Genomic DNA, 112,111 nt, shown 5'->3' with positions numbered 1-112,111 from the left:
TGCTTCCGGTCCTGACGGGCGCCGATGCCCGCGAAGAGAATGGCGCCCTTCTGCTTGAATCACCCTTCTCCAATAGTGACGCCGGAACGAACGACGAGAGCATGCCATGGAATGACAATTTCTTGACAGATCCTGCAAGGGGCCCGGCAGTCTCCTGAGTGCGGACCGCTTCTCTGAGCGACGCTGCCGTCTCCCGCAACCGGGCTCCCCAGCTTCCAGACCGGCTCCCCCGGCTTTCCAGCGATTCGGGCAGCCGAACTCCCCAGCTTCCAAACCGGATCCCCCAGCTTTCATCGGTTCAAGCAGCCGAACTCGCCAGCTTCCAAACCGGCTCCCCCAGCTTCCAAACCGGATCCCCCAGCTTTTAGACCCGACTCCCCAGCCTCCAGGCCGAACTCCCCTGCTCATAGCCCCGACTCCCAGACCTCTGGCCGGTCCCGTACGTGGCGAGGTAGGAGTCGCAAGGCTCCCTCCGCCGTCATCGGTGGCAAAGCTGGGGAGTTCGGCTGCCCGGACCGCTGGAAGCTGGGGAACCCGGCGGCGAAGCTGGGGAACCCGGCGGCGAAGCTGGGGAGTTCGGCTGCCCGGACCGCTGGAAGCTGGGGAACCCGGCGGCGAAGCTGGGGAACCCGGCCGTGAAGCTGGGGGATCCGGTTGGAAGCTGGGGAACCCGGCCGTGAAGCTGGGGAACCCGGCCGTGAAGCTGGGGAACCCGGCGGTGAAGCTGGGGAGTTCGGCTGCCCGGACCGCTGGAAGCTGGGGAGTTCGGCGGTGCTGACCCCTGGAAGCCGAACAGGCTCGAGTCCCCTCGGGGCTCGAGGCCCCCCGTCACGAGTCTCCGATCACCCGGCCTGCACCTCAACCCGCACTCCGACCTGAGCCGGCCGAAGGTCAGAGGAGATTGCGGACTTCGCGCGGGCCGCGGCGTCGTCGGCGTCGTGCTGTGCTGCTTCGCGCCGGGCGCTCGGCCCCATGGAAGCGGCAGCCTTCTGAGCGGCGGGGCTCGTCAGCTTGACCCCGAGGTCATGCTCGATCTGCTGGATGATGGACTTCGTCGTCGCGGTCAGCTCCCGCTGGGTGCCGCCGACGACGACGAACTGGAGGGCGACCGCCGTCGTGGTGCATGCTGAGCAGCCCGCGTTCAAGGCGAGCGAACGGTTGTTGACCTGGACCGTGCTGACGCTGGGCCCGGTGACGATCTGCACCGAGATGGCGGACGATGAGCAGCTGGCGCAGCTCGACCAGGCAGTAGCGACATTGTCAGCGATTGCGGCGCCTCCCGGCTGGACCGAAACGGTCTGCAGCGTCGTGGCCGTTCCCGAGCAGCCACCGCACCCGCTGGTGGCGACAGCGGTCGCGACGGCCTTCCGTCCCGAGCCCTGAAGGACCGACCGGGCATTCGCCGAGTCCGTGACGAGGGGCTGGGCGACCGTGGGAATGGCCGACGAGGCCGCGTCCAGCGACACGGAGGCACGTGAATCGTCGCTCGGACCGCGGCCCTCAGCGGACGCAGGAACTGAGGCCGCGAGGAACACCGTTGCGACCAGCGAAAGGATGAGGGCCGGAATTCTCCAGCTGCGGCGAGATGCCATGACGGTGCGCTCCTTCTAGGACCTGGTGAGATAGACAGCTGCGGCTGACTTGGGGGCCTTGGCCAAGGCGACCGGGCGGCGGACGTCATCCGACACCAGGACCTCCCCGAGCTCGGACTTGAGACGCGGGGAAGGGTGGAGTCCCATTTCCTCCCAAAGGCGTCGGCGGAAATGCTCGTGGGTTCGCAGTGCCGCGGCCGGATCGCCGGCCAGGACCTGCGCACGGATCAACAAGGCCTGTGACCGCTCGCGCAGCGGTTCGAGCTCGGCCGCGTGGCGGGCTGCAATCACGGCCCCCTCGGGGTTTCCGCTCTCGAGCCGCTGACGCGCCATCGCCTCAAGCGCGGCGATGCGGAAGGACCGCCAGCGCTCCTGCTGGTAGAGCACCCAGTCGTCGTACCAGCCAGGAAGGAGTTCGACGCCGGCCAGCATCTCCTCGATACCGGGATCGACGGCGTCGTCGACGAGCTCGGGATCTACGCGGCGCCGCAGTTCGTGCACGTCCACGCGGACACCGCTGCACAGGCTCACCGGCTCGATCTCATCGGTCAGCAGGCCGGGGAGCTCGTGCCGCAGCTTGAAGACGGCCGTGCGGACGCTGCCAGCGGCCTGCCGCTGGCTGCTCTCAGGCCACAGGAGGCCGGCAAGATACGAGCGTGGCCTGGGTCCGGAGAGTGCCAGCACCGTGATGAGCCGTTGCTGGCGGATTCCCACCGGCACGGGCTCGCCCCGGTCCAAAAGCTGCCAACACCCCAGAAGCCGTAGTTCCCATCTCGACATCCTTCGACCCCCCGAAATTGCCGCAATTCATCCGGTCCAATGAGCGGACGGCCAGCGGCCACCGCTCCCGGTCCGCCGTAGGTCGTCCTCTGCTCGAACTGGCCGCCGAACCGTGCAACGGTCCGGCAGCGGATCCACGAACAGTACAGCGGTAGACCAGTGAGTCTGTCCCCAGTAACCGCTACGCGTCCCATGGGGTGAGCACACCTAGGGAAGAGCCGATCCGGTACTCAGGTCCCCGCGTCCGATACTCGGAAACTACGTGCCGAACCAACGTCTTCGCAGGTCAAAAGCCAGGGCAACCCACCGGTAACGCCCCAGTAACGGCCGTCGCTAAATCTTGTGATTGCCGGCAGAAATCACAGGGGATGGAGATGTAGATGAGCTCACCGTCCGACCCGGCGATGTCCGCTTACCGCGAGGCGATGAGCCTCGATGTCCCCGCCCTCACCGCCGGACTGGTTGAAATCCTCGGGCCGAAGCTTGTGGCCTATCTCGGCTCTGTGAAGGAAACCCGCGCCGTCCGGCAGTGGGTCTCCGGAGAACGGGGCCCCTCGCGCGCCGTCGTCAAACGACTTCGTGATGCATACCACATCGCCCGGCTCCTCAGCAGCACGCATCCGCCGGAGGTGGTTCAAGCCTGGTTCCAAGGCATGAACCCCCTGCTCGACGACGCGCCGCCGGCTCGGCTGCTGCGCGACAACGATTCAGCCGAGATAGCGCACCGCGTGCTCAATGCCGCCCGCGCCTTCGTTTCGGAATGAGGCCAACATGTCACTCCAAGAATCAACTGGCAGACTTCACCCTGAAGGCCAGGTCTTCGAAACCGTGATTCCCACTGGGCCGGTCGATGAAGCAGTCGCCAAGGCCCTGGCGGATCTCGCCGCGAGCCACGACGAGCTGGTCGCGATCCAGAACGGGATGAAGGAACTTGTGGCGAAGCGGATCTGCCACCTAGCTGTGCCTGCTCGGTCCGGTCTCACCATCCGAGGGGCCACCACGAGAGACTGCCGGTCGGGTTCCGGTGCGACCGAAGTCCTCGCGAGCATCGAGGGCAGCGGTGACGAATTCGACAGGCTCTTTGCCCGGGAGATGCTGGGACCTGAGGTCCTCCAGGCAGCACTGCGACAATCGGACATCACCTCAAAGTCCCGAGCGGCGCTCCGGGCGGCTCGCCGGTGCGAGTTCGAGCTGGGAGTCACCGTGGGAGGTGACGGATCGTGCGAAGTCGCGATGCCTCGCTGCGCTGTGGGGAGGCGTCTCGAGCAGATCAGCGAGGGCCTAGCCCGCCACGCCTCGATTGAGCCGCGGTACATCACGGACGAATTCATGAAGGCCTTCGCCATCACCGCCACGCGGGCACTCGCACCCGTTCGCTGCGGCGAGGGGAGGGTGAGCGTCCGGAACCGGTGCCGGGACGGCCTGGCGTTCAGCTTCTCCGATGTCCGCCCGGACGACGCCGCTGCGCTCTACTGCGAGGGCGTGCCATCACGAGTGCTCCTCGAGCACGTCGCAGAAAGCGTCGATACCGGCACGGTCGTCCACCAAGCGCTCGCATGGCAGGCGCTCTCCGCTCTCAACTCCCCCAGATAGCCACCTCGGACCTATCCCCTACAAGCCGTCGTCACGGGGGCGCTGGGTGCGCCCGGCGCCCGTCGTCCGCGGTCGCCGCCGGACTCCTCCGCACCACTTGGAGAGCGGTACCGAGTACTCGATTTTTCCGCGTATTTCCGCGGTTCCGAGTGGGAGGCCGCGCCCGCTACTTGGCTTTTGTCAGGTGGTACTCGAATTTGTTGAAGCGTATGGTGTGCTGCCCCGACGGGGCCCTAGGTTGGTCGCCATGACCAGAGTCACTGGGGGCCTGGCAATCGACATCGTCGTTCCAGTCTTCAACGAAGAGCTCAGCCTCGAGAAGTGCGTCACCACTCTCGTCGCGTACCTCGGCGAGGCGTTCCACGTTCCGTGGCGCGTCACGATCGCGGACAACGCGAGCACCGACCGCACCCCTGCGATCGCCGAGGAACTCGCCGCGCGGTATGACGCCGTCGTCTACCGCCGCCTCGCGACGAAGGGGCGCGGCTACGCTCTGCGGGACGCCTGGGAGGCGTCACCCGCGGAGGTCGTGGCGTACCTCGACGTCGACCTCTCCACGGACCTCGCCGCCCTCCCGCCGCTGATCGCACCGCTCCTCTCGGGCCATTCGGACATCTCGATCGGGACCCGGCTCCGGCGCGGCTCGCGGGTGATCCGAGGCCCCAAGAGGGAATTCATCTCCCGGACGTACAACGCAATGCTCCACGGGGCACTCGGCGTGAAGTTCTCCGACGCCCAGTGCGGGTTCAAGGCTGTGCGAGCGGACGTCGCACGGGCGCTGCTCCCCCACGTCGAGGACAACTCCTGGTTCTTCGACACCGAGCTGCTCGTCCTGGCCGAACGGTCCGGCCTGCGGATCCACGAGATCCCGGTCGACTGGACGGATGATCCGACGAGCAGCGTCAACATCAAGCAGACCGCGCTCGACGACATGCGAGGCGTCCTCCGGGTCGCATCGTCGCTCACCCGTGGCAAGGTCCCGCTCGCCGCGATCTACGCCGAGCTCGGCCGACGCCCCCTCCTGCCGTCGGCGACACCGTCGTTCTTCGGGCAGGTGCTCCGCTTCGGGGCTGTCGGCGTCTTCTCAACCCTTGCGTTCGCGGTGCTGTACCTGATGATCCAGCCGATGGCGGGGGCGCAGGCCGCGAACTTCGCGGCGCTGCTCATCACGGCGGTCCTGAACACCGCCGCGAACCGGCGGTTCACCTTCGGCATCAGCGGGCCGGAGCACTACGGGATCCAGCAGTTCCAGGGGCTCATCGTGTTCGGTCTCGCGTGGGGGCTGACGTCGTCGTCACTCCTCGTTCTCCATGCGGCCACGGTCAAGCCCGGCGCGACCGCTGAGCTCGTCACCCTCATGGCGGCCAACATCCTCGCGACCGTCCTGCGCTTCGCCCTCCTCAAGGCATGGGTCTTCAGATCGCGGACGACGACGGTGCGCGGGGGCCGTGCGAATGTCGCCAAGGGCGTCGCCCTGAGGGACGCGGCGTGATGGTTGCGGTCGCAGAGCTCCCCCGTCTCGTCGCCGAGCGGGAGGCAGTGCGGAAGGCGCACGTCCGGGAAGGGTGGGCGCTGCGGGGCATGCTGGTTCTGGTGTTGGCCGCCTATGTGTGGGGGCTGGATCGAAGTGGCTGGGCCAATCCCTACTACTCGGCCGCCGCGCAGGCCGGTGCCCAGGACTGGAAGGCATTCTTCTTCGGATCGCTCGACTGGAACAACGCCATTACTGTCGACAAGACCCCGCTCGCGGTGTGGCCGATGGCGCTTTCAGTCCGCATTTTCGGACTGAGTCCGTGGTCGATCCTGCTCCCCCAAGCCCTTGAAGGGACCGCAGGCGTTTGGGTCCTCTTCGCAATCGTGCGGCGCGCTTTCCCAAGTACAGTCGCGTTTTCCGCGGCTGCCGTCTATGCCGCTACCCCTGTGGTGTTCCTGATGTCCCGGTACAACAATCCGGAACCTCTGATGGGTCTCCTCGGACTGTTGGGCGTGTATTCCGCTCTGAGAACGATCGAATCCGGAGCATGGCGCTGGTACCTCGCATTTGGAGTGGCATTCGGCACTGCCTTCATGGCGAAGGGGTTCCAAGGCCTGTTGTGGCTTCCAGCGGTGGCCACATCGATCTTGCTGTGGGCACCAGGGAGCCTGAAGCGCCGGCTAGCCCGATCAGTCGCGGCCGGAGCGGTCATGGCCGCTTGTGCGGCATGGTGGATGGCAATCGTGAGTCTCATTCCATCAGCAGGCCGCCCATACGTCGGGAGCTCCCCAGTTAACAACCCCTGGGACCTAGCGATCGGCTACAACGGTCTGGCCCGGCTGGTTCCGACGAACATCGGCCCAACAGAGACAGTCCCATATGAAGGCGGAATTGGAAGACTCTTCAACGCCAACTTCGCGCAGGAAATCGGCTGGACGCTCGCTCCGGCTCTCCTCTGCCTCGCGATCCTGGCCGTGTATTTTCGAAGCCTCTCCCGCCCCCAGAGGATTGTCGCTGGGATTGCCGGAGGCAGTCTTGCGACGACTTGGACGGTCCTCAGCTTCATGGCGGATCGCATCCATACTTACTACACCTATTCACTGGCAGTTCCCGCTTCGCTCGTGGTCGCGCTCGGCATTCACGCCGCACTCTCCGCGCCGACTGCCCGGTGGGTGGCACGCGCTCTGGCGGGTCTCGTCGTCGGCGCAACGGTGTATGGCGACCTCAGGATCATGGGATACGCCGACGGCTGGGGAATGTGGCCTTGGGCAGTAGGCGTGGTGGGCGCCGTTGTGCTTGCCTCGATGTCAGTGCCACATGGTCGCTCGCGATTCACCCGGCTTCCGGCTCAAGTTCTTCTGCTGACGGCGTGCGGCTTCTTCGCCCTCGCTCCGATCGCGACCGACTCAATTACCTTCGGAATTCCGCAAAGCCGCGTCTTTCCGATCTCTGGCCTGACGCCTAGGGATGCTAATGCCATCGCCCACATCGTGGACGAAATGCGGACGAACGATCCAAGCTCTCTCGTTGTGCAGGAGAACGGCGCGCCGCCCAGCCCCTTGGTTCGACCGGACCCCGAGCTCTCGGCCGGTTCCTGGCTCGTGGCAACATATCCCGCCCAGAATGCGGCACTGTATCAACTCGAGACGGGACAGCCGAGCTTGGCTCTCGGTGGTTGGAGTGGAGTAGACCCGTCCTTCAACCTCAACCAGTTTCAGGAACTTGTGACCTCACATCGCATCGACTACTTCGTCAGCTACACCCAGATCCGGTCCTACTTCCCTGAGATCGGCCGCATCGAAAGCTGGACAGATGAGCATTTCCGACACACTACGGCCAACGGCATCATCGTCTACGATCTCCGCCAGCCCCTCCCGTGACCTCGTCACCCGGCGGCGCTCGGGTGGCGAAAAGTGGGGAGTGGCCGCTCTGGTCCTCGCGTGCCTTCTCGCATATACGTGGGGTCTTGATCAGAATGCTTGGGGCAACCCGTTCTATGCTGCGGCAGCACAGGCTGGGGCCCGCGATTGGGAGGCATTCTTCTTTGGTTCGCAGGACTGGAACAACGCGATCACCATCGACAAGCTGCCCCTGTCGATCTGGCCTGCAGCTCTTTCAATCCGGTTCTTCGGTCTCAGCTCGTGGTCTGTCCTCGTTCCTGAGGCGGTGATGGGTTCAGCAACCGTCTGGCTCACGTACGCATCGGTGAGACGGCTCTTCCCTGCCGCAGTGGCGTTCACTGCCGCAGTCCTCTGTGCGTCCGCTCCTGTCTTCTTTCTCATGAGCCGTTACAACAATCCAGAGCCGTTGATGGGACTACTCATCGCCGCAGGCCTCTACTTCGCCGTGCGCGCCGCAGAAGACGTTCGCTGGCGTTGGTACCTCCTCATGGGCGCATCCTTCGGTCTTGCCTTCTTGGCCAAGCAGGTTCAAGGACTTGTACCTGTTCCAGCCATCGGCCTCGGACTTCTCATGCTCGGGCCAGGCCATCTCCGAGGGCGTGTGGCTCGCCTTGCTGCTGCCACTGCCGCAATGATTGTTGCGGGCGGTTGGTGGGTCGCGATCGTCGAACTGATCCCAGCTTCGGCACGCCCCTACATCGGTGGATCCATCGGCAACAGCGCTGTAGAACTGACCTTGGACTACAACGGTGCCGCCCGATTGATCCAGCTGCCCGTCGGGCAGAGCGCCGGCCTGGCGACCGGAGCAGCCCAATCGACCTCCTATGACGGAGGGCTATCCCGCCTCTTCAACGGAAATTTTGCACCGGAAATCGCTTGGCTTCTGGGCACCGGAGTCGTGTCCGTGGTCATCCTCCTCGTCTACGGGCGGCTGCTCGGAGGACGCTTACAGCGAGCCTTCATTCTCATGAGTGTGATCTGGTTCGTCTCGACATGGTTTCTCATCAGCTTCATGGGTTCGATGGTCCACACCTACTACGTCTACTCGGTTGCTGTCCCCATGGCTCTGGTGGTCGCATTGGGTTTGCGAGCCGCTTGGCTTCGGTCCGATCTCCTCATCGGCCGCCTGTTCGGAACATTCCTGATCGCGGCAACCGCCTTTATGGGGGTTCGGATCATGCAGTACAGCGATGTCTGGGGTTGGTGGGGACCTGCAGTCCTCATCATCCTCGCGACTTTGGCTTCCGCGTTGTGGGTCACCAGGGCAGCGCAGCGCATTCCCGCGAAGGTCTTCTGGGCCGTCGTCGTCCTAGCGCTCGCCGCAGGGCAGATCGGAACAGACGCATTTACCGCGGCTTCCTCCAACCAGGGGACACAACCCATCTCAGGCCCTATAAGCAATGATCCGAACGCAATGTCACGCCACCTTCTAGACATTCGAACCACGGGGCAGCCCGCATGGGCCCCCCATATCGCGTACGGTGTAGCCCCCTCCCCGGAGCTGCTGCACCTCTTCGCCACGCAGGGAAGCGGCACAGGGCGCTGGCTGGCGGCGACATACCCAGCCCAGGACGCAGCTCTGACGCAGTTGAGCACGGGACGCGCGGTTCTCTCGGTGGGTGGGTGGCTCGGGCTTGATCCAGCACCAACTCTGGAGCAGTTCAAGGCATGGGCCGAAGACGGGGACGTCGAGTTCTTCGTGGATGAACCGGCGATCAAGACCTATGGCATAGGGCCGCAGGCGAAGGCAATTTCAGACTGGGTCTCTGCTACGTACCGCGGGCAGGAGGTGGACGGTGCCGTTGTCTACCGCCTTGACGCCGGGCATCGCCGCTGACGACGCGAGCCACCCTCGCCGAAGGGAGCTACTCCTCCTGGCGGGGGTCCTAGCTGCCAACGCTGGCCTGAACTTTTGGAATCTCGGCGCCAACGGCTGGGCGAACGCCTTCTATACAGCAGCGGTGCAGTCGGGGCTCCACAACGGCGAAGCTCTCCTCTTCGGATCCAGCGACTGGGGTAACTCAATCTCTGTCGACAAACCACCCCTCAGTCTCTGGCTCATGGGGCTGTCCGTGCGAGTCTTGGGTTTCAATAGTTGGGGAATTCTCGTTCCCCAAGCTCTCCTGGGCGTGGCCACGACTGCCTTGATTTACTGGGTGGTGCGACGACGAGCTCGCCCTGCAGCTGCTCTCGCTAGCGCATTCACCTACGCGACGACCCCCGTAGTCGTGCTCTTGTCACGCTACAACAATCCCGATCCGCTACTCATCTTCCTCACGGTGCTCGCTCTGGAAGCTACGCTTCGAGGACTGGAACTCCGTAGCGTACGACAGTTCGCCATAGCTGGACTCCTGCTCGGACTCGGCTTCCTCACGAAGCAATTCCAGGTGCTTCTCGTCGTACCCGCATTGGCTATCGCGTGTCTTTCCAGCCTCGGCTCGGGAAGGCTCTGGATGATGCGGTCAGCACTCGCCGCCACAGCTGCATTCGTTGCTGTCGCGGGAGGATGGCTAGCATTCGTCGACCTCACGCCGGCCGCGATGCGTCCATATGCGGGAGGTTCGGCGTCGAACAGCCTGACCGAACTCACACTCGGCTACAACGGCTTGAACCGAATCACGAGCACCGATGACCTTGTCAGCGGGCTCATCCCCCCGCAGTTCGCCGGGAGTGGCGGCGACGATAGCGGGTGGCTGCGGCTGTTCAACGCCAACTTCAATCAAGAAGCATCATGGCTCCTGGCCCTTGCGTTCCTCTGCGGCGTAACCGCCGCTTGGAGCCTCCGCGGCACGAGGGCCGGAGGAGTCAGTCTCGTGGCACTCACATGGCTCGTCACCGCGTACATCTTGCTGTCGTTCATGGGTCATGACATACACACCTACTACACCATGAATCTCGCACCTCCTCTGTCGCTCGCTATCGGACTAGGCGCCGAAGCACTTCTTGCTTCAAGTAGCTCAGTCGGGAGGAGGAACACCATCGCCTTGGGTCTAGGGCTCTCAGCCCTCGTTGCGTGGCTCACCCTAGGTTCGCTGGACACGGAGGGCACGAGTCAGACCCTCGGCTCGACCGCACTGGTCCTCGGACTAATGGGAGCCCTGCTGACGGCCGTACCTCCTCCGAAGACCTGGATCAACAGAATCGCGGCCGGAGCAACAATTACGGGGCTCACAATTGGACCGCTCGCAACCGATCTCGCGACAGTGAGTCGCCCCCAGACTGGATCGAGTCCCCTCTCGGGGCAAGTCACGATCAGTCGGAATTCCATGAGCCAATTTATGCGAGGACTAGAGGCTGGCAATCCGAGATGGGCCAGTGATCTCGCGCTCGGCGCATTACCGCCACCTTCGCTCACCGCTCAGCTCGGCATGGATAGGCGGTCATGCAAGTGGGCGGCAGCCACATTTCCAGCTCAATCGGCAGCCAACTGGCAGCTCGCCCTTAATGCGCCAGTCATGCCGCTCGGCGGATTCTCAGCCATTGACCCATCCCCGACGGTCGAACGCTTCAAAGAACTCGCACGAAACGGAGAGGTCTGCGACCTGATCGACTACCCGGAGATGAATCCAATACTCAGTAACCAACCTGAAATTTCTTCAATCGTGGCTTGGGTTCGCACAAATTACCGTGATCGCATCGTAGACGGCATCACCATCTACGATCTCAGCTCGCCGCTCTAAGCGGACTCGCCACACTAACCAGAAAGGCCCGCCCCGCAGAAGCGGGACGGGCCTTCGGAAGAAGCTGAAATCAGCGCTTCGAGTACTGCGGTGCGCGGCGAGCCTTCTTGAGACCGGCCTTCTTGCGCTCGACCACGCGAGCATCGCGGGTCAGGAAGCCCGCCTTCTTGAGGGCCGGACGGTTGTTCTCGAGGTCAATGCCGTTGAGCGCACGAGAAACCCCGAGGCGCACTGCGCCGGCCTGGCCCGAGGGGCCCCCGCCGTGGATGCGGACGATGACGTCGTAGGCACCCTCGAGGTCGAGGAGCTTGAACGGATCGTTGACTTCCTGCTGATGCAGCTTGTTCGGGAAGTAGTTCTCGAGCGTGCGGCCATTGATCGTCCACTGGCCCGAGCCGGGGACGACGCGGACGCGGGCGACAGCCTGCTTGCGACGGCCGACAGCGGCACCTGCAACCGTGAGCGCCGGGCGCTCGCGCTTGGCCGTCTCGGTTGCCGGAGCGCTCTCCGACGTGTAGCTGGTCAGGTTCTCCTCGGCCTCAGCGGCCGTGTTCAGCTCTTCGTTCTGAGCCACAGTGTTCTCCTTGGTGAATTCTTGGGTAGTGGCCAGGACTACTGGGCAACCTGGTTGATCTCAAAGGTCTTCGGCTGCTGCGCCTGGTGCGGGTGGTTCGGACCCGCGTAGACCTTGAGCTTGGACAGCTGCTGGGCCGCCAGCTTGTTCTTGGGAAGCATGCCCTTGATGGCCTTCTCGACGGCGCGAACCGGGTTCTTCTCGAGGAGTTCCGCGTAGGTCACGCTGGTCAGTCCACCCGGGAACCCGGAGTGGCGGTAAGCGCGCTTCTGGTCGAGCTTGGCGCCGGTCAGGGCAACCTTGTCGGCGTTGATGATGATGACGAAATCGCCCATGTCCATGTGAGGGGCGTAGGTCGGCTTGTGCTTCCCGCGCAGCAGTGTTGCGGTCTGGCTGGCAAGACGACCAAGGACGACGTCAGTCGCGTCGATGACGTGCCACTGACGATCGGCGTCGCCGGGCTTCGGAGTGTACGTACGCACAGTTATTGCCTTCGTTCTCGGTCTTGGTAGGCGCCGTGAGATGCACCTGTTACTTCGTGCGCTACCGGAGAAGAGGTGAGGGCTCTACCGACCAGTCATCCCTGAGCCTCGAATGCGCCCGCAGGCTGGTGAGTCCTGCAACTGGACACCGGCGGGACACGTGCCATCGAGGTAGGACACGCACAACAGCTATCAAGCGTACCTGTCGCCGGCTGAAGGGTCAAAGTGGCTCCAAACGCGCGGGGACTGGCCGGGTACCCGATCGCCCGCACCAGTACCAAACCAAGTACTGGTCAGCAAGGCAGGTACCGACATCAAAGACGGGGCGAGAAAAGACGAGTACCGATTACGGATGATCAACGCGCACTGCTGATGGGATTTTTGTTTAGCCAGCTCCCGACGGCACTTGATACCTGGGGTCGTTGCCTTGGAGCCGGCGCGCTTCTCTGGCAAAGGAAATACCATCATGAACGCTCTTCTGACCTCCCTCGTAGCGCTCTGGAACGACATCACCGACAGGGCAAAAGGCGAAAAGGGCGCCACGGCAACTGAATACGCTCTCCTCGTCGGCCTGATCGCGTTGGTAATCATTGGCGGCGTCACCCTTTTCGGCAACAACCTTCAGACCTTCTTCAGCAACCTCGGCGTGAAGGTCGGCAACTGGTGAACCCGGAAGTCGATCTCGCGGCAGAGGAAGAGCAAGCCGGACGGGAACGGGGGGCGACAGCAACGGAATATGCCCTGCTGGTTGGCCTCATCGCCCTTGTCATCATCGGAGGCGTCACCCTTTTCGGCAACAACCTCCAGACCTTCTTCAGCAATCTCGGCGTCACCGTCGGGGGCTGGTGAGCTGCGGGGGTGGGCGCCCGGCCGGCGCTCACCCCTTCAGTCTCCTTCATCCATGAGGAGGACACGAATGTCCATGAAGTCATCCCGCAGAGAGCGCGGAGCCGTCGCAGTCGAGTTCGCACTCGTCGTTCCGATTCTTCTCCTGATCGTCGTGGGCATCATCGAGTTCTCCAGGATCTACAACGTCCAGATCACGCTCAACCAGGCCGCTCGTGAAGGGGCGAGGTCAATGGCGATTTCCAATAGCGTCACGACCGCCCAGAGTCAGGCGGTGACTGCCGCACCAGGCCTGTCCCCGGCATTGTCAGCGTCCAACGTGGCCATCACTCCCACCACGGGGACATGCACCGGCGGCAGCGAGGCTAACGCCACCATCACCTACACGCTTACGACATTGACCGGCTTCTTCGGGCAGTCCGTGACTCTGACCGGCAAGGGGGCCATGCGATGCGGCGGATGAGGAGGCTTCTGACTGACCGGGAAGAGCGAGAGCGGGGAGCAATCGCTGTGATGGTCGCCATCCTCGCGCTGGTGCTCATCGGCGTGGGAGCCATCGCCGTCGACGTGGGACGTATCTACAGCAAGCGAGGGGAACTTCAGAACGGCGCGGATGCGGCCGCCCTTGCCGTGGCTGACAACTGTGCTCGCTACGCAAGCTCGACCGGGTGCAGCACGGGGGTCTCTACGACGAGCTTGGCGCTGCAATATGCGAAAGACAACTCATTGACCTCCACAGCGAATGTCTCGGATCCGATCATCGACACTGTGGCAGGAACCGTGACGGTTACAGCGACGGTCAAGGAGCCTTCCGGCAGTAATTCGCTCTCCCTCACTCTCGCCAATGCGCTCGGCTTCTCGTCAGCTCAGGTGGGTGCGACAGCAACAGCGAGCTGGGGCTATCCCACCAAGGGGCAGTCGATTCTCCCTCTGGCCATGGAGGCGTGCGAGCTCAATGTCAACAGTTCTTCGGCGACTCCGATCCCTCAAAAGGTCATCACCCAGGGAGGAGGCGGTGCCGACTGCAATGGCACGAACCCTTCGAACCAAAACTTCCCCGGGGGGTTCGCCTGGCTGTCACCGACCGGTCCCGGACCGTGCCAGGTGACGGCAACTGCAGGTCCCGAATCAGTCCTTTCTACATGGATCCAGACAAGTAATGGAGCCTCCCTTCCCAACGGCTGTGGCTCCCTGTTCACGGCGGGCGATCCGAACTACGTGCTCGGCCAAACCGTCGCGGTTCCCGTGTACGACGACTTGTCTAGCTCGCCGCCAGTTTCGAACCCCAACGCCAACGGAAACAACACCTGGTACCACATTGCCAAATGGGCCGGCTTCCATGTATTGGGCTGGAACTTCCCGGGCAGCACGGCCGGACCGGCCGTCTGGAACAAGTCGGAGAAGGGCATCTACGGCTACTTCGTCGGCTTCTCCGCCGACCCATCCCTATTTAGCAACTTCACGACCGACCCGAATGGGAAGGGCGATCTGTACGTCGTGAAGCTCCTCAAGTAGTCACGTCAATGCCTCATCCGCCATACCAAGGAGTCAACATGAGAACCCGCCTACTGGGAGGCGTGGCTGCTCTGATTGTCGCAATCATCGGCACCGTCCTTCTCATCACCTACGTCAATGCCGCAGATAGCCGCGCCCTCGCGGGCGTGCAAACCGAGGACGTCTACGTCGTCCAGAAGGCCATACCGGCCGGTACGCCGGCTACGAGCGTCGGCGATTACGTGAGCAAGAAGCCGATGCCGAAGGCTGCGATTCCTGCCGATCCCGTTACCGACCTCGCGTCGCTGCAGGGCAAGGTCGCTTCCGTCGCGCTTCAGCCAGGCGAGCAGCTCCTCACCAGCCGGTTCATCAACCCGGCAGCCGTCACTACGCCAGGCCGCGTCGCTGTTCCCGCAGGGATGCAGGAGGTGACCCTCAAGCTGTCCGCCGACCGGGTTGTTGGAGGCGACATCGCGGCTGGGGACACCGTAGGCATCATCATCTCCTTCGCGAAGGAAGACACCCTGCCCGCGCAGACCCAGATGACCTTCAACAAGGTTCTGGTCACGGCGGTCCAGCTGCCGAGCGGCGCGCTCGCACAGAATTCCAACTCCCCGAGCCCTCAGTCGAGCCAGGGGGGCAGTCTGGGCGGAGGCAGCTCGAGCTCAAGCTCGAGTGGCGGAGACTATCTGGTCACGTTGGCCCGGCCCGCCAGCGACGTCGAACGCATCGTTCACGCGGACCTCTACGGGCAGATCTACCTGACGAAGGACCCCGCATCCGCGACGGACAGCAACTCTGCTCCCATCGATCGGACGAAGGTACTGCGATGAGCCGCTTCGCACTAGTCACTGCCCATCCCGAATTCGACGAACGAGTACGACTCGCAGCCGCCGGACTGCCGGGAAGCCTTCAGGCCTTCCGTGCCGATTTCCTGCCTTCGACGATCGATGACATGTTCGGACAGCTCGTCGGCGAGCCGCTCGAGGTATTGGTCCTGGGACCGGATCTTCCGTCTGCCGAGGTCCTCAATTTTGCCGCCGCCGTAGACGTGCGCTCGCCGCACGTGAGCGTGATGTACGCGGCCGAGGCATCGCCGGAGTTGGCCCTAGCTGCCATGCGCTCGGGAGTTAGGGATCTGGTCACACCGGAAGCCGATGTCGACACACTCCGCGTGCACTTGGAACAAGCGGCGACGGCGGCGGCGTATCGCCTGTCCAGCTCCGCCGCCGCGCATCCGGGAGAAATGGAATCGGCCGGGCAGGGCCACGGTCGGGTCATCACCGTCATGTCGCCCAAAGGCGGCGTGGGCAAGACGACGATTGCGACTAACATCGCCGTCGGTCTAGCCAAGAACTCTCCGATGTCGGTCGTTATCGTCGATCTCGACCTCCAGTTCGGCGACGTAGCAAGCGGCCTCATGATGAAGCCCGACCGCTCGATCGCGGATGCGGTCAATGGTCCGATGGATTCGCTCTCGCTCAAGACCTATCTGGTTCCGCATTCGACGAAGCTGTACGCCCTCTGTGCGCCTCTCAATCCGGCAGACGCCGACCGAGTCTCGACAGAGAAGGTCGGGGAACTCATCTCGCAGCTCGCTGCGGAATTCCAATACGTCGTCGTCGACACTTCCCCCGGCTTGGGGGAGCACGTGCTCGCGGCCTTGGATCAGGCGACCGATGTCGTGTGGGTCTGCGGTATGGATCTCCCGAGCGTCAGGGGTCTCAAGTCGGGCCTCGAGATCCTCAGTGAGCTCGACATGCTTCCAGAGCACAGGCATGTAGTCGTGAACATGGCCGACCGCAAGTCCGGCATCACCGTCCAGGACATCGAAGCGACTATCAGCGTTCCGGTAGACGTGATCCTTGCACGGTCGAAGAGCATGCCGTTGGCGACCAACCGAGGGGTGCCTGCCCTCCAGGATGGGATGCGCGACGCGACCGTCAAGGGCCTGCGGAAGCTGGTCGAACGGTTCCACCCCTCGTGGGAGGAAAAGAACCGTCGTCAGGCGCATCGACGGGTGGTGTTCCAGTGAGCCTGAGCGATCGTCTCAATGCAGCCAGGAATCCCCGATACCCTTCCGACTCGCCAGACGAGGCGACTCCAGCTAGTACTGCAGCGATCCTCACATCGGCGCCTGGCGTACCTCTGGCTGGAAGTCCGGAATTGCCCGGCTCCACGTTGAGCGTTCGACGGGACGCCCTCGTGGCAGCAGAGGCTGAAGCACGGCTCTCGGGCCATTCGTCTCTTGGCAGCGTTCGAAGCAGCCAAGCTCTCCGTGAGCTCAAGGAGAAGGCAACTGCTGAGCTCTATGAGCGGGTCGGCAGCCGCATCACCGATTCCTCGCTGAGCGAAGAAGCGCTCCATGACTACGTCAGAACCGAGCTCAGGGACGTTGTCGCGGAGCAGGACGTTCCTCTGACTTCCGGGGAACGGGAGCGCCTCATCAATGAGGTCATGGATGATGTGCTCGGCCTCGGGCCGCTCCAGCGGTACTTGGACGACCCAAGTGTCACCGAGGTCATGGTCAATCGCGCCGACCAAGTCTACGTAGAGCGAGCCGGCCGCCTGCAAGCCACCGAGACGACCTTCGTCTCAGAGGAGCAGTTGCGCAGAGTGATCGACCGCATCGTCTCGCGAATCGGCCGGCGAGTCGACGAGTCGTCGCCTCTGGTGGATGCGCGACTCGCAGACGGGTCCCGAGTCAACGCGATCATCCCGCCGCTTGCGGTGAATGGCGCTGCCCTCACTATCCGCAAGTTCTCAAGGGACGCACTCACGGTCCAGCGACTCATCGAGCTCGGCTCGCTCAGCCCGGAAATGGCTGAACTGTTGCGAGCATGCGTCGAGGCCAGGATGAACATCATCGTGTCGGGCGGCACAGGCACCGGAAAGACGACGCTGCTCAACGTGCTCTCTTCGTTCATCCCGGCCTCGGAACGCATCGTCACGATTGAGGACGCTGTGGAACTGCAGCTCCAGCAGGACCACGTGGTCCGGTTGGAAAGCAGGCCGCCGAACATCGAGGGCCAGGGCGCGATTACTATTCGTGACCTCGTGAGGAACTCGCTTCGTATGCGTCCAGACCGAATTGTCGTTGGCGAGGTGCGCGGAGGCGAGACCTTGGACATGCTCCAAGCGATGAACACCGGCCACGACGGCTCGTTGTCGACAGTTCACGCCAACTCCCCCCGCGATGCGGTCGCACGTCTCGAAACGCTGGTCCTGATGGCCGGAATGGATCTCCCCCTCCGAGCCATCCGCGAGCAGGTGGCGTCGGCAGTAAACCTCATCGTCCACTTGAGCCGCCTCAGGGATGGGACGCGCAGGGTCACCCATGTGACGGAAGTCCAAGGAATGGAAGGCGACATCGTCACGCTGCAAGACGCCTTCCTCTTCGACTTCAGTGCAGGGGTCGATGCGAATGGCCGATTCCGTGGCAAGCCAATTCCGACAGGAGTACGGCCTCGGTTCACCGAACGCTTTGCGGATCTGGGCATCAAGATCAGCGGGAACATCTTCGGCCAGCAGCCAGGAAGGGTGTGAGGCAGCGCCATGGACTCGCCCGCCATTCTCTTCACTGGCCTGATCGCGGTTTACGCAGCGATTTTCGTGTTGGTTTTCTTTGTCGCAAAATCCCACCGGGTGGTGCCTCTCGACCGTAGGCGGCCCGAGCTGCAGGACTCCGAGTCGGCACTTTCAAAAGTGACGCAGGGTGCAGTGGGGGCCATCAACAAGGGGCTGCAGGGTCGCCAGCTCCGAGTCCTCGGAGCGGACAAGTTCGAGCAGGCTGGCCTGAGGATCCGTGCGGCCGACTTCCTGCTCATGTGCGGAGCATCGTTCTTCGCGCTGGGCGTCATCGGCTTCATGCTCGGCGGCCTTGGGATGGGGATCCTGCTCGCGTTTGCTGGTCCCGTGGGGATGCTGATGTGGCTGAACATCAGAGCCTCCCGACGGCAATCGAAGTTCGCCGAACAGCTCCCTGACACGCTCACCATGCTCGCGGGGAGCATGCGAGCAGGCCACAGCCTGCTCCGCGCTGTGGACGGAGCTGCCGACGAATCTGAGGCTCCAATGGGCGAGGAACTCCGTCGAGTTGTCAACGAGAATCGCATCGGCCGCGACCTCGTGGAGTCGCTCCTCGACACAGCAGCACGGATGAAGAGCCAGGACTTCCTCTGGGTGGCCCAGGCCATCGATACGCAGCGAGAGGTCGGCGGCAACCTCGCCGAACTGCTCGTCAACGTCAACGAGACGATCCTGGATCGCGCGAAACTAGCCCGACAGGTCAAGGCACTCAGCGCTGAGGGACGTATGTCCGCAGGCGTCCTGGTCGCTCTCCCGATCTTCATGCTCGTCGTCATCTGCTTCATCAATCCGAGCTATGCGGGCATCTTCTTCGGCACTGTGCCCGGTTGGCTCATGCTCGCGGCCGTTGCTCTCATGCTGACGGCAGGCACGTTCTGGCTCCTGCGGATCATCAAGCCGAAGTTCTGAGGAAACCATGCCCATCATCGTCATCGGATCCATCGCGGCCATCGTCATTCCGATCACCTACCTGACGTGGTCCTTCGTAGGCGCAGACAGGTCCACCCGCCGGAGCATCGAGCGAAACCTGGGCCTCGCCCAAGCCACTCAGAAGGCCTCACCGTCATCAGTGCCCGAGGCACTCACCGCGGCGGCGCGGCGCTTGACGTCGAAACGGTACACGGCCTGGCTCGACCAAAAGCTGGCCGGAGCCGGACGCCCCAAGGCGTGGCCGCTGAACCGAGTTCTTGTCGTCAAACCATTGCTAGCCTTGGCGACATTTGCCTTCGGACTGCTCGTCGTCCTCAAGCAACCGGGAATCCAGTCCTTCCTCATCCTGATCGCCGCCACGGCGCTTCTCTACTTCGTGCCGGACATCCTGCTGAACAACACGGCCCAGAAGCGCAGGAGTGCGATGCAGATCGCGCTGCCCAACATGCTGGACCAAATGCTCATCTCGGTCGAGGCCGGTATCGGCTTCGAGGGCGCGATGGACCGCGCTGCTCAGAACAGCACCGGTCCCCTAGCGGATGAATTCGTGCGAACTCTGCAGGACATCCAGGTTGGCCGCGCGCGTCGCGACGCCTATCTGGATCTGTCCCAACGAGCCGCGTTTCCAGAACTCCGGTCATTTGTCCGCTCGATCGTCCAAGCGGACCAGTACGGCATCGCGATCGCCAACGTCCTCCGGGCACAAGCCATGGAGATGCGGCTCAAGCGCCGGCAGAGAGCCGAGGAGCACGCCATGAAGATCCCGGTGAAGATCCTCTTTCCTTTGGTCTTCTCCATCCTTCCGGCTCTCTTCGTCATCATTTTGGGCCCGACGGTGATGAACATCGTCAAGGTCTTCTCGTGAAGGGTGAGGTCATGGAAGAGCCGAAATCCGCCGGTTCGGATCAGTGCGAGCGCGGCGCCACCGCCACGGAATACGCCATCCTCTGCGGGTCCATCGCCATGGTGATCATCGCCGGACTGGCGCTCTTCGGCGCCGCGCTCGGCGACTACTACAACCACCTCGTGGACCTCTTGAGGTCCGGACTCCACCTTCCATGATCTCCTCATCACAACCGCGCGTGGCCAAGCCGGCACGCGCCCCACGATCCGGAGTCCTCTCCCGGCACCCAGAACCGGGAGAGGGCTCCGACCTCCGGACCGTCAGCCAGCCGAGCGAGCTCGGCCGCACAACGGTGCTCGACCCCTCCCTCCATTCCCTCAACCTGCTCCGGCTCCTCTGCGCCGCCGCGGTGATCGTCTCCAACGCCTGGTGGGTTGGCGGGTACGGCCCGCAGCCGGCCTTCTACGGAATCAGACTCGGCACGGCGGGAATGCTGGGCTTCTTCGCCATCTCGGGCTACCTCGCCACTGCGAGCGCCCGGCGTTCGCCGTCCTTCCGAGCATTCGCAGCCGCGCATCTCGTGCCCCTCTACGCGGGCCTGGTCGTCGCGGCTCTCGTCGTGGCCTTGGGTGGGGCGCCGGTGGGCGCGTTGCTGACGGGCGGCCACTACGACCCGCACGCCGCCCTCACGTACCTGGCTGTTGGGCTCGTAGTGCTCAACGGGGCGTCGAGCGCCCCCTCGATCGGCACCTCGCTCCAGGGGAATGCCGACCACCTCGACTGGAACGGGATCCTCTGGACGCTGACGTGGGCGGTCCTCTGCTACGTCGTCGTCGCCTCTGTCGTGTTCCTGCTGCGGCGCAGAGCGGCGGAGCGGCACGCGCCCGTGGTGGTGGCTCTCCTCCTGGCCGCGACAACCGCCGTCGACAGCAGCCAGATGTTCGCGAGCGGGTTCGAGCCAGAGCGGACCGCCCTGGTACTTCCGTTGATCGCGTTCTTCTTGGCCGGCTCGCTCCTCGCCTTCTACCGTGACCGGGTCCGCGTCGAATTCCTCCCGGCGGTCCTGGCCGCAGCACTCTCGTTCGCATTCCTCGTCACGGGCCTTGGGCCGGTCCTCACCGCCCTCCCGACGACCTATCTGGTCCTCGCGGCCGGGTCCCACCGCATTGCCGGGACCGCGCTCAGGCGCGACATCTCCTACGGCGTCTACCTCTACGGTTGGCCGGTGCAGCAGCTGCTCGCGGCGCTCCACCTCCCGGCTTTCATGCCGCCGCTCGCCTACGCGGCCGTAGCGCTCATCGCGGTGTGGCCCGTCGCCTTCCTGAGCTGCATCTTGGTGGAGCAACCCGCGCAGCGCTGGCGGCGGCACCGGCAACCGCGCCGGAACAACCGGATCGAGCTCGCCGCAACCCACTAGAGGCCCAAGCTCCAACCCAAGGAAAACGCAGGGAACCCTCACATCCCTCGGGTTCCGCAAGCCTTCCCCCAGCTTCACGCAAGATTCGCAGCCAACCCGTGTCTCCGCTCCTAACGTCGATGGTGGAGCTGGTAACCGCCAGCGGAACCATCCCCCAACAGGAGCCAGACATGCTTTCTCTCATCGCTTCCCTGCACGTCCTCGGCCTCAAGGCCAAGGAGCGCTTCCTCTCCGACGAGAAGGGTGCTACCGCCGTCGAGTACGGCATCATGGTCGCCCTCATCGCCGTCGTCATCATCGTCGCTGTGACCCTCCTCGGCGGCAACCTGACCAAGATGTTCACCAACGTCGCCGGCCAGGTCCCCACCACCAACCCGTGAGCCGCCCGATGATTCGCCGCCTCTTCTCCGGCGAGAAGGGCGCAACCGCCGTCGAGTACGGCATCATGGTCGCCCTCATCGCCGTCGTCATCATCGTTGCCGTCAGCCTCCTTGGCGGCAATCTCCAGACGATGTTCACCAACGTCGCCGGGCAGGTTCCCACCACCAACCCGTGATCCGTTGAGGCCGCCCGGATCTGGCACAGCGCCGGGGCCGGGCGGCCTCAACGTGTCCGCAGCCTCACCCAGCAACCGCATCCAGCACCGGAGGAGCCCACATGTCCGCCCAGCACCGCGAACGCGGAGCCGCAGCCGTCGAGTTCGCGCTCGTCCTGCCGGCCCTGCTCCTGCTGGTGCTCGGCATCATCGACTTCGGCCGGATCTTCAGCGCGCAGCAGACCCTCACGTACGCGGCCCGCGCCGGAGCCCGGGTCATGGTCCTGCAGAACAGCCAGTCCGCGGCGATCGCGGCCGCGCAGAACGCGGCGTCCCCGCTCGGCCAGCTCCCGTCGTCGTCGTTCGCGGCCTCGCCGACAACCTGCAGCGCGGGCACCCAGGTGACCTTCACCGTGAACTACACGTTCTCCGGCACAGGCTTCTTCGGCACCTTCCCCCTGCAAGGGAAGGGGGTCATGCTGTGCGGCGGCTGATCTCGAAGTTCGACGCCGGCGCCGACCGCGAGCGCGGAGCCGTCGCCGTCGTCACGTCCCTGCTCCTCACCGTGCTGCTCGCCGCGAGCGCCCTGGCGGTGGACGGCGGGATGCTCTACGCGAAGCGCGCGCAGCTCCAGAGCGGGGCGGACGCAGCGGCCATCGCGGTCGCCCAGAAGTGCGCGGCATCGCTGCAGAACAGCGATTGCTCAAGCACCTCGCCGCTGGCCACTTCCCTCGCCCAGTCGAATATGTCGAAAGCCGAGGCTGGCATCGCCTCGCTCACCATCGACACCACTGCTCAGACGGTAACCGCGGCCACTCAGCCGCTCCAGTCGGGGATGCAGCCGGGCTCGGTCTCGCTGTTCCTCGCCCAGACGCTCGGAATCACGAGCGCGAGGCTTGGAGCCACGGCAACGGCAGCCTGGGGAAGCCCTAGCACCGGTGTCGCCCCATTCCCTCTGGCGTTCTCTGTCTGCCAGGTCACGGGACAGATCAATGGGGCGTTCCAGCTTCTCGAGAGCCACGGGAGCAGCGCCAATCCGGGCTGCAACTACGGTCCCTCCGGTCAGGCCGTCCCCGGCGGCTTCGGTTGGCTCGTCCAGGACGCGAACTCTTGCGGGGCCACGATCAACATCGCCCAGTCCGAGGGCGGCAGCAGCCCGGGAAACAGCGCACCCTCCAACTGCAGCGCCCTCCTGGCACAGTGGGTCTCCACCCTCAACGCCGGTCAGAAGCTCATCGTCCTCCTGCCGGTCTTCACTGCCGTCACGGGGACCGGTTCGAGCGCCGTCTACACCCTCGCGGGCTTCGCTGCGTTCAGTGTCATCGCCTGGAATTTCGGCGCGACGAGCACAACGAACCCGAACAATTCCTACAACAACCAGAATCCCAACGGGTCCTCAGCCCTCAGCTGCACTGGAAACTGCACCGGGATCATCGGCCAGTTCGTCACGTTCGTCGCTCTCGACAACAAGTACCAGGTCGGCCCTTCAACGCCCTTCGGCGCGACCATCGTTCGCCTCACCCAGTAGCCCAGCAGCCCAGATCCACCCCACCGAACCACCGAACTCAGGAGCATCGTGAAGTCCAGACTCGTTGCCGGCGCCGCCGCCCTAGTCGCGGCCATCCTCGGCGTCGTGCTGGTGATCTCATACGCCAACGGCGCCGACGCGCGCGCTCAGGCGGGAATGAAGCCGACCGACGTCCTGGTGGTCACGAAGCCGATCCCCCAAGGCACCTCGGCCGCGAACCTCAGCGACTCGGTGCAGCTCAAGTCCCTCCCTGCGAGCGCAGTCGCGCCCACCGCCCTGCACTCCCTCGACGGGATGTCCGGGAAGGTCGTCTCGACGGCCATGCAGCCGGGCGAGCAGCTCCTCTCGGACCACCTCGCCGACCCCAGCACGCTGGCGGCTCCCGGATCGGTGCCGGTGCCCGCGGGCCTCCAGGAGGTCTCATTCACCGTCACGGCAGACCGGGCAGTGGGCGGCAAGGTCCAGGCCGGCGACACGGTGGGCCTCTTCCTCTCCTTCGGGGGTGGCGCGATCCCATCTGGCGGCCCCGAGAGCACCGCGCTCGTGTACCACTCGGTGCTTGTCACCTCGGTGCAGGGCGTCACCCAGCCGACCGACAACTCCAAGCCGGCGGCAGGAACCATCACGCTGACCGTCGCAGTCAACGACGTTCAGGCCACCAAGATCGTCTTCACGGCCCAGTGGGGCACCATCTGGCTCAGCAAGGAACAGGCCAACCTGCCGCAGACCACCCCGAACCCGATCGACCGATCGAAGGTGTACCAATGAGCCGCTTCGTCCTGATCACCCCGAGCCCCGACTTCGCGGAGCGCATGCGGGCAGCGGTCGACGGCGCCCTCCCGGGTGGCGTGCACACCGTCGCCACAGCGGAGCTCCCCGAACAGCCCGAGCAGATCTTCGACCTGCTCGGCGGGGTCCGGCCCGCCGTCGTCGTCCTCGGCCCGGGCGTGCCGCTCGACGGCGCGCTCCGGCTCGCCACCATCTTCGACGTCCGCTTCCCCGACGTCGCCGTGCTGCTGGCGGCCGAGGCGGACGCGGAGCTCATGCTCCAGGCGATGCGGGCCGGCATCCGCGACGTGGTGTCCGCCAGCGTCGAGCCCGAGCAGCTGCGGGTCGTCCTCCAGCGCTCCGTGCAGACCTCGGAGGGGCGCCGCCGCGAGGCTGCGGTCCCGACGCCCACAGACGACCACCGGGGGCGTGTCATCGGCGTGTTCTCGCCCAAAGGCGGGGTCGGCAAGACGACGCTCGCCACGAATATCGCGGTGGGCCTCGGCAAGGTCTCCCCCATGAACGTCGTGATCGTCGACCTCGACCTCCAGTTCGGCGACGTCGCGTCGGGGCTCGACCTCGACCCCGAGCACACCGTCACGGACGGGGTCTCCCGCGCGGCCGCCCAGGACTCGCTCGTGCTCAAGGCGTTCCTCACGCTCCACCCGGCGGGCATCTACGCGCTGTGCGCTCCCCGCGACCCGGTCGAGGCCGACCACATCACCCCTGAGCAGGTCTCCCGCCTCATCCGCCAGCTCGCCGACCAGTTCGAGTACGTCGTCGTCGACACGGCGCCGGGACTCGGCGAATGCACCCTCTCGGCCCTCGAGGAGTGCACCGACGGCGTGTGGGTCACCGGGATGGACGTCCCCGGCGTCCGCGGCCTCCGCTCGAGCCTCGACGTCCTGGGCCGCCTCGGTCTCCTGCCCGAGACGCGGCACCTCGTGATCAACATGGCCGACGCGAAGGCGGGGCTGAGCGTGCGCGACGTCGAAGCGACCGTCGGCGTGCCCGTCGACGTGAGCGTCCCCCGCTCGCGCTGGGTCTCCTACTCGACCAACCGCGGCGTGCCCGTCCTCCAGTCCAAGCGGCGAGACAAGGCGGCGGCGGCGCTCGGCGACGTCGTAGGCCGCTTCATCCCCGGCACCTCAGCCGCAGAACGCCGCCGTCTCCACCGAAGGGTTGTGGTCTCGTGAAGCTCTCGGAGCGTATCGGCATCGCCGAGGGCCAGGCCGCCCCAGCCGCGCAGGCCCCATCAGCGCCGGCAACGGGGCCAATGGACGCGGTCGACGCCCTCACCCCCGATTCCCCCGCCTTCGCCGCACTCCCCGGCTCGCCCGGCTCGCCGAGCGCGCCCCGGCAGCTCCCCTCGGACGCCCTGGCCGGACTCAAGCAGCGTGCCGCGGAGGCCCTGTTCGAGCGCATGGGGTCGCGCTTCGGCGACTCGGGCGCCACGGAGGAGGAGCTGCGCTCCGCCGCCCGCGACGAGCTCACCCACGTCATCGACGAGGAGCACGTGCCCCTCAGCGCGACAGAGCGCACGCGCCTTCTGCGCGACATCGAGGACGACGTCCTCGGCTACGGGCCGCTCCAGCGCCTCCTCGACGACGACGACATCACCGAGATCATGGTGAACCGCCACGACCAGATCTACATCGAGCGCAAGGGCCACCTCGTGCTGTCAGGGCTGAGCTTCACCTCCGAGGCACAGCTCCGCACGGTCATCGAGCGCATCGTCTCCCGCGTCGGCCGCCGCATCGACGAATCGTCGCCGCTCGTGGACGCGCGCCTGGCGGACGGCTCGCGTGTCAACGCCGTCATCCCGCCCCTCGCCGTCGGCGGCTCCTCGCTCACCATCCGCAAGTTCGGCAAGATCCCGCTCACGGTGCGCGACCTCATCGGCTTCGGGAGCCTCACGCTCGAGATGGCCGAACTCCTGCAGGCCTGCGTCAAGGCGAAGCTCAACATCATCGTCTCGGGTGGCACGGGAACCGGAAAGACGACGCTCCTCAACGTCCTCTCCTCCTTCATCCCCGACGACGAGCGCATCGTCACGATCGAGGACGCAGTCGAGCTCCAGCTCCAGCAGGACCACGTCGTTCGGCTCGAAAGCCGGCCGCCGAACACCGAGGGCAAGGGCCAGGTCACGATCCGCGACCTCGTGCGCAACTCGCTCCGTATGCGCCCCGACCGCATCGTGGTCGGCGAGGTCCGTGGCGGGGAGTCGCTCGACATGCTCCAGGCCATGAACACGGGCCACGACGGCTCCCTCTCGACCGTTCACTCGAACTCCCCGCGTGACGCGATCGCACGACTCGAGACCCTCGTGCTCATGGCGGGGATGGACCTCCCGCTCCGGGCGATCCGCGAGCAGATCGCCTCGGCCGTGAACCTCATCGTGCAGATCTCGCGCATGCGCGACGGGTCGCGGCGGATCACGCACATCACGGAGGTGCAGGGCATGGAAGGCGAGATCGTCACGCTCCAAGACGCGTTCGTCTTCGACTACGCGGCCGGCGTCGACGCGAACGGCCGGTTCCGCGGGAGCGCCGTCGCAACCGGCGTCCGCCCGCGCTTCCTCGAACGCTTCGAGGACCTCGGCATCAACGTCCGCCCGGGCATCTTCACACCGCCCCGCCAGGATCAGGAGCAGCAGCCGTGGAAGTGATGCTCGGCTGCGGCCTCATCCTCGCCGGCGGCCTCGTCGCCGCGGTGCTCGCACTCCGCCCCGGGCACCGGGCCCTGCCCGTGTCGCGGCGGCGCCCCGCCGTCGTCGCCAGCCAGGGTGCCTTCAGCCGTGCCGCGGCCGGGTTCGCGGACACCCTCCAGGAGTGGATCTCCAAGCGCCGCTTCCACGTGGTCTCCCCCGAGCTGCTCGACGTCGCCGGCCTCCACGTCCGCCAGGCCGAACTGCTCATCTGGGTCATCGCGGGGATGGCGGTCGGCGTCGCGCTCGGCCTCCTCGGCGGGAGCCTCGCGCTCGGCCTCCTGCTCGCCGTCATCGCTCCGCTCGCTCCGCAGCTCGTGGTCCGCTTCCGCATCTCCGGCCGGCGGAAGAGGTTCGACGGCCAGCTCGCGGACACCCTCAACCTCCTCGCGGGCGGCCTCCGCGCCGGGCACAGCATCCTCCGTGCGATCGACGCAGCCGCCGCGGAGAGCCCGCAGCCGACGGCGCACGAAATGCGGCGCGTCGTGCACGAGACGGCCCTCGGCCGCGACCTGCTCGCCTCGCTCGAGGACACGTCCTCGCGCATGGACAACCAGGACTTCGTGTGGGTCGCCCAGGCCATCCAGATCAACCGCGAGGTCGGCGGCAACCTCGCGGACGTGCTCGACCAGGTCAACGAGACCATCCGCGAGCGCGGCGAGATCAAGGGCCACATCTCGGCCCTCGCGGCGGAAGGCAAGTTCTCCGCGTACATCCTCATGGCCCTGCCGGTCGGGATCGTCATGCTCCTCATGATGGTGAACCCCAGCTACATGACACCCATGTTCACGAGTCCGCTCGGCTGGGCCATGATCGCGGCCTCGGTCGTCCTCATGGCCATCGGCGCGTTCTGGCTCCGCAAGATCATCACGATCAAGTTCTAGGCCCGATCAAGTTCTAGGAAGGCACAGATGGCCGTTCCCCTCTTCGCAGCCGCCCTCGTCGGGGTCGCCGTCGCGGCGCTGCTGTGGTCACTGCTCTCCCTGGACCGGCGCGAGGCCCGCGCGATCCAGGCCAACCTGGGGCGAGGCATCGTGCCCCTCGCGGCTGCTCCCGAATCCGGCTCCGGGCTGAGTGGGGTCCTCGAGCGGATCACCCGCCGACTGACCCCGCCCCCCTACGTGCGCCGCCTCGACCGGCTCCTCGCCCTCGCGGGGCGTCCGGCGTCCCTGCCCCTCGGGCGGCTGCTTGCCGCGAAGCCGGCCCTCGCCGTCGTCGGCGCTGTGCTCGGCATGCTCCTCCTCTCGCTCGACGGGGCCCCGACGTTCCGGCTCCTCGCACTGTTCCTAGTGATCCTCGGGTACATGGTGCCCGACCTCATGCTGCTGAGCCGCGGCATGGAGCGCCAGACGACCATCCAGCGGGACCTCCCGAACACCCTGGACCAGCTCCTCATCTCGGTCGAGGCTGGCCTCGGCTTCGAGGCCGCCCTCGCGCGGGCGAGTGCGAACGGCAAGGGGCCGCTCGCGGAGGAGATCGTGCGGACGCTGCAGGACATGCAGGTCGGCCGCTCGCGACGGGAGGCCTATCTGGGCCTCGCCGAGCGCACGACGGCCCCCGAGGTGCGCAGCTTCGTCCAGGCCATCGTCCAGGCCGACGCGTACGGCATCGCGATCGCCCGGGTGCTCCGCATCCAGGCCAAGGCGATGCGCGTCAAACGGCGCCAGCGGGCCGAAGAACAGGCCATGAAGCTCCCCGTCAAGGTGCTCTTCCCGCTCCTCTTCTTCATCTTCCCGGTGCTGTTCATCTCGATCCTCGGGCCCGCCGTCATCAACACCATCGCCACGTTGTCGGGGCGGTAGCGTATGAGCCGGAAGGAGACGGTCATGACGGCACCCGGCATCCCGTCGGAAGAAACGGGGAACGCACTGCCGCTCGTCGACCCCACTGCCCTGCGGGTCCTCGCCGAGGATGTGGGCCCGGAGTCGGCGGCGTCGTTCGCACGCGACTTCGTGCGGATCTGGCCCCGCCGCCGGGACAACCTCACCGCAGCACTCAAGCAGGACGACTACGACGGCGCCCTCGACGCCGCGCTGAGCCTGCGGACCTCCTCGACCATGGTCGGTGCGAGCCAGCTCGCAGGGCTCGCGTGCGAACTCGAGCGGCGCCTGCGCGCCGACGGCACGGCCGCCGCCGCGCGCCTTCTGCCAGCGGTGGTCGAGTGCGGCGAACGTACGGTCGCAGTGCTGGTCGAAGACAACGCGGCGGACGACGGCGCGAGCTCCCCGAGGGCGTGACGGCCCTTGGCCCCCACTTCCGGGACCGCCCCGTCCGGGGCCGCCCCGTGGAGCGGACGCGGTAGCAGGGCAGATCCGGTCAGGTGCTCCCGGTCAGGTGGTCCCGGGCGCGAGCCGGTACCCCACGCCGCGCACCGTGATGAGCCACTTCGGCTGCCGCGGGTCGTCTCCCAGCTTGCGCCGCAGGTTGCCGAGGTGGACCTCCACGGCCCGCTCGTCCGCCTCGCTCACGTACGAGTCCTCGCGGAAGCGCTCGCCTCGGGCCACCCGGACGAGATCGGCCCGGGGAATCACCGCGCCGCCAGCGCGCAGGAGGGCGTGCAGGAGATCGAACTCGGTGCGGGTCAGGTCCAGGTCCCTGCCGGCGAGTACTGCCGTCCGGGTCCGCGGATCGAGCGTGAGCCCCCCGTGCCGGAACAGCGGGTCGGGGCGCGTCGCCGTCGTCGTCCGCACGGGCAACGGCCGGCGGAGGTGCGTGTTGGCCAAGGTCGGTTCCACGGCGGCAGGAGCCACGGGCGATGGCCCGGCCGGGGTCCGAGAGGAAACGCCGACCCGGGGCCGGCGCATCATGGCCGCGATGCGGGCACGCAGCTCGCGCGGCCGGAAGGGCTTCGTGAGGTAGTCGTCGGCCCCTGACTGGAGCGCGAGCAGCGTGTCGGGCTCTTCGTCGCGCGCGGTCAGCATCACGACGTAGGCATCGCTCGACGTCCTGATCCGCCGGAGGACCTCGAAGCCGTCGATGTCCGGCAGGCCGAGGTCGAGGGTCACAACGGCGGGGTCCTCGCGCTGTGCGATCTCAGCGCCTTCCCGGCCCGTCGAGGCGCTCAAGACCTCGAATCCCGCCTGCCTCAGGACGTCCTCGACGAGATGCCGCACGTCGTCGTCATCCTCGACCACCAAGGCAACGCCCAAGTCGTCCATTCGCTGTCTCTCCTGTCCCGCATCGACAGCCCTTGTCATTTAAGGGTATATCTCATGTCATATTCTCATTGCCGTGGCAAATATGACACTGGCAACTGTGTCACAACGGGCGTAGAGGGAAGGAGCCACGTGTCGGCCAGCGAACAGGCGGTCGTCCAACGCGCGCAAACATACCTCAAACGCCTTCGCTCGACGTCGAGGATCGCCCTGTGGCAACTCCCCCTCGTGGCCGCGATCACCATCGTCGCGGTCAGCGCGCCCGCTCCGTGGAACAGCGAATCCGCACGGCCGCTCGTCGCCGCGGGGTTCTTCCTCGTCTGCGCGGCCGGGGCTGCGTGCCTCACGGTTCCGTGGGACCGCCTGCCCGAGCAGGCAGCCCTCCTCATCCCGATCGCCGACCTCGTCTCGATCGGCCTCATCCGCAACGCCGGCGACGGAACGCTCCAGGGCCTCGGCACACTCGCCGTCTTCCCCGTCATCTGGATCGCGGTCTCGATGCGGTCGATCCTCTGGACGCTCGTCATATGCTTCCTCGGCCCGCTCCTCATCACCGCCCCGACGCTCAACGACGCGGTCAGGCGGGGCTTCCCGGCCGGTGCGAGCTATTCGCTCCTTCTGCCCATCCTCATGCTCACTGTGGCGGTCGCGATCCGCACCGCGACCGCGGGACTCAGGATCCAGGAGCGCATGCTCCGGGCCCAGCAGGAGCAGCTCCGCTCGCTGCTGGCCGAGTCACAGGCCACCGAGCGACTCCTCTCGACAATCCTCGACGCCGTCAATGTGGGGATCGTCGCCATCGGGCCGGACGCCCTACCGGTTCGTTCGAACCGCCGCTTCCGTGAGGTCCTGGCCGCCTCCGGCTGGATTCCCGCAATGAGCGAAGGGCAGGGCCAGCTGCCGTTCCTCGCGCAGGACCGGCGCACACCGGTCCCCCGGGAGCGGTGGCCGCTCATCCGGGCGGCCGCCGGCGAACGCATCGACGGTGAGGTGTTCTGGCTCGGAACCGGGCCGGACGCGATGGCCCTCTCCGTGGTCGCACGTCCCGTCGAGGGCCCCGAGGGCGGGGCCGTCGTCGCCTTCGGAGACGTGACCGCGCTCGCCACCGCCGTCGACGACAAGGCCGAACTCGTCCGCACGGTCGCCCACGAGTTCCGCTCGCCCCTCACCGCTGTCCTCGGAAACCTCGACCTCGTGCTCGAATCCGAGCACCTCGACCCCGGCGACCGGCTCCGGCTGGAAGTCGCCGAGCGGAGCGCCGAGCGGCTCCTGGACCTCGCCGCGGACCTGGTCGCGTCGTCGTCGAACGCCATACCCGTGCGCCTCGGCTTCGCCGACCTCCGGCCCGTCCTTGCGGGCCGGGCCGACGCCGCCCGGCTCGCGGCGGTCGCTGCAGGCGTGCAGCTCGCCGTCGAACTCGACGACTCGCTCTGGGCCTGCATCGACCCACTGCGTGTGGGGCAGGCTGTCGACAATCTGCTCTCGAACGCGATCAAGTACTCCCCCGACGGCGGCACCATCACCCTGCGGGCCTTGCGCTCTGACGGCTGGATCGCAATCGAGGTGCGGGACAGCGGCATGGGCATCTCCGAGGATGACCGCGACCGGATCTTCGAACGGTTCTTCCGGACCTCTGAGGCGCGGCGGTCGGACATCCCCGGCGTCGGCCTCGGCCTTGCCCTCTGCAGCTGGATCGCCGAACGTCACGGCGGGCGGCTCGAGGTGGCGAGCGAGCCCGGCTGCGGGAGCGTGTTCACGCTGTACCTGCCCGCGTCCGGGCCTACTGGCTAGGGGGCTCCCCTAGCCGTCCGTCGCCGGCATGCGGCCCGGCTGAGCCGGGTCCCTGAGGGCGCGCGTCTGCTCGGCACGGGCCGAGAGCTCCTCCGCCGTCTCCGGATAGCCGACCTCCTCGAGCACGAGCGGATGGGCCGGGGCCAGTTTCGTCTTCGCGTCCCGGACCCGAGCGAGCATCCTCTCGTGGAGCCATTCCGGCCGCTCGAGGCCCTCCCCCACCCGCAGCACGGAACCGACGAGCGCCCGCACCATGTTGTGGCAGAAGGCATCCGCCCGCACGTGAGCCACGACGATGCCCTCCGGGGTCCGCTCGAACGAGAAATCCTGCAGCTCGCGCACTGTCGTAGAGCCCTCGCGCGGCTTGCAGAACGCAAGGAAATCCTGGAGGCCGAGCAGTTGGGCGGCCGCTCCATTCATCCGCCCCACGTCGAGGGCGGCACCGTGCCACAGCGTGATCCCGCGCCGCGTGGGATCCCAGTGCTCGGGCCGGTCCGCGATGCGGTAGGAGTAGCGGCGCCACAGGGCGGAGAAGCGGGCGTCGAACCCGGCGGGAGGGACGACGGCGCGGTGCACCTCGATCGCGCCCGTCTCCTCGCCGAGGACGCGGCTCAGGGCTCCCCGCAGCCGGCGGCTCAGGACGTCCTCGGGACCGGCGTCGGAGCGGCGCGGGAGGCGCTCCCATTCCTCGGCCGTGAGATCCAGGTGGACCACCTGGCCGCGGGCGTGGACACCGGCATCCGTGCGGCCCGCGACGACGACGCGCACCGGGCGACGCAGGATGAGGGCGAGTGCCTCCTCGAGGGAGCCCTGCACCGTCGGCAGGCCAGGCTGTACGGCCCACCCGCTGAAGGGGGCGCCGTCGTACGCGACGTCCAGCCGGACCCGCACACCGGGGCCGGGGCCGCCCCCGGACGCGGAAAGGCCCCCGTTCCCGGAATCGGGAACGGGGGCCTTCTCTGCGCTCATGCGCCCCAGTCTATCGGCGCTCCAGGAGCGCCAGACGGCGGGACTTACTTGGCGTCGTCGCCCTCGGCCTCTTCGGCAGGGGCCTCGGCGGCCTCGGCCTCAGCAGCCGGAGCCTCGGTGGCCTCGACCTCAGCAGCCGGAGCCTCAGTGGCCTCGACCTCAGCGGTCTCCTCGGCCGGAGCCTCGGTGGCCTCTGCCTCGACGGCCGGCTCTGCCTTGGGGGCAGCGGCACGCTGGGCAGCGCCCTCGGCCTCGCGGACGACAGCCTGCTTCGCCGAAACCGGCTCGAGCACGAGCTCGATGACCGCCATGGGAGCGTTGTCGCCCTTGCGGTTGCCGATCTTGGTGATGCGGGTGTAGCCGCCATCGCGGTCAGAGAGCTGCGGGGCGATCTCCGTGAAGAGCTCGTGGATGATGCCCTTGTTGGTGGCCGTGCGGGCCGAGATCGCGGCCTGGACACGACGACGCGAGGCGAGGTCGCCACGCTTCGCGAACGTGATGAGGCGCTCCGCGACCGGGCGGAGGCGCTTGGCCTTCGTCACGGTCGTGGTGATCCGCTTGTGCTCGAAGAGCGCAGCGGCAAGGTTGTTGAGCATGAGGCGCTCGTGCGCCGGGCCACCGCCCAGACGCGGACCCTTGGCGGGTGCAGGCATAGTAGTTTCTCCTCGGGTGGGCCGCCGCCGGGATCTGCCCGGCCGCGGTCAATTCATGGTGGCTTAGAGGTCGTCGTCGCCGAACGGGGCCTCGTCCTCGTCGATCGCTGCAGCGCGAGCGGCGAGATCGAAACCTGGAGGCGAGTCCTTGAGGGAGAGACCGAGCTCGGTGAGCTTGGCCTTGACCTCGTCGATGGACTTGGCACCGAAGTTCCGGATGTCCATCAGATCGGCCTCGGAGCGCGCCACGAGCTCACCCACGGTGTGGATGCCTTCGCGCTTGAGGCAGTTGTACGAGCGCACGGTCAGGTCAAGGTCCTCGATCGGGAGGGCCATGTCCGCAGCAAGAGCGGCGTCCGTCGGCGACGGGCCGATCTCGATGCCCTCGGCCGCCGTGTTGAGCTCACGGGCGAGGCCGAAGAGCTCGACGAGCGTCGTGCCGGCGGAGGCGACGGCGTCGCGCGGCTTGATGGCCGGCTTCGTCTCGACGTCCACGATCAGGCGATCGAAGTCGGTACGCTGCTCGACACGGGTCGCCTCGACACGGAAGGTGACCTTCAGGACGGGCGAGTAGATCGAGTCGACAGGGATGCGACCGATCTCCGCGTCGGCGGACTTGTTCTGAGCCGCCGAGACGTAGCCGCGGCCACGCTCGATGGTGAGCTCGAGCTCGAACTTGCCCTTGGAGTTGAGCGTCGCGATGTGCAGATCCGGGTTGTGGATCTCCACACCGGCCGGCGGAGCGATGTCCGCGGCGGTGACGACGCCCGGGCCCTGCTTGCGCAGGTAGGCGACGACAGGCTCGTCCTGATCCGAGGAGATGGACAGGCTCTTGAGGTTCAGGATGATCTCAGTGACATCTTCCTTGACCCCGGGAACCGTGGTGAATTCGTGCAGCACGCCGTCAATCCGGATGCTGGTGACTGCAGCCCCCGGGATCGAAGACAGCAGGGTGCGGCGCAGCGAGTTGCCGAGCGTGTATCCGAAACCGGGCTCCAGCGGCTCGATGACGAATCGGCTGCGGTTGTCGGACACCACTTCTTCAGACAGTGTGGGGCGCTGTGCAATAAGCACGTAGTTTCCTTTCAGCGAGCATCCGCTATATGACGCAACACAGATGGATGGAAAACGGTCTGACTAAGTAACGGGCCTCTGGCCGGCCGAGGTTCCCCTCGGCCGGCACCAAGACCTTCGACAACCAGTTAGACGCGGCGACGCTTCGGGGGGCGGCAGCCGTTGTGTGCGCTCGGGGTGACGTCCTGGATGGAGCCGACCTCGAGGCCCGCGGCCTGAAGGGCGCGGATCGCGGTCTCGCGGCCCGAGCCCGGGCCCTTGACGAACACGTCGACCTTGCGGAGGCCGTGCTCCTGCGCACGCTTCGCGGCGGCCTCGGCGGCCTGCTGGGCCGCGTACGGGGTCGACTTGCGCGAGCCCTTGAAGCCGACCTCGCCGGCCGAGGCCCACGAGATCACGGCACCCGAGGGATCCGTGATCGAAACGATCGTGTTGTTGAACGTGCTCTTGATGTGCGCCTGACCGAGCGCGATGTTCTTCTTGTCCTTGCGACGCGGCTTGCGGACCGAGGTCGCACGAGTCTTCGGGGGCATGAGTACTCCTACTTCTTGGTGACGCTAGCCGCGATCAGCGGCCGGCCTTCTTCTTGCCGGCGACGGTCCGCTTCGGACCCTTGCGGGTACGGGCGTTGGTCTTGGTGCGCTGGCCGCGCACCGGAAGGCCGCGGCGGTGCCGCAGGCCTTCGTAGCTGCCGATCTCAACCTTGCGGCGAATGTCGGCGGCCACCTCGCGGCGAAGGTCACCCTCAACCTTGTAGTTGCCCTCGATGTAGTCGCGCAGCTGGACCAGCTCGGCGTCCGTCAGGTCCTTAACGCGGACGTCAGCGCTGATGCCAGTGGCAGCGAGCGTCTCCTTCGCACGGGTGCGACCCACGCCGTAAATGTAAGTAAGCGCGATTTCCAGCCGCTTTTCGCGGGGAATGTCAACGCCAGCGAGACGAGCCATAGTGGCGGTTCTCCTTGTGTTGTCCGGAGGTCGTAGGCAGTACACCCGCACTGTCCGTGCGGCCCCAGCCTCCGGGCCGGGGGTTAGCTGTCCGGGCTCTGTGTTCCGTCCCAGCGCAGCTTGTGCTGCCTTCTCTATTTATTGCGTGGGCGCCGCCCGAGCTGGTTCTCCCGGAGGAGATCAGCCCTGGCGCTGCTTGTGGCGCGGGTTCTCGCAGATCACCATGACCCGACCGTTGCGGCGGATCACCTTGCACTTGTCGCAGATCTGCTTGACGCTCGGCTTGACCTTCATGGCATTCCTTTGCGTGTTCTGCAGGTGGTCAGCATGACCGGCCGGGTGCCCCCGGCCGCGCTGCTTACTTGTAGCGGTAGACGATCCGGCCGCGGGTCAGGTCGTAAGGGCTGAGCTCCACCACCACGCGATCCTCCGGGAGGATTCGGATGTAGTGCTGACGCATCTTCCCGGAGATGTGTGCGAGCACGACGTGCTTGTTCGTCAGCTCAACGCGGAACATCGCGTTGGGCAGCGCTTCAGTCACGACGCCCTCGATCTCGATGACACCGTCCTTCTTGGCCATAGCCTCCGCTATCTGTTGTGCCGCCGGGCACGGGTGCGCCCGGTGGTCGTCTATGGTTGATTCGACCGGCGGCAGCTCCCCGAAAAGGGCACAGCTGGGCCGACAGCCAACACACAACTGTACGCCAGACCGGGCGGGAAGTTAAATCCGCCTATCGTACACGCGTTCCGCCACGGGATCACGGCAACGCCTGTCAGCCCCCTGTGCGTCGGAAAACCACCACCTTTCGAGCGGCCGACGACGCGACACGCCGAGGCAGCGGCGAGGCTCGCCGAGGCAGTGGCCTAGAAGGTGGTGGGAATCGGACAGCTCACTCGGCCGGCGCGGGGTACGGCTCCCAGGTCCCAGCCGGCGTCGTCACCGCGGTCGCGGAACGGACCCCGTCGAGGATCGCGAGCCGGACCGCTTCGGCGGCCGCCGTCTGGACGAAGAAGAGGGCGAGCTGCCGTGCGAAATCGGGCTCGCGCTCGAATTCGATCGCCCGTGTCGAGAGCGCGAAGATCGTGTCCCCGTCCACGAGCGTGTGGCTCGGGTTGAGCGCGCGGGCCAGCCCGGCGTGGGCCGCCGTAGCCGTCCGCTTGCATTCGGCCGGAGTGAGGGCGGCGCTCGTCGCGACGACGGCGAGCGTCGTGTTGGCGGACGACGGCGCCGCCCCACCCACCAGGGTCGGGTCGCCGGCAACAGCTGGGCCGCCAAAGACCGGAGCCCCCGCTGCGTTGACCACGGCGAGCGCCCCCACCACGAGCCCCTCGGGCAGAACGACCTCGGGCGCTCCCGGCGGTCCCTGGACCGGTCCGGCGGGGAGGGCCACCGAGGCCATCCCGACGCCGCCCTTGTACCGTCCTCGGGCGAACACCGCCCCGGTTCCGGCGCCCACGCAGCCGCGCAGCGCGGCGTCGTCCGCGCCGTCCGAACCCGCGGCGGCGGCCGCGGCCGCGAAGCCCATCGCCGTGTCGGGACGCTTCGAGAAGTCGCCCCCGCGCCCGAGGTCGAAGATCACGGCCGCCGGGACGATCGGCACGACGCCGCCGACGACGGGAAACCCCTGGCCTTCGGATTCGAGGAACTGCTGGACGCCTGCCGCCGCAGCCAGGCCGTACGCGCTTCCGCCGCACAGCGCGACGCCGTCCACGTTCTGGGCGAGGGTCGACGGGTCGAGCGCGTCGGTCTCGCTCGTTCCGGGGCCCCCGCCGCGCACGTCGACGCCGCCGGCGGACCCGGGCGGCGCCAGCACTGCGGTCACACCGGTGAGCCAGCCGCCTCCCACGCGCTGGGCGTGGCCCACGCGCATCCCGGGGACATCGAGGAGGGATCCCATGTGGACATTGTGCCGCACCGCCGTCCGAGCACAGCCGGCCTCACGCGCGGAAGCTGCCTTGAGCGGGGATCAGATGCGCACGACGATCTTCCCGCGTACATGCCCGGTCTCGAGCTTCCGGTACGCCTCAGCGGTGTCGGGGAGGTCGAAGACCTCGGCGATCTCGATCTTGAGGCTCCCCCGCGCCGCGAGTCCCGCGAGTTCGGCGAGGTTGGCCCGGTCTGGCCGGACCCAGATGTACTGGCCGCCGTACACGTCGCGCGCGCGGCTGTCGGTGATGGACGCGACGACACCGCCCTCCCGAAGGAGCGCGGGTACCGTCTCGAGCGCAGCCTGGCCCACGAAATCGAGGATGACGTCGAACCCCTCCGGGGCGAGAGCCCGGGCCGACTCGACGAGGCCCTCGCCGTAGGCGACCGGTTCGGCCCCAAGGGTGCGCAGGTACTCGTGGTTCGGCTCGGAAGCCGTCCCGATCACGCGGGCGCCCGCAAGGATGGCGAGCTGGGTCGCGAACGAGCCGACGCCGCCAGCCGCCGCGTGGACGAGCACAGTCTGTCCGGCCGACACGTCGGCACGCCGCACCGTCTGGAGCGCGGTGAGGCCTGCGAGGGGCAGCGCCGCGGCCTCCTCGAAGCTCAGCTCCCGGGGCTTGTGGACGGCCGTCCGCACCGGAACCTCAACGAGCTCCGCGAGGGTTCCGCCCGAGATCACGTCCTTCCGGGCGTAGGCGAGGATCTCGTCCCCCACCTTGAATTCGGGCGTGTCCAGCCCCGTCTTGACCACGACCCCCGACACGTCCCAGGCCGGGATCACCGGGAAGACCGTGTCGATGAGGCCCTTGAGATAGCCCTGCCGAACCTTGTAGTCGACCGGGTTGAGGCTCGCGGCCTTCACTTCGACGAGCACCGAGTCCGAGCCCGGATGGGCGTCGGGGACCTCGGTCAGCTCGAGGACATCTGCATTTCCGAATCGTTCGTACGCAATCGCCTTCACGTCTGTCCCGAACGTGCCGCGGGCGCAGGGAATTCCCGTCAGGCTCGGTTTGGGGCCGGCCTACGCCGGGATCGGCACCGGGGTCACGCCGAGGGGCTCGAGCTCCGAGGCTCCGCCGTCCTCGGCTGTCAGCACCCAGATTCCGCGCTCGTGCCGGGCCACGGAGTGCTCCCACTGGCTCGAACGGGTGCCGTCGGTCGTGACGACCGTCCACTCGTCGTCGAGCACGCGGGTCTCGATGGATCCGCGCACGAGCATCGGCTCGATCGCGAGGGCGAGGCCGGGCTTGATCTTGGGCCCGCGGTGACCGGTGCGGTAGTTCAGGACATCCGGTGCCATGTGCATCTCGGAGCCGATGCCATGGCCCACGTAGTCCTCGAGGATTCCGAGGGGCGCCCCAGGCTGGGCGGTCACGAAGTCGTCGATCGCGTCCCCGATGTCGCCCACGTGGGTCCCCTTCGCGAACGCCGCGATGCCGTGCCACATCGCCTGCCGCGTCATCTCGGAGAGCCGCTCGTCCTCCGGGTCGCCGTTGCCGACGATGACCGTGCGCGCCGAGTCCGCGTTCCAGCCCCGCACGACGCAGCCGCCGTCGATAGAGAGGATGTCGCCCTCCTTGAGGGTCCTCGGGCCCGGGATGCCGTGCACCACCTCTTCGTTCACGGACACGCAGATGTGCTTCGGGTAGCCGAAGTAGCCCAGGAAGTTGTACTGCGCCCCCGCAGCGTCGACCACCTCGGCGAACACCGCGTCCAGCTCGTCCGTCGTGACACCCGGCGCCACGGCAGCGACGGCGGCGTCGAGGGCACGGCTCAGCAGCACCCCGGCCTCCGCCATGATGCGAAGCTGACCGTTGTTCTTGTACTCGATCTTCCGCTGCCCGATCACAGGGTTCCTCTCACAGAAAGCGGTCGACGGCGCCTGCCCACCCGCATGCCAGGCCCCGGCTGAGTGCGGGGCCAAGCAGGGGGACGGGCGGCGCCGTCGTCATTTGTCAGGCGGTGCCCAGGATCCGGCTCAGGCCGGGTCCGCGGCGTTGTTCTTGATGGCGGCAAGCACGCGCTCGGTGACCTCGTCGATGGGGCCGATTCCGTCGACCTTCGTGAGGATGCCTCGCTCGTCGTAGCGCGACACGACCGCCTCAGTCTGCGTGTGGTAGAGCTCGAGGCGATGGCGGATGACGCCCTCGTTGTCGTCGCTCCGACCCGTCTCCTTGGCCCGGCCGAGGAGACGGCGCACGAGCTCCTCGTCGTCGGCCGTGAGCTGGAGGACGACGTCGAGCTGGGTGCCCTCCTCGGCGAGGATCTCGTCGAGGTACTCGACCTGCGCCACGGTCCGCGGGTATCCGTCGAGGAGGAAGCCCTCGCGCGCGTCATCCTGCGAGAGGCGGTCGCGGACCATGCTGTTCGTCACGCTGTCAGGGACGAAGTCGCCCGCGTCGATGTACTTCTTCGCCTCGATGCCGAGCGGGGTCTGCTCCTTGACGTTGAAACGGAAGATGTCCCCGGTCGAGATGGCGACGATGCCGAGCCGTTCCGAGATCCGTTCGGCCTGCGTTCCCTTGCCGGAACCAGGGGGGCCAATGAGCAGCATTCTCGTCATCGCAGGAGTCCTTCATAGTGTCGCTGTTGGAGCTGTGCATCGATCTGCTTGACCGTCTCGAGGCCCACGCCAACCATGATGAGGATCGACGTTCCACCGAAGGGGAAATTCGTGTTGGCCTGGACCAGTACGAGGGCGATCAGCGGGATCAGCGCCACGATGCCGAGGTACAGCGAGCCCGGCAGCGTGATGCGTGAAAGTACGTACTGCAGGTAGTCCGCAGTCGGCTTGCCAGCCCGGATGCCGGGGATGAAGCCGCCGTACTTCTTCATGTTGTCGGCGACCTCTTCAGGGTTGAAGGTGATCGCGACGTAGAAGTATGTGAAGAAGATGATCAGCAGGAAGTAGATGATCATGTAGACCGGGTGGTCGCCCTTGGTCAGGTTGTTGTTGATCCACTCGACCCACGGCTGGATGTTCGAGCCGTCCTTCGGAGTGTTGAACTGCGCCACGAGGGCAGGCAGATACAGCATCGACGAGGCGAAGATGACGGGGATGACGCCGGCCATGTTGACCTTGACCGGAATGTACGTGGTCGTGCCGCCAACCGTCCGCCGGCCGATCATCCGCTTCGCGTACTGGACCGGGATGCGGCGCTGGGACTGCTCGACGAAGACGACCAGTGCCATCGTCACGAGGCCGATCACGAGCACGATGAAGAACGTTCCGGGGCCCTTCGAGGTCCAGATCGCGCCGAGCGATGCCGGGAAGTTCGCGGCGATCGACGTGAAGATCAGCAGCGACATGCCGTTGCCGATGCCCTTCTCCGTCACGAGCTCGCCCATCCACATGATGAGTCCTGTGCCCGCCGTGAGCGTGATGATGATGAGGATCGTCGTGACGATGCTCTGGTCCGGAATGATCTGCAGCTGGCAGTTGGGGAACAGCTGCCCCGAGCGGACCAGCGAGACAAGCGTCGTCGCGTTCAGCAGGCCGAGGGCGATCGTGAGGTAGCGGGTGTACTGAGTGAGCTTCGTCTGCCCGGCCTGGCCCTCGTCGTAGAGCTCCTGGAAACGCGGGATCACGACACGCAGCAGCTGCACGATGATGCTCGCGGTGATGTACGGCATGATGCCGAGCGCGAACACCGAAACCTGGAGCAGCGCACCGCCGCTGAACAGGTTCATGAGCTGGTAGATGCCCTGCTGCTGGCTCTGGCCGCTCACTAGCGGCGAGAGGCACGTCTTGACGTTGCTGTAGTTGACCCCCGGCGAGGGGATGAACGCGCCGAGACGGAAGATGGCGATGATGCCCACCGTGAACAGCAGCTTGCGCCGCAGGTCCGGCGTACGGAAAGCCCGGACGATGGCAGAAAGCACGCTTCTCCTCCCCGATCACGAGGAACGTAGGGTGTGGGCTCGTGCAGGGGGATGCAGCGAGCAAGGTACAGCTACCGAGTCTAACTTGCCCGCGCCCGGAGCAGATAATTCCGTTGGCTGCGCAAGGGTGTGCAGGTGCCTCGGCGCGAGGCAAATGAAGGGGTCCCGCCGCCGTCGTCCGCTGCGCCCGCCTCGCGGGCTACGGGCCGCCTCAAAGGGAAGGGCCCCCGCCGCCGTCGTGGTTTCAAACCAACGACGGCCGCAGGGGCCCTCATGCTCACAGCGTCGGCTGGGCTCCGGGGATCGTCAGAGGACGGTCGTGGAGCCGCCGGCGGCGGCGATCTTCTCGGCGGCGGACGTCGAGAACGCGTGCGCGGTGATGTCGAGCTTCACGGTGACGTCGCCGTTGCCCAGCACCTTGACGGGCTGGTTCTTGCGTACGGCACCCTTGGCGATGAGCTCCTCGACACCCACGGTGCCACCCTCGGGGAACAGCTCGACGAGCCGCTCGAGGTTGACGACCGAGTACTCGACCCGGAAGGGGTTCTTGAAGCCGCGAAGCTTCGGCAGGCGCATGTGCAGCGGAAGCTGCCCACCCGCGAAGCCCGCACGGACCTGGTAGCGGGCCTTCGTGCCCTTGGTGCCACGACCGGCGGTCTTGCCCTTGGAACCCTCACCGCGACCCACACGGGTCTTCGCGGTCTTGGCGCCAGCGGCAGGACGCAGGTGGTGAACCTTGAGCGCCGTGCTCTTGCCCGTGCTCTTCTCGCTCGTTTCGGAGCTCCGCTCCGTCTGGTTCTCAGTCATTACTTCGCCTCCTCAACCTTCACGAGGTGCGGAACCGTGTTGATCATGCCCACGGTCACGGCGTCGGCCTTGCGGACGACAGTGTGACCGATGCGCCTGAGGCCCAGGGAGCGCAGCGTCTCGCGCTGGTTCTGCTTGGCGCCGATGACGCCCTTGATCTGGGTGATCTCCAACGTGGCGTCGGAGGGAGCCAGGTTCTTCGCCATGACTCATGCACCTGCCTTCTGGTTCTCGATGTTGCGGACCATAGCGGCCGGCGCGATCTCCTCCAGGGGCAGCCCACGACGGGCGGCGACAGCCTGCGGCTCCTCGAGACCCTTCAGCGCCTCGATCGTCGCGTGGACGATGTTGATGGCGTTGGAGGAACCCAGGGACTTCGACAGAACGTCGTGGATGCCGGCGCACTCGAGGACGGCACGCACCGGGCCGCCGGCGATAACGCCGGTACCCGGAGCAGCCGGACGCAGCATGACGACGCCTGCGGCGGCCTCACCCTGCACACGGTGCGGAACGGTCGTGCCGATGCGCGGGACGCGGAAGAAGGACTTCTTGGCCTCCTCGACGCCCTTGGCGATGGCCGCGGGAACTTCCTTGGCCTTGCCGTAGCCGACGCCCACGGTGCCGTTGCCATCGCCAACCACCACGAGGGCGGTGAAGCTGAAGCGACGGCCGCCCTTGACGACCTTGGCCACGCGGTTGATGGTCACGACACGCTCGACGAACTGGCTCTTCTCGGCGTCACGGCCGCCGTCGCGGCCACCACGGCCACCACGGTCGCCGCGACCCCGACCCTCGCCACGACGGCCGCCGCGGCGGTCCTCGTTGGCGGGGGCGGCAGCCTCAGCGGCGCCCTCGGTCACATTCTCAGACACGTTGTCCTTCTCGTTGTTCTCGACGGTCACAGTGCCAGCCCGCCTTCCCGTGCGCCGTCTGCGATCGCAGCGATCCGGCCGTGGTACTTGTTGCCACCACGGTCGAACACGACGGCTTCGATACCGGCAGCCTTGGCACGCTCGGCGACGAGCTCGCCGACGCGCTTGGCCTTGGCGGTCTTGTCGCCCTCGAACGCACGGAGGTCAGCCTCGAGCGTGGACGCCGACGCGACGGTGATGCCCTTGCTGTCGTCGACAACCTGGACGAACACGTGGCGGGACGACCGCGATACGACGAGACGCGGACGCTCGGCGGAGCCGACGACGCGCTTGCGCAGGCGGATGTGGCGACGCGAACGAGAAGCCGTACGCGACTTCGCCGGCCGCTTCTTGTTGATGCTCAGACCCATGGTTACTTACCAGCCTTTCCGACCTTGCGGCGGACAACCTCGCCGGCGTAACGGATGCCCTTGCCCTTGTAGGGATCAGGCTTGCGCAGCTTGCGGATGTTGGCAGCCACCTCGCCGACACGCTGCTTGTCGATGCCGGACACGGTGAACTTAGTGGGGCCCTCGACGGTGAACGCGATGCCCTCAGGGGCAGCGACGGTGACCGGGTGGGAGAAGCCGAGCGCGAACTCGAGGTCCGAGCCCTTGGCCTGCACACGGTAACCGGTGCCGACGATCTCGAGCTTCTTCTCGTAGCCCTTGGTCACGCCCTCGATCATGTTGGCGAGGAGCGTGCGAGTGAGGCCGTGCAGCGAGCGCGAGAGGCGCTCGTCGTTCGGGCGCGTCACCGAGAGCGTGCTGTCGTCGAGGTTGACCTCGATCGGGGTCGCCACGGTGTGCGTGAGCTCGCCCTTGCCGCCCTTGACGGTGACAACGGCGCCGTCGATCTTCACCTCGACGTCGGTCGGGACGGTGATGGGGAGACGTCCAATGCGGGACATATCTTCTTCTTTCCTTCCCTTACCAGACGTACGCGAGGACTTCGCCGCCCACGCCCTTCTTAGAAGCCTGACGGTCAGTCAGAAGCCCCGAAGAGGTGGACAGGATGGCGATGCCGAGGCCGCCCAGCACGTGCGGGAGGTTCGTGGACTTCGCGTACACGCGGAGACCCGGCTTGGAGATGCGGCGGACGCCGGCGATCGAGCGCTCGCGGTTCGGACCGAACTTGAGCGTAAGGGTCAGCTTCTTGCCGACCTCTGCGTCCTCTTCCTTCCAGCCGGCGATGAAGCCCTCGGCCTTGAGGATGTCGGCAACTCGCACCTTGAGCTTCGACGAAGGCATTGCAACCTCGTCGTGGTAGGCCGAGTTGGCGTTGCGCAGACGGGTAAGCATGTCTGCGACGGGATCAGTCATAGTCATGTGGGCTCGTGCCCTTCCTCATGACGGTTTCCGCAGCGAGACCATGTGAGGCTCGCGCGGACCTGTCACGTAGTGATTCAGTCTTCGGTCTTGAACGGGAAACCCAGCGCCTTGAGCAGCGCGCGGCCTTCGTCGTCGGTCTTGGCGGTCGTGACGACCGTGATGTCCATGCCGCGGGGGCGATCGATCTTGTCCTGATCGATCTCGTGGAACATCACCTGCTCGGTGAGGCCGAACGTGTAGTTGCCGTTGCCGTCGAACTGCTTGCCGCTGAGGCCGCGGAAGTCGCGGATGCGGGGCAGCGCGAGGGTCACCAGGCGATCGACGAACTCCCACATGCGGTCGCCGCGAAGCGTCGCGAAGGCGCCGATCGGCATGCCCTCACGGAGCTTGAACTGGGCGATCGACTTGCGGGCCTTCGTGACCTGCGGCTTCTGGCCCGTGATGAGGGTCAGGTCGCGCACAGCGCCCTCGATGAGCTTCGAGTCCTTGGCAGCGTCGCCGACGCCCATGTTCACGACAACCTTGACCAGGCGCGGGACCTGGTTGACGTTGACGTAGTTGAACTCGTCCTGCAGCGAGGCCTTCACGCTCTCCGCGTACTTCGCCTTGAGACGGGGCACGATCTTGACCGGAGTATCGACAGTCTCAGTCATCAGATGTCCTTCCCAGTGGCCTTGGAGTAGCGGACACGCACCGTCTTCTGACGGCCGTCCTTCTCCACGGTCTCGACGCGGAAGCCGACCTTGGTGGGCTTCTTGGTCTCGGGGTCCACGAGAGCCACGTTCGAAGCGTGGATCGGGGCCTCGACCTGCTCGATGCCGCCGGTCTTGGTGCCGCGCTGCGACTGGCCGACCTTGGTGTGCTTGGTGACGCGGTTGATGCCCTCGACGAGCACGCGGCCCGTTGCGGGGAACACCTTCAGGACCTTGCCCTGCTTGCCCTTGTCACCACCCTTGTCCTGCTTGGTGCCGGTGATGACCTGGACCAGGTCGCCCTTCTTGATCTTTGCGCCCATGAGTCAGAGCACCTCCGGAGCCAGCGAGACGATCTTCATGAACTTCTTGTCGCGCAGCTCGCGGCCGACCGGGCCGAAGATGCGCGTTCCACGGGGGTCGCCGTCGTTCTTGAGGATGACTGCCGCGTTCTCATCGAACTTGATGTAGGAGCCGTCCGCGCGGCGGCGCTCCTTCTTCGTACGGACGACGACGGCCTTGACCACGTCGCCCTTCTTGACGTTGCCGCCAGGGATCGCGTCCTTGACGGTGGCGACGATGACGTCGCCGATACCTGCGTAGCGGCGGCCCGAACCACCGAGAACGCGGATGGTGAGGATTTCCTTCGCACCCGTGTTGTCGGCGACCTTGAGCCGCGACTCCTGCTGAATCACTGTTACTCCTTACGTCACGCTGGTTCTCAGGTCGCGGTGCAGCTTGCGCCGAGCCTTGCGGAACGGATTGTCGGGGTGTCTCTCGACCCGTCTGGATGTTGCCAGTACGGGCCTGAATCACCGTGCCAGAGGCAATGGACCCCTTCCGACTGGCCCGAGCGTGGGCACGCGGGAGGGCATTATGCGGTGGCACGATGGTTCACGAGGTACTGCACGCCTGGCAGCGGTACGTCCTTCCAGCCCCGAGGGACCTGCAGAAGGCACGCCGAATGCAGTCGTACAAGCTCAATATCGTAGCACGAAACGACGAAGCCCCTTTACACAGGCCCCCTCCCCCGTCTCGGGTACAGAAACTCCACCCGTCCCCCATCTCGGGTACGCCAACTGCGCTGGCCAAGCCGCGCCGTCGTGCGCCAACGCGGGCGGGCACCGAAGTAGCCGTACCCGAAAGCCTCCAGGGAGGGAAGTAGCCGTACCCGAAACGGTAGAGGGAGGGAGTAGCTGTACCCGAGACGGAAAAAGGCGAGCGGCCCGCCCCTCCGCTTGGAGGGACGGGCCGCTCGGAACCCTGTGTCGAACCGGGAAGGCCTACTTGGCCTTCTCGAGGATCTCCACGAGACGCCACCGCTTGGTGGCGGACAGCGGGCGGGTCTCCGCGATGAGAACGAGGTCGCCGATGCCGGCGGTGTTGTTCTCGTCGTGGGCCTTGCGCTTGCTGGTGCGGCGGATGACCTTGCCGTAGAGCGAGTGCTTAACGCGATCCTCGACCTCGACGACGATGGTCTTCTCCATCTTGTCGGACACGACGTAGCCGCGGGCCGTCTTGCGGTGGCCGCGCTCGTCGGCCGCCGCCTCAGGGGCGTTCTGCGTCACGTTGCTCTCCTCGCTCACTTGGCCTCCTCGGCTTCATCCGTGGTGGCCTCTGTCTGGGCCTCGGCGTTCGCCGCGGCCTTGGCAGCCTTCTTGGACTTCTTTGCGTCCTTCGGGCCCTCATCGGCGGACGTGGGCTCGACACGGATGCCGAGCTCGCGCTCACGGAGGACCGTGTAGATGCGGGCGATGTCCTTCTTCACGGTGCCGAGGCGGCCGTGGCTCTCAAGCTGGCCCGTTGCCGACTGGAAGCGAAGGTTGAACAGCTCTTCCTTCGCCTTCTTGAGTTCCTCGAGGAGGCGCTCGCTGTCCAGCTGGTCGAGCTTCTCAGCGGTCAGGTCCTTCGAACCGACTGCCATTCTCATTCACCACCTTCGCGACGCACGATGCGCGCCTTCAACGGGAGCTTGTGCATGGCGAGGCGCAGCGCTTCGCGCGCCACGTCTTCGTTCACACCGGCGAGCTCGAAGAGAACCCGGCCCGGCTTGACGTTGGCGACCCACCACTCCGGCGAACCCTTACCGGAACCCATGCGGGTTTCGGCCGGCTTCTTGGTGAGCGGGCGGTCCGGGTAGATGTTGATCCAGACCTTGCCACCACGCTTGATGTAGCGGGTCATCGCGATACGAGCGGCCTCGATCTGGCGGTTCGTCACGTAGGCCGGGGAAAGGGCCTGGATGCCGAACTCGCCGAAGCTGACCTTCGTGCCGCCAGTCGCAGCGCCGGAACGACCCGGGTGGTGCTGCTTGCGGTGCTTCACACGACGCGGGATAAGCATTTAAGCCTCTCCTCCTTCTGCAGGCTGCGCTGAACCTGCGGTAGCGTCGGCGGCCGGGGCCTCGGTTGCCTCAGCAGCGGCAGCCTGCGGCTGGCGGTCGCCAGACGGACGACGACGGCGCTCGCCACCACCGGGGCGGCCGGGGCGGTCGCCGCGGGGGCCGCGCGACGAAGGAGCAGCGGCGGCCTGGGCAGCCAGCTCCTTGGACGTCACATCGCCCTTGTAGATCCAGACCTTCACGCCGATGCGGCCGAAGGTCGTCTTGGCCTCGTAGAAGCCGTAGTCGATGTTCGCGCGAAGGGTGTGCAGCGGCACGCGGCCCTCGCGGTAGAACTCGGAACGGGACATCTCGGCGCCGCCGAGACGGCCGGAGCAGGCCACGCGGATGCCCTTGGCACCGGCGCGCTGCGCCGACTGCATGGCCTTCTTCATGGCGCGGCGGAACGCGACGCGGCTCGAGAGCTGCTCCGCGATGCCCTGGGCGACGAGCTGAGCCTCGATCTCGGGGTTCTTGACCTCGAGGATGTTCAGCTGGACCTGCTTGCCGGTGAGCTTCTCGAGCTCGCCGCGGATGCGGTCGGCCTCGGCGCCGCGGCGGCCGATGACGATGCCCGGACGCGCCGTGTGGATGTCCACGCGGACGCGGTCGCGGGTGCGCTCGATCTCGACGCGGGCGATGCCGGCGCGCTCCATGCCCGTGGTCATGAGCTTGCGGATCTTGACGTCCTCGCGGACGAAGTCCTTGTAGCGCTGACCGGGCTTGCTGCTGTCCGCAAACCAGTGCGAGACGTGGTCAGTGGTGATGCCGAGTCGGAACCCGTGCGGGTTGACCTTCTGTCCCATTTAGCGGGCCTCCTCGTTCTCGGGGGTCGCCACGACCACAGTGATGTGGCTGGTGCGCTTGTTGATGCGGTACGCGCGGCCCTGGGCACGCGGCTGGAACCGCTTCATCGTCGGACCCTCGTCGACGAACGCCTCGCTGATGTAGAGGTCGCTCTCGTCGAAGGGCAGACCGTCGCGGTCGGCCAGGACGCGCGCGTTGGCCATCGCGGAGGCGACCACCTTGTAGACCGGCTCCGAAGCCGCCTGCTGGGCGAACTTCAGGATTGCCAGAGCCTCATTCGCCTGCTTGCCACGAACAAGGTTGACGACGCGCCGGGCCTTCATCGGCGTTACGCGAATGTGGCGCGCAATTGCCTTGGCTTCCATTGCTTTCCTTCTCTTTCTCGAAGTTCAAGCACTGCTTCCCTCTGCCGTACGGCAGGGTCAGCGGCGCTTGCCCTTCTTGTCGTCCTTCACGTGGCCGCGGAAAGTCCGCGTCGGGGCGAATTCGCCGAGCTTGTGCCCGACCATCGACTCAGTGATGAAGACCGGGACGTGCTTCCGGCCGTCGTGCACGGCGATCGTGTGCCCGAGCATGTCGGGGATGATCATCGAGCGGCGGGACCAGGTCTTGATGACGTTCTTGGTGCCCTTATCGTTTTCCCGGGCGACCTTCACAAAGAGGTGCTGGTCAACGAAAGGACCCTTCTTCAGGCTGCGTGGCATGTGTCCAGGCTCCTATCGCTTGTTCTTGCCAGTACGACGACGGCGGACAATGAGCTTGTCGCTCTCCTTGTTGGGGCGGCGGGTGCGACCCTCGGGCTTGCCGTTCGGGTTGACCGGGTGACGACCACCGGAGGTCTTGCCCTCACCACCACCGTGCGGGTGGTCGATCGGGTTCATCGCGACACCGCGGACGGTCGGGCGGACGCCCTTCCAGCGCTTGCGGCCAGCCTTGCCCCAGTTGATGTTCGACTGCTCGGCGTTGCCGACCTCGCCGACGGTCGCGCGGCAGCGGACGTCGACGTTGCGGACCTCGCCCGAAGGAAGTCGGAGCTGGGCGTACTTGCCCTCCTTGGCGACGAGCTGCACCGAGGCACCCGCGGAGCGGGCGAGCTTGGCGCCGCCACCGGGGCGGAGCTCGACGGCGTGGATGACCGTACCGACCGGGATGTTGCGGAGCGGCAGGTTGTTGCCGGGCTTGATGTCGGCGTCCGGACCGGACTCGACGAAGTCGCCCTGCGAGAGCTTGTTCGGCGCGATGATGTAGCGCTTGGTGCCGTCCACGAAGTGGAGGAGGGCGATGCGCGCGGTGCGGTTCGGATCGTACTCGATCTCCGCGACGCGGGCGTTGACGCCGTCCTTGTCGTGGCGACGGAAGTCGATCAGACGGTACTGGCGCTTGTGCCCGCCACCCTGGTGACGGGTGGTAATACGACCCGTGTTGTTGCGGCCGCCCTTCTTGGGGAGCGGACGAACCAGGGACTTCTCCGGCGTCGAGCGCGTGATTTCTGCGAAGTCGGCCACGCTCGAGCCGCGGCGGCCCGGGGTAGTCGGCTTGTAGTTACGGATTCCCATTTACCTGTTCCTCGTTAAAGTGGTCTCCGCTCAGGCGAGCGGACCGCCGAAGATGTCGATCGTGCTGCCGTCCTTGAGAGTGACGATGGCACGCTTGGTTGCCTTGCGCTGGCCCCAGCCGAACTTGGTGCGCTTGCGCTTGCCCTCACGGTTGGCCGTGTTGACCGACGCAACCTTGACGGAGAAGATCTGCTCCACCGCGTTCTTGATCTCGGACTTGTTGGAGCGGGGGTCCACCAGGAAGGTGTACTGCCCCTCGTCGATCAGGCCGTAGCTCTTCTCGGAGACGACCGGAGCGATGATGACGTCGCGCGGATCCTTGTAGCTCGATGCAGTCACTTGGAGGTCTCCTCGTTCTTGGGCGCCCGATCGGCGACGAACGCGTCGAAGGCCGCCTTGGTGAACACCACGTCATCGGAGACCAGCACGTCGTACGTGTTGAGCTGGTCGGCGTAGAGCGCGTGGACCTCGGGGAGGTTGCGGACCGAGAGGGCTGCGTTCTCCTCGGCGCGCTCGAGAACGACAAGGATGTTCTTGCGGTCGGTGATGGACTTGAGGGTCGCGATCGCGCCCTTCGTGCTCGGCTTCTCAGCCCCGCCGAGGGTCTCCACGACGTGGATGCGGCCGTTGCGGGCGCGGTCCGAGAGGGCACCGCGGAGCGCGGCGGCCTTCATCTTCTTGGGGGTGCGCTGCGAGTAGTCGCGCGGGGTCGGGCCATGGACGACGCCGCCGCCGGTCATGTGCGGAGCGCGCACAGAACCCTGGCGGGCACGGCCCGTGCCCTTCTGCTTGAACGGCTTGCGGCCGGCACCCGAGACCTCGCCACGGTTCTTCACCTTGTGCGTGCCCTGGCGTGCAGCGGCCAGCTGGGCGACGACAACCTGGTGCAGCAGCGGCACGTTGGTCTGGACGTCGAAGATCTCTGCGGGGAGATCGACATTCACAGTTGCGTTAGCCATGAGTTCAGGCTCCCTTCACAGCGGTGCGGACGAGGACGACCGAGCCGCGGGGCCCCGGAAGGGCACCCTTGATGAGGAGCAGCGACTTCTCGGCGTCGACAGCGTGGACCGTGAGGTTGAGCGTCGTCTGACGCTCGTTGCCCATGCGGCCCGCCATGCGCAGGCCCTTGAAGACGCGGCCCGGGGTGGCGCAAGCACCGATGGAACCGGGCTTGCGGTGGTTCTTGTGGGCACCATGCGACGCGGAGACACCGGCGAAGCCATGGCGCTTCATGACACCGGCGAAGCCCTTGCCCTTGGTCGTGCCGACGACGTCGATCTTCTGACCGGCGGCGAACTGCTCGACGGAGAGCTCCTGGCCGAGCGCGTAGTCCTCGGCATCCGCGGTGCGGACCTCGACGAGGTGGCGGCGCGGGGTGACCCCGGCCTTCTCGAAGTGGCCGGCGAGCGGCTTGGTGACCTTGCGGGGGTCAATCTGGCCGTAGCCGATCTGAACGGCCACGTAGCCGTCGGTCTCAGCGTTGCGGAGCTGAGTCACGACGTTCGTGTCGGCCTTGACGACAGTGACGGGGATGACGTTGTTGTTCTCGTCCCAGACCTGGGTCATGCCGAGCTTCGTGCCCAGCAGGCCCTTGACGTTGCGGGTTGCGGTCATAGTTCTCTCAGCACCTCCCTACTAGAGCTTGATCTCGATGTTGACGTCCGCCGGCAGGTCGAGGCGCATGAGCGAGTCGACGGCCTTTGGGGTCGGATCGATGATGTCGATGAGCCGCTTGTGCGTGCGCATTTCGAAATGCTCGCGGCTGTCCTTGTACTTGTGCGGAGAACGGATAACGCAGTACACGTTCTTCTCAGTGGGCAGTGGCACGGGGCCGACCACCGTTGCGCCTGCGCGCGTGACCGTCTCAACGATCTTCCGGGCGGAAGTATCGATGACCTCGTGGTCATACGACTTCAGCCGGATGCGGATCTTCTGTCCCGCCATATCGTCTGACTCTCTTTCATGTCGTCAGTGCTGCACTGTTCGGTTTCAGCTATCCGTGGCTGCCGAGGCATTCAAGGTCGAGGCCACCACAGGCCGCACTGGCTGAATCCGGGCAATCCCGGGTTCCTCAGTCAGCCGGCCCTCCGACCCCCGCGGTCGGGCGTGTCGCGATTTTCACGCGCACGTACCCGTAGCTTCTCTGCGGAGGTGGGTCATATTTGGTCTCCAGCTTGGACCCTGCACCCGGCATTATCCGGATCGGGACGCGAAGGAGCGCTTGAACAACTCATCTAGTCTGCCAGAGATCAGCCGGGAAGGCCAATCGCGAGCCCGAGGGGCGGCCACGACCGGGAGTGCGGCTGGAAGACACCAGGGAAGACAGCCTCAGGCGACCTCCCTGCGACAGCAATCTGACCACGATGCGGATGGGCCCTTGCCTATCCAGCGCTTCCCTTACTAGTTTCGGTTCCGGAAAATGATTAGGGATCCTAATTGAATGCCGCTGGGGTTCCCCGCCTCCTGCGGCCCTCGCGCAAAGGGCAAACCCATGCATCTCTCCGTCCTCGGAACGTCCGCACCAGTCAAGGGCGAGGTTTTCGTCCCCAACTCCAAGTACCACGCCCACCGAGCGCTCATCCTCGCCTCGCTTGCACCGGGGGTGAGCCGGATCCGAGGACTCACGGATGCCCGCCACGTCCAGTACACCGTCGGCCTGCTTCGCGGACTCGGCACGCGCATCGACGTCGTAGGCGACACGTTCGTAGTCGAAGGCGGCCCCTACCGGCCGCGTCGCGAGTCCGTCTCGGCCGGCAGTTCCGGCACGACCCTGTACTTCATGGTGGGCCTCGCCTCCCTCAGCGAGTCCGACGTCATCGTCACGGGGCAGAAGTACTTCCAGCGCCGCCCCATCGGTCCCCTCCTCGCCGCTCTCCGCCAGATGGGCGCCGACGTCTCCTCCCCCGACGACTGCCCGCCCATCCGCGTCCGTGGCCACCGCCCGACGGGCGGCGACGTCCACATCGCCGGGACTCTCTCGCAGTGGATCTCCGGGCTCATCCTGCTCGCGCCGTTTGCCACCGGCCCGACCACGATCACCGTGGAGGGCGAGTTCAACGAGCGGACCTACATCGAGCTCACGGTGAGCATGATGCGCCGGTTCGGCCTGCACGTGAATGTCTCCGAGGACTGGCGCCGCTACGAGATCGAGCCGAACCAGGTGCCCGTTCCGGCCGACCTCGTGATGCCGCCGGACATAGGCTCAGCGGCCTTCGGGCTTGCCGCCGCGGCGCTGCAGCCCGCCGACGTCGTGCTCCACGGCCTGCGGAAGACGAGTGCGGGCGAGTCCGACCACCCCGAGTCGGACTTCCTCGACATCGTCTCGGCGATGGGCCTCCCCATGGCCTACGACCCCTCCGTGGACGCAGTCCGCGTCCGGCACGACGGGCTGCGCCTCTCCCCCATCGAGGTGGACTGCCGGACCGTCCCCGACATGCTGCCGATCCTGTCCACTCTCGCCACCTTCGCGGACGGCGAGAGCGTCTTCCGCAACGTCGCCCACGTCCGCCTGAAGGAGTCGGACCGCGTGGCCGCGATGCTCCAGCTCAACGGAATGGGCGGAGACCTCCGCATCGACGGCAACGACTTGCGGGTCCGAGGCGTGCGCCGGCTCGTGGCGGCCGATCTCTCCTCGTTCAACGACCATCGCGTCCTCATGTCGCTCGCCGTCGCGGCCTCCGCTGCCGAGGGCCGGTCGACCCTGACCTACCCGAACGCCTACCGGATCTCCTACCCGGAGTTCCTCACGGCAATGAACTCCCTCGGACTGTCCATGCGGGTCGAGGACGGCCCGGTGCGCCGGCCTGAGCCGAAGAAGCCCGCGGCGCGGGCCGCGCGAGACAGCGCTCGGCGGATCGCCACCCAGCGCGACGTCGACGCCGCGGCGGCCGTGCCCGGCGGGGACTGGGTCCGCCGATGGGCGGCCGAGAAGCCGAACGCGAGCGCCGTCGTCGCCGTCCGACCGCGTGTCACGGAGCACCGCACCTGGGCAGAGCTCGACGAACGCGCCGACCGCATCGCCACGCTCCTCACCCAGCTTGGCGTCGGCGCCGGCGACCGCGTGGCGGTGCAGCTGCCCAACCGCGCCGAGTTCGTCGGATGCGCGGTCGCTGCTGCGAGGATCGGCGCCGTCATCGCCCCGATCATGCCCATCTTCCGCGAGCGCGAGGTCTCCTTCGCGCTGCGGCGCTCCCAGGCCAAGGTCGTCATTCTGCCGGCTTCGTTCCGGGGCCGCCGCCATGCCGACGAACTCGCCTCGATCATCCGGGGCGAGGACGACGGCGGGTCGGACCTCCCGCTCATGCTGCGGCACGTCGTCGTCATCTCCGACGACGACGGCGACGCGGCCCCTGCGGGCCACGCCGCCACAGCCACGGGAAGTGACGAGGGCGCCCCCGAATGGCACGACTGGGACGAAGCCCTGGCCCGCGTCGTCGTCGACCGCGAGGCCCTCGACGCCCTCGCACCCGACGCCTCCGCCCACGCACAGCTGCTGTTCACGTCGGGCACCTCCGGCGAGCCCAAGGCGGTCCTCCAGCGGCACTCCGTGCTGAGCCGCGCGGCGGCGATGGAGGCCCGCCACCTCGGCCTCACCGGCGACGACACGGTCTACATCCCCTCGCCGCTCGCCCACCAGACCGGCTTCCTCTACGGCATGTGGCTCGCGTTCGTGCTCGGCGCACCCCAGGTCGTGCAGGAGGTGTGGGACCCGCAGCGGGCCCTCGACGCGATGCAGGGCTGGCGCGTCACGTTCGTGCAGGCGGCCACGCCGTTCCTCATGGACCTCCTGAAGAAGGTCGAGGAGACTGGCCAGGTGCCCGAGAGCCTGCGCATCTTCGTCGTGACCGGCGCCGCCGTGCCACGTGCGCTCGCCGAGCGGGCGACCCGAGTGCTCGGCGCATCCGTGTGCGGCGCGTTCGGCACGACCGAGACGTGCCTCGGGGCTCTTGCCACCCCGGCGGACGAGCCCGTCAAGATGTGGGGCACGGACGGCCGTGTGCTCGACGGCGTGAAGCTGCGGATCGTGACCGACGACGGGCACCCCCTCCCTTCTGGCGTCGAAGGCACCTTCGAGCTCAAGAGCCCCACGATGTTCGAGGGCTATCTCGACCGTCCGGACCTCACCGCCGCCGCCTTCACCGAGGACGGGTGGTACCGCACGGGCGACCTCGGCATCATCGACGAGGCCGGGTTCCTGCGCATCACGGGCAGGGTCCGCGACGTGATCAACCGCGGCGGCGAGAAGATCCCGGTCGCGGAGATCGAGCAGCTCCTGTTCGAGCACCCGCTCGTGGAGGACGTTGCCCTCGCGGCCATACCGGACGAGCGGCTCGGCGAGCGCGCGTGCGCGTTCGTGGTGCCGGCCCCGGACGGCAGGCTGACCTTCGAGGAGATGCAGGAGTATCTGGACGCGCACCAGGTCTCCAAGCACTATTGGCCTGAACGGCTCGAGATCGTGGACGCGCTCCCCCGCAACGCGGTGGGCAAGATCCAGAAGTACCTGCTCCGGGAACAGGCCAGGAACCTGACGCCGCAGCGGGCAGACCACGGAGGAAGCAAGTGACCATCACCAGCATCACTCTCGACGGGCGCGGCAGCTCCCTCACCGAAGCGGAGTACGAGCGGCTCAGGGCCGAGGTCGAGGCGTGGGTCCGCGGCCCCGGCGAGGCGTGGGCCGAGCGCATCGAGGCCTCGGGCGAGGTCCCCGAGGAGCTGTGGACAGAGCTCAGGGAGCGAGGGTTCCTCTCGCTAGCGGCCCCCGTGGAGCTCGGCGGCCACGGCCTGAGCTTCGTCCAGTGGATGGGCCTCATGGAGGTCTTCTCCCGCTCGCACGCCTCCGTCCGCATGATCGTGCACGTCGTGAACGGCACGTGGCGTGCCATGAACCCGTTCGCGAACCACGACCAGCGGGAGCGCTTCGTCAAGCCCTCGATCGCGGGCGACATCAAGGTCGCCTTCACGCTCACGGAGCCGGGCAATGGGACCGGCGCGGACATCACGAGCACCGTGCGGCGCGAAGGCGACACGTACTACCTCACGGGACGCAAGCACCTCATCACGTTCGGCGTCCGCTGCGACTACTGGCTCCTCTTCGCCCGGCTCGAGGGCAGCACGGGCAAACACGGCACCGTGGCGCTCCTCGTCGACCGGCACGCCCCGGGCGCGACCGTGCTGGACACGTCCGAGACCATGGGGGTGCGGGGCACGGACCACGCGGAGCTCGTCTTCGCCGACACTCCGGTTCCCGTCGCCAACCGGCTGGGCGAGGAGGGCGACGGCCTCGCCGTGGCCCTCGGAGGCTTCCTCACCCCCAGCCGCATCTCGGTCGCCATGAGCTGCGTCGGCCTCGCGGAGCGCGCCCAGGAGCTCGCCGTCGACTACGCCCTGCGCCGCGTGACGTTCGGCAAGCAGCTCTCCGAACGCCAGTCGATTGCGTTCCAGATCGCCGAGAACGAGGCGGACATCGAGGCGGCGAAGGCGCTCGTCCTCCACGCGGCCGAACAATGGCAGGAGGGGCGCGAATCCGCGGGAGCCCTTTCGTCCATGGCCAAGATGACCGCGGTCGACATGCTCACGCGCGTGACGGACAAGGCCCTGCAGGTCCATGGTGGACTCGGGTACTGGAAGACCCAGACCATCGAGCGCGTGTACCGGGACGCTCGGGCGCAGCGCTTCGAGGAGGGCACGAACGAGATCCAGAAGACTGTTGTGGCGCGGGACGTGTTCCGCCGCGCTGCCGCGAAGGAGACGAAGTGACGGACAAGGTCCACGCAGACAAGATCGCCCTCATCACCGGGGCCTCCCGGGGCATCGGGCGTCAGCTCGCCGAGCAGCTCGCCTCCGGCGGCGCGAAGGTGGTCGTCAACTACAAGAAGAACGTCGGGCTCGCCCAGGACGTTGTCGAGCGCCTCAAGGAGCTCGGCGGCGACGGCATCGCCGTCCAGGCCGACGTCGAGAACCCCGAGGACATCGTGCGCCTCTTCGACATGGTCGCCGAGACGTACGGGCGGCTCGACTACTTCGTGAACAACGCGGCCGCGGCTGCCTTCAAGCGCGTCATGGAGCTCCGCACGCACCACCTCGACCGCTCGTACGCCATGAACGTGCGACCGTTCGTCCTCGGCAGCGAGGAGGCCGTGAAGCTCATGGACCAGGGCGGCCGCATCGTCGCAGTGACGAGCTACGGAAGCCAGCGCGCATTCCCGACCTACGCCGCGCTCGGCTCCTACAAGGCCGCGGTAGAGTCATTTGTCCGCTACATGGCTGTGGAGTTCGCTCCCTACGGCATCAACGTGAACGCCGTCAACGGCGGGCTCATCGACTCCGACTCGCTCGAGTACTTCTACAACGTCCCCGGACAGGCCCCCATGGACTCGGTTATCTCGAAGATCCCTAAGGGGCGCCCGGGCACCATCGCGGACATGGCCAACGCGATCGAGTTCCTGCTCTCACCCACCTCGGACTACATCACCGGCCAGACCCTCGTGGTCGACGGCGGCATGACGGTCGCCGCGCCGCCGTACTTCTACGAGACGAGCGAGCCGATCAGCATCCCCGAACGGCCCACGCGCTGATGTCGGAGCGCGCGTTCACGCCGACGCGAGTCGGCACGCTCGAGTTGAAGCACCGGATCGTCATGGGTTCGATGCACCTCAACCTCGAGCGCACCGACGACGGCGGAGCCGCGCTCGCCCAGTTCTACCGCGAGCGGGCGCTCGGCGGGGCCGACCTCATCATCACGGGCGGCGCCGCGGTGAACCGCGAGGGTTCCGGGGGCCGGACTTTCGCGCTCCTCAACGAGCCGGAGTCCGCCCCGGCACTCACGCGTGCCGCGGCCGCCGTCCACGAGGCCGGCGGCCATCTCGCGCTGCAGCTCTTCCACGCAGGCCGCTACGCGTTCGAGGCCACTTTCGGCCTGAGGCCCCTCGCGCCGTCGGCGGTCTACAGCCGCTTCTCCCGGTGCGAGCCGGAGGCGATGGACGAGGAGCAGATCCGGCGCACCATTGCCGACTTCGCCTCGGGCGCCCGCCGTGCCAAGGAACTCGGCTTCGACGCGGTCGAGATCATGGCGTCCGAGGGCTATCTCATCAACCAGTTCGTCTCTCCGCTCACCAACCTGCGGGACGACGCGTGGGGCGGCGACGCCGGGCGACGGCGCCGCTTCCCGCTTGCCGTCCTCGCCGCGGTGCGGGAGGCCGTCGGACGGGAGTTCCCCGTCATTGTCAGGACCTCGGGCACGGACCTCATGGACGGCTCGAGCACCGACCGCGAGCTCGACGACCTGGCTGTCGCGCTCGCTGCCGGGGGCGCCGACGCGCTGAACGTGGGCGTCGGCTGGCACGAATCGACGGTTCCCACGGTCCAGGCCCTGGTCCCGCACGGGCACTGGCTCAGTGTGGCCCGGCGCGTGCGGACGGCCATCCGGGCGGCCGGGTTCGAGACTCCGGTCATCGGGTCCAACCGGGTCAACTCCGTCGCCCTGGCAGAGGAGGCGCTGGCCCGCGGCGACGCGGACCTCGTGGCCATGGCCCGGCCCTTCCTCGCGGACCCGCGCATCATCGAGACTTCGCGCGCGGGGCTGCTCCCGCTCGTCAATACGTGCATCGGCTGCAACGAGGCGTGCCTCGACCGTTCGTTCGGCGACGAGCCCGTCTCGTGCCTCGTCAATCCGAGGGCCGGGCGCGAGCTCGCCTACCCGCCGATCCCGCTGCCCGCCCTGCCCCGGTCAGAAGAGGCACCCTCACAGGCTCCGGTCAGCGGGCCCGGACAGGCCGCCGTCGTCGGCGCTGGGCCCGCGGGGCTGCAGGCGGCCGCGACCCTCGCCGCCGCCGGGGTCCGGGTGGACCTGTACGAGGCGGCCGACGCGATCGGCGGCCAGTTCCAGCTAGCCGGCCGGGTGCCGGGGAAGTCCGACTTCCTCGAGACCATCCGATACTTCGAGAACCTCCTTCCGGGGCTCGGCGTCCGGGTGCTCACCGGTACCCCGGCGACACCGGCGGACCTCGCGGGCTACTCGCATGTCGTGGTCGCGACCGGCGTCGTGCCCCGCAGAGTACGGATCCCGGGCGCTGAGCTGGGACACGTCCTCGACTACCGGGAGGCGTTCACGGCGCCGGCCCGGGTGGGCCGCCGCGTGGCGATCGTCGGCGGCGGCGGAATCGCCGTCGACCTCGCCCACCTGCTGGCGGAGGCGGACCCGGGGCGGGAGATCGCCATCATGCGCCGCAGCGGGCGGATCGGGGCAGGAATCGGCCCCTCGACCCGCTGGGCCGTCCTCGCCGAGCTCCGCGCCGCCGGCGTTCGGACGCTCACCGGGGTGGGCTACCGCAGGATCACGGCCGACGGCGTCGAGATCACCGATCCGGACGGTGCCCTTGAGCTCGTCCCCGGCGACACGGTGATCCTCGCCGCCGGGCAGGAGCCCCACGCCTCGCTCGCCGAAGGGCTCGCGCTCGAGGGTGTCCCGTACACCGTGATCGGCGGCGCCCGGGACGCGAGCGGGCTCAACGCCGTCCGCGCGTTCGACGACGGGCTCCGCGCGGGAACCGCCATCGCGGCACTGCTGGCCGGCGCGCCCGCCGCAGCACACTGAAGCCAGCGGTGCCGAGCCCGGGATTCCGGGCGAACCCCCGCTTCGGCGATGGCCAAGCGGCGCGCTCGGCGCGATGATAGGCCCATGCCGCGCCCCGCCGTCGACCGTCTGGCAGCCCTGCTGCCGCCGGGCTTCACGCTCGGCGTCGCGACGGCCGCCTTCCAGATCGAGGGAGCGGTCGACGACGACGGCCGGGGCCCGTCGGGATGGGACGCCTTCGCGCGCTCCCCGGGGATGATCGCCGATGGCGCCTCCCCCGACGTCGCCGACGACCACTATCATCGCGCCGACGAGGACCTTGCCCTCCTCGCGCGCCTCGGGGTCGATGCGTACCGCCTCTCGATCGCGTGGCCTCGCGTCCAGCCAGAGGGCCGGGGTGCCTGGAACGAGAAGGGCTGGGCCTTCTACGAGCGGCTCCTCGACTGGCTCGTCGACGCCGGCATCCGCCCGATCGTGACCCTGTACCACTGGGACACCCCACTCCCCCTCGAGCAGGACGGAGGGTGGCTCTCCCGGGGGACGGCGGGGCGGTTCGCCGAATACGCCGAGGAGGCGGGACGCCGGCTGGGCGACCGCGTGGACCAGTGGGTCACCCTCAACGAGCCCGTGACCGTCACCCTCAACGGATATGCCCTCGGCGTTCACGCCCCCGGGAAGCAGCTCCTCTACGAAGCCCTGCCCACCGTCCACCACCAGCTCCTCGCGCACGGACTCGCGGTCCAGGCGCTGCGCGCAGCGACCCGCGACGGCAGGATCGGGATCACCAACCTCCATGCGCCCGTGTCGGCGAAATCATGGGGCCCGCTCGACCGTCTCCACGCGGGCCTCTTCGACGTCATCTTCAACCGCCTCTTCGCCGATCCGATCCTGCTGGGCCGATACCCGCGTGTCCCGTGGATCGCGAAGCGCGACTTCGCGCCGCTCGTGCGCGCGGTGCGGCCCGACGACCTCGACGTCATCCACGAGCCGCTCGACTTCTATGGCCTCAACTACTACTACCCCGTCCGCATCGGCGCCGGCGCCTCGAAAACGCCGAGGGCGCCCGACGGGCAGCACCGCCCTGTCGCCGCCCTCCAACGGCTCCCGTTCCACCTCGCCGAGTTTCCAGAACTCCCCCGCACCGGATTCGGCTGGCCCATCGCGCCCGCACACCTGGCGACCCTGCTCGTCCAGCTGCGCCATCGCTACCGCGACGCGCTTCCGCCGGTCCTCATCACCGAGAACGGCGCGAGCTTTCCCGAGCCCGCTACTGCGGCCGGGCCGATCGACGACAGCGAGCGGATCGACTACCTCGCCGCACATCTCGAGTCGGCACTGCGGTCCGTGGCTCCAGGCGGACCGGCGGAGGGGGTTCGGCTGGCCGGCTGGTTCGTGTGGACCCTCCTCGACAATTTCGAGTGGGCCGCGGGCTACACCCAGCGCTTCGGACTCGTCCACGTCGACTTCGACACCCTCGAGCGGACGCCGAAGGCCTCGTTCGAGTGGCTACGGCAGCTCACCGCAGCGCGGGCGGGGTCTGGGACGTAGCTATTCCCCTCGATTGGAGCGGCGGATGCGCCGTGCGCGCTCGATCTCGTTCTTGAAGTTCTTCCGGATGCTGAAATAGCCGCCCACGATCACGATGACCAGGGCGATGACGATGATCCAGGCCACGGCGCGTTTCCTCCCTCGGGTGCGCCGGCTGTGCTGCTGCCGGCGTTCCTACCGTAGCAGCGCAAAAGGAAAACCCCGCCGCAGTGCTGCGACGGGGTTTTCCTCAGCTAAGGCCTGCTACCGGCCTCGAAGATCTCGAAGAGACTACTTGATGATCTTCGTGACGCGGCCCGAGCCAACGGTGCGGCCACCCTCACGGATGGCGAAGCCGAGGCCCTCTTCCATAGCGATCGGCTGGATGAGCTGAACGGTCATCTCAGTGTTGTCGCCAGGCATGACCATCTCGGTGCCCTCGGGGAGGGTGATGACGCCGGTCACGTCCGTGGTACGGAAGTAGAACTGCGGGCGGTAGTTCGAGTAGAACGGGTTGTGACGCCCACCCTCGTCCTTGGAGAGGATGTAGACGTTCGCCTCGAAGTCGGTGTGCGGGGTGATCGAACCCGGCTTGACGACGACCTGGCCGCGCTCGACATCCTCGCGCTTGATGCCGCGGAGGAGAAGGCCGCAGTTCTCGCCGGCCCATGCCTCGTCGAGCTGCTTGTGGAACATCTCGATACCCGTGACCGTGGTCTTCTGGATCGGGCGGATACCGACGATCTCGACCTCGGAGTTGAGGGCGAGCGTGCCACGCTCGGCGCGGCCCGTCACGACGGTGCCACGACCGGTGATCGTGAAGACGTCCTCGATCGGCATGAGGAAGGGCTTGTCGCGGTCACGAACCGGGTCCGGAACGTTCTCGTCGACGGCGTCCATGAGGTCCTCGACGGACTTGACCCACTTGGGGTCTCCCTCGAGGGCCTTGAGGCCGGAGACGCGGACGACGGGAGCGTTGTCGCCGTCGAAGCCCTGCGAGGACAGGAGCTCGCGGACCTCCATCTCGACGAGGTCAAGGAGCTCCTCGTCGTCGACCATGTCAGCCTTGTTCAGCGCGACCAGGAGGTAGGGAACGCCGACCTGGCGGGCGAGCAGAACGTGCTCGCGGGTCTGGGCCATCGGACCATCGGTCGCGGCGACCACGAGGATCGCACCGTCCATCTGAGCCGCACCGGTGATCATGTTCTTGATGTAGTCGGCGTGGCCCGGAGCATCGACGTGAGCGTAGTGACGCTTCTCCGTCTGGTACTCGATGTGGGCGATGTTGATCGTGATACCGCGCTGGCGCTCCTCCGGAGCCGCGTCGATCGACGAGAAGTCACGCTTCTCGTTCAGGTCCGGGTACTTGTCGGCAAGCACCTTGGAAATGGCAGCGGTCAACGTGGTCTTGCCATGGTCGACGTGACCGATGGTGCCGATGTTGACGTGCGGCTTAGTCCGCTCGAACTTTGCCTTCGCCACTGGTTCCTCCTATGAAGGTTTCTTAAGAAGACTGCCTCCAGCCGCGCTTGTCGCAACTGAAACTCTTGCAAGTCTACTGGGGGGCTGATTCTTTCGTAAAATTCGCGGGGCGTTCAGCCCCACGGGGTGGTGACCCTCCGCCGTCGTCTGATTCCGGGATGAAACCCGAGACGACGACGGCGGGGGGCACCTTCCAGAACTACTCGCCGCGCGACTTCTGGATGATCTCCTCGGACACGGCCTTCGGCACCTCGGAGTAGCTGTCGAACTGCATCGAGTAGACAGCGCGTCCCTGGGTCCGGGAGCGCAGGTCGCCGATGTAGCCGAACATCTCGGACAGCGGGACGAGCGCGCGGATCACCTTGACGCCGACCGCGTCCTCCATGGCCTGGATCTGGCCACGGCGGGAGTTGAGGTCGCCGATGACGTCGCCCATGTAGTCCTCAGGCGTGCGCACCTCGACCGCCATGAGCGGCTCGAGGAGCACCGGGTTGGCGCGGCGGGCGCCTTCCTTGAAGACCTGCGAACCGGCGATCTTGAACGCCATTTCCGAGGAGTCGACGTCGTGGTAGGCACCGTCGGTGAGGATCGCCTTGACCCCCACCATCGGGTAGCCGGCCAGGATGCCGAACTGCATGGCGTCCTGGATGCCTGCATCGACCGAAGGGATGTACTCGCGCGGCACGCGGCCGCCCGTCACGGCGTTCTCGAACTCGTAGAACGTCCCCTCCGCAGTGTCGAGCGGCTCGAACGTGACCTGCACCTTCGCGAACTGGCCGGAACCGCCAGTCTGCTTCTTGTGCGTGAAGTCGACCTTCTCGACCTTCTTCTTGATCGTCTCGCGGTACGCGACCTGCGGCTTGCCCACGTTGGCCTCGACCTTGAACTCGCGGCGCATGCGGTCCACCAGGATGTCCAGGTGGAGCTCGCCCATGCCGCCGATCTCGGTCTGGCCGGTCTCCTCGTTGAGGGAGACGGTGAACGTCGGGTCCTCGGCGGAGAGCTTCTGGATGGCCGTCGAGAGCTTCTCCTGGTCGCCCTTCGTCTTCGGCTCGATCGCGACGAAGATCACGGGCTCCGGGAACGTCATCGACTCGAGGACGATCGGGTTGCTCATGTCGCAGAGCGTGTCACCCGTCGTGGTGTCCTTGAGGCCGATGACGGCGTAGATGTGGCCAGCGTGGAGCTCGTCTACCGGGTTCTCCTTGTTGGCGTGCATCTGGAAGAGCTTGCCGAGGCGCTCCTTCTTGCCCTTCGTCGAGTTCAGCACCTGCATGCCGGACGTCGCCTTGCCCGAGTACACGCGGATGAAGTTGAGCTGGCCGAAGAACGGGTGAGCCGCGATCTTGAACGCGAGGGCCGAGAACGGCTCCGTCTCGCTCGGCTTGCGGCTCAGCTCGACCGACTCGTCCTTGGGATCGTGGCCGATCATGGCCGGCACGTCGAGGGGCGAGGGGAGGTAGTCGATGACGGCGTCGAGCATCGGCTGGACGCCGCGGTTCTTGAACGCAGAACCACAGAACACCGGGTAGATCTCGGAGTTGACGGTGAGCTTGCGCACGCCCGCCTTGAGCTCCTCAACCGTGAGCTCTTCGCCCTCGAGGTACTTCTCCATGAGCTCTTCGGTCGCCTCGGCGACGGTCTCGACGAGCTGGTGGCGGTACTCCTCAGCGCGCTCCTTGAGGTCCGCGGGGACCTCCTGGATCTCATAGGCAGCACCCATGGTCACGTCGCCCTTGGCGTCGCCAGGCCACACGAGGGCCTTCATGGTGAGCAGGTCGACGACACCGACGAAGTCGTTCTCGGAACCGATCGGAAGCTGCATGACGAGCGGCTTCGCACCGAGGCGCTTCACGATCGTGTCGACCGTGAAGTAGAAGTCGGCGCCCAGCTTGTCCATCTTGTTGACGAAGCAGATGCGCGGCACGTCGTACTTGTCGGCCTGGCGCCACACCGTCTCGGACTGCGGCTCGACGCCCTCCTTGCCGTCGAACACGGCGACGGCGCCGTCGAGCACACGCAGGGAGCGCTCGACCTCAACCGTGAAGTCCACGTGACCGGGGGTGTCGATGATGTTGATCTGGTTCTGGTTCCAGAAGCAGGTAACGGCGGCGGACGTGATCGTGATGCCGCGCTCCTTCTCCTGCTCCATCCAGTCGGTCGTCGAAGCACCGTCGTGCGTCTCGCCGATCTTGTGGTTCACGCCCGTGTAGAAGAGGATCCGCTCGGTCGTGGTGGTCTTGCCGGCATCGATGTGCGCCATGATGCCGATGTTGCGGACCTTGCTGAGGTCGGTAAGCACGTCCAGTGCCACGGTGTCTCCCTATGTTTTCCCTTGTAGGCTGCGCGTTCGCCGCCGGCCCTCGTGGGGCCGGCGGCGAACCAGGCATTTACCAGCGGTAGTGGGCGAAGGCCTTGTTCGACTCGGCCATCTTGTGCGTGTCCTCGCGGCGCTTGACTGCGGCACCGAGACCGTTCGACGCGTCCAGGAGCTCGTTCTGGAGGCGCTCGGTCATGGTCTTCTCGCGACGGGCCTTGGAGTAGCCCACGAGCCAGCGCAGGGCGAGCGCCGTCGCACGGCCCGGCTTGACCTCGACCGGAACCTGGTACGTCGCGCCACCCACGCGGCGGGACTTGACCTCGAGGGTCGGACGGACATTGTCCATCGCCTTCTTCAGGGTCGCGACCGGATCGCCGCCGGTCTTCTGGCGGGCACCCTCGAGGGCGCCGTAGACGATGCGCTCGGCCGTGGACTTCTTGCCGTCCACGAGGACCTTGTTGATGAGCTGCGTGACGAGCGGCGAGCCGTAGACCGGGTCGACGACGAGCGGGCGCTTCGGGGCGGGACCCTTGCGAGGCATTACTTCTTCTCCTTCTTCGCGCCGTAGCGGCTGCGGGCCTGCTGACGGTTCTTGACGCCCTGCGTATCGAGCGCACCGCGGACGATCTTGTAGCGCACGCCCGGGAGGTCCTTCACGCGGCCGCCGCGAACGAGCACGATCGAGTGCTCCTGCAGGTTGTGGCCGACGCCGGGGATGTAGGCCGTGACCTCGACGCCGCCGTTGAGGCGGACACGCGCCACCTTGCGGAGGGCCGAGTTCGGCTTCTTCGGGGTGGTCGTGTACACGCGGGTGCACACGCCACGGCGCATCGGGCTGCCCTTGAGGGCAGGAGCCTTGGTCTTGGAGACCTTCGGCGTGCGGCCCTTGCGGACCAACTGCTGAATAGTAGGCACTTTCGTGTTCTCCGTACTTCGTTGAACTTCGCCCGGGCAGGCTCAAGCGAATAGTGGCCTGCCTCAACGAGCATTGACGGTCGATTCACACTCGCTGCGGTTCGACCGTAGGCGTGCGAAAGCGTGGCATTTGTTGCGCACCAACCCCGCAACCCGGAAACAGGCTTCCTCCGCGCGTAGACACGGCGGCCATCATCCTCTGCCACACAGAAACAATCGTAGAAATCTTAGCACGCGCGGGAGGCCGGGCCCTAACCGGGCAGCCACTGCCCACGGAAAGCCAGCGCGGCCGGCACCCCCGAGGGGATGCCGGCCGCGCTGGTTCGCTACGTCGTCGTCCGTCGCTCGAGGAGCAGCGGACTCAGGACTCGGGTCAGCGGTAGTCGCCGCCGCCGAGGTCGTAGTCGTCGAGCGGAATCGCGTGGAACTCCTGAACGCCGTCGCCGTTCAGCGGATCGTACGCGAAGTCGCTGAACGCGCTCGGACCGGTGAAGAGCGTCGCCTTGGCTTCCTCGGTCGGCTCGACCGAGACCTCGGTGTAACGGGGCAGACCCGTTCCGGCCGGGATGAGCTTGCCGATGATGACGTTCTCCTTGAGCCCGAGCAGAGGGTCGCTCTTCGCCTCCATGGCCGCCTGCGTCAGGACGCGGGTCGTCTCCTGGAAGGACGCGGCCGAGAGCCAGGACTCCGTGGCGAGCGACGCCTTGGTGATGCCCATGAGCTCCGGACGGCCAGACGCCGGCTTCTTGCCCTCGGACACCACACGGCGGTTCTCGTCGCGGTAGCGACGGGACTCGGCGAGCTCGCCCGGCAGCAGATCCGTGTCGCCGGACTCGATGACCGTGACGCGGCGCAGCATCTGCCGGACGATGACCTCCACGTGCTTGTCGTGGATGCCGATGCCCTGCGAGCGGTAGACGCCCTGGACCTCGTCGACAAGGAACTTCTGCGCCTCGCGCGGGCCCTGGATGCGCAGGACCTGCTTCGGGTCCACCGGGCCGTTGACGAGCTTCTGCCCGACCTCGACGCGCTGGCCTTCCTCGACGAGCAGACGCGCACGGCGGGAGACCGGGTAGGCGATCTCCTCGCTGCCGTCGTCCGGGGTGAGGACGATGCGCAGCTGCTTCTCCGTGTCCTCGATCGAGACGCGGCCCGCGGCCTCGGAGATCGGGGCGACACCCTTCGGGGTGCGGGCCTCGAAGAGCTCCTGGATACGGGGCAGACCCTGCGTGATGTCCTCGCTGCCGGACGCCGAGACAGCGCCACCGGTGTGGAACGTACGCATCGTGAGCTGCGTGCCGGGCTCGCCGATCGACTGCGCGGCGATGATGCCGACAGCCTCGCCGATGTCCACGAGCTTGCCGCTCGCGAGCGAACGGCCGTAGCACTTCGCGCACGTGCCGACGGCGGACTCGCACGTCAGCACGGAGCGGACGCGGATCTCGGTGATGCCGGACTCGATGAGGCGGTCGATGAGCACGTCGCCCAGGTCCGCGCCCGCCGGGGCGAGCACGTTGCCCTCGGAGTCGAGGGTGTCGACGGCGAGCGTACGGGTGTACACCGTGTTCTCGACGTTCTCGTCACGGACGAGCTCGCCGTTGTGGTCCGGCGTCGCGATCGTGACCATGAGGCCGCGCTCGGTGCCGCAGTCCTCTTCACGGACGATGACGTCCTGCGACACGTCCACGAGACGACGCGTGAGGTAGCCCGAGTTCGCCGTACGGAGAGCCGTGTCGGCGAGACCCTTTCGCGCACCGTGGGTGGCGATGAAGTACTCGAGCACCGACAGGCCCTCGCGGTACGAGGACTTGATCGGGCGCGGGATGATCTCGCCCTTCGGGTTGGCCACGAGGCCGCGGATGCCGGCGATCTGACGGACCTGCATCCAGTTGCCTCGGGCGCCCGAGGAGACCATGCGGTTGATGGTGTTCATCTTCGGCATGGACTCACGCATGACGCCGGCGATCTCGTTGGTCGCCTTGTCCCAGATCTCGATGAGCTCGGAGCGGCGCTCCTCGTCGTCGATGAGACCCTTGTCGTACTGGCTCTGGATCTTCGCCGCACGGTCCTCGTAACCAGCGAGGATGGCCGGCTTCGCCTCGGGCACCGCGATGTCCGAGATGGCCACCGTGACGCCCGAACGGGTCGCCCAGTGGAAGCCTGCATCCTTGAGGTTGTCGAGGGTCGCCGCGACGACGACCTTCGGGTAGCGCTCGGCAAGATCGTTGACGATCTGCGAGAGCTTGCCCTTGTCGGCGACGGACTCGACCCACGGGTAGTCCGCGGGAAGGGTCTCGTTGAAGATCACCTGTCCGAGCGACGTCTCGACGAGCGCGGGCTCGCCGGGCTCCCAACCCTCAGGGGCAGGGCGCTCTGCCGACGGGACAAAGCCCTCGAGACGGATCCTCACCTGCGCGTTGAGGTGCAGCTCACGGTTGTCGTAGGCCATGATCGCCTCGGAAACCGACGAGAACACGCGGCCCTCGCCGGCTGCCGCCTCACGCTTGGTGGTGAGGTGGTACAGGCCGATGATCATGTCCTGCGACGGAAGGGTGACAGGACGGCCGTCAGACGGCTTCAGGATGTTGTTCGAGGACAGCATCAGGATGCGGGCCTCGGCCTGGGCCTCCGGGCTCAGCGGAAGGTGCACAGCCATCTGGTCGCCGTCGAAGTCGGCGTTGAAGGCCGCACACACGAGCGGGTGGAGCTGGATGGCCTTGCCCTCGACGAGCTGCGGCTCGAACGCCTGGATGCCGAGGCGGTGGAGCGTAGGTGCGCGGTTGAGCAGCACCGGGTGCTCCGTGATGATCTCCTCGAGCACGTCCCAGACCTGCGGCCGGTAGCGCTCGACCATCCGCTTGGCGCTCTTGATGTTCTGCGCGTGGTTGAGGTCCACGAGCCGCTTCATGACGAACGGCTTGAAGAGCTCGAGCGCCATCTGCTTCGGGAGCCCGCACTGGTGCAGCTTGAGCTGCGGACCGACGACGATGACCGAACGGCCCGAGTAGTCGACGCGCTTGCCGAGCAGGTTCTGGCGGAACCGGCCCTGCTTGCCCTTGAGCATGTCTGAGAGCGACTTGAGCGGACGGTTGCCGGGGCCCGTGACCGGGCGGCCACGACGGCCGTTGTCGAACAGCGAGTCGACCGCTTCCTGGAGCATGCGCTTCTCGTTGTTCACGATGATCTCGGGTGCGCCGAGGTCGAGGAGCCGCTTCAGGCGGTTGTTGCGGTTGATCACGCGGCGGTACAGGTCGTTCAGGTCGGAGGTCGCGAAGCGGCCACCGTCGAGCTGGACCATCGGGCGCAGCTCCGGCGGGATCACCGGGACGGCGTCGAGGACCATGCCCTGCGGCTTGTTGTCCGTCGTGAGGAACGCGCTGACGACTTTGAGGCGCTTGAGCGCCCGGGTCTTCCGCTGGCCCTTGCCGTTCTGGATGATCTCGCGAAGCACATCGGCCTCGGCCTCGAGGTCGAACGACTCGAGCCGCTTCTGGATCGCCTCGGCGCCCATCGAGCCCTCGAAGTACATGCCGTACCGGTCGCGCAGCTCGCGGTAGAGCGCCTCGTCGCCCTCGAGGTCGGCGACCTTGAGGTTCTTGAAGCGGTCCCACACTGCCTCGAGACGCTCGATGTCGGCGTCCGCACGCTTGCGGATGCTGGCCATCGTCTTGTCGGCGGAGTCGCGGGCCTTCTTCTTGTCCGCGGCCTTCGCGCCCTCGGCCTCGAGGCGGGCAAGCTCCTCCTCGAGGTCGCGGGCGACGGCGGCGATGTCGGAATCGCGCGCATCGACGAGCTGCTTCTTCTCGAGGTCGTGCTCGGCCTGGAGGTTCGGCAGCTGGTCGTGGCGGCGCTCTTCGTCGACGCTCGTGATCATGTACGCGGCGAAGTAGATGACCTTCTCGAGGTCCTTCGGGGCGAGGTCGAGCAGGTAGCCAAGACGCGACGGGACGCCCTTGAAGTACCAGATGTGGGTCACGGGAGCGGCGAGCTCGATGTGGCCCATGCGCTCACGGCGCACCTTGGCACGCGTGACCTCGACGCCACAGCGCTCGCAGATGATGCCCTTGAAGCGCACGCGCTTGTACTTGCCGCAGTAGCACTCCCAGTCGCGGGACGGGCCGAAGATCTTCTCGCAGAAGAGGCCGTCCTTCTCAGGCTTGAGCGTGCGGTAGTTGATGGTTTCCGGCTTCTTGACCTCGCCGTGCGACCAGTTGCGGATGTCTTCCGCAGTGGCGAGGCCGATCTGCATGAGGCCGAAGGAGGATTCGCTGGACAATATGGTCCCTGTTCTCTCGTTCTAAGTCGTTCGTCTGCCGATGCCTGAAGGACTAGACCTCTTCGACCGAGCTGGGCTCGTCGCGGGAGAGGTCGATGCCCAGTTCCTCCGCAGCGGTGAATACCGCGTCGTCGGTGTCGCGCATCTCGATCGTCTGGCCGTCGGCGGAGAGGACCTCCACGTTCAGGCACAGGGACTGCATTTCCTTGATGAGGACCTTGAAGGACTCGGGGACGCCCGGCTCGGGGATGTTCTCGCCCTTGACGATGGCCTCGTAGACCTTCACGCGTCCATGGATGTCGTCGGACTTGATCGTGAGGAGCTCCTGGAGGGTGTACGCCGCGCCATAGGCCTCGAGCGCCCACACCTCCATCTCGCCGAAGCGCTGGCCGCCGAACTGCGCCTTACCACCGAGCGGCTGCTGGGTGATCATCGAGTACGGGCCGGTCGAGCGAGCGTGGATCTTGTCGTCGACGAGGTGGTGGAGCTTCAGGATGTACATGTAGCCCACGGAGATCGGGTCCGGGAACGGCTCGCCGGAGCGGCCGTCGAACAGACGGGCCTTGCCGGAGGAGTCGATGAGCCGGTCGCCGTCGCGCGTGACGTTCGTCGAATCGAGCAGACCCGAGATCTCCTCTTCCCGCGCGCCGTCGAACACCGGCGTCGCGAGCTTCTGGTTCGGGCCGGTCTCCCGGGGGAGCTTCGGCAGGTTCTGGACCCACTCCGGCTCGCCCTCGATCTTCCAGCCGGTCTTCGCGACCCAGCCGAGGTGAGTCTCGAGGACCTGGCCGACGTTCATGCGGCCAGGCACGCCGAGCGGGTTGAGGACGACGTCGACGGGGGTTCCGTCGGCGAGGAACGGCATGTCCTCGATCGGGAGGATCTTGGAGATGACACCCTTGTTGCCGTGACGGCCGGCGAGCTTGTCGCCGTCCGTGATCTTGCGCTTGGCGGCCACGTAGACGCGGACGAGCTGGTTGACGCCCGGGGGCAGCTCGTCGTCGTTGTCGCGGTCGAAGACGCGCACGCCGATGACGGTGCCCGACTCGCCGTGGGGCACCTTGAGGGACGTGTCGCGGACCTCGCGGGACTTCTCGCCGAAGATCGCGCGGAGCAGGCGCTCCTCGGGGGTCAGCTCGGTCTCGCCCTTCGGGGTGACCTTGCCGACGAGGATGTCGCCGGCCTCGACCTCTGCGCCGATGTGGATGATGCCGCGCTCGTCCAGCTGCGCGAGGACCTCCTCCGAGACATTCGGGATGTCACGGGTGATCTCCTCGGCGCCGAGCTTCGTGTCGCGGGCATCGATCTCGTGCTCCTCGATGTGGATCGAGGAGAGAACGTCCTCGGCCACGAGTCGCTGCGAGAGGATGATGGCGTCCTCGAAGTTGTGGCCCTCCCACGACATGAACGCGACGAGGAGGTTGCGGCCGAGCGCGAGCTCGCCCTGGTCCGTTGCCGGGCCGTCGGCGATGATGCCGCCGCGCTCGAGACGGTCGCCCTCGTTGACGAGCACGCGGTGGTTGTAGCAGTTGCCCTGGTTCGAGCGGTCGAACTTGCCGATGCGGTAGTTCGTCTCGGTGCCGTCGTCGTTGAGGACGACGACGAGGTCCGCCGACACCTCGCTCACGACGCCCGCCTTCGCGGCCACCACGACGTCGCCCGCGTCGACCGCGGCCGAACGCTCCATGCCGGTGCCGACGAACGGCGCCTCGGAACGGACGAGCGGCACGGCCTGACGCTGCATGTTGGCGCCCATGAGGGCACGGTTCGCGTCGTCGTGCTCGAGGAACGGGATGAGGGCCGTCGCGACCGACACCATCTGGCGCGGGGAGACGTCCATGAACTCGACCTCGTCGGCCGGGATCAGGACGGGCTCGCCGCCGCCGCCGCGCTGACGGACGAGGACCATCTCCTCGGAGAAGCTGCCGTCCTCGTTCAGCGGCGAGTTCGCCTGGGCGATCTGGACCTCGGCCTCGTCGTCGGCCGTGAGGTACTCGACCTCGTCGGAGACGACCCCGTTGGCCACCTTGCGGTAAGGGGTCTCGATGAAGCCGAACGGGTTGATGCGGCCGTAGGAGGCCAGCGAGCCGATGAGGCCGATGTTCGGGCCTTCAGGGGTCTCGATGGGGCACATGCGGCCGTAGTGCGACGGGTGGACGTCACGGACCTCCATGCCGGCACGGTCACGGGAGAGGCCGCCCGGGCCGAGCGCCGAGAGGCGGCGCTTGTGGGTGAGGCCCGAGAGCGGGTTGTTCTGGTCCATGAACTGCGAGAGCTGGGAGGTTCCGAAGAACTCCTTGATCGCAGCGACGACCGGGCGGATGTTGATGAGGGTCTGAGGCGTGATCGCCTCGACGTCCTGCGTCGTCATGCGCTCGCGCACGACGCGCTCCATGCGGGAGAGGCCCGTGCGGACCTGGTTCTCGATGAGCTCGCCGACGGCGCGGATGCGGCGGTTGCCGAAGTGGTCGATGTCGTCGACCTCGACGCGGACGTCGGTCGGCTGGCCGTCGCGGACACCCGCGATGGTCTTCTGACCGGCGTGGAGCGCAACCAGGAACTTGATCATCGCGACGATGTCCTCGATGTGGAGGACGGACGCTTCGCGGTCGGAGAGCGGGCGGTCGACGCCGAGCTTCCGGTTGATCTTGTAGCGGCCGACCTTCGCGAGGTCGTAGCGCTTGGGGTTGAAGTAGAGGTTGTCGAGCAGCGACTGCGCAGCCTCGACCGTCGGCGGCTCGCCCGGGCGGAGCTTCCGGTAGATGTCCAGGAGAGCATCCTCCCTGGTCTCCGTCGTGTCCTTCTCGAGCGTCGCGCGCATCGAGTCGTACTCGCCGAACTCCTCGAGGATCTGGCCCTCGGACCAGCCGAGCGCCTTGAGCAGGACGGTCACCGACTGCTTGCGCTTGCGGTCGAGGCGGACGCCGACCTGGTCGCGCTTGTCGATCTCGAGCTCGAACCAGGCACCGCGCGACGGGATGATCTTCGCGGTGAAGATGTCCTTGTCGCTCGTCTTGTCGGCGGAGCGCTCGAAGTAGGCACCCGGGGAGCGGACGAGCTGCGAGACCACGACGCGCTCGGTGCCGTTGACGACGAACGTGCCCTTCTCGGTCATGAGCGGGAAGTCGCCCATGAACACGGTCTGCTGCTTGATCTCGCCCGTGTTGTTGTTCATGAACTCGGCCTTGACGTACAGCGGGGCAGAGTAGGTGGCGTCGCGCTCCTTGCACTCCTCCATCGTGTACTTCGGGTCCGCGAACTCAGGGTCGGAGAAGCTCAGGGACATCGTGCCCTGGAAGTCTTCGATCGGGGAGATTTCCTCGAAGATGTCGGCGAGGCCGGACGTCGTCGCGACGCTCGCGTCCACTTCTTCCGCGGCCTTGGCCACGCGGGCCTGCCAGCGCTCGTTGCCGACGAGCCAGTCAAAGGACTCGGTCTGGAGTGCCAGCAGGTTGGGGACGTCGAGGGGCTCGTGGATCTTAGCGAATGAGAGCCGGTTGCGTGCGCCGTCCGTGTTAGCGGTTTGGTTGTCAGAGGTGCTCGAGGCGACCAAGAGGGATCCTTCCACAGACCTTCAGGATTGTCCGCACCCTCCCCCAACCGTGCAGCTGCCCAGCAACTCTTCTGTTAGATGGGACGGCCGCCCACGAGCCCACCGCTATATGAAGGCTGGAGGTCAGAAAGGGAGAACGCAAAGATCTAGCATAGCCGCTGAGAGCGCGCGTGTCTAGCGCACATCTCGGGCCCGGTCAAGTGCCCCCTGACGGGGCCTCGGAAGGATCCTGCCGCACACACTGTACACCCGCTCCTGTCACCCGCTCCCGCCAGGCGCGCCGTCGGTCCATCGGCGGTAGCCTGAAGTCAGCGCGGTCCGCTGAACCCAGCGCGGCCGCGGCCACGCCCTCTCCGGCTCCCGGAGCAGGCACGACGACGTGACAGGAGATGCCATGAGCAGCGGTACCGACGATGTGGTCATCCTTTCTGCGGCACGCACCCCGTTCGGAAGGCTCAACGGGCAGCTCGTGGGGCTCACCGCCGTCGACCTCGGCGCGCACGCTATCACGGCTGCGCTCGCCAGGAGCGGGGTCGGGCCCGAGGCGGTCGACGCCGTCATCATGGGCCAGGTCCTCCAGGCCGGGGCCGGCCAGAACCCCGCCCGCCAGAGTGCCATCGCCGCGGGAATCGGCTGGAACGTGCCGTGCGTGACCATCAACAAGGTGTGCCTCTCGGGCCTCACCGCGGTGATCGACGCCGCCCGCATGATCCGCGCGGACGACGCGACGGTCGTCGTCGCCGGCGGCCAGGAGTCCATGAGCCGCGCCCCGCACGTGCTGCCGGGCTCACGGCAGGGCTGGACGTACGGAACGGTCGCCGCGCTCGACGTCGCGGCGCACGACGGCCTGACCGATGCGTTCGACGGGCAGTCGATGGGCCTCTCGACCGAGAGCCACAACCTCACGCTCGGCATCGACCGCCACGCGCAGGACGAGGTCGCTGCCGCGTCCCACCAGCGTGCCGCCGCCGCCCAGGAGTCGGGCGTGTTCGACGACGAGATCGCACCCCTCGAGGTCAAGCAGCGCAAGGGGGCGCCGCTCCGGCTCGCCTCGGACGAGGGAGTCCGGCCGGCCACGACCGTCGAGACGCTCGCGCCCCTCAAGCCCGCCTTCGCGTCGGACGGCACCATCACCGCCGGCAACTCCTCGCCGCTCTCGGACGGCGCCGCGGCCCTCGTCGTGACGAGCCGTGCCTACGCGGAGGAGCACGGTCTCCCCTGGCTCGCCGTCGTCGGCAAGCCCGGCCAGGTCGCAGGGCCCGACAACTCGCTCCACTCGCAGCCCGCCAACGCGATCACGAACGCGCTCTCCCGGGCCGGCTGGACCACAGAGGACCTCGACTTCATCGAGATCAACGAGGCCTTCGGTTCCGTTGCCGTGCAGTCCCTCAAGGAACTCAAGTACCCGCTCGAGAAGACGAATATCCACGGCGGCGCGATCGCGCTCGGGCACCCCATCGGTGCCTCCGGCGCGCGCCTCGCCGGGCACGCTGCCCTCGAACTCTCGCGCCGGGGCGAGGGCCGGGCTGCGGTCTCCCTGTGCGGCGGCGGTGGGCAGGGCGAAGCGCTCCTGCTCTACCGGGACTGAGACGCGATGAGCGGCCACGACCGCTTCGTGGACGACGCCGCGGCGCGCGGCCTGAAAGTCGAGTACGCCGATCGCGGACGGGCCAAGAGCCTCGAGGAGGCCGCGGCGAACCTGGGGATCGAGCCGCGGGAGATCGTGAAGACGCTCGTCGTCCGGCACCCGGACGGAAGCTTCCTCTTCGCGCTCATCCCCGGGGATCGCCAGATCTCGTGGCCCAAGCTGCGCCAGCTCCTCGGCGTGAACCGGCTCTCGATGCCGTCCGCCGACGTCGCCCTTGAGGCGACCGGGTACGAGCGAGGGACTATCACGCCCGTCGGGTCGACGACGGCGTGGCCGGTCTTCGCCGACGGGACGATCGCCGGACGGATCTCGATGGGAGCGGGCGAGCACGGCCTCAGCGCGTTCGTCGACGCCAGCGAGCTATTCCGCTCGCTGGATGCGACGGTCGCGGACATCAGCGAACCGCTCTGAGCGCTGAACGGGAAAGGCCCCCGGTTCCAGAACGGAACCGGGGGCCTTGGTCGCGCCCCCCGGCAAGAGCCGGGGAGGCGAAGGCAGGCAGAGAGCCTACTTGAGGGTGACGGTGGCGCCGGCGGCCTCGAGGACCTCCTTGGCCTTCTCCGCAGTCTCCTTGTTGGCGCCCTCGAGGACGGCCTTCGGAGCGGCGTCGACGAGGTCCTTGGCCTCCTTGAGGCCGAGCGACGTCAGGCTGCGCACCTCCTTGATGACCGCGATCTTCTTGTCGCCAGCAGCCTCGAGGATGACGTCGAAGGAGTCCTTCTCCTCCTCAGCAGCAGCCTCGGCACCGCCGCCGGCGGGGCCGGCAACGGCCACGGCAGCAGCGGTGACCTCGAAGACCTCCTCGAACTTCTTCACGAACTCGGAGAGCTCGATGATGGTGAGCTCCTTGAAGGCCTCAATCAGCTCGTCCTGGGTGAGCTTCGCCATGGTTGGCGTCCTTTCATTCTGGGGCGCGGCCGGGGCAGTCCCTCAGCGCGCCGAGTGTCTGGGTTGGGAAGAGATCAGTTCTCTTCGGCAGCCTCGGCGGGGGCCGAGTCAGAAGCGGCCTCGGCAGCTTCTGCGGGGGCCTCGGAGGCCGGAGCTTCGGAAGCAGCGGCCGGAGCGCCGCCCTCTTCCTCGAGCTTGATGCGCAGGGCGTCGAGGACGCGCGCGACGGCGGACATGGGCGCCTTGAGCACGCCTGCAACCCTTGCGAGCTGCAGTTCGCGGGACTCCAGGGCGGCCAGGGCGGCCACCTCGTTCGCGTCGAGCGCCTTGCCCTCGAAGTAGCCGGTCTTGATGACCAGCTGCTTGTTGTCCTTGGCAAAGTCGGTCAGGCTCTTGGCGGCCGCAACGGCGTCACCCTTGATGAACGCGATCGCAGTCGGTCCGGCAAGCTGGCCGTCGAATGCTTCGACGCCGGCCTCCTTCGCGGCGATGGCGGTCAGGGAGTTCTTCACGACCGAGAACTTGCTGTCCTGGCCGAGCGCACGACGCAGCTTCTTGAGCTGGGCGACGGAGAGCCCACGGTATTCGGTCAGGACTGCTGCCGTCGACTCTTGGAAATCCTTGGTGATCTCCTCGACAGCTGACACCTTGGCAGGCGTTGCCATAACCCTCCTTCCGGGGAAACTAGGCCGATACTCGGTCCCGAAACGACGAACGCCCCGCGCAGATGCACGGGGCGTGGAGGGCCGGCCGGGCGTGAACCCATACCGGAGCTTTCGCTCGTTCACCTGCGCAGGCCGCCCCTGTTCGGGGACCTTAGGCTGGCTGACGAGGGCAAATGCCCACGACAATCAGCGACCGGCGGTCTTTGGTCCTTCAAGACTACGGGACGGCGCGGAAAGCGCCAAATCGCGTCCCCGGCGTCAACCCCCGAGGAGCTCTGTCAGGGCCCTCCGTCGGGCATCCTCGACCGCGGCGGCGAGATTCCGGATGAGCAGGACAAGCCAGCCGAGCACGATGCCCGCAAGGAACATCTCCATGGCCGTCATGTTGTAGTAGCCGAGCGGGTACCAGAGGACGACGGCCAGCACGGCGCCCCCGAGCATCACGAACCCTGTCACCTGGAACGTCCGGCTCACGCCCGGCAGCCACCACGGCAGCCCGACGACGAGGACCACGAAGGCGCCCGACATCGACGTCGCGAGCGCATTGTGGGCCGGCATGTAGACGTCAACGGGCACGAGCCCGGTTCCGGCGAGCAGGAGGCCCATCAGCACGAGGCACACGAAGATGGGGCCGGTCCGGACGTCGCTCTCGCCGAGCGGCTCCCGGTGGCCCCGCCTGCCGCGTCGTCTCCCACCCTCCGGGAGGCTCGCGAGCCTGTCCGCCCGGTACGCCCCGAGTGCCTGGATGTCACGCGTCACGTACTCCGCGAGCATCGTGATGACGATCCCGCCCGTCACGAGCGTCACGTTGAACGTCCAGGCAACGCCGCTGTTCGCCGCGCCCAGCGCACTGAAGTTGATCGCCCACCAGTTGGGGTTCTTCGTCGTGACCATCGAGGTGAGCACCCCGGCGGCCAGGTATGTTGCAAGCAGGTTGGAGAGCAGGTAGCTGTTCATCCGGGCGCCGGACTGGTAGGTCGCGTAGGCGGACAGGCCACCCACGATCGCTGTCTCGATGGCACCGGCGAAGGGGTCGAACGTGAGGTCGCCGAAGGCCTGCTGGAAGATGCGGAACCCCGCCCAGGCAGCCATGAAGGCGATCGCCCCGTGGACCACGGCGAGGGCCAGCAGCCCGAGGTAGCGTCGCCACGCGGGCCGCTCAGTGAGCCAGTGGTGCTGAGGATGGTCGAACGTGTGGCGGTACGCCAGCGGCAGCACGATCACCGCGACAGCGCCGGCCACGACGCCGGCAAGATCACCCACGCTGTGGTCCCCCGAGAGCGAGGGACGCCGGCCTGCGAACGCGATGAGGGCGGCGACGAAGCTGACGACGACAGCGAGGCCCGCCATCTGCACGGCGCGGGCCTCGGTCCGCACCGCCGACGTCGGCGGGAAGGGGAGGCTCGGCCTGACCTCACGGATCACACCGGCCCCGTGCACCTGCTGGACCTCCTGCTGCCCAGGCGCCGGGTCGACCGCTTCAGCCGAGCGCGGATCGGGGGTCATGCGAGCCTCCTGTACCACTCGCCGTCGTACCCCGCGGGGCGGAAGCCCAACGCCTCGTTGATGGCGAGCATGGGCCGATTCTCCTCCGCGTTGAACGTGATGACCTTCCGAGCCGTCGGGAAGCGCTCCCGGTAGGCCTTCAGATTCGCCAGCTTGATGAGCATCCCGAGCCGATGCCCCCGGTGCTCGGGCACCACGAGCGTGTCGTCCTGGTCGGCCACGTCCTCCTTGCCGGACCTGATCCACAGTGACGTGTACGCGACGAGCTCGCCGCTCGCGCGATGCCTTGCAACGGCGTACAGCGGGAGCGTGTTGGCGTCCAAGAGCTGGGCCTCGAGCGAAGCGACGCGGTCCGCGTCCCACTCCGCCGCCTCGTAGCGATCCACGCCGTAGGGCACATCCGTCGACATCCGGCCCAGGAGCACGGCCATCTCTGCCCGGTACTCGACCGGCACGCCCTCCCACACGAGCACCTCGTACTCGGCCGCCGCCGCAGAGGCCACCGCTTCGAGCGCCGGCCAGCCGCCGTCGTACCCGCCGAGGACGAGCTCGCTGTAGCGCTCCACCTGGCTCAGCTCATAGCCCGCTGCGCTCGCGAACGCCACGGCGCGCGAATCGGCAGGCAGGGCACCGTAGCCCGTGGAAGGGACGACGGCGTCCGGCGCCTCCTCGTCGTAGCCCACGGGGTGCTCGGTGAACGAATTGAGGATCGTGCGGCTGTAGCGGGCCGCCTCCTCGGTCGCGGCGTCGAGGAGCAGCCGACCAATCCCCCGGCCGGTGAAATCGTCGAGGACCTCGGCGCGGACCATCGCGCGGTCGCGGTCCTCCTTGAGCGACATCTGGCACCACCCACGGCCCACCATCCGCTCGCCGTCGCGCACGAAGAAGAGGGACGTCAGCTCGTACCGCGTGTCCCGCCAGACTCCGAGCCGGAAGGCCGGGGGCGAACAGCGGTCGCCGTTGCCCCAGATCTGCCGCTCGATCGCATCCGTCAGATCCGAGAACTCCCGGAACTCCGCAGCATCCGCGTCAAGGATCGAGGCGGGCAGACGCAGACGCTGCACCCGATATTGGGAGCTCATGGGGCAAGTTTCACAAACCCTGCCACAAAAGCACAACGCCCCTCGCCGCGGGTCGCGGAGAGGGGCGCTGTACAGGCTTGATTCGAGGCTCAGCCTTCGAGGACGACGCGGGTCGCGTTCGGGTCGACCGGCACACCGGGGCCGAACGTGGTGGCCACGGTCGCCTTCTCGATGTAGCGGCCCTTCGAAGCCGACGGCTTGAGGCGAAGCACTTCCTCCAGGGCGGCCGCGTAGTTCTCGGCCAGCTGACGGGCATCGAACGAGGTCTTGCCGATGATGAAGTGCAGGTTCGAGTGCTTGTCGACACGGAAGTCGATCTTGCCGCCCTTGATGTCCGTGACGGCCTTCGCGACATCCGGGGTCACCGTGCCGGTCTTCGGGTTCGGCATCAGGTTGCGGGGGCCGAGGATCTTGCCCAGGCGGCCGACCTTGCCCATGAGCTCCGGCGTCGCCACTGCGGCGTCGAAGTCAGTCCAACCGCCCTGGATGCGCTCGATGAGGTCGTCGGAACCGACGACGTCGGCGCCAGCAGCCTCAGCGGCCGCGGCCTTGTCGCCCGTCGCGAAGACCACGACGCGGGCCGTCTTGCCGGTGCCGTGCGGCAGGTTGACAGTGCCGCGGACCATCTGGTCCGCCTTGCGGGGGTCGACGCCGAGGCGGAAAGCCACCTCGACGGTCGCGTCCGTCTTCGAAGGGTTGATCTCCTTCGCGAGGGCGATTCCCTCGGCCGGCGCGTAGACCTTGCCGGCCTCGATCTTTGCCGCCGCTGCTTCGTATGCTTTGCTGCGCTTTGCCATGCTGCTCTCTGTCTCCTTGTGCAGTTGTGGTCTCAGTGGGCCGCGCTCGGCCCTGCCACGGACGACGGCGGGACTCGCCGTGCGTCTTTGTATTTGGTTCTCGGGTTGCTGGCCTCAGCCGTCAGCCCTGGTTGCGGTTCCTCAGCCCTCGACGGTGCTCCATTTTCGAGGGCTTCCGGGACTTACTTCAGGCAGGCTCCGAAAGGCGTGTTGGCCTCCGCCCCTACCCTCCGTGCGTTCCTCAGCCCTCGACGGTGCTCCATTTTCGAGGGCTTCCGGGACTTACTTCAGGCAGGCTCCTCGTACCTCGGACCCTACCCTCCGTGCGTTCCTCAGCCCTCGACGGTGATACCCATCGAACGGGCCGTACCCGCGATGATCTTCTTCGCGGCCTCGACGTCGTTCGCGTTGAGGTCCTCGAGCTTGGTCTTGGCGATCTCCTCGACCTGGGCGTCGGTGAGCTTCGCGACCTTCACCGTGTGCGGCGTCGCGGAGCCCTTGGGAACGCCCGCAGCCTTCTTGATGAGCTCGGCGGCCGGCGGCGTCTTGGTGATGAACGTGAAGGAGCGGTCTTCGTAGACCGTGATCTCCACGGGGATGACGTTGCCACGCTGGGACTCCGTCGCGGCGTTGTACGCCTTGCAGAATTCCATGATGTTGACACCGTGCTGACCGAGCGCAGGACCGATCGGCGGGGCCGGGTTGGCGGCGCCTGCCTGGATCTGCAGCTTGATGAGGCCGGTGACCTTCTTCTTGGGAGCCATGAGGATCCTTCTCTTTCATTGCTTCCTGGACAGCAGGAGCGCCGCTCAGGTGGTGACTGCCCTGGCCAGACAGTCGGCCGCCCCGGGGCCGGCAAAGCCGACCGGACCCGGGGCGAAGTCTTCAGTTCTAGGTCAGATCTTGGAGACCTGGTTGAACGCGAGGGTGACGGGAGTCTCGCGCTCGAAGATCGAGACCAGCACGACGAGCGTCTGCGACTCGGGCTTGATCTCGGAGATCGTGGCAGGAAGGGTCTCGAACGGGCCTTCCTTGACGATGACGGATTCGCCGACCTCGAAGTCGACGGTGACCGGAGCGCTCGGCTGGCGCCCGCCGCCCCTGCCAGAAGCCTTCGCCTCGGCCTGCTGTTCCTGCTCGAACACCGGAGCCAGCATCGTGAAGACCTCGTCGAGCCGCAGCGGGACCGGGTTGTGGGCGTTGCCCACGAAGCCGGTCACACCCGGGGTGTGCCGGACGGCGCCCCACGAGGCGTCGGTGAGGTCCATGCGGACCAGGACGTAGCCGGGGATTCGGACGCGCTTGACGACCTTGCGCTGCGCGTTCTTGATCTCGACGACTTCCTCCATCGGGACCTGGATCTCGTAGATGAAATCCTCCATGTCCAGAGTCTGGACACGCGTCTCGAGATTCGCCTTCACGCGGTTCTCGTAGCCAGCGTAGGAGTGGATCACGTACCAGTCGCCGGGCTGACGGCGGAGCTTGGCCTTGAAGTCCTCGGCGGCCTTGGCCGCGGCCTCGGCCGGATCCACCGGCTCCTCGGCACCTGCCTCAGTGTCGGCCTCGCTCGGCGCAGCCTCGCCCTCACCGGCCTCGCCCTCACCGGCGTCGCCCTCGCCCGGCTCAGCCTCGGCGACGGGCTCAGCCTCGGCAACGGGCTCAGCTGCGGTGGCGCCGTCGTCCGTGGAGTCGGCAGCGTCTTCCTCTGCCGAGGAGTCGTCGTCGAACGCGAGATCGACGTCGGACGCCGAAGGCGCCGCCACGGGCACCGGGGCAGCGTCGCTGAAGACCGCGGCCTCGGGGGCCTGGGCCTCGCGCTCGGTCTCGCTCTCGTGCTCAGACACTTAGTCTCCTGCTCTCCTCTTGCGACTTAAATGCAAATCCGCACACCACGCCATCGGACCCCTTCCGATCCGGACATGGTCTGCGGAGACCGCTCGCCTACTGGCTCTGCGACGACCCTGTGAAGACCCAGCCGACACCGAGTCCGAGGAGGAAGTCGAGAATGAAGACGATGACCATCATGACCACCACGAACGCCAGCACCACGAACGTCATGTTCAGGAGCTCCTGCCGGGTCGGCGTGACCACCTTGCGGAGCTCGCCCACAACCTGACGGAAGAAGAGCGCGATGCGGCCGAAGAAGCCGAGCTTCTTCGTCTGCTTGGCTGGGCGGCCCTGAGAGCTGCTCGCAGCTGTTTCGGTCACCTGTTCCTCGCTCATCCTGGATGCCCGCGGGATCCCCGCCGACGGTTCGTTGGTGCTGGAACGCCCCGGGGCTACCGGGACACGCCATGCGCAGGGCAGACAGGACTCGAACCTGCAACCTGCGGTTTTGGAGACCGCTGCGCTACCAATTGCGCCACTACCCTTCGGTCAGAAAACCGAATCTCCACCTTACCAAGGATCCGACGCCGACTGGCCGCGCCGCCCCAGGAGCGTCCGTACCGGGGCACGGCCGACCAGCGGGTTGTTTCTGATACCGGTGGTCCAGTCTACGCACATTCGGGTTCCGCGTCGAACCGGAGCCCTCAGTGCAGCCCTGACCACCTAGAGTAGAGGGGCGGGGTTGCCCTCGCCCTCGCCAGATCCAGACCCATGTCACGCCCCCGAAAGTCAGGAAGAGCCCATGACCTCCGCCCGTGTGTCCCAGCGCATCGGATCGATCGCCGAATCCGCGACCTTGGCCGTCGATGCGAAGGCGAAGGCGCTCAAGGCGGCCGGGAGGCCTGTGATCGGATTCGGTGCCGGCGAGCCTGACTTCCCGACTCCGGATTACATCGTCGAGGCGGCGATTGAGGCAGCGCGCCAGCCCCGCTTCCATCGCTACTCGCCCGCTGGCGGTCTCCCGGAGCTCAAGCAGGCGATCGCCGAGAAGACGCTGCGCGATTCGGGCTACGAGGCCTCCCCGTCCCAGGTCCTCGTGACGAACGGCGGCAAGCAGGCCGTCTACAACACGTTCGCGACGCTCCTCGATCCCGGCGACGAGGTCCTGCTCCCCACCCCTTACTGGACCACGTATCCCGAGGCCATCCGGCTTGCCGGCGGCGTGCCCGTCGAGGTCTTCGCGGGACCTGAGCAGGGGTACCTCGTGACGGTCGACCAGCTCGAGGCCGCGCTCACCGAACGCACCAAGGTCCTCCTGTTCGTCTCGCCGTCCAACCCCACGGGTGCCGTCTACGAGCCCGCGCAGGTCAAGGAGATCGGCGAGTGGGCTGCGTCCAAGGGCCTCTGGGTCATCACCGACGAGATCTACGAGCACCTCACCTACGACGGCGTCCCCTTCACGTCGATCGCGACGGCGGCGCCCGCCCTCGGCGACAAGGTCGTCATCCTCAACGGTGTGGCCAAGACCTACGCCATGACGGGATGGCGCGTCGGCTGGATGATCGGGCCGGCCGACGTCATCAAGGCCGCCACGAATCTGCAGTCGCACGCGACGTCGAACGTCTCCAACGTGTCCCAGATGGCAGCCCTTGCGGCGGTCTCGGGGCCGCTCGACGCAGTCGAGGAGATGAAGGTCGCGTTCGACCGCCGCCGTCGGGCCATGGTCGAAAGGCTCTCGTCCATCCCGGGCGTCAACTGCCCCACTCCCCACGGCGCCTTCTACGCCTACCCCGACGTGCGTGGGCTGCTCGGCAAGGAGATCGCGGGGGTCCGCCCGACGACGTCCGGCCAGCTGGCCGCGCTCATCCTCGACAAGGTCGAGGTAGCGATCGTTCCCGGCGAGGCTTTCGGCCCGAGCGGCTTCGTGCGCCTCTCGTACGCGCTCGGGGACGACGACCTCGCCGAGGGCGTCGGCCGGATCCAGGAGTTCCTCGGCACCGCGCACTGACTCGGAGAGCATCGCGAACGGGCAGAGACCGGGGCCGTGCCGCGGACTTCCGATCGGCTACCAGATGCGGCGGTCCGCGGCCCAGCGGCTCAGCTCGTGCCGGTTCGTGAGCTGGAGCTTGCGCAGCACGGCCGAGACATGCGTCTCGACCGTCTTGACTGAGATGAACAGCTCCTTCGCGACTTCCTTGTACGAATAGCCGCGGGCGATGAGCCGCATGACCTCGAGCTCGCGGGCCGAGAGCCTGTCGAGCTCGTCGTCGGCCACGGCCGAGGTGCCGAACGCGTCGAGGACGAAGCCGGCGAGGCGCGGGGAGAAGACCGCGTCGCCCTCCGCGACCCTGAGCACAGCGTCGGTGATCTCGGGCCCCGAGGCGGTCTTCGTGACGTAGCCTCGGGCGCCCGCCCGGATCACGGACACGACGTCCTCTGCCGCATCCGAGACGCTCAAGGCCAGGAAGCGGACCTGCGGGATGAGCGCGCTGGACCGAGTGAGCACCTCGCGGCCTCCCCCGCCGAGACCGCCGGGCAGGTGGACGTCGAGAAGCACCACCTGCGGGCGGAGCTGGTCGATGACCGCTACGGCGTCCTCCACCGTCCCGGCCTCCCCCACGACGCGGACACGGCCGTCGAGGTCTGCCTTGAGCCCCGAACGGAAAATGGTGTGGTCGTCGACGATGACGACCGTGACCGGCTCGCTCATGGTTCCTCCGTTCCCACGCCCGCCAGATGCAGGCGCACCTCCGTCCCCCCAGTCCCGGACACGATCGTCGCCTCACCCCCATGCCGTCGCATGCGCCCCACGATCGATTCGCGCACACCCAGGCGATCGCTCGGCACCTCGTCCAGGTCGAAGCCCGGGCCACGGTCCTTGACGAACACGTCGATGGCTTCCGCGCCCGCCTCGGCATAGACCGACACAGGCCCGCCGCCGTGCCGAGCGGCGTTGAGCATCGCTTCGCGCGCCGCCTGCAGGAGCGCCTCACGCGGCTCGCGGTGGTCGCCGTCGAGCGGTGCGTCCCCGACGCAGACGACGTCGACGGGGTGCCCCTGCGCGTCCTCGACCTCGGCGGCGAGGGCCCTGAGCCGATCCGTGAAGGTGCCCCCGCCCTTCCTCGCATCCCGGTAGAGCCATTCGCGCAGTTCGCGCTCCTGCGCCCGGGCGAGGCGGGTCACGTCGGCTTCGCTCCCGGCCCGACGCTGGATGAGTGCGAGCGTCTGGAGGACGGAATCGTGCAGATGGGCCGCGATCTCGGCCCGCTCCTCCTCGCGGACGCGCGCCGCGCGCTCGGCTGCGAGGTCGCGCCAGAACTTGAGGCCCCACGGGAGGAGCACGAGCGCAACCCCGGCGAGCACCGCGAGCGAGGCGACGAGGGCGAGGCCCAGGACGTTCCACTGGCTGCCCGAGACCGCGAGCGCGACGCCCGCCACCACGAGCGCAAGCCCCGCGCCGAGGCGGAGCCCGCCGTTCCAACGGCCAGCCCCGGCCCCGCGGACGAGCTGCTCACGCCGCGAATCGTCGAGCTGCATCCATGCGAGGGCGGCTCCGCCGAGGATCGCCGCGAGCGGGACGATGAACCCGAGCGGGATGTCGAAGCCGAGCATGCGGCTGCCGAGCCCGAGGGCCGCGAGGAGCAGGACGGCGCCGAGCAGCATCTCGCGCGCATGCCCTGCGAGCCGCCGCGCCCGGCGCACCTGCGCTGGCGAAGCGGGCTCCGCCGCTGTCGGCGGCATCACAGGTCGGCTCACTGCAGGAGCTATGGGCGACGCCGGTCGGCGCGCCCCACGCCTGGCCGCTTCGGCGGTCGTGGGCACCATGATCCACAGCCACGCGTAGAACACGATTCCGGCCCCTCCGAGGAGCGATGCGAGGACCATGACCCACCGGACGACGTCGACCCGCACCCCGAGATGCCGCGCGAGGCCGGAGCAGACGCCCGCGACGAACCTGTCCTCGCCGCGCACGAGCGGCGGACGGATCTGAGCGGTGTCCATGTCACCAATCCAAGCACGATCGTGACCGCTCAGGGCTAGTGAATCGGGGATCCCGGGGGCGAATCAGGGTGCTTTCAGGGGTTCACCCCATGGGGAGCGACCCGGCCCGCAGGAAGGATGGACGCATGAGCACGGAACAGACTCCTGGGGGGCCCAACGCTCCCCGCCCCGAGCAGTCCAGGGGGCAGCATCCCGGCCGAGCCGGGTCAGACTTCTTCGGTTGGATCCGCCGGCTCCGCATCACCCGCGGGCCGGACCGGTGGGCGGGCGGAGTCGCAAGCGGCCTAGCGCACCGGTGGGGCATTGACCCCGTCGTGGTCCGTGGCCTCTTCATCGTGGCCGCGATCTTCCTCGGCATCGGCGTGCTCGCCTACGGCGTCCTATGGCTGCTGCTGCCCGAGCCGGACGGCCGCATCCACTGCCAGGAGGCGATGCGCGGACGGTGGACGGCGGGGATGACCGGCGGCCTCATCGCAACTGTCCTTGGACTCGGGGGCGCCCGGGCCGGCTTCTCGTTCGGCGACATGCACGGTGCCGAACCCTTCTGGGGAGTCTTCTGGGTGGGGGTTGCGGCCCTCGCAATCTTCAGCATCTCGCGTTCCCGGCGCCGCCGACGCAGCGGATGGTACGGCTACGGCCCGGGTGGGCGCCCCCAGTCCAGCGGAGCCGATGCACAGGGAGAACCTGCCTACAGCGGACCGTACGCGAAGGGGCCCTACGCGAGCGCCCCTTACACGGGCACTCCCCACGTCGGAGACCCCTACGGCCGCACGTACGAGCGCCCCCAGACTGCCCCCACGACCCCGACGCCGGCTCGCGTCCCCCGGAGAGGACCGGGCGGCCCGTTCACGGCCGTCGTCCTGGGCGTGGCTGTGCTCGTCTCGGGCGGACTGCTCGCACTGCAGCTCGCCGGGGTCGCTGTCGTCGACGCGAGCACCGGCGCGTTGTGGGCGATCGGCGCCGCGATCCTCGGCCTGGGCATCGTCGTCGCGGGCCTTCGCGGCCGCTCTGGCGGCATCCTCTCATTCCTCGCGGTCGTCGCCCTCGCCGTGGCGGCCATGACCCAGCCGGCGTATGAGCTGAGCCGATCGCGCAACGCCTCGAACCTCACCCCCGCCAGCGTCCAGCAGGCCGAGTCCGGGTACCGAGTGAGGGCGGCCTCCGGGCAGCTCGACCTGAGCGCCCTCGACACGTCCGGGCCCCTCGCATCGAATGCGACAGTCCCCGTCGACGCGACGATGAGCCAGCTGCAGATCCGCATCCCGAAGAACGTGCCCGTGCGGGTCGAGGCTGACGCGACCATGAGCAACGTCCAGTTCGGCGACAGGTCGATCGCCGGTTTCGGGACCACCGGCTCCGAGACCTACAACGCGGGGCGCCCTGGCGGGACCCTCGTGGTGACGGTGCACGCGACCATGAGCAACGTCGACATCGAGCAGGAGCAGTGAGATGAGCACCAACGAGATCGGACAGCGGGGGAACAGGCAGGGCCCGAGAGTGGGCACGATCGTGTGGGGAGCAGTGGTGGTCGTCATCGCGGGGCTGCTTGTCTCAAGCCGCCTCGGCTGGTTCACCGTCGACCCCGGCCTGGCAGCGGTGGCGCTGCTCATCCTCGCGGGCCTCGGCCTGGTGGTCGGCGGTGGGCTCGCTGCAGCCCGGAGCCGTCGGGCGGTCGACGGCGGGCAGGCCCCCGCGGACGGACCCGAAGCACAGCGCCCGAGCCCCTACGCGACCCACCCCGGCGAGGAGCCCGGCAATTACGGGACGGACGGCTCTTACGACGCCGACCGGCCCGCGCAAGACTGAATACAACACTGAACTCTTGAGCCACCAAGCGCCCTCATCACACCACTTCGCACCCTAGGAGCCACCATGGACTCGTTCTTCAACGCCATCCGATCCACCGGCCTGAGCCGGAGCCCCCGCCGCCTCCTCGGCGGCGTCCTGGGCGGCCTCGCCGACAGGCTCAACGTCGACGTCATGTTCGTGCGGATCATCTTCATCGTCGTGTGCTTCCTTCCGGGACCGGCCGTCCTCGCCTACTTCATCGCATGGGCGCTCCTCCCGGATCCGAACGGGTCGATCATCCTCGAGCGGCTTGTCGGCGGCGGAGGCCGCGGAGCGGTGCGGGGACCCGGCGACCGGCCGGGCGGGCCGATGTCCTGAGCCAGCAGGATCGGCCCGGCCAGCACGATCTGCAGGCGCAGGGGACGACGGCGGCAGGCAGCCGCCGTCGTCCCCTGTGGTGTGCATCACGGAAGCCGCGCGGCTAGAATCGGCTTGGCTCAACGGGGCGCCGAAGCTCACCCAACACGGCCCGCCACCCCCCGGCCGGGCGCACCCACGCGGAAAGGCCCTGCATGAAGATCGGCATCCTCACCTCCGGCGGCGACTGCCCAGGCCTCAACGCCGTCATCCGCGGCGCCGTCCTCAAAGGAATCGCAGTGCACGGCCAGGAGTTCGTCGGCTACAGGGACGGCTGGCGGGGGGTCGTCGAGGGCGACATCATCGACATCCCCCGAACCATGGTCCGTGGCATCTCGAAGCAAGGCGGAACGATCCTCGGGACCTCCCGCACGAACCCGTTCGAGAACGGGGGCGGCCCGGAGGTCATCAAGGGCCACATGGACCGGCACGGGGTCGACGCGCTCATCGCGATCGGCGGCGAGGGGACCCTCGCCGCGGCGAAGCGCCTCACGGACGCAGGGATCAAGATCGTGGGTGTGCCGAAGACGATCGACAACGACCTCGACGCGACCGACTACACGTTCGGCTTCGATACGGCGGTCGAAATCGCCACCGAGGCGATCGATCGCCTCCGCACCACCGGGGAGTCCCACCACCGCTGCATGGTCGCCGAGGTCATGGGACGCCACGTGGGCTGGATCGCCCTCCATTCGGGCATGGCCTCGGGCGCCCACGCGATCCTCATCCCCGAGCAGCGCGTGAGCATCGACCAGATCGTCGAATGGGTCAAGCTGGCCCACGACCGTGGCCGTGCGCCCCTCGTCGTGGTCGCCGAGGGATTCACGACCGACACGATGGACGAGGCCCACTCGGAGAGGGGCCTGGACACGTTCGGACGCCCCCGCCTGGGTGGCATCGGAGAACGTCTCGCCCCCGAGATCGAGGCCCGCACGGGGATCGAGACCCGGGCCACGGTCCTCGGCCACATCCAGCGCGGCGGCGTTCCCACGGCGTTCGACCGCGTGCTCGCGACGCGCCTCGGCATGGCGGCGATCGACTCCGTGGTGGAGGGCCGCTGGGGCACGATGGTGTCGCTCAATGGCACCGATATCGTGCACGTCGGCTTCGAAGCCGCCCTCGGCCGGCTCAAGACCGTCCCCCAGGACCGGTACGACGAAGCCAGGGTCCTGTTCGGCTAGGAGGCAGATTGGGCCAGCCAGGCGGCGGGGCAGGCGAGATGAGGGACACCTTCCACGACGGCAGCCGAGGCATCGTCAGGCTTGCGTGGGCCCGCCGCCTGGGACTGCCGGACCTTTCCTTCTCGGACGACGGCGGCCGCCTCCTCGGGTGCCGCGACAGCGCCCGGGAGCTCGTCGCCGTCGAACTCTTCGGGCAGCTCGCCCTCGCGGGGCCGACCGAGCTCGTGAAGGCGGCGGCCGACCTCCCCGATGAGGACCTGCTGGGTGGCAGCGCGCTCCTTCGGGCCGCCGGCCCCGGCGCCCATGCGCTCAGCACCGCGGTGCTCGGTTTCGCCGACGACCTTCCCCTCTTCCAGCCCGACACCGAGCCCGAGGTATCCCGGGGGAACCCCGAGGCCATCGAGCTCGAGACCCGGTGCCCGCCCGACGACGTGAGTTCAGCCGGAATCGCGCGACGCGAGCACCGGTTCACCCTCATGCACGATGGGGCCCCGGTGGCCTGCGCCGCCTACACGGTCCGCGAGGGCCTCCTCGCGGACCTCGGGATCCTCGTGGCTCCCGGTTTCCGGCAACGGGGCCTCGGCACCTTCATGGCGCGCCTCGTGGCCCACGAGGCGCTTGCGGAAGGGTTCATCGTGCAGGTCGAGGCCCAGGAGCAGAACGTGGGTGCGCTCCGGCTCGCGGATTCCGCCGGCATCGCGCCCTCGGGTCGCGTCGCGTCGGTCAGGCTCCGGGATCGCTGACGCTCCTGGGCGGGCGACTACGGGGCGAACGGTGACAACGGCGCGAGGCACCTGTCAGCGCGTCAGTGCCCGAATTCGTTCGGGTCCGCCGCGCTCGGTCCGGTCCCGTCGAGGGCGTCGAGGCTCCGGATCTCCTCCGGAGTGAGATCGAAGCCGAAGACGGCAAGGTTCGCCTCGAGCCGCTCTCGGGACGCCGACTTCGGGATCGCGACGAGCCCCTGCTGCGTGTGCCAGCGCAGGACCGCCTGGGCCGGCGACACCCCGTGCGCCTCGGCGACGGCCACGACCGCTGGCTCGGAGAGCAGATCCTGGCCCCGGCCGATCGGGCTGTACGACTCCGTCACGATCGCGTGCGCCTGGTGGTAGGCGCGGGCACGGTCCTGGACCCAGTACGGGCTGAGCTGGATCTGGTCGACGTCGGGGCCGATGCCCGTCGCGCCGATGATCTTCTCGAGGTGCTCGGGCGTGAAGTTCGAGACTCCGATCGAGCGCACCTTGCCCTGCTCGCGCAGCGCGAGGAGCCCCTCCCAGGCCTCGACGTACGTGCCTTGGTCCGGATTCGGCCAGTGGACGAGGAAGAGGTCGAGGTACTCGACTCCCAGGCGCCGGACCGCGTTCTCCCACGCCTCGCGCACTCCCTCGACGCTGTGCCACGCGCGGTTGAACTTCGTCGTGACGAAGACGTCCTCGCGGGGAAGGCCCGACCGGCGGATGCCCTCCCCCACGCCCTCCTCGTTGCCGTAGTTCTCCGCAGTGTCGACGTGCCTGTAGCCGAGCTCGAACGCCAGGGCGACAACGTCCGCCGCCTCCGCGTTGTCGAGGGGCCACGTCCCGAGGCCGAGCTGCGGGATTGAGTGTCCGGAAGCGAGCTGGATCATCGGTACCGAAGAAGTCATAGGCCCAGCCTAGGGGCGGTCGGCCTCCACAGGCGAGGGGGTCTCGGCGCCAGCCTCGGTGCTGGGCACTGCGGCGGCCTCGGCGCGACCGCCAGCGCTGGCCCACGCGGCCGGGCGAACCTTTGCGAAGAAGAGCGCCACGACGAAGCCGAGCGCGATCACGCCCGCCGGCAGGAGGATGGACTGGGCCATCGCCGTCGTGAAACCGCTCTGGATGAACGAAGGGAGGGGACCCGCCGCGAGGCTGCTCGTGCTCGCCGCCGAGCCGCCCGGCCGGGCAGGAAGGTCGGCCGCAAGCCGCGACTCCATGAGCGTCGCGATGGCCGCGCTCCCCAGTACCCCGCCGATCTGCCGGGTGGTGTTGTAGATGCCCGAGCCCGCTCCCGCCAGCTGCGGGGGGAGGTTGCGCGTCGCGAGGGTTGCGAGCGGACCCCAGATGCCCGCGTTCGCGAGGCCGAGGACGGCGCCGGGGATGAGGAGCATCCAGATCGGCTGGTCCGGGGTGAGGAGGACCGAGTACAGGACCAATGCCACGACGAACAGGAACATGCCCGCGATGTTCATGATCTTGGCGTGGCCCTTGTCCACGAGCTTCCCGGCGAAGGGCGCGAGACCGCCCGAGAGGACCGCCATCGGGATCATCATGAGAGCCGACTGTGTGGGCGTCATCCCGCGGACGAGCTGGTAGTAGAAGATCGTGGGAAGGCCGAACGAGGTCACGGTGAAGCCGACCGTCGTGATGCCGAGGTTCGCGATCGAGAAGTTGCGGTCGCGGAAGAGGCCCAGCGGCACGAGGGGCTCCGCCTTGTTGACTGCCTGCCAGACGACGAAGAGGGCCATGATGACGATGCCGGCAATGATGAGCCCCCAGACCGTGATGGGACCGGTGATCGTCCCCCACGAGTAGGTCTGGCCCTCCTGGATGCCGAACACGATGAGGAACATCGCGAGGCCGCTCAGGGCCACGCCGAGCCAGTCGAAGCGGTGTGCGTGCGTCCGGAGCTTGGGCACGAGTCGCCACGCGAGGATGAAGCCAACGATGCCGACCGGGATGTTGATGAAGAAGACCCATTCCCAGCCCAGGCCGTCCACGAGGAGGCCGCCGAGGATCGGGCCGACGAGCATCGCGACGCCCGCCGTCGAGCCCCACACGCTCATGGCCGCGCCGCGCCGTTCGGGCGGGAAGATGCGGGTGATGACCGCCATGGTCTGCGGCGTCATGAGGGCGGCGCCGATGCCCTGCACGACGCGGGCCGTGATGAGCGACGCGATGCTGCCGGACAGGCCGCACCACAGTGACGCGAGCGTGAAGACGACGAGGCCTGCGAGGTACACATTCTTGGGGCCGAGGCGATCGCCGAGCCGCCCCGTGATCAGCAGGGGCACGACGTACGAGAGCAGGTACGCACTCGTGACCCAGATGACCTCATTGATGTCCGCACCGAGACCCCGCATGATCGCGGGGTTCGCGACCGAAACGATGGTCGTGTCGATGAGGATCATGAAGAACCCTATGACGAGGGACCACAGGGCGGCCCAAGGCCGTTCGACTTTTTCCACCGGACTAGCGTCTCACTTCCTGGGGACAGCTTCGGTCCGCAGGAGTCCGTCTCAAGTGAACAGGAGACGAAACTCACAGGCCGAAGCGTTGGAGGAGCTCCTCACGGCCGAACATCTGCGCGGCCTGACGAGCGGAGGGAGTTCCGGAATCGGGATCGGCTCCGAACTCGAGCAGGGCGTCGACGACGTCGACGTACCCCTTGAAGACGGCACCAGCGAGCGGCGTCTGGCCGCGGTCGTTGGGCGCCCGGACGTCTGCGCCGTGCTCCCCGAGGAGGCGCACGATGCCCGCGTGGCCGTGGTACGCGGCCAGCATGATGAGGGAATCCCCGGACTGGTTGGCGAGCGACGACGGCGCGCCGGCCCCGAGGTAGGCGCGCAGCGTCGCCTCGTCCCCGGCCCGCGCGGCCTCGAACAGGCGCGTTGCGAGCTCGATGACGTCGGCGTCCGGCTGGGCAGCACGGGTCACTCCGTCGGCCTGCTGCGGCTCGTCGCCTGCTCCTGGCCTCACGGGTGGCCGCGCAGGAGGCCGGCGGGACGGTGGACGACCTGCCCGGCGTCGGGGGCCACGATGATCTCCTGGGACGCGGCGTATTCCTCGCCCTCCGCCTCCCCGCGGACCACGAGGGTCACCCGCGGGTCGGTGCTGCGCTTGACGACAGCGAGGGCGATCGGACCCATCTCGTAGTGGAGCGCCGCCGAGGTGACCCGCCCGACCTGCTTCTCGCCGCCGTCGTCCGCGGCCTGGAAGACCGGGCTGCCGACCGCGGGAAGCGTGTGCGCGGAGCCGTCCAGCTGGAGCATGACGAGCCGCCGCGGAGGGTGCCCGAGGTTGTGGACGCGCGCGACCGTCTCCTGGCCTTTGTAGCAGCCCTTGGAAAGATGGACGGCGGTGCGCAGGAGGTCGAGCTCATGCGGGATGGCCTTGTCGTCCGTCTCGAACCCCATCCGCGGACGCCACGCGGCGATGCGCAGCGCCTCTGCCGCCATCGAGCCCGCGAGGCCCAGCCCGTCGGCGTCGAGCGCGGCGGCAGCCTCCTCGAGCCGGTCAGCCGGGACGAGGTGCTCGAACCACGGACGGTCGAGGCCCGGGTGGACCTCCTCCGGCACCGGCGCGTAGCTGTAGCCGCCGGGAGCGATCCTAGGCCACGGGTCCTCCCACACGGGGCCGGCTCCTGGGACCGCGGAAAGCGCCTCGAGCCTGCGCGTCGCGCCCAGCACGCCCCAGTCGTCGCTCACATCGGCGACCTCGACGCGCAGCATGAACCGCATCGAGTTGAGCCACGCTGCGAGGCCTTCAGCCTCAGCTGCCTCGACGAGGAGCCACGCCCGCTCGCCGTCGTCGACGATCCGCGCGTCGTACTCGATGCGGCCCTGGATGCTCAGGAGGAGCAGCTCCGCCGACTGCCCGGGGACGAGCCCCGAGACCTGCTGTGACGAGAGCGTGGTCAGCCAGGTGAGCCTGTCCGGCCCCGCGACGGTCACGACGCCCCGGAATGAGAGGTCGACGGCGGCGCTCCCCTCGGCGAGCGCACGCTGCTCACGGGACGGGTCGCCGTAGTGGGCGGCGACGCCGGCATCGGCTCGGGACGCAGCGACGGCGCCCGGCCGTCGGAGGAGGGGGGATGCGAAGCTCATGACAGTGACAACGTCCAGACGTCCCGATTCAGTCCGCCGCGGCGGGAAAATCTCGCACCGGGCCCAGTGGGCCGGTCATTCCGCCCGCTGGCGCGGCGTTTCGGGCGGCGCGACGCGGCTCAGGATGGCGGAGGCGTGCGGGGCGAGGGGCGAGCCGCCGGAGGCGACGTCCCAACGCCAGAACAGGTCCCCGTTCACGAGCCCGAAGATCCGCGTTGCGGCGGAGTAGTCGTGGCTGTGCGCCCCCCGCATGACGGCGTCTGTGCTGAGGTGGATCTGGGGGCCCTTGATCTGGCCGTAGTACAGCTCCGCGATGCCTCCTGGGTGGAGGATCGTGACGGCGATGTCGAAGCCCCCGTCGGAGTTGCGGAGGCGTTCGACCTCCTCGGCGGACTTGTAGGCCGGCACGATGTCGGCAGGCGTCAGGCCCGGGCCGCCGTCCGCGTCCTGCAGCGGGCGGTCCAGCTGCCAGTAGCCGGTCTCGACAGAGAGCGGGCGCAGCTTTGCGCCGCTCTCGTCGCAGAGCCAGCTCTCGGCGGTGTACTCGAGGTAGGGGAAGCCGTGCTGCGCGAAAGTGACGTGCTGCCCGAAGTGCTCGTCGCCCGCCTCCCCCGCCCCGAGACGCCCGCGGCCCTCCCACTCCCCGATGAGCCACGACAGCGGGACGAGCTCGGGGGTGAGTCCGGTGGGGATCTCCATGGGCACAGTGGGCTCCGCGAAGGTCAGCGCTGGCCGCGGAACAGGCCGAGGATCGCGTACACGGCGAACCAGGCCATCGAGATGCCGGCGATCACGAGGAGGACGAGGAAGAGGATTTCCCAGGCAAGAACAGACATAGCGCCATCGTAACCCGTCCTCCCGACCACCCTTTCGCATGACGGTCCAGCATCACGGTGAGGCCATGACAGCCGGGCGGGAGGGTCAAAAGTGACCGCCGGCCAGGAGGGGGCGGTCAGTAGATGAGGAGCTTGTCGATGAAGTAGGCCAGCGAACCCACGGCGAGCACCGGTCCGAGGGCGAGCGCGACGAGGCCCGCCCTGGGCATGGGCCGCAGACGCGTGCGGTTGAGGCGACGCACGGCCGCAAGCACGGCGCCGATGAGGACGCCTGCGATCGTGGCCGGGATCACGGTCACGCCCGTGAGCACGAGTGCTGCGAGGGGCGCCGCGAGCCCCGCGAAGACGATCGCGAAGGGCGCGACGATCGTGTCCGGCCAGTTGATCGCGCCGACGAGGAGTGCCACGGCGGTGCTGATGCCCGCGACGAGGAGCATCGAGCCCATGCCGGTGAGCCGGGCGGTCGCGATCCAGCCGGCGCCGAGGGCGCAGAGGAGGACGCCGGAGCTCGCCCCGAGCGTCGACTCGAGCCGGTGGGACTGCCCCGTCCCGCGGATCAGCTGGACGAGGACGATGGCCATGAATCCCACCGCGATGATGCTGGGTGTCCAGTAGAGGTATTCGGGGCCGCTGACTGCCGCGGCTGCAATCCCGGAGGCGGCGCCCGCGAGCGCGAGGATGGTGCCGTTGGTCCGCTTGGCCGGGATGCCGAGGAAGAAGGGCCACCCGAGGCCCGCGCCCGCGGAGAGCACGACGGCCACCGCCGCCTGGGCGAAAGGGCCGGCGAGGCTCGACACGACGAGCGCAAGCGTGCCCACCACGCCGATGCCCGCCGCCGTCGCGCCGCCGATCCACGTCTTCACACTGCCATCCTTCCATAGCCCTCCACGTATACTCGTCCAAATAGGAACGACCTGCCCGACGCTGTGCAGCCTGCTTTTCGGGAGGAACCATGTCGCACATCCTGCTGCTGACCAACAGCCGCGGCTCTTCGGTCGAGGTCCTCCCTGCTCTCGAACTCCTGAACCATCAGGTGCACATCCTCCCCGCCGAACCTACCGCCCTGCTCGACGCAGACCCCGCCGACGTCGTCTTCCTCGACGCGAGGAAGGACCTTGTCGGCGCGCGTTCGCTCACCCAGCTCCTCAAGGCCACGGGCCTGAGCGCCCCGCTCCTCCTGATCCTCACGGAAGGCGGCATGGCCGCCGTCTCGTCTGCGTGGGCCGTGGACGACATCGTCCTCGAATCGGCGGGGCCGGCCGAGATCGAAGCACGCATCCGCCTCGCCATGACCCGCTCCGCAAAGGCCGAGGAGCCCGAGACCGAGATCCGGGCGGCCGGCGTCGTCATCGACGAGGCGAGCTACACTGCCCGGGTTAACGGGGAGGCCCTCAACCTGACGTTCAAGGAGTTCGAGCTCCTCAAGTACCTAGCGCAGCATCCGGGACGCGTCTTCACGCGCCAGCAGCTCCTCACCGAGGTGTGGGGGTACGACTACTACGGCGGCACGCGAACGGTCGATGTGCACGTCCGGCGCCTCCGGGCCAAGCTCGGGCCAGACCACGAGGGCCTGATCGGCACGGTCCGCAACGTGGGGTACCGGCTCACGCTCACCCGGCTGAGCGAGGACGAGCTGAGCGACGCCTAGGACGTTTCGTCGCAAGAGGCCCCGCACCGATGGTGCGGGGCCTCTTGCATGAAGTGGAGGACATACGGGTCGAACGTATCGCGGCCACCCCACTGGTGGATCCCCCCGGCGCCGCTCTTCAGCGGCGAGCCTCCACTCTACACAGACGCGGGGAGCGACGCCAAACCGCCCATCGCTCCCCCGCATTCGCTAGCCTTGCTGCATGACGAGCGCATATCCCCAGGACTGGCCCGCCACCGTCGTCGAGGGACGCGTCCCCCGAGCCCTGTGGAGCGAGATCGAGGCACTCCTTGCCGCCGCCCAGGATTCGGACGGCACCCCGTCGCTCTCCGAGCAGACCACTGTGCTCATGCGGTCGCCCGAGACGAGGTCGGAGGAGATCGTGACGCTCGCCGTGCATGCGCTCGACGACAGCTCGGAAGCCGTGGCACCCCAGGACCTCGCCGGGGTGGCCGCCATCGCGTTCCAGCCTGACGGCTCGGGCGTCGTGGAGCTCGCCGTCCACCCGAACTACCGCAATCAGGGCGTCGGCGTTCGGCTCGTCGAGGCGATCCGTGAGCTGCGGGGATCCGCGGGCCAGGATGGGCTGACCGCGTGGTCGCATGGCAATCACGAGGCGGCTGCGGAACTGGCCGCGCTGTACGGGTACGTCCCGCTGCGCGAACTGTGGCGGATGGTCCTCGTCCATCACGCCGAGGGGCCGACCCCGGTCCTTCCCGAGGGCGTCAGGATCAGGAACTTCGTGCCGGGGCAGGACGAGGACGCCTGGCTCGATGCGAACCGGGCCGCCTTCGCGCATCACCCCGAGCAGGGGGCGCTCCGGCGGAGCGACCTCGAGGCCCGCATGGGCGAGCCCTGGTTCGATCCGGCGGGGTTCTTCCTCGCGGTCGACGGCGACGACCGCATCTTGGGCTTCCACTGGACGAAGGCGCATCCCGCCCACGGCGAGCACAAGGCGATCGGCGAGGTCTACGCCGTCGGCGTCGACCCGTCCGCGCAGGGCCGCGGCCTAGGGCTGGCCCTGACGCGGACGGGCATCGACTACCTTCACGCGAAGGGTCTCAAGACGATCATGCTGTACACGGACGCCGACAACGCGGCCGCCGTTGCCCTGTACCGCAAGCTCGGCTTCACGCTCTGGGACAAGGACGTGCTCTACGGGCCGGCTGGGCCGGCCGCAAAGTGAGCCAAAGGAACCGACATCACAGGTTCTATCCGGCGGGGGCCCTTGTAGGCTGGTCCCCGGACGACACGAGAGCTCCTGCGGAGGAACAGTGACCGAAGCCCAGAACGAGAGCCCTGCAGCACTGGCTCCGCAGGACCCTGAACTCGCCGCCGGGACCACGCGGACCGCCATACGGCCCAACGGGACCTCGCCCGTCTTCGGATCTTCGGAGGTGCCCGCCTCCCGGGCCACCGAGGACCGGATCGATATCCCCCAGTTCCTGCCGAGCCCTTCCCCCTCCGGGGAGATCGGGCCGGACCGCTTCCTGGACCGGGAGCTGAGCTGGCTTGCGTTCAACGCGCGCGTCCTCGAGCTCGCAGAGGACCCCGAGCTGTTCCTGCTCGAACGCGTGAACTTCCTCTCGATCTTCGCCTCGAACCTCGACGAGTTCTTCATGGTCCGAGTCGCGGGCCTCAAGCGCCGCATCGCCGCGGGCCTCGCCGTACCGTCCGCGTCGGGCCTCAGCCCGCACGAGGTCCTCGACCAGATCTCAGTTGCGGCCCACGAGCTCCAGGAGCGGCACTGCCGGGTCTTCGACGAGCAGATCCGGCCCGCCCTCTCGGAGGCCGGCATCCAGCTCGTCACGTGGGACGAGCTGGGCGATGCCGAGCACGAGCGGCTCAGCACGCTCTTCTCGGAGCAGGTCTTCCCCATCCTGACGCCGCTTGCCGTCGATCCGGCGCACCCGTTCCCCTACATCTCCGGGCTCTCGCTCAACCTCGCAGTCGTCGTGCGGAACCCGGTGAGCGACAAGGACCTCTTCGCCCGCCTCAAGGTGCCGGACCAGCTTCCGCGGCTCATCTCCGTCGACGGTCCGCGCGCCGGCACCGTCGCGGGGCGGCTCGCACGCTTCATCCCGCTCGAGGACCTCATCTCCGTGCACCTCGACCAGCTCTTCCCGGGCATGGAGGTCGTCGAGCACCACACGTTCCGTGTGACGCGCAACGAGGACCTCGAGGTCGAGGAGGACGACGCCGAGAACCTCCTCCAGGCGCTCGAGAAAGAACTCCTGCGCCGGCGGTTCGGGCCGCCCGTCCGCCTCGAGGTCACCACGGACATCAACCCGAACATCCGGGCGCTGCTCGTGCGGGAGCTCGGCGTCGACGAGGCCGAGGTGTACTCGCTCCCGGGGCCGCTCGACCTGCGGGGACTCGCGGTCATCAGCGCCATCGACCGGCCTGACCTCCACTACCCGAAGCAGCTCGCCCACACCTCCCGCTTCCTCAACGAGTCCGAGACCGCGAAGGCCGCGAACGTCTTCGCCGCGATGCGGCGCAGGGACATCCTCCTGCACCACCCCTACGATTCGTTCTCGACCTCGGTCCAGGCATTCCTCGAGCAGGCGGCTTCGGATCCCAAGGTCCAGGCCATCAAGCAGACCCTGTACCGCACCTCCGGCGACTCGCCGATCGTCGACGCCCTCATCGACGCCGCCGAAGCGGGCAAGCAGGTGCTCGCCCTCGTCGAGATCAAGGCCCGCTTCGACGAGCAGGCGAACATCTCATGGGCACGGAAGCTCGAGCAGGCCGGCGTACACGTGGTGTACGGCATCGTCGGCCTCAAGACGCACTGCAAGCTCTCGCTCGTCGTACGGCAGGAGAACGACGGGCTGCGCCGCTACTGCCACATCGGCACCGGCAACTACCACCCTCGGACCGCGCGCTACTACGAGGACCTCGGGCTCCTCACGTGCGACGAGCAGGTCGGCGAGGACCTTTCGAAACTCTTCAACCAGCTCTCGGGCTACGCGCCGAAGTCCACGTTCAAGCGCCTCCTCGTCGCCCCTCGCTCCGTGCGCTCGGGCCTCATCGACCGCATCGAGACCGAGATCAAGAACGCCCGCGCGGGGCTCCGGGCGCGAGTGGTCATCAAGGTCAACTCCATGGTCGACGAGGCCATCATCGACTCGCTCTACCGTGCCTCCCAGGCGGGCGTCAAGGTCGACATCATCGTCCGCGGCATCTGTTCGCTCAGGCCCGGCGTGCCCGGCCTGAGCGAGAACATCAAGGTCCGCTCGATCCTCGGCCGTTTCCTCGAGCACTCGCGGGTGTTCGGGTTCGCGAACGGTGGCAGCCCCGTCGTGTACATCGGCTCGGCCGACATGATGCACCGCAACCTGGACCGCCGCGTCGAGGCGCTCGTCCAGCTTCGGAACCGAGAGGACATCAACGACCTCATCTCCCTCCTGGACCGCTACCTCGACGACGGCACGTCGAGCTGGCACCTCGACCAGACCGGCACGTGGACGCGCCACCACGTCGATGCGGAGGGCCGCTCCCTCCAGGACATCCAGTCCTGGCTGCTCGCGTCCCGCGCCCGCCAGCGGTCCTCGTCCCTGCGGTGACCATGGCGGATCAACCGCGCACTGCCGAGGAGGACGACGTCCTCGGCGAGCCAGTCGCGGTCTACGCGGCGGGCGGCCTCCCCTGGCGCATCCGCTCCGGGGAACTCGAGGTGCTCCTGATCCACCGGCCCCGCTACGACGACTGGTCCTGGCCGAAGGGGAAGCAGGACCGCGGGGAGACCATGCCCGAGTGCGCGGCCCGTGAAGTGCGCGAGGAGATTGGCCTCGGGGAGCCGTTCGGCGTCCCGCTCCCCGCGACGAGCTACCACGTCGCCGCCGGGCTCAAGGTCGTGCACTACTGGGCGGTCAAGGTGCCGCCGGGCGCCGCCGTCCGCCCTGACGGCAGCGAGGTCGATTCGGTGCACTGGTGCGGGGTCGAGGAGGCTGCGGCCCTGCTCACGAACCCGACCGACGTCCTGCCCCTGCGCTGGCTCGCAGAGTGCCACCGGCGCGGAGAGCTCGACACGATCCCCCTCATCCTGCTGCGGCACGCGAAGGCGAAGCCCCGCGGTTCGTGGACCAAGGCCGAGGGCGACCGGACCCTGGCAGCCTCCGGCGTCCGGCAGGCAGCCGCCGTCGCCCGGCTCCTCACGGTGTGGCGGCCGAAGCGGGTTGTCACGAGCCCCTGGCGGCGCTGTGTCGACACTGTCCAGCCGTACATCGCAGCCTCCAAGGGCTCGGTGAAGGTCCGTCTCAACGAGAAGCTCACCGAGGCCGCGCACAGGAGGCGGCCCGAGAAGTCGGCCGCGATCGTGGGGAAGCTCTTCGACCGGCGGACCAGCGGGCTCATCTGCACTCACCGGCCCGTGCTCCCAACCCTCATCAAGGCATTCGCAGAGCGGTGCGAGCCGGGCATCGAGAGCGAACTTCCCGCCGAGGACCCCTACCTCGCGGCCGGCGAGATGCTCGTGTTCCACGTGACCGTCGAGGGAACGCCGCAGGTCGTCGCCGTCGAGCAGGTCAAGCCATTCGAGGACTGACCTTCCGCAACCGCGGCCGACCCTAGGTAGGCTTGAGCCATGCCCACCCCGACCCGCATCGCCACGCCCTACGAGGACCTCCTGCGGGATGTGCTCGAGCACGGAACCCACAAGTCGGACAGGACAGGCACGGGGACGCGCAGCGTATTCGGGCGCCAGATCCGCTTCGACCTCGCTCAGGGCTTCCCGCTCGTGACCACGAAGCGCGTGCACTTCAAGTCCGTCGCAGTCGAGCTCCTGTGGTTCCTGCGAGGCGACTCCAACGTGCGCTGGCTGCAGGAGCAGGGGGTCACCATCTGGGACGAGTGGGCCGACGACGACGGCGAGCTCGGCCCCGTCTACGGCGTCCAGTGGCGCTCGTGGCCGACCCCGGACGGCGAGCACATCGACCAGATCGCGGCGGTCATGGAGTCGCTGCGGAGCAATCCGGATTCCCGGCGGCATATCGTCTCGGCGTGGAACGTCGCCGAGATCTCGAAGATGGCGCTCCCGCCGTGCCACGCGTTCTTCCAGTTCTATGTCGAGCCGGGGCGCGACGGCGAGCCGGGCCGGCTCTCGTGCCAGCTCTACCAGCGCAGCGCCGACATGTTCCTCGGCGTGCCGTTCAACATCGCCTCGTACGCGCTGCTGACCCACCTCATGGCTCAGCAGCTGGGCTTGGGTGTGGGGGACTTCGTCTGGACGGGCGGGGACTGCCACATCTACGAGACCCATCTCGAGCAGGTGCGCGAGCAGCTCTCCCGCGAGCCGTATCCGTACCCGAGACTTCGCCTCGCACGGAAGCCCGAGAGCATCTTCGACTACCGCTTCGAGGACTTCGAGCTCGTCGACTACCGCCACCATCCCGCCATCAAAGCTCCCGTGTCGGTATGAGGGAGGGCGGAATGAGCCCTGACACCTACGGCTTCTCTCCGCAGGACGCCAACGGGACGCGCGGCGTCGGCCTCGTATGGGCGCAGACGCTGGGAGGGGTCATCGGCCGGGATGGCACGATGCCGTGGCACGTGCCGGAGGACCTCGCGCACTTCGCCTCGCTCACGCGCGGCCACCCCGTCGTCATGGGGCGCCGGACCTGGGATTCGATCCCGCCCAGGTACCGGCCGTTCCAGGGCCGGACGAACGTCGTCGTGACCCGGCGGGAAGGCTGGGAGGCGGAGGGCGCCGTCGTCGTCCATTCGCTCCCCGACGCCCTCGCCCGTGCCGCCGCAGAGCCCGGCGGCGAGCGCATCTGGCTCATCGGGGGCGGCGAGCTGTTCGAGCAGGCCCTCGCCCTCGGCGCCGTGGAGACCGCCGTCGTGACGCTCCTCGACCTCGAAGTCGACGGCGACACGAAGGCACCCGTCCTCGGCCCGGAATGGCGGCCTGTGTGGGCCGAACCGGCCGAGGACGGGTGGCAGGAGTCGCGGAGCGGGATCCGCTATCGGATCACGGTCTTCCGCCGCTGACCGGAACCTCCGCTAGCCCGCAGCCCGTGGCCGTGCGCCGGGAGCCAGCTCTTCGGCGTTCTCGAACTCGAACTCGTCCTCGCCAACGGCGGCCTCGATGTCCTCGCGCTTCATCGCCAGGCCAACGGCGTAGTAGAAGATCACGAGGGCGTAGCCGACCACGAACAGGATGTCGACCCATTCCGGGAGGATGTTGAGGGCGCCCGTCCCGTAGCGGCCCAGCAGCCCGAGCACGAGCAGCCCGATGAGCCACGGCCAGATCCAGGACGCCGCCCGCCAGTCGAGGTCGCGCCGCTCGCGGAGGGACTTCGAGCGCCGGAGGGCGATCTCGAAGATGATCCGGCCGATGAGGATCGCCGTCAGGAGCTTCCAGATCGCCTCGAAGCCCGACCAGTAGATGATGAGGTTCGCGGCGACGAAGCCGAACGGCGTGAGGACCTTGGGCCACGGGACCCGGTACGGATGCTCGCGGCCCGCGTGCTGCCGGATGAGCGCCTCGAGCGAGACTGGGGCGAAGGCGTACATGATCGCCGTCGCGTCCGTCACGAGCCCGACGAGGGACTGCCAGCTCGGGAACGGCAGCAGCGCGATGAGCCCGATGATGAACGAGAGCACAATGGACGCCCACGGGACGCCGCGCCGGCTGACCCGCGTCAGCGCCGAGGGAAGGGCGTCGTCCTCGCCGAGCGCATAGGAGATGCGGGCCGACGTGCCGACGTACACGAGGCCCGTGCCCGCGGGCGAGACGACGGCGTCGATGAGGAGGATCGTCGCGAGCCAGCCAGCGCCGGCCGCGATGGCGAGGTCGTAGTACGGGCCATACGCACCCGCACCGAGGGGGTTGTCCCAGCTCTTCGCGATGTTCGCGGGGTCCAGGGCCCCGATGAATGCGACCTCGAGGAGGATGTAGATCGCGGCCCCCAAGAACATCGCGATGATGATGGCCCTCGCAACGTCCTTCTTCGGATTCCGCGCCTCGCCCGCCATCTGTGCGGCCTGCTCGAAGCCCTGGAGGGCGAAGACGACCCCGAGCGGCAGCGCCGCGAAGATGCCGTGGACGCCGTTGGGGGCGAAGCCGCCCGCCCCGTTGACGAAGTTGCCCGGGTGGAACCGGAGGAAGATGATCACGATGATCGCCAGGATCGGGACCGCCGTCTTCCAGATCACGAGGACGACGTTGCTGTCCGAGAGCCACTTCGCGCCCATGAGGTTGATGACCGTGAACAGCGCAAGGGCCAGGGCCGCTATGAGCAGGCCGAGCGGCGTGAGGGTCGAATCCGGGTTGACCATCTTGATCCCCGACGCCCACGGCGCACTCTCGAGGTACGTGATGCTGCCCTCGACCTCGATCGGTGCGATCGTCACAGCCTGGAGGTAGCCGGCCCACCCTGCCGTGAACCCCGCGAGGGCACCGAACGCATAGTACGGATAGCGGGCCGTCCCGCCCGCGACCGGGTAGGCCGCGCCGAGATCGGCGTGGATGAGGGCGAGGACCACGAGAAGGATCGCGGCGAGGAGCCACGAGACCAGCGAGGCGGGACCGGCAGACTTCGCGGCCCCGAGGGCACCGAGGAGCCATCCCGAGCCGATGATGGATCCGAGGGAAACGAACAGCAGCCCCCAGAATCCGACCACCCGTTTGAGGGCGTGGCCGCGATGGGTGCTGACAACTTCTTGGGTCATGTGGCCCACTCCTTGTCGCTCGCGCTTCACCTTGACTGCAGAGGCTGCGGACAGCTCGGCGCCTCGGGGTGCGGGTGGAGCAGAGTCCGGCCCCGCCCTCCAGGTCGAGACCTGCCCCCAACGACCCTTAGACCATAACGGGGCAACCCGGATGTGGAAAGGCACGGGCAGCTCCGTGTTGCGCCGGCGGGTCGGCTGGCTGCCCGCGCCGTGTAGGGTGGCGTCCGTGCAAGCCGAGACGGAAAAGGGCGCCGGGACCACGGCCGGCGGTGAGAGGACGGTCGAGGAGATCGGCCTCGGGTTCGCGGAGCTCCTTGCGCTCCTCGCGCTGCACGGCGGCCCAAGCACAGAGGGGACAGCGGAGCTCCTAGGCCTGCTCGACTACGCGGACATCCCCGAAGTGCTGTCCGCAGGTGCGTCCGCGCTCGTCGCACGCGGGTTCGCGGACGTCGGCGGCTCGGGCGAGCTCCTCGTGGAGGGCCCTGTCGCCGGGATTGCCACCGCGCTCGGCGACGCCGAACGCCGGATGAACCTCACCCTCGAATCCCCCGCGTTCTCCGATCGCATCGTCCTGCTCGAGGCGCCCGGCGTCGCCGTCCTCATGCGGCCCCGCGCCTACGGCACGTGGTGGGCGCTCCCCCAGCGCGCCGACCTTCCGCCCGCGGAGGCCACGCTGCAGCTCGTCGCCGGCCACCTCGGCGAGCAGCCCCGCGGGCGCGTCCTGGTCGAGCGCCACGGCGTCGGCCAAGGCTACGCGCTGTCCGTGCGGCGGGCGGACGACGGCGGCTGGCTGCTCGGCGTGAAGATTCCCGACTCTGCGGAGATCCCCGAGGACCCTGGTGACGACGTCGTCCTCCTCACCGCCCTGCGCGCGGTGCGCAACGACTGATCCCCGCGCCTGCTGGCCACCCTGGAGTAACGCGCAGCGCAGGTGCCGTCGCCGCCCGTAAAATGGAAGGCATGACTTCTTCGGTGGGCTTTGTCGGCTGGCGCGGCATGGTGGGCTCCGTGCTCATGGAGCGGATGCAGGACGAGGGCGACTTCGCCTCGATCGACCCCGTGTTCTTCTCGACGTCGAACGCCGGCGGTGCCGCTCCCGCCTTCGCTGGAGGCGCCGGGCCGCTCGAGGACGCATACGACGTCGAGACCCTCGCCAAGTTCCCGATCATCGTGACCGCCCAGGGCGGCGACTACACGAAGAGGGTGCACCCGCAGCTCCGCGCAGCCGGCTGGGACGGCCTCTGGATCGACGCCGCGTCGACGCTCCGGATGAACGACGACTCGATCATCGTGCTCGATCCCGTCAACCGCGAGGTCATCGACCAGGGCCTTGCCTCCGGCGTGAACGACTTCATCGGGGGGAACTGCACCGTCTCGTGCATGCTCATGGGCCTCGGCGGCCTGTTCCGCAACAACCTCGTCGAGTGGGGCACCTCCATGACGTACCAGGCGGCGTCCGGTGGCGGGGCCCGGCACATGCGCGAGCTCCTGAACCAGTTCGGTGCGCTGCACGGCGCGGTGGCGTCGGAACTCGAGGACCCGGCGTCGGCCATCCTCGAGATCGACCGGAAGGTCCTCGCGGCCCAGCGCGGCGGCGTGGACGCGGCACAGTTCGGCGTCCCGCTCGCAGGCTCGCTCATCCCGTGGATCGACGCCGACCTCGGCAACGGGCAGTCCAAGGAAGAGTGGAAGGCCGGCGTCGAGACCAACAAGATCCTCGGGACCGGGAGCGGCAGCGCGATCGACCCCGTCATCATGGACGGCCTCTGCGTACGGATCGGCGCCATGCGCTCGCACTCCCAGGCGCTCACGCTCAAGCTGCGGGAAGACCTCTCGGTCGCAGAGATCGAGAAGATCATCGAGGCCGACAACCAGTGGGCGCACGTGGTGCCGAACGAGAAGCAGGCCTCGATGGACCAGCTCACGCCCGTGGCGGCCTCCGGCACCCTCGACATTCCCGTGGGGCGCATCCGCAAGCTCGAGATGGGAGCGGAGTACATCTCCGCGTTCACGGTGGGAGACCAGCTCCTGTGGGGCGCCGCCGAGCCCCTCCGCCGCATGCTCAAGATCGCGACCGGGACCCTCTGACCCGAGGCCTCCTGAGCCGACCCCTCAGCGCCTCCAGTAGGCCTCGATCCGGGCCGTCGCCTCGCCGACTGCGGAAGCGACATCCGGAGGGAGCTCCTCGAACAGTTCCGGGCGAACGCGCGGCGCGGACGGCGTGCCCTCCTTGAGCCATGTCCCGACCGCACGGCCCCCGACCGCCACCATGGCCTTGAACACCCCGTTCACCCCCGGGATGAGCCGTTCGAGGTAGGGGTCAGGGATGGCGACTGAGCGGTCGCGGTAGCCAAGTGCGAGCTCGTCGTAGCCGGGCAGTGCTACTACAGTGCGTTCGCCGCTCCCTGAGGCGAGCAGGGACACGATCTCGGCCGTGCAGAACAGGCCCCGACCCTCATGCTCGAGGGCCACTGCCCCCGCCCCCGCCGCACGGAAGGGCCCTCGCACGGTCCCGAGCGGCTGTCCGATCCACCACGCGAAGTCGCGCTCGTCCACCGGCCCGTGCGAGGCCAGATACCGCCACGCGAGGTGTTCGAGGGCGTCGTCGCCCTCGAGCCCCTCCCCAGGGGGCAGCCATTCGTCGGCCAGCCGGAACTCCTGCTGCCGTCCGCGCAGGGGCCCCTGCACGAGGACCAGCCGATGACTCAGGATCGAGAGGAGATGGATCCCCCGCTGGGTGCGCGTGGGCTGTCCGGCTGCCTCGAACGCCTCGAACAGCTCGGCACGCGTCAGCCCCGCTCCTCCAGCGAGCCGCGCTTCCGCCACCTTGCGCACGACCGCGACGTCCTCCTCCGTGATCCCGAGCCCGCGGTGCCGGGAGGCCGCCGAGCGCATGACCCGATCGGAGGCGAGCCGCACATAGGTGCGGGCGTCCTCGGCGGCGACGAGGAAGAGGGTACCGCGCATCGTCCACGTGCGGACGACGGCGCCGCTCGCCAGGGCGGCCGCCACCCCGCTCGCCGTGCCGCCCTCGGCCCGGACGCCGACCGCGAGCATCCCGGCAGGCAGGTCCTGGCTCTGGAGGGCCGCCATCCGCCGCACGACCGCGCCGGGGTCCGGCGTCATCCTCAATTCGGCGGGAACGGAGTCCCCTGCCACGAGGCCCTGCGCCGCAAGGCGGAGGCGGGCCAGCGCCGTCGTACTGATGGAGGGGGCGGCATCCGTCGGCATGCCTCCATGATGCACCGCGGCTGCGGACAGGGGCTGTCCGGAGCCTGAGGGCTTACACGAAGGCGCCGACGCCCGTCACGTCGCGGCCGATGAGCAGCGCCTGCACGCTCTCGGTGCCCTCGTAGGTGTGGATCGACTCGATGTCCATCATGTGCCGGATGACGTGGTTCTCGAGCAGGATCCCGTTGCCTCCGAGCAGGTCCCGGGCAGTGGACGCGATGAAGCGTGCCTTGCGCGTGTTGTGGTACTTCGCCATCGAGGCCTGCGTGGGACGCATGCGGCCCTCGGCATCGAGACCAGCGAGGTGGACGCAGTGGAGCTGCATGCTCGTGAGCTCGGCGAGCATCTGCGAGAGCCGGTCCTGGACGAGCTGGAACTTCGCGAGCCGTTGGCCGAACTGGACCCGCTGCTGGGCGTAGGCAAGCGCTGCCTCGTACGCGGCGGTCGCGTGCCCGAGCGCAGACCAGGCAACGCCGAGGCGGGTCGCGACAAGCACCCGGGACGTGTCCTTGAACCTCCGCGCTCCAGGCAGGACGTTCGCCTCCGGGATCCGCACGCCCTCGAGCCGGATGCGCGCCTGATGGATGGCCCGCAGCGAGCCCTTCCCCTCGATCACCTCCGCCCTGTAGCCCGGGGTGTCCTGCTCCACGAGGAAGCCTCGGACGTTCCCGTCCTCGTCGCGGGCCCACACGACGGTGACCCCGCCCGAGGCTCCGTTTCCGATCCACTTCTTCTCGCCGTCGAGGACCCACTCCCCGCCGTCACGGCGGGCCGTCGTCTCAAGGCTCACGGAGTCGGAGCCGTGGTCCGGCTCGGTGAGCGCGAACGAGCCGAGCTCCTCGCCCCGCGCAAGCGGCCCGAGCCAGCGGTCCTTCTGCTCGGGCGAGCCGTGGAACGCGATCGAGCGGAGTGCGAGGCCGCCTTGGACCGCGACTACAGTCCCCAGGGAACCGTCGCCCCTCGAGACCTCCATGTTCACAAGCCCGGCCGCGAGCGGACTCATCGGCTCGAGTCCAGGCACTTCGATCCCGTCGGCGAGGAGGTTGAGCTCGCCCATCCTCTTGACGAGGTGGACCGGGTACTCGGCGCGGTCCCAGTGGCCGTTCATCACCGGGAGGGCTTCTTCGACGAATTCCCGGGCCCGTTCCCAGGCGGCACGGTCGGTTCCGGGAATTCCCTCGAACACGGCGTAGTAGTCGGTGTCGAGGGCAGCTTGGAGGTCGTAGTCAGGCACGCCTCAGAGTTACCCTGAAACTCAGTGTCAGGTCAAGTGGAACTGGGTCTCACGGCACTAGGCTTCACGGGTACGGTGTTTCACCCGACTCAAGGGCTGCCGAGGGCCTCTTCGATGCGCCGCGCGACGTCGGCCGGCGGAACGGACCGCTTGAAGACCGCGACGACGACGTCGTCCGCCTCGATGGGACGGGAGCGCGCGCCGTCGCTCGGGCCATCGTCCGATCGACGAACAACGCCGAAGAGCCGCCGCACGGCATCCAGTTCAGCCCGGAGCCGCCCCGCGTCCATCGCGGGGTCGCCGCGCATGAGGCCCCGGAGAAAGTAGTTGTGAGTTGCGATCACGGTCGAGGCGAACCGGACGACGTCGAGGTCGGCTTCCGCTGGGAGTGCCTCCCGCAGGTATGCCTCGAAGAGCCGCTCGTACCGGAACGTCGTCACGAGTTCCCTGTCCCGCAGGATCTGCTCGCGGTTCACGACCGCGTAGCGGAGCCGGGCGAGCTCCGGCTGTTGGGCGAAATGGGCGAACACACCCTCGGCCGCGCGGCACACGGCCTCCCAAGGGTCCGCGTGCGGTTCGGCCAGGAACGATCCGGCTTCATCGAGGAGCGCGTCGTGGTCGGCGAAGACCACGTCCTCCTTCGAGCGGAACTGACGGAAGAACGTGCTGCGCGAGAGCCCGGCGGCGGCCGCGATCTGCTCGGCATTCGTCCCCTCGTAGCCCTGTTCCGCGTACAGCCGGACGGCTGCCGCCGCGACGTCGTGACGGAACCGGGCGCGTTCCTGGCGCGCCGCGACCGTCCCCCCGCCGGATCCCGCGGCTTCGGTCACAGCTCGAGCCCGATGAGCAGCGGCTCGTTGCTGAGCTCGATGCCGAAGTGCGCCTGCACTCCGTCCCGCACCTCGCGGGCCAGGGCCAGCAGGTCCTTCGCGCTTGCTCCGCCGCGGTTCGTAATAGCAAGGGTGTGCTTCGTGGAGAGCGACGCGCGGCCGCCGGTCACGCTCCCGTCCTCGAGGCCGTAGCCCTTCGGGAAACCAGCGTGCTCGATGAGCCATGCCGCCGACGTCTTCACGAGCCCTTCCCCCGCGGGATAGCGCGGGGCCTCAGCGGGCAGCGCCGCTGCGGCGTCGAGCGAGAGGATCGGATTGGTGAAGAAGGACCCGGTCGAGTACGTGTCCCGGTCCGACGGGTCGAGGACCATGCCCTTCGAGCCGCGCAGCCGCAGGACCTCGCGGCGGACGTCGAGGGCCGAGGCGCGCTGGCCCGGCTCGACGCCGAGGGACCTCGCGAGCTCGGCGTAGCGGACCGGGGCGCTCATGCGGCCCAGCGCAAGCTGGAAGTCCACGCGCAGCACGACGAAGCGGGGGGAGCCTTCCGTCGTCGTCTGCTTGAGGAGGGAATCCCGGTAGCCGAACTTGAGCTCTGAGGGGACGAACGTCCTGACGGCGCGTGCCTCACGATCCCACGTGCGCACCTGCCAGATGGTCTGGGAGACATCCGAACCGTAGGCGCCCACGTTCTGCACGGGGGTCGCCCCGGTGGAGCCGGGAATGCCCGAGAGGGCCTCGACGCCACTCCACGCGTGGTGCACGGCGTAGTCCACGAAGTCGTCCCACGGGTGGCCCGCCTGGACGCCGACCGAGACTCCGCCGCACGCGTCCGCAGAGTCGAGCTCGAGGCCCTCCGACGCGATCTTGAGGACCGTTCCCGGGTAGCCCTCGTCCGCGACGATCAGGTTTGAGCCGCCACCGACGATGAGGAGTGGCTCCCCGGCATCGTCGGCGGCACGCACGGCGTCGATGATCTCCGCCTCGGTACGCGCCTCCTCGAAGCGGGCCGCGGGACCGCCGACGGCGGACGTGGTCAGGGAGGAAAGGAGGGTCTCGCTCACCCGACCAGCTTAGTCGGACCCGTCTCAGCCGAGGCGGACGACGGCCTGCGCCTTCGTCAGCACCCGCTGTCCCCCGCACGTGACCGTGAGGTCGACCCGGGCGGTACGGGCCTCGGGGTCGAGCGCGCCGATCGTCCCGACGACGTCGAGCACGGCACCCGGCTCGTCGCGTCCCGTGGTGTCCGAGACCGGCACCGGCTTCGTGAACCGCGTCTGGTAGTCCACGACGGCGCCGGGATCGCCTGCCCAGTCGACGACGAGCTGCACTGCGGCGCCCATCGTGAACATGCCGTGGGCGATCACGCCCGGAAGCTCGACGGCAACCGCGAAGTCGTTGTTCCAGTGGATCGGATTGAAGTCGCCGGACGCCCCCGCGTATTTCACGAGGTCGGCACGGGTCACCGCGATCTCGCGGCGACCGATCTCGAGCCCGGTTTCGAGCTCGTCGAAGGCGGGCGCGGTGGCGGATCCTGTGGCGGTCATTGGCCCTCTCCCCGGACAAGGATGGACGAGGTCGCCGTGGCGACCTTCTCCCCCGACTCGGACGCGATCTCGGCGCGGGTCGTGATCATGGCCCCGCCGCCCATCGCGCGCACGTTGTCGACGTGCAGCTCGGCTGTCAGGCGATCGCCCGCCACGATCGGGCGGTGGTGGGTGAAGCGCTGCTCGGCGTGGACGACGCGCGAGAAGTCGATGCCCGACTCGGGGTCTGCGATGAGCTGCGCGTCGGCTCGCTGGGCGATGATGATCGCGAACGACGGCGGCGCGACCAGGTCGGCGTGGCCGAGCGACTTCGCGGTCTCGACGTCGAAATGAGCGGGATTGACGGCTTTGACGGCTCGGGCGAATTCGCGGATCTTCTCGCGGCCGACGTCGTACGCCTCGGCGGGCGGGTAGACGCGACCCTGCAGGTCGGGGTTGATGGCCATGGAAGAAGCCTATCGCCCGAGCTCAGCCCCGGAGGCGCCGGCGCATCTCCCGCGCGCGGATGCCGATGCCGAAGAGGTGCGCCACGAGGCCGATGCCGATGACGACGAGCGATGCGTACAGGAGCCACGCAACGTGGCTCAGGTTCGCGACGATGTTGAGGATGATCCCGACCCCCAGGAAGGCCATGCCGGAGAGCACGACCCTCCTGTAGAGCGGAGGGGCCGTCTCCCAGAAGTCGTTCACGCGTCCCTCGTTCAGGCCGGCTGGACGCCGAAGGCGGTCGCGAGCTTCATGATCTTCTCTGCGCGGCCGAGCCGCGGGAGATCGGAGCCGTCGCGGATGACCCGGCCGTTCGCCTCGAAGTCGCGCATGAAGTCAGAGGCCCAGGCGACGTCGCTCGGCGTCGGGCTGATGACCTCGTTGATCACGGTGGTCTGGTCGATGGCGAGGCACAGCTTGCCGGTCATCCCCATCATCACCGTGATGGCGCTCTGCTCGCGCAGGATCGGGTGGTTGGTCCCGACGGTCGGGCCGTCGATGGGACCGGGGAGGCCGCCGACGCGGCTTGCGACGACAAGCTTGGCCCGCGGGTAGGCCATCGCCTCGGGCGTCGCCGCCATGCCTGTGTCACGACGGAAGTCGCCCGAGCCGAAGGCAAGACGGAAGGCGCCCTGGGCCTTGGCGATGTGGTTCGCCTCCTCGATGCCCACCGCCGACTCGACGAGCGGGATCACGGGGGTCTTGCCGTCCATGCGGTGGTAGCTCT

118 protein-coding genes and 1 tRNA gene (1 of these 119 running past the window's edge) are annotated in these 112,111 nt (G+C 67.7%); 49 read left to right on the top strand and 70 right to left on the bottom strand.

What is annotated here, in order from left to right; genetic code table 11:
* Positions 1–842: 842 nt before the first annotated feature.
* Positions 843–1,592, bottom strand: a complete 750-nt coding sequence (locus tag E6A21_RS01100; protein ID WP_138442287.1) for a hypothetical protein — start codon at positions 1,590–1,592, stop codon at positions 843–845.
* Positions 1,593–1,607: 15 nt separating this feature from the next.
* Entirely contained in the window at positions 1,608–2,312 is a 705-nt protein-coding gene (locus E6A21_RS01095; RefSeq protein WP_171041214.1) for an AfsR/SARP family transcriptional regulator, read from the bottom strand.
* Between the two features lie 440 nt (positions 2,313–2,752).
* Here E6A21_RS01095 and E6A21_RS01090 point away from each other — a divergent pair, with 440 nt between their 5' ends.
* The 6 genes from E6A21_RS01090 (at position 2,753) to E6A21_RS01065 (ending at position 11,020) form a co-directional block, all read left to right on the top strand.
* Positions 2,753–3,136 carry a hypothetical protein gene (locus tag E6A21_RS01090; RefSeq protein WP_138442285.1) on the top strand — a complete coding sequence of 128 codons (384 nt, stop codon included), beginning with the start codon at positions 2,753–2,755 and terminating at the stop codon, positions 3,134–3,136.
* A gap of 7 nt (positions 3,137–3,143) precedes the next feature.
* Positions 3,144–3,965, top strand: a complete 822-nt coding sequence (locus E6A21_RS01085; protein WP_138442284.1) for a hypothetical protein — start codon at positions 3,144–3,146, stop codon at positions 3,963–3,965.
* Between the two features lie 247 nt (positions 3,966–4,212).
* Positions 4,213–5,457, top strand: a complete 1,245-nt coding sequence (locus E6A21_RS01080; protein WP_138442283.1) for a bifunctional glycosyltransferase family 2/GtrA family protein — start codon at positions 4,213–4,215, stop codon at positions 5,455–5,457.
* The gene (locus E6A21_RS01075) at positions 5,457–7,319 is read left to right on the top strand and encodes an ArnT family glycosyltransferase (protein ID WP_246036158.1); all 1,863 of its coding nucleotides are present in this window, start codon (positions 5,457–5,459) and stop codon (positions 7,317–7,319) included. The genes E6A21_RS01080 and E6A21_RS01075 overlap by 1 nt, the downstream gene beginning before the upstream one ends.
* Positions 7,252–9,177: a glycosyltransferase family 39 protein gene (locus E6A21_RS01070; RefSeq protein ID WP_138442281.1), complete on the top strand. Its 1,926-nt coding sequence runs from the start codon at positions 7,252–7,254 to the stop codon at positions 9,175–9,177. The genes E6A21_RS01075 and E6A21_RS01070 overlap by 68 nt, the downstream gene beginning before the upstream one ends.
* Complete coding sequence (locus E6A21_RS01065; protein ID WP_212745854.1) at positions 9,155–11,020, top strand: ArnT family glycosyltransferase; 1,866 nt, start codon at positions 9,155–9,157, stop codon at positions 11,018–11,020. Before E6A21_RS01070 ends, E6A21_RS01065 begins: the two co-directional genes overlap by 23 nt.
* A 70-nt stretch (positions 11,021–11,090) precedes the next feature.
* Here the strand turns inward: E6A21_RS01065 and rpsI are convergent, their stop codons facing one another.
* Both rpsI and rplM read right to left on the bottom strand, forming a co-directional pair.
* Positions 11,091–11,594 (bottom strand): 30S ribosomal protein S9, encoded by a 504-nt coding sequence (rpsI, locus tag E6A21_RS01060; RefSeq protein WP_138442279.1) that lies wholly within the window; start codon positions 11,592–11,594, stop codon positions 11,091–11,093.
* Between the two features lie 38 nt (positions 11,595–11,632).
* Positions 11,633–12,076 (bottom strand): 50S ribosomal protein L13, encoded by a 444-nt coding sequence (gene rplM / locus E6A21_RS01055; protein ID WP_043120078.1) that lies wholly within the window; start codon positions 12,074–12,076, stop codon positions 11,633–11,635.
* A 466-nt stretch (positions 12,077–12,542) separates the two neighbouring features.
* Here rplM and E6A21_RS01050 point away from each other — a divergent pair, with 466 nt between their 5' ends.
* The 21 genes from E6A21_RS01050 to E6A21_RS00950 all read left to right on the top strand — a co-directional run bounded on the left by E6A21_RS01050 (position 12,543) and on the right by E6A21_RS00950 (position 28,970).
* Positions 12,543–12,743, top strand: a complete 201-nt coding sequence (locus E6A21_RS01050; protein ID WP_138442278.1) for a Flp family type IVb pilin — start codon at positions 12,543–12,545, stop codon at positions 12,741–12,743.
* Entirely contained in the window at positions 12,740–12,925 is a 186-nt protein-coding gene (locus E6A21_RS01045) for a Flp family type IVb pilin (RefSeq protein ID WP_138442277.1), read from the top strand. The genes E6A21_RS01050 and E6A21_RS01045 overlap by 4 nt, the downstream gene beginning before the upstream one ends.
* 67 nt (positions 12,926–12,992) lie before the next feature.
* Positions 12,993–13,385: a TadE/TadG family type IV pilus assembly protein gene (locus E6A21_RS01040; protein WP_138442276.1), complete on the top strand. Its 393-nt coding sequence runs from the start codon at positions 12,993–12,995 to the stop codon at positions 13,383–13,385.
* 47 nt (positions 13,386–13,432) lie between these two features.
* Positions 13,433–14,437: a pilus assembly protein TadG-related protein gene (locus E6A21_RS01035; RefSeq protein WP_171041211.1), complete on the top strand. Its 1,005-nt coding sequence runs from the start codon at positions 13,433–13,435 to the stop codon at positions 14,435–14,437.
* Positions 14,438–14,475: 38 nt separating this feature from the next.
* Positions 14,476–15,249: a Flp pilus assembly protein CpaB gene (gene cpaB, locus E6A21_RS01030; protein WP_138442274.1), complete on the top strand. Its 774-nt coding sequence runs from the start codon at positions 14,476–14,478 to the stop codon at positions 15,247–15,249.
* On the top strand, positions 15,246–16,451 hold the full coding sequence (locus E6A21_RS01025; protein WP_138442273.1) for a CpaE/TadZ family protein: 1,206 nt from the start codon (positions 15,246–15,248) through the stop codon (positions 16,449–16,451). The genes cpaB (E6A21_RS01030) and E6A21_RS01025 overlap by 4 nt, the downstream gene beginning before the upstream one ends.
* 170 nt (positions 16,452–16,621) lie before the next feature.
* Positions 16,622–17,962, top strand: a complete 1,341-nt coding sequence (locus E6A21_RS01020; protein WP_246036115.1) for a TadA family conjugal transfer-associated ATPase — start codon at positions 16,622–16,624, stop codon at positions 17,960–17,962.
* Positions 17,963–18,121: 159 nt separating this feature from the next.
* Complete coding sequence (locus E6A21_RS01015) at positions 18,122–18,913, top strand: type II secretion system F family protein (protein ID WP_246036114.1); 792 nt, start codon at positions 18,122–18,124, stop codon at positions 18,911–18,913.
* A gap of 7 nt (positions 18,914–18,920) precedes the next feature.
* Complete coding sequence (locus E6A21_RS01010; RefSeq protein ID WP_138442271.1) at positions 18,921–19,799, top strand: type II secretion system F family protein; 879 nt, start codon at positions 18,921–18,923, stop codon at positions 19,797–19,799.
* A gap of 11 nt (positions 19,800–19,810) precedes the next feature.
* The gene (locus tag E6A21_RS01005; protein WP_138442270.1) at positions 19,811–19,996 is read left to right on the top strand and encodes a Flp family type IVb pilin; all 186 of its coding nucleotides are present in this window, start codon (positions 19,811–19,813) and stop codon (positions 19,994–19,996) included.
* 20 nt (positions 19,997–20,016) lie between these two features.
* Positions 20,017–21,195 carry an acyltransferase family protein gene (locus E6A21_RS01000; RefSeq protein ID WP_171041210.1) on the top strand — a complete coding sequence of 393 codons (1,179 nt, stop codon included), beginning with the start codon at positions 20,017–20,019 and terminating at the stop codon, positions 21,193–21,195.
* 170 nt (positions 21,196–21,365) lie between these two features.
* Positions 21,366–21,575, top strand: a complete 210-nt coding sequence (locus E6A21_RS00995) for a Flp family type IVb pilin (protein WP_138442268.1) — start codon at positions 21,366–21,368, stop codon at positions 21,573–21,575.
* Positions 21,572–21,751: a Flp family type IVb pilin gene (locus E6A21_RS00990; protein ID WP_246036113.1), complete on the top strand. Its 180-nt coding sequence runs from the start codon at positions 21,572–21,574 to the stop codon at positions 21,749–21,751. The genes E6A21_RS00995 and E6A21_RS00990 overlap by 4 nt, the downstream gene beginning before the upstream one ends.
* Before the next feature lie 101 nt (positions 21,752–21,852).
* The gene (locus E6A21_RS00985) at positions 21,853–22,224 is read left to right on the top strand and encodes a TadE/TadG family type IV pilus assembly protein (RefSeq protein WP_138442267.1); all 372 of its coding nucleotides are present in this window, start codon (positions 21,853–21,855) and stop codon (positions 22,222–22,224) included.
* Entirely contained in the window at positions 22,212–23,258 is a 1,047-nt protein-coding gene (locus E6A21_RS00980; RefSeq protein WP_246036112.1) for a pilus assembly protein TadG-related protein, read from the top strand. Before E6A21_RS00985 ends, E6A21_RS00980 begins: the two co-directional genes overlap by 13 nt.
* Positions 23,259–23,306: 48 nt before the next feature.
* Positions 23,307–24,026 (top strand): Flp pilus assembly protein CpaB, encoded by a 720-nt coding sequence (gene cpaB, locus E6A21_RS00975; RefSeq protein WP_138442266.1) that lies wholly within the window; start codon positions 23,307–23,309, stop codon positions 24,024–24,026.
* Positions 24,023–25,222, top strand: coding sequence for a CpaE/TadZ family protein (locus E6A21_RS00970; protein WP_138442265.1), 1,200 nt, complete (start codon positions 24,023–24,025; stop codon positions 25,220–25,222). The genes cpaB (E6A21_RS00975) and E6A21_RS00970 overlap by 4 nt, the downstream gene beginning before the upstream one ends.
* Positions 25,219–26,694, top strand: a complete 1,476-nt coding sequence (locus E6A21_RS00965; RefSeq protein ID WP_138442264.1) for a TadA family conjugal transfer-associated ATPase — start codon at positions 25,219–25,221, stop codon at positions 26,692–26,694. The genes E6A21_RS00970 and E6A21_RS00965 overlap by 4 nt, the downstream gene beginning before the upstream one ends.
* Positions 26,694–27,617, top strand: coding sequence for a type II secretion system F family protein (locus tag E6A21_RS00960; protein WP_138442654.1), 924 nt, complete (start codon positions 26,694–26,696; stop codon positions 27,615–27,617). The genes E6A21_RS00965 and E6A21_RS00960 overlap by 1 nt, the downstream gene beginning before the upstream one ends.
* Before the next feature lie 27 nt (positions 27,618–27,644).
* Positions 27,645–28,535 (top strand): type II secretion system F family protein, encoded by an 891-nt coding sequence (locus tag E6A21_RS00955; protein ID WP_138442263.1) that lies wholly within the window; start codon positions 27,645–27,647, stop codon positions 28,533–28,535.
* A 24-nt stretch (positions 28,536–28,559) separates the two neighbouring features.
* Positions 28,560–28,970 carry an Hpt domain-containing protein gene (locus tag E6A21_RS00950; protein WP_138442262.1) on the top strand — a complete coding sequence of 137 codons (411 nt, stop codon included), beginning with the start codon at positions 28,560–28,562 and terminating at the stop codon, positions 28,968–28,970.
* Between the two features lie 93 nt (positions 28,971–29,063).
* Here E6A21_RS00950 and E6A21_RS00945 read toward each other — a convergent pair whose 3' ends face one another.
* A complete protein-coding gene (locus E6A21_RS00945) occupies positions 29,064–29,891 on the bottom strand; it encodes a response regulator transcription factor (protein WP_138442261.1) in 828 nt (275 codons plus the stop codon).
* Positions 29,892–30,020: 129 nt separating this feature from the next.
* Here E6A21_RS00945 and E6A21_RS00940 point away from each other — a divergent pair, with 129 nt between their 5' ends.
* Positions 30,021–31,679 carry a sensor histidine kinase gene (locus E6A21_RS00940; protein WP_171041209.1) on the top strand — a complete coding sequence of 553 codons (1,659 nt, stop codon included), beginning with the start codon at positions 30,021–30,023 and terminating at the stop codon, positions 31,677–31,679.
* A gap of 9 nt (positions 31,680–31,688) precedes the next feature.
* On the opposite strand, the gene truA is transcribed toward E6A21_RS00940, so the two are convergent.
* The 32 genes from truA to rpsJ form a co-directional block, all read right to left on the bottom strand.
* Complete coding sequence (gene truA / locus E6A21_RS00935; protein ID WP_138442259.1) at positions 31,689–32,648, bottom strand: tRNA pseudouridine(38-40) synthase TruA; 960 nt, start codon at positions 32,646–32,648, stop codon at positions 31,689–31,691.
* Positions 32,649–32,692: 44 nt separating this feature from the next.
* Positions 32,693–33,301 carry a 50S ribosomal protein L17 gene (rplQ, locus tag E6A21_RS00930; RefSeq protein ID WP_138442258.1) on the bottom strand — a complete coding sequence of 203 codons (609 nt, stop codon included), beginning with the start codon at positions 33,299–33,301 and terminating at the stop codon, positions 32,693–32,695.
* A 63-nt stretch (positions 33,302–33,364) separates the two neighbouring features.
* A complete protein-coding gene (locus tag E6A21_RS00925; RefSeq protein WP_138442257.1) occupies positions 33,365–34,375 on the bottom strand; it encodes a DNA-directed RNA polymerase subunit alpha in 1,011 nt (336 codons plus the stop codon).
* 128 nt (positions 34,376–34,503) lie between these two features.
* Complete coding sequence (rpsK, locus tag E6A21_RS00920; RefSeq protein WP_138414213.1) at positions 34,504–34,908, bottom strand: 30S ribosomal protein S11; 405 nt, start codon at positions 34,906–34,908, stop codon at positions 34,504–34,506.
* A gap of 34 nt (positions 34,909–34,942) precedes the next feature.
* Positions 34,943–35,320, bottom strand: coding sequence for a 30S ribosomal protein S13 (gene rpsM / locus E6A21_RS00915; RefSeq protein ID WP_066499470.1), 378 nt, complete (start codon positions 35,318–35,320; stop codon positions 34,943–34,945).
* A 180-nt stretch (positions 35,321–35,500) separates the two neighbouring features.
* On the bottom strand, positions 35,501–35,614 hold the full coding sequence (gene rpmJ, locus E6A21_RS00910; RefSeq protein WP_011775570.1) for a 50S ribosomal protein L36: 114 nt from the start codon (positions 35,612–35,614) through the stop codon (positions 35,501–35,503).
* Between the two features lie 64 nt (positions 35,615–35,678).
* Positions 35,679–35,900 carry a translation initiation factor IF-1 gene (gene infA, locus E6A21_RS00905; RefSeq protein WP_011775571.1) on the bottom strand — a complete coding sequence of 74 codons (222 nt, stop codon included), beginning with the start codon at positions 35,898–35,900 and terminating at the stop codon, positions 35,679–35,681.
* 310 nt (positions 35,901–36,210) lie between these two features.
* Complete coding sequence (locus E6A21_RS00900; RefSeq protein WP_138442256.1) at positions 36,211–37,218, bottom strand: P1 family peptidase; 1,008 nt, start codon at positions 37,216–37,218, stop codon at positions 36,211–36,213.
* Positions 37,219–37,287: 69 nt separating this feature from the next.
* Positions 37,288–38,211 carry an NADP-dependent oxidoreductase gene (locus E6A21_RS00895; RefSeq protein WP_138442255.1) on the bottom strand — a complete coding sequence of 308 codons (924 nt, stop codon included), beginning with the start codon at positions 38,209–38,211 and terminating at the stop codon, positions 37,288–37,290.
* A gap of 60 nt (positions 38,212–38,271) precedes the next feature.
* Positions 38,272–39,099, bottom strand: coding sequence for a type I methionyl aminopeptidase (gene map / locus E6A21_RS00890; protein WP_138442254.1), 828 nt, complete (start codon positions 39,097–39,099; stop codon positions 38,272–38,274).
* A 129-nt stretch (positions 39,100–39,228) separates the two neighbouring features.
* Positions 39,229–39,813 carry an adenylate kinase gene (locus E6A21_RS00885; RefSeq protein WP_138442253.1) on the bottom strand — a complete coding sequence of 195 codons (585 nt, stop codon included), beginning with the start codon at positions 39,811–39,813 and terminating at the stop codon, positions 39,229–39,231.
* A complete protein-coding gene (secY, locus tag E6A21_RS00880) occupies positions 39,810–41,132 on the bottom strand; it encodes a preprotein translocase subunit SecY (protein WP_138442252.1) in 1,323 nt (440 codons plus the stop codon). The genes E6A21_RS00885 and secY overlap by 4 nt, the downstream gene beginning before the upstream one ends.
* A gap of 306 nt (positions 41,133–41,438) precedes the next feature.
* Entirely contained in the window at positions 41,439–41,939 is a 501-nt protein-coding gene (gene rplO / locus E6A21_RS00875; RefSeq protein ID WP_138442251.1) for a 50S ribosomal protein L15, read from the bottom strand.
* Positions 41,939–42,145 (bottom strand): 50S ribosomal protein L30, encoded by a 207-nt coding sequence (gene rpmD, locus E6A21_RS00870; RefSeq protein WP_138442250.1) that lies wholly within the window; start codon positions 42,143–42,145, stop codon positions 41,939–41,941. The genes rplO and rpmD overlap by 1 nt, the downstream gene beginning before the upstream one ends.
* Positions 42,146–42,148: 3 nt before the next feature.
* Positions 42,149–42,799 carry a 30S ribosomal protein S5 gene (gene rpsE / locus E6A21_RS00865; protein ID WP_171041236.1) on the bottom strand — a complete coding sequence of 217 codons (651 nt, stop codon included), beginning with the start codon at positions 42,797–42,799 and terminating at the stop codon, positions 42,149–42,151.
* Between the two features lie 38 nt (positions 42,800–42,837).
* Positions 42,838–43,221 carry a 50S ribosomal protein L18 gene (rplR, locus tag E6A21_RS00860; protein WP_138442248.1) on the bottom strand — a complete coding sequence of 128 codons (384 nt, stop codon included), beginning with the start codon at positions 43,219–43,221 and terminating at the stop codon, positions 42,838–42,840.
* 2 nt (positions 43,222–43,223) lie between these two features.
* The gene (gene rplF, locus E6A21_RS00855) at positions 43,224–43,760 is read right to left on the bottom strand and encodes a 50S ribosomal protein L6 (protein WP_138442247.1); all 537 of its coding nucleotides are present in this window, start codon (positions 43,758–43,760) and stop codon (positions 43,224–43,226) included.
* A 19-nt stretch (positions 43,761–43,779) separates the two neighbouring features.
* Entirely contained in the window at positions 43,780–44,178 is a 399-nt protein-coding gene (rpsH, locus tag E6A21_RS00850; protein ID WP_136610743.1) for a 30S ribosomal protein S8, read from the bottom strand.
* 77 nt (positions 44,179–44,255) lie between these two features.
* Positions 44,256–44,834 (bottom strand): 50S ribosomal protein L5, encoded by a 579-nt coding sequence (gene rplE, locus E6A21_RS00845; protein WP_138442246.1) that lies wholly within the window; start codon positions 44,832–44,834, stop codon positions 44,256–44,258.
* The gene (gene rplX, locus E6A21_RS00840; protein ID WP_138442245.1) at positions 44,834–45,196 is read right to left on the bottom strand and encodes a 50S ribosomal protein L24; all 363 of its coding nucleotides are present in this window, start codon (positions 45,194–45,196) and stop codon (positions 44,834–44,836) included. Before rplX ends, rplE begins: the two co-directional genes overlap by 1 nt.
* 3 nt (positions 45,197–45,199) lie before the next feature.
* Positions 45,200–45,568: a 50S ribosomal protein L14 gene (gene rplN / locus E6A21_RS00835; RefSeq protein WP_043119386.1), complete on the bottom strand. Its 369-nt coding sequence runs from the start codon at positions 45,566–45,568 to the stop codon at positions 45,200–45,202.
* A gap of 588 nt (positions 45,569–46,156) precedes the next feature.
* Positions 46,157–46,459 carry a 30S ribosomal protein S17 gene (gene rpsQ, locus E6A21_RS00830; RefSeq protein ID WP_138442244.1) on the bottom strand — a complete coding sequence of 101 codons (303 nt, stop codon included), beginning with the start codon at positions 46,457–46,459 and terminating at the stop codon, positions 46,157–46,159.
* On the bottom strand, positions 46,456–46,797 hold the full coding sequence (rpmC, locus tag E6A21_RS00825; protein WP_138442653.1) for a 50S ribosomal protein L29: 342 nt from the start codon (positions 46,795–46,797) through the stop codon (positions 46,456–46,458). Before rpmC ends, rpsQ begins: the two co-directional genes overlap by 4 nt.
* Positions 46,798–46,799: 2 nt before the next feature.
* On the bottom strand, positions 46,800–47,216 hold the full coding sequence (gene rplP / locus E6A21_RS00820) for a 50S ribosomal protein L16 (protein WP_043119388.1): 417 nt from the start codon (positions 47,214–47,216) through the stop codon (positions 46,800–46,802).
* On the bottom strand, positions 47,217–48,059 hold the full coding sequence (rpsC, locus tag E6A21_RS00815; protein ID WP_138442243.1) for a 30S ribosomal protein S3: 843 nt from the start codon (positions 48,057–48,059) through the stop codon (positions 47,217–47,219).
* A complete protein-coding gene (gene rplV / locus E6A21_RS00810) occupies positions 48,060–48,425 on the bottom strand; it encodes a 50S ribosomal protein L22 (protein WP_138442242.1) in 366 nt (121 codons plus the stop codon).
* Positions 48,426–48,482: 57 nt separating this feature from the next.
* Positions 48,483–48,764, bottom strand: a complete 282-nt coding sequence (rpsS, locus tag E6A21_RS00805; RefSeq protein WP_043119392.1) for a 30S ribosomal protein S19 — start codon at positions 48,762–48,764, stop codon at positions 48,483–48,485.
* A gap of 12 nt (positions 48,765–48,776) precedes the next feature.
* Complete coding sequence (gene rplB / locus E6A21_RS00800) at positions 48,777–49,616, bottom strand: 50S ribosomal protein L2 (RefSeq protein WP_138442241.1); 840 nt, start codon at positions 49,614–49,616, stop codon at positions 48,777–48,779.
* Between the two features lie 30 nt (positions 49,617–49,646).
* The gene (rplW, locus tag E6A21_RS00795; protein ID WP_043119394.1) at positions 49,647–49,955 is read right to left on the bottom strand and encodes a 50S ribosomal protein L23; all 309 of its coding nucleotides are present in this window, start codon (positions 49,953–49,955) and stop codon (positions 49,647–49,649) included.
* Positions 49,952–50,575 (bottom strand): 50S ribosomal protein L4, encoded by a 624-nt coding sequence (rplD, locus tag E6A21_RS00790; RefSeq protein ID WP_138442240.1) that lies wholly within the window; start codon positions 50,573–50,575, stop codon positions 49,952–49,954. The genes rplW and rplD overlap by 4 nt, the downstream gene beginning before the upstream one ends.
* A 4-nt stretch (positions 50,576–50,579) precedes the next feature.
* Positions 50,580–51,230, bottom strand: a complete 651-nt coding sequence (gene rplC, locus E6A21_RS00785; RefSeq protein ID WP_138442239.1) for a 50S ribosomal protein L3 — start codon at positions 51,228–51,230, stop codon at positions 50,580–50,582.
* 21 nt (positions 51,231–51,251) lie between these two features.
* Positions 51,252–51,560 carry a 30S ribosomal protein S10 gene (rpsJ, locus tag E6A21_RS00780; protein WP_043119398.1) on the bottom strand — a complete coding sequence of 103 codons (309 nt, stop codon included), beginning with the start codon at positions 51,558–51,560 and terminating at the stop codon, positions 51,252–51,254.
* A gap of 547 nt (positions 51,561–52,107) precedes the next feature.
* On the opposite strand from rpsJ, the gene aroA reads away from it, so the two are divergent.
* The 5 genes from aroA (at position 52,108) to E6A21_RS00755 (ending at position 60,735) form a co-directional block, all read left to right on the top strand.
* Positions 52,108–55,179, top strand: a complete 3,072-nt coding sequence (gene aroA / locus E6A21_RS00775) for a 3-phosphoshikimate 1-carboxyvinyltransferase (protein ID WP_138442237.1) — start codon at positions 52,108–52,110, stop codon at positions 55,177–55,179.
* Complete coding sequence (locus E6A21_RS00770) at positions 55,176–56,372, top strand: acyl-CoA dehydrogenase family protein (RefSeq protein WP_212745853.1); 1,197 nt, start codon at positions 55,176–55,178, stop codon at positions 56,370–56,372. Before aroA ends, E6A21_RS00770 begins: the two co-directional genes overlap by 4 nt.
* Positions 56,369–57,190 (top strand): SDR family oxidoreductase, encoded by an 822-nt coding sequence (locus E6A21_RS00765; protein WP_138442235.1) that lies wholly within the window; start codon positions 56,369–56,371, stop codon positions 57,188–57,190. Before E6A21_RS00770 ends, E6A21_RS00765 begins: the two co-directional genes overlap by 4 nt.
* Positions 57,190–59,208 carry an oxidoreductase gene (locus E6A21_RS00760; protein WP_138442233.1) on the top strand — a complete coding sequence of 673 codons (2,019 nt, stop codon included), beginning with the start codon at positions 57,190–57,192 and terminating at the stop codon, positions 59,206–59,208. Before E6A21_RS00765 ends, E6A21_RS00760 begins: the two co-directional genes overlap by 1 nt.
* An 84-nt stretch (positions 59,209–59,292) precedes the next feature.
* Positions 59,293–60,735 (top strand): GH1 family beta-glucosidase, encoded by a 1,443-nt coding sequence (locus tag E6A21_RS00755; protein ID WP_138442231.1) that lies wholly within the window; start codon positions 59,293–59,295, stop codon positions 60,733–60,735.
* Here E6A21_RS00755 and E6A21_RS18265 read toward each other — a convergent pair whose 3' ends face one another.
* From E6A21_RS18265 to rpoB, 7 genes are all read right to left on the bottom strand, one after another.
* On the bottom strand, positions 60,736–60,861 hold the full coding sequence (locus E6A21_RS18265; protein ID WP_281281540.1) for a hypothetical protein: 126 nt from the start codon (positions 60,859–60,861) through the stop codon (positions 60,736–60,738).
* A gap of 144 nt (positions 60,862–61,005) precedes the next feature.
* Positions 61,006–62,196 carry an elongation factor Tu gene (tuf, locus tag E6A21_RS00750; RefSeq protein ID WP_138442229.1) on the bottom strand — a complete coding sequence of 397 codons (1,191 nt, stop codon included), beginning with the start codon at positions 62,194–62,196 and terminating at the stop codon, positions 61,006–61,008.
* A gap of 199 nt (positions 62,197–62,395) precedes the next feature.
* A complete protein-coding gene (gene fusA, locus E6A21_RS00745; RefSeq protein WP_138442227.1) occupies positions 62,396–64,510 on the bottom strand; it encodes an elongation factor G in 2,115 nt (704 codons plus the stop codon).
* Between the two features lie 76 nt (positions 64,511–64,586).
* Entirely contained in the window at positions 64,587–65,057 is a 471-nt protein-coding gene (gene rpsG / locus E6A21_RS00740; protein ID WP_043119406.1) for a 30S ribosomal protein S7, read from the bottom strand.
* Positions 65,057–65,431: a 30S ribosomal protein S12 gene (rpsL, locus tag E6A21_RS00735; protein WP_043119407.1), complete on the bottom strand. Its 375-nt coding sequence runs from the start codon at positions 65,429–65,431 to the stop codon at positions 65,057–65,059. Before rpsL ends, rpsG begins: the two co-directional genes overlap by 1 nt.
* Positions 65,432–65,804: 373 nt before the next feature.
* Entirely contained in the window at positions 65,805–69,707 is a 3,903-nt protein-coding gene (locus tag E6A21_RS00730) for a DNA-directed RNA polymerase subunit beta' (RefSeq protein WP_138442225.1), read from the bottom strand.
* Between the two features lie 52 nt (positions 69,708–69,759).
* Positions 69,760–73,260 (bottom strand): DNA-directed RNA polymerase subunit beta, encoded by a 3,501-nt coding sequence (gene rpoB / locus E6A21_RS00725; protein WP_138442223.1) that lies wholly within the window; start codon positions 73,258–73,260, stop codon positions 69,760–69,762.
* A gap of 394 nt (positions 73,261–73,654) precedes the next feature.
* Here rpoB and E6A21_RS00720 point away from each other — a divergent pair, with 394 nt between their 5' ends.
* Entirely contained in the window at positions 73,655–74,848 is a 1,194-nt protein-coding gene (locus E6A21_RS00720) for an acetyl-CoA C-acetyltransferase (RefSeq protein WP_138442220.1), read from the top strand.
* A 6-nt stretch (positions 74,849–74,854) separates the two neighbouring features.
* On the top strand, positions 74,855–75,319 hold the full coding sequence (locus tag E6A21_RS00715) for an aminoacyl-tRNA deacylase (RefSeq protein WP_138442218.1): 465 nt from the start codon (positions 74,855–74,857) through the stop codon (positions 75,317–75,319).
* 96 nt (positions 75,320–75,415) lie between these two features.
* Here E6A21_RS00715 and rplL read toward each other — a convergent pair whose 3' ends face one another.
* The 9 genes from rplL to E6A21_RS00670 all read right to left on the bottom strand — a co-directional run bounded on the left by rplL (position 75,416) and on the right by E6A21_RS00670 (position 82,218).
* On the bottom strand, positions 75,416–75,796 hold the full coding sequence (rplL, locus tag E6A21_RS00710) for a 50S ribosomal protein L7/L12 (protein WP_138442216.1): 381 nt from the start codon (positions 75,794–75,796) through the stop codon (positions 75,416–75,418).
* A 74-nt stretch (positions 75,797–75,870) separates the two neighbouring features.
* Positions 75,871–76,461: a 50S ribosomal protein L10 gene (rplJ, locus tag E6A21_RS00705; protein ID WP_138442215.1), complete on the bottom strand. Its 591-nt coding sequence runs from the start codon at positions 76,459–76,461 to the stop codon at positions 75,871–75,873.
* Between the two features lie 258 nt (positions 76,462–76,719).
* Positions 76,720–77,967 carry a hypothetical protein gene (locus tag E6A21_RS00700; protein ID WP_138442213.1) on the bottom strand — a complete coding sequence of 416 codons (1,248 nt, stop codon included), beginning with the start codon at positions 77,965–77,967 and terminating at the stop codon, positions 76,720–76,722.
* Positions 77,964–79,049, bottom strand: a complete 1,086-nt coding sequence (locus E6A21_RS00695; RefSeq protein WP_138442211.1) for a GNAT family protein — start codon at positions 79,047–79,049, stop codon at positions 77,964–77,966. Before E6A21_RS00695 ends, E6A21_RS00700 begins: the two co-directional genes overlap by 4 nt.
* A gap of 89 nt (positions 79,050–79,138) precedes the next feature.
* Positions 79,139–79,846 carry a 50S ribosomal protein L1 gene (rplA, locus tag E6A21_RS00690; RefSeq protein WP_138442209.1) on the bottom strand — a complete coding sequence of 236 codons (708 nt, stop codon included), beginning with the start codon at positions 79,844–79,846 and terminating at the stop codon, positions 79,139–79,141.
* A gap of 332 nt (positions 79,847–80,178) precedes the next feature.
* On the bottom strand, positions 80,179–80,610 hold the full coding sequence (rplK, locus tag E6A21_RS00685; RefSeq protein ID WP_043119418.1) for a 50S ribosomal protein L11: 432 nt from the start codon (positions 80,608–80,610) through the stop codon (positions 80,179–80,181).
* A gap of 132 nt (positions 80,611–80,742) precedes the next feature.
* A complete protein-coding gene (gene nusG / locus E6A21_RS00680) occupies positions 80,743–81,690 on the bottom strand; it encodes a transcription termination/antitermination protein NusG (protein ID WP_246036111.1) in 948 nt (315 codons plus the stop codon).
* Positions 81,691–81,787: 97 nt separating this feature from the next.
* Positions 81,788–82,069 carry a preprotein translocase subunit SecE gene (gene secE / locus E6A21_RS00675; protein WP_138442207.1) on the bottom strand — a complete coding sequence of 94 codons (282 nt, stop codon included), beginning with the start codon at positions 82,067–82,069 and terminating at the stop codon, positions 81,788–81,790.
* Positions 82,070–82,145: 76 nt separating this feature from the next.
* Positions 82,146–82,218: transfer RNA gene (locus tag E6A21_RS00670), tRNA-Trp, on the bottom strand.
* Positions 82,219–82,475: 257 nt separating this feature from the next.
* Between E6A21_RS00670 and E6A21_RS00665 the strand changes: the two genes are divergently transcribed.
* Positions 82,476–83,681: a pyridoxal phosphate-dependent aminotransferase gene (locus E6A21_RS00665; protein ID WP_138442205.1), complete on the top strand. Its 1,206-nt coding sequence runs from the start codon at positions 82,476–82,478 to the stop codon at positions 83,679–83,681.
* A gap of 57 nt (positions 83,682–83,738) precedes the next feature.
* Here the strand turns inward: E6A21_RS00665 and E6A21_RS00660 are convergent, their stop codons facing one another.
* Positions 83,739–84,383, bottom strand: coding sequence for a LuxR C-terminal-related transcriptional regulator (locus E6A21_RS00660; protein ID WP_138442203.1), 645 nt, complete (start codon positions 84,381–84,383; stop codon positions 83,739–83,741).
* Complete coding sequence (locus tag E6A21_RS00655) at positions 84,380–85,675, bottom strand: ATP-binding protein (protein ID WP_138442201.1); 1,296 nt, start codon at positions 85,673–85,675, stop codon at positions 84,380–84,382. The genes E6A21_RS00660 and E6A21_RS00655 overlap by 4 nt, the downstream gene beginning before the upstream one ends.
* 125 nt (positions 85,676–85,800) lie before the next feature.
* Between E6A21_RS00655 and E6A21_RS00650 the strand changes: the two genes are divergently transcribed.
* The 5 genes from E6A21_RS00650 to E6A21_RS00630 all read left to right on the top strand — a co-directional run bounded on the left by E6A21_RS00650 (position 85,801) and on the right by E6A21_RS00630 (position 89,804).
* Positions 85,801–87,123 carry a PspC domain-containing protein gene (locus E6A21_RS00650; protein ID WP_171041208.1) on the top strand — a complete coding sequence of 441 codons (1,323 nt, stop codon included), beginning with the start codon at positions 85,801–85,803 and terminating at the stop codon, positions 87,121–87,123.
* Position 87,124: 1 nt separating this feature from the next.
* On the top strand, positions 87,125–87,481 hold the full coding sequence (locus tag E6A21_RS00645; protein ID WP_138442197.1) for a hypothetical protein: 357 nt from the start codon (positions 87,125–87,127) through the stop codon (positions 87,479–87,481).
* 66 nt (positions 87,482–87,547) lie between these two features.
* Positions 87,548–87,841, top strand: coding sequence for a PspC domain-containing protein (locus tag E6A21_RS00640; protein WP_138442195.1), 294 nt, complete (start codon positions 87,548–87,550; stop codon positions 87,839–87,841).
* A gap of 194 nt (positions 87,842–88,035) precedes the next feature.
* Complete coding sequence (locus E6A21_RS00635; RefSeq protein WP_138442193.1) at positions 88,036–89,061, top strand: 6-phosphofructokinase; 1,026 nt, start codon at positions 88,036–88,038, stop codon at positions 89,059–89,061.
* 8 nt (positions 89,062–89,069) lie between these two features.
* On the top strand, positions 89,070–89,804 hold the full coding sequence (locus tag E6A21_RS00630; protein WP_246036110.1) for a GNAT family N-acetyltransferase: 735 nt from the start codon (positions 89,070–89,072) through the stop codon (positions 89,802–89,804).
* 62 nt (positions 89,805–89,866) lie between these two features.
* Here the strand turns inward: E6A21_RS00630 and E6A21_RS00625 are convergent, their stop codons facing one another.
* From E6A21_RS00625 to E6A21_RS00600, 6 genes are all read right to left on the bottom strand, one after another.
* Complete coding sequence (locus tag E6A21_RS00625) at positions 89,867–90,700, bottom strand: aldo/keto reductase (RefSeq protein ID WP_138442191.1); 834 nt, start codon at positions 90,698–90,700, stop codon at positions 89,867–89,869.
* Between the two features lie 9 nt (positions 90,701–90,709).
* Complete coding sequence (locus E6A21_RS00620) at positions 90,710–92,260, bottom strand: DHA2 family efflux MFS transporter permease subunit (RefSeq protein WP_138442189.1); 1,551 nt, start codon at positions 92,258–92,260, stop codon at positions 90,710–90,712.
* A 73-nt stretch (positions 92,261–92,333) separates the two neighbouring features.
* Entirely contained in the window at positions 92,334–92,771 is a 438-nt protein-coding gene (locus E6A21_RS00615; protein ID WP_425471489.1) for an ankyrin repeat domain-containing protein, read from the bottom strand.
* Positions 92,768–93,898, bottom strand: a complete 1,131-nt coding sequence (ygfZ, locus tag E6A21_RS00610) for a CAF17-like 4Fe-4S cluster assembly/insertion protein YgfZ (protein ID WP_138442187.1) — start codon at positions 93,896–93,898, stop codon at positions 92,768–92,770. Before ygfZ ends, E6A21_RS00615 begins: the two co-directional genes overlap by 4 nt.
* Positions 93,899–93,973: 75 nt before the next feature.
* Positions 93,974–94,603, bottom strand: coding sequence for a nitrobindin family protein (locus E6A21_RS00605; RefSeq protein WP_138442185.1), 630 nt, complete (start codon positions 94,601–94,603; stop codon positions 93,974–93,976).
* A 247-nt stretch (positions 94,604–94,850) separates the two neighbouring features.
* On the bottom strand, positions 94,851–95,597 hold the full coding sequence (locus tag E6A21_RS00600; RefSeq protein WP_138442183.1) for a permease: 747 nt from the start codon (positions 95,595–95,597) through the stop codon (positions 94,851–94,853).
* Positions 95,598–95,686: 89 nt separating this feature from the next.
* Between E6A21_RS00600 and E6A21_RS00595 the strand changes: the two genes are divergently transcribed.
* The 6 genes from E6A21_RS00595 (at position 95,687) to E6A21_RS00570 (ending at position 102,376) form a co-directional block, all read left to right on the top strand.
* A complete protein-coding gene (locus E6A21_RS00595; protein WP_138442181.1) occupies positions 95,687–96,382 on the top strand; it encodes a winged helix-turn-helix transcriptional regulator in 696 nt (231 codons plus the stop codon).
* A 202-nt stretch (positions 96,383–96,584) separates the two neighbouring features.
* Positions 96,585–97,568 (top strand): mycothiol synthase, encoded by a 984-nt coding sequence (mshD, locus tag E6A21_RS00590; RefSeq protein WP_138442179.1) that lies wholly within the window; start codon positions 96,585–96,587, stop codon positions 97,566–97,568.
* Positions 97,569–97,737: 169 nt separating this feature from the next.
* The gene (locus E6A21_RS00585; protein ID WP_138442648.1) at positions 97,738–99,951 is read left to right on the top strand and encodes an RNA degradosome polyphosphate kinase; all 2,214 of its coding nucleotides are present in this window, start codon (positions 97,738–97,740) and stop codon (positions 99,949–99,951) included.
* 2 nt (positions 99,952–99,953) lie between these two features.
* Complete coding sequence (locus E6A21_RS00580) at positions 99,954–100,931, top strand: NUDIX hydrolase (protein ID WP_138442177.1); 978 nt, start codon at positions 99,954–99,956, stop codon at positions 100,929–100,931.
* Between the two features lie 39 nt (positions 100,932–100,970).
* Complete coding sequence (locus tag E6A21_RS00575; RefSeq protein WP_138442175.1) at positions 100,971–101,804, top strand: thymidylate synthase; 834 nt, start codon at positions 100,971–100,973, stop codon at positions 101,802–101,804.
* A gap of 11 nt (positions 101,805–101,815) precedes the next feature.
* On the top strand, positions 101,816–102,376 hold the full coding sequence (locus tag E6A21_RS00570) for a dihydrofolate reductase (RefSeq protein ID WP_138442173.1): 561 nt from the start codon (positions 101,816–101,818) through the stop codon (positions 102,374–102,376).
* 12 nt (positions 102,377–102,388) lie between these two features.
* Here the strand turns inward: E6A21_RS00570 and E6A21_RS00565 are convergent, their stop codons facing one another.
* Positions 102,389–104,059: an APC family permease gene (locus E6A21_RS00565; protein WP_138442171.1), complete on the bottom strand. Its 1,671-nt coding sequence runs from the start codon at positions 104,057–104,059 to the stop codon at positions 102,389–102,391.
* 226 nt (positions 104,060–104,285) lie between these two features.
* On the opposite strand from E6A21_RS00565, the gene E6A21_RS00560 reads away from it, so the two are divergent.
* The gene (locus E6A21_RS00560; RefSeq protein ID WP_138442169.1) at positions 104,286–104,948 is read left to right on the top strand and encodes a hypothetical protein; all 663 of its coding nucleotides are present in this window, start codon (positions 104,286–104,288) and stop codon (positions 104,946–104,948) included.
* Between the two features lie 71 nt (positions 104,949–105,019).
* Positions 105,020–106,147, top strand: coding sequence for an aspartate-semialdehyde dehydrogenase (gene asd / locus E6A21_RS00555; RefSeq protein WP_138442167.1), 1,128 nt, complete (start codon positions 105,020–105,022; stop codon positions 106,145–106,147).
* A gap of 24 nt (positions 106,148–106,171) precedes the next feature.
* Here the strand turns inward: asd and E6A21_RS00550 are convergent, their stop codons facing one another.
* The 8 genes from E6A21_RS00550 to E6A21_RS00515 all read right to left on the bottom strand — a co-directional run.
* On the bottom strand, positions 106,172–107,290 hold the full coding sequence (locus E6A21_RS00550; protein WP_138442165.1) for a winged helix DNA-binding domain-containing protein: 1,119 nt from the start codon (positions 107,288–107,290) through the stop codon (positions 106,172–106,174).
* A 52-nt stretch (positions 107,291–107,342) separates the two neighbouring features.
* Positions 107,343–108,524, bottom strand: coding sequence for an acyl-CoA dehydrogenase family protein (locus tag E6A21_RS00545; RefSeq protein ID WP_138442163.1), 1,182 nt, complete (start codon positions 108,522–108,524; stop codon positions 107,343–107,345).
* An 89-nt stretch (positions 108,525–108,613) separates the two neighbouring features.
* Positions 108,614–109,354 (bottom strand): TetR/AcrR family transcriptional regulator, encoded by a 741-nt coding sequence (locus tag E6A21_RS00540; RefSeq protein WP_138442162.1) that lies wholly within the window; start codon positions 109,352–109,354, stop codon positions 108,614–108,616.
* Positions 109,351–110,415, bottom strand: a complete 1,065-nt coding sequence (locus tag E6A21_RS00535) for a UDP-N-acetylmuramate dehydrogenase (protein ID WP_138442160.1) — start codon at positions 110,413–110,415, stop codon at positions 109,351–109,353. Before E6A21_RS00535 ends, E6A21_RS00540 begins: the two co-directional genes overlap by 4 nt.
* A 24-nt stretch (positions 110,416–110,439) precedes the next feature.
* Positions 110,440–110,898 (bottom strand): MaoC family dehydratase, encoded by a 459-nt coding sequence (locus E6A21_RS00530; protein WP_138442157.1) that lies wholly within the window; start codon positions 110,896–110,898, stop codon positions 110,440–110,442.
* On the bottom strand, positions 110,895–111,344 hold the full coding sequence (locus tag E6A21_RS00525; protein WP_138442156.1) for a MaoC family dehydratase N-terminal domain-containing protein: 450 nt from the start codon (positions 111,342–111,344) through the stop codon (positions 110,895–110,897). Before E6A21_RS00525 ends, E6A21_RS00530 begins: the two co-directional genes overlap by 4 nt.
* 22 nt (positions 111,345–111,366) lie before the next feature.
* Positions 111,367–111,588: a DUF4337 domain-containing protein gene (locus E6A21_RS00520; protein WP_138442154.1), complete on the bottom strand. Its 222-nt coding sequence runs from the start codon at positions 111,586–111,588 to the stop codon at positions 111,367–111,369.
* A gap of 11 nt (positions 111,589–111,599) precedes the next feature.
* Positions 111,600–112,111, bottom strand: the 3' portion of a protein-coding gene (locus E6A21_RS00515) for an HpcH/HpaI aldolase/citrate lyase family protein (protein WP_138442152.1). Its footprint extends 373 nt past the window's final position; the window shows 512 of its 885 coding nt (coding positions 374–885); its start codon lies off the right edge, out of view; it ends in the stop codon at positions 111,600–111,602.

This window comes from Sinomonas susongensis (genome assembly GCF_005877005.1).
In the GTDB taxonomy this organism is placed as follows: domain Bacteria; phylum Actinomycetota; class Actinomycetes; order Actinomycetales; family Micrococcaceae; genus Sinomonas; species Sinomonas susongensis.
This window is presented reverse-complemented; position numbering and strand designations above follow the sequence as displayed.

What these genes read in the sequence shown, in the direction of transcription:
- E6A21_RS01100 (WP_138442287.1), bottom strand. Translation starts at nt 1,592, where the DNA reads ATGGCATCTCGCCGCAGCTGGAGAATTCCGGCCCTCATCCTTTCGCTG.
- E6A21_RS01090 (WP_138442285.1), top strand. Translation starts at nt 2,753, where the DNA reads ATGAGCTCACCGTCCGACCCGGCGATGTCCGCTTACCGCGAGGCGATG.
- E6A21_RS01085 (WP_138442284.1), top strand. Translation starts at nt 3,144, where the DNA reads ATGTCACTCCAAGAATCAACTGGCAGACTTCACCCTGAAGGCCAGGTC.
- E6A21_RS01080 (WP_138442283.1), top strand. Translation starts at nt 4,213, where the DNA reads ATGACCAGAGTCACTGGGGGCCTGGCAATCGACATCGTCGTTCCAGTC.
- E6A21_RS01075 (WP_246036158.1), top strand. Translation starts at nt 5,457, where the DNA reads ATGGTTGCGGTCGCAGAGCTCCCCCGTCTCGTCGCCGAGCGGGAGGCA.
- E6A21_RS01070 (WP_138442281.1), top strand. Translation starts at nt 7,252, where the DNA reads ATGAGCATTTCCGACACACTACGGCCAACGGCATCATCGTCTACGATC.
- E6A21_RS01050 (WP_138442278.1), top strand. Translation starts at nt 12,543, where the DNA reads ATGAACGCTCTTCTGACCTCCCTCGTAGCGCTCTGGAACGACATCACC.
- E6A21_RS01040 (WP_138442276.1), top strand. Translation starts at nt 12,993, where the DNA reads ATGTCCATGAAGTCATCCCGCAGAGAGCGCGGAGCCGTCGCAGTCGAG.
- cpaB (WP_138442274.1), top strand. Translation starts at nt 14,476, where the DNA reads ATGAGAACCCGCCTACTGGGAGGCGTGGCTGCTCTGATTGTCGCAATC.
- E6A21_RS01025 (WP_138442273.1), top strand. Translation starts at nt 15,246, where the DNA reads ATGAGCCGCTTCGCACTAGTCACTGCCCATCCCGAATTCGACGAACGA.
- E6A21_RS01010 (WP_138442271.1), top strand. Translation starts at nt 18,921, where the DNA reads ATGCCCATCATCGTCATCGGATCCATCGCGGCCATCGTCATTCCGATC.
- E6A21_RS01005 (WP_138442270.1), top strand. Translation starts at nt 19,811, where the DNA reads ATGGAAGAGCCGAAATCCGCCGGTTCGGATCAGTGCGAGCGCGGCGCC.
- E6A21_RS00995 (WP_138442268.1), top strand. Translation starts at nt 21,366, where the DNA reads ATGCTTTCTCTCATCGCTTCCCTGCACGTCCTCGGCCTCAAGGCCAAG.
- E6A21_RS00985 (WP_138442267.1), top strand. Translation starts at nt 21,853, where the DNA reads ATGTCCGCCCAGCACCGCGAACGCGGAGCCGCAGCCGTCGAGTTCGCG.
- E6A21_RS00970 (WP_138442265.1), top strand. Translation starts at nt 24,023, where the DNA reads ATGAGCCGCTTCGTCCTGATCACCCCGAGCCCCGACTTCGCGGAGCGC.
- E6A21_RS00960 (WP_138442654.1), top strand. Translation starts at nt 26,694, where the DNA reads ATGCTCGGCTGCGGCCTCATCCTCGCCGGCGGCCTCGTCGCCGCGGTG.
- E6A21_RS00955 (WP_138442263.1), top strand. Translation starts at nt 27,645, where the DNA reads ATGGCCGTTCCCCTCTTCGCAGCCGCCCTCGTCGGGGTCGCCGTCGCG.
- E6A21_RS00950 (WP_138442262.1), top strand. Translation starts at nt 28,560, where the DNA reads ATGACGGCACCCGGCATCCCGTCGGAAGAAACGGGGAACGCACTGCCG.
- E6A21_RS00945 (WP_138442261.1), bottom strand. Translation starts at nt 29,891, where the DNA reads ATGGACGACTTGGGCGTTGCCTTGGTGGTCGAGGATGACGACGACGTG.
- truA (WP_138442259.1), bottom strand. Translation starts at nt 32,648, where the DNA reads ATGAGCGCAGAGAAGGCCCCCGTTCCCGATTCCGGGAACGGGGGCCTT.
- rplQ (WP_138442258.1), bottom strand. Translation starts at nt 33,301, where the DNA reads ATGCCTGCACCCGCCAAGGGTCCGCGTCTGGGCGGTGGCCCGGCGCAC.
- rpsK (WP_138414213.1), bottom strand. Translation starts at nt 34,908, where the DNA reads ATGCCCCCGAAGACTCGTGCGACCTCGGTCCGCAAGCCGCGTCGCAAG.
- rpsM (WP_066499470.1), bottom strand. Translation starts at nt 35,320, where the DNA reads ATGGCTCGTCTCGCTGGCGTTGACATTCCCCGCGAAAAGCGGCTGGAA.
- rpmJ (WP_011775570.1), bottom strand. Translation starts at nt 35,614, where the DNA reads ATGAAGGTCAAGCCGAGCGTCAAGCAGATCTGCGACAAGTGCAAGGTG.
- infA (WP_011775571.1), bottom strand. Translation starts at nt 35,900, where the DNA reads ATGGCCAAGAAGGACGGTGTCATCGAGATCGAGGGCGTCGTGACTGAA.
- E6A21_RS00900 (WP_138442256.1), bottom strand. Translation starts at nt 37,218, where the DNA reads ATGGGATCCCTCCTCGATGTCCCCGGGATGCGCGTGGGCCACGCCCAG.
- E6A21_RS00885 (WP_138442253.1), bottom strand. Translation starts at nt 39,813, where the DNA reads ATGACGAGAATGCTGCTCATTGGCCCCCCTGGTTCCGGCAAGGGAACG.
- rplO (WP_138442251.1), bottom strand. Translation starts at nt 41,939, where the DNA reads ATGACTGAGAACCAGACGGAGCGGAGCTCCGAAACGAGCGAGAAGAGC.
- rpmD (WP_138442250.1), bottom strand. Translation starts at nt 42,145, where the DNA reads ATGGCGAAGAACCTGGCTCCCTCCGACGCCACGTTGGAGATCACCCAG.
- rplR (WP_138442248.1), bottom strand. Translation starts at nt 43,221, where the DNA reads ATGGGTCTGAGCATCAACAAGAAGCGGCCGGCGAAGTCGCGTACGGCT.
- rplF (WP_138442247.1), bottom strand. Translation starts at nt 43,760, where the DNA reads ATGTCCCGCATTGGACGTCTCCCCATCACCGTCCCGACCGACGTCGAG.
- rpsH (WP_136610743.1), bottom strand. Translation starts at nt 44,178, where the DNA reads ATGACTATGACTGATCCCGTCGCAGACATGCTTACCCGTCTGCGCAAC.
- rplE (WP_138442246.1), bottom strand. Translation starts at nt 44,834, where the DNA reads ATGACTGAGACTGTCGATACTCCGGTCAAGATCGTGCCCCGTCTCAAG.
- rplX (WP_138442245.1), bottom strand. Translation starts at nt 45,196, where the DNA reads ATGGGCGCAAAGATCAAGAAGGGCGACCTGGTCCAGGTCATCACCGGC.
- rpmC (WP_138442653.1), bottom strand. Translation starts at nt 46,797, where the DNA reads ATGGCAGTCGGTTCGAAGGACCTGACCGCTGAGAAGCTCGACCAGCTG.
- rplP (WP_043119388.1), bottom strand. Translation starts at nt 47,216, where the DNA reads ATGCTTATCCCGCGTCGTGTGAAGCACCGCAAGCAGCACCACCCGGGT.
- rpsC (WP_138442243.1), bottom strand. Translation starts at nt 48,059, where the DNA reads ATGGGACAGAAGGTCAACCCGCACGGGTTCCGACTCGGCATCACCACT.
- rplV (WP_138442242.1), bottom strand. Translation starts at nt 48,425, where the DNA reads ATGGAAGCCAAGGCAATTGCGCGCCACATTCGCGTAACGCCGATGAAG.
- rpsS (WP_043119392.1), bottom strand. Translation starts at nt 48,764, where the DNA reads ATGCCACGCAGCCTGAAGAAGGGTCCTTTCGTTGACCAGCACCTCTTT.
- rplB (WP_138442241.1), bottom strand. Translation starts at nt 49,616, where the DNA reads ATGGGAATCCGTAACTACAAGCCGACTACCCCGGGCCGCCGCGGCTCG.
- rplD (WP_138442240.1), bottom strand. Translation starts at nt 50,575, where the DNA reads ATGGCTAACGCAACTGTGAATGTCGATCTCCCCGCAGAGATCTTCGAC.
- rplC (WP_138442239.1), bottom strand. Translation starts at nt 51,230, where the DNA reads ATGACCGCAACCCGCAACGTCAAGGGCCTGCTGGGCACGAAGCTCGGC.
- rpsJ (WP_043119398.1), bottom strand. Translation starts at nt 51,560, where the DNA reads ATGGCGGGACAGAAGATCCGCATCCGGCTGAAGTCGTATGACCACGAG.
- aroA (WP_138442237.1), top strand. Translation starts at nt 52,108, where the DNA reads ATGCATCTCTCCGTCCTCGGAACGTCCGCACCAGTCAAGGGCGAGGTT.
- E6A21_RS00760 (WP_138442233.1), top strand. Translation starts at nt 57,190, where the DNA reads ATGTCGGAGCGCGCGTTCACGCCGACGCGAGTCGGCACGCTCGAGTTG.
- E6A21_RS00755 (WP_138442231.1), top strand. Translation starts at nt 59,293, where the DNA reads ATGCCGCGCCCCGCCGTCGACCGTCTGGCAGCCCTGCTGCCGCCGGGC.
- rpsG (WP_043119406.1), bottom strand. Translation starts at nt 65,057, where the DNA reads ATGCCTCGCAAGGGTCCCGCCCCGAAGCGCCCGCTCGTCGTCGACCCG.
- E6A21_RS00720 (WP_138442220.1), top strand. Translation starts at nt 73,655, where the DNA reads ATGAGCAGCGGTACCGACGATGTGGTCATCCTTTCTGCGGCACGCACC.
- E6A21_RS00715 (WP_138442218.1), top strand. Translation starts at nt 74,855, where the DNA reads ATGAGCGGCCACGACCGCTTCGTGGACGACGCCGCGGCGCGCGGCCTG.
- rplL (WP_138442216.1), bottom strand. Translation starts at nt 75,796, where the DNA reads ATGGCGAAGCTCACCCAGGACGAGCTGATTGAGGCCTTCAAGGAGCTC.
- rplJ (WP_138442215.1), bottom strand. Translation starts at nt 76,461, where the DNA reads ATGGCAACGCCTGCCAAGGTGTCAGCTGTCGAGGAGATCACCAAGGAT.
- E6A21_RS00700 (WP_138442213.1), bottom strand. Translation starts at nt 77,967, where the DNA reads ATGACCCCCGATCCGCGCTCGGCTGAAGCGGTCGACCCGGCGCCTGGG.
- E6A21_RS00695 (WP_138442211.1), bottom strand. Translation starts at nt 79,049, where the DNA reads ATGAGCTCCCAATATCGGGTGCAGCGTCTGCGTCTGCCCGCCTCGATC.
- rplA (WP_138442209.1), bottom strand. Translation starts at nt 79,846, where the DNA reads ATGGCAAAGCGCAGCAAAGCATACGAAGCAGCGGCGGCAAAGATCGAG.
- rplK (WP_043119418.1), bottom strand. Translation starts at nt 80,610, where the DNA reads ATGGCTCCCAAGAAGAAGGTCACCGGCCTCATCAAGCTGCAGATCCAG.
- secE (WP_138442207.1), bottom strand. Translation starts at nt 82,069, where the DNA reads ATGAGCGAGGAACAGGTGACCGAAACAGCTGCGAGCAGCTCTCAGGGC.
- E6A21_RS00665 (WP_138442205.1), top strand. Translation starts at nt 82,476, where the DNA reads ATGACCTCCGCCCGTGTGTCCCAGCGCATCGGATCGATCGCCGAATCC.
- E6A21_RS00660 (WP_138442203.1), bottom strand. Translation starts at nt 84,383, where the DNA reads ATGAGCGAGCCGGTCACGGTCGTCATCGTCGACGACCACACCATTTTC.
- E6A21_RS00655 (WP_138442201.1), bottom strand. Translation starts at nt 85,675, where the DNA reads ATGGACACCGCTCAGATCCGTCCGCCGCTCGTGCGCGGCGAGGACAGG.
- E6A21_RS00650 (WP_171041208.1), top strand. Translation starts at nt 85,801, where the DNA reads ATGAGCACGGAACAGACTCCTGGGGGGCCCAACGCTCCCCGCCCCGAG.
- E6A21_RS00645 (WP_138442197.1), top strand. Translation starts at nt 87,125, where the DNA reads ATGAGCACCAACGAGATCGGACAGCGGGGGAACAGGCAGGGCCCGAGA.
- E6A21_RS00640 (WP_138442195.1), top strand. Translation starts at nt 87,548, where the DNA reads ATGGACTCGTTCTTCAACGCCATCCGATCCACCGGCCTGAGCCGGAGC.
- E6A21_RS00635 (WP_138442193.1), top strand. Translation starts at nt 88,036, where the DNA reads ATGAAGATCGGCATCCTCACCTCCGGCGGCGACTGCCCAGGCCTCAAC.
- E6A21_RS00625 (WP_138442191.1), bottom strand. Translation starts at nt 90,700, where the DNA reads ATGACTTCTTCGGTACCGATGATCCAGCTCGCTTCCGGACACTCAATC.
- ygfZ (WP_138442187.1), bottom strand. Translation starts at nt 93,898, where the DNA reads ATGAGCTTCGCATCCCCCCTCCTCCGACGGCCGGGCGCCGTCGCTGCG.
- E6A21_RS00595 (WP_138442181.1), top strand. Translation starts at nt 95,687, where the DNA reads ATGTCGCACATCCTGCTGCTGACCAACAGCCGCGGCTCTTCGGTCGAG.
- mshD (WP_138442179.1), top strand. Translation starts at nt 96,585, where the DNA reads ATGACGAGCGCATATCCCCAGGACTGGCCCGCCACCGTCGTCGAGGGA.
- E6A21_RS00580 (WP_138442177.1), top strand. Translation starts at nt 99,954, where the DNA reads ATGGCGGATCAACCGCGCACTGCCGAGGAGGACGACGTCCTCGGCGAG.
- E6A21_RS00575 (WP_138442175.1), top strand. Translation starts at nt 100,971, where the DNA reads ATGCCCACCCCGACCCGCATCGCCACGCCCTACGAGGACCTCCTGCGG.
- E6A21_RS00570 (WP_138442173.1), top strand. Translation starts at nt 101,816, where the DNA reads ATGAGCCCTGACACCTACGGCTTCTCTCCGCAGGACGCCAACGGGACG.
- E6A21_RS00565 (WP_138442171.1), bottom strand. Translation starts at nt 104,059, where the DNA reads ATGACCCAAGAAGTTGTCAGCACCCATCGCGGCCACGCCCTCAAACGG.
- asd (WP_138442167.1), top strand. Translation starts at nt 105,020, where the DNA reads ATGACTTCTTCGGTGGGCTTTGTCGGCTGGCGCGGCATGGTGGGCTCC.
- E6A21_RS00550 (WP_138442165.1), bottom strand. Translation starts at nt 107,290, where the DNA reads ATGCCGACGGATGCCGCCCCCTCCATCAGTACGACGGCGCTGGCCCGC.
- E6A21_RS00530 (WP_138442157.1), bottom strand. Translation starts at nt 110,898, where the DNA reads ATGACCGCCACAGGATCCGCCACCGCGCCCGCCTTCGACGAGCTCGAA.
- E6A21_RS00525 (WP_138442156.1), bottom strand. Translation starts at nt 111,344, where the DNA reads ATGGCCATCAACCCCGACCTGCAGGGTCGCGTCTACCCGCCCGCCGAG.